This is a genomic window from Brenneria roseae subsp. americana, from assembly GCF_003115815.1.
GTDB classification, from domain to species: domain Bacteria; phylum Pseudomonadota; class Gammaproteobacteria; order Enterobacterales; family Enterobacteriaceae; genus Brenneria; species Brenneria roseae.
In genome coordinates this window covers 173,014-288,356 of sequence record NZ_QDKJ01000004.1, presented here as the reverse complement: position 1 = coordinate 288,356, position 115,343 = coordinate 173,014, and the positions used below count along the sequence as shown (strand labels likewise).

Annotated in this window: 107 protein-coding genes, 2 tRNA genes, 2 other RNA genes, 3 pseudogenes and 1 riboswitch (2 of these 115 only partly in view); of the genes and pseudogenes, 80 read left to right on the top strand and 34 right to left on the bottom strand. The window is 49.5% G+C overall.

Annotated elements, in window-relative coordinates:
- The 17 genes and pseudogenes from cydA to B4923_RS07125 form a co-directional block, all read left to right on the top strand.
- Nucleotides 1-1,001: the 3' portion of a cytochrome ubiquinol oxidase subunit I gene (cydA, locus tag B4923_RS07210; protein WP_109053673.1), read on the top strand. Its footprint begins 568 nt before the window's first position; 1,001 of the gene's 1,569 nt are visible here — the last part of the coding sequence; its start codon lies beyond the left edge, outside the window; it ends in the stop codon at nt 999-1,001.
- A 13-nt stretch (nt 1,002-1,014) separates the two neighbouring features.
- A complete protein-coding gene (cydB, locus tag B4923_RS07205) occupies nt 1,015-2,154 on the top strand; it encodes a cytochrome d ubiquinol oxidase subunit II (protein WP_109053672.1) in 1,140 nt (379 codons plus the stop codon).
- A 16-nt stretch (nt 2,155-2,170) separates the two neighbouring features.
- Nucleotides 2,171-2,287 (top strand): cytochrome bd-I oxidase subunit CydX, encoded by a 117-nt coding sequence (gene cydX, locus B4923_RS07200; protein ID WP_109053671.1) that lies wholly within the window; start codon nt 2,171-2,173, stop codon nt 2,285-2,287.
- Nucleotides 2,284-2,577: a cyd operon protein YbgE gene (gene ybgE / locus B4923_RS07195; protein ID WP_109053670.1), complete on the top strand. Its 294-nt coding sequence runs from the start codon at nt 2,284-2,286 to the stop codon at nt 2,575-2,577. The genes cydX and ybgE overlap by 4 nt, the downstream gene beginning before the upstream one ends.
- 133 nt (nt 2,578-2,710) lie before the next feature.
- Nucleotides 2,711-3,115, top strand: coding sequence for a tol-pal system-associated acyl-CoA thioesterase (gene ybgC / locus B4923_RS07190; protein ID WP_109053669.1), 405 nt, complete (start codon nt 2,711-2,713; stop codon nt 3,113-3,115).
- Nucleotides 3,112-3,798, top strand: a complete 687-nt coding sequence (tolQ, locus tag B4923_RS07185) for a Tol-Pal system protein TolQ (protein ID WP_109053668.1) — start codon at nt 3,112-3,114, stop codon at nt 3,796-3,798. Before ybgC ends, tolQ begins: the two co-directional genes overlap by 4 nt.
- 12 nt (nt 3,799-3,810) lie before the next feature.
- Nucleotides 3,811-4,236: a colicin uptake protein TolR gene (tolR, locus tag B4923_RS07180; RefSeq protein WP_109053667.1), complete on the top strand. Its 426-nt coding sequence runs from the start codon at nt 3,811-3,813 to the stop codon at nt 4,234-4,236.
- A 64-nt stretch (nt 4,237-4,300) separates the two neighbouring features.
- Complete coding sequence (gene tolA, locus B4923_RS07175; RefSeq protein ID WP_109053666.1) at nt 4,301-5,446, top strand: cell envelope integrity protein TolA; 1,146 nt, start codon at nt 4,301-4,303, stop codon at nt 5,444-5,446.
- A gap of 140 nt (nt 5,447-5,586) precedes the next feature.
- The gene (gene tolB / locus B4923_RS07170) at nt 5,587-6,879 is read left to right on the top strand and encodes a Tol-Pal system beta propeller repeat protein TolB (protein WP_109053665.1); all 1,293 of its coding nucleotides are present in this window, start codon (nt 5,587-5,589) and stop codon (nt 6,877-6,879) included.
- A gap of 41 nt (nt 6,880-6,920) precedes the next feature.
- Nucleotides 6,921-7,427 (top strand): peptidoglycan-associated lipoprotein Pal, encoded by a 507-nt coding sequence (gene pal / locus B4923_RS07165; protein ID WP_109053664.1) that lies wholly within the window; start codon nt 6,921-6,923, stop codon nt 7,425-7,427.
- 9 nt (nt 7,428-7,436) lie between these two features.
- Nucleotides 7,437-8,213 (top strand): cell division protein CpoB, encoded by a 777-nt coding sequence (cpoB, locus tag B4923_RS07160; RefSeq protein ID WP_109053663.1) that lies wholly within the window; start codon nt 7,437-7,439, stop codon nt 8,211-8,213.
- Between the two features lie 264 nt (nt 8,214-8,477).
- Nucleotides 8,478-8,553 (top strand) — tRNA-Arg (locus B4923_RS07155).
- Between the two features lie 15 nt (nt 8,554-8,568).
- A non-coding RNA gene (locus B4923_RS07150) (RtT sRNA) lies at nt 8,569-8,698 on the top strand.
- Nucleotides 8,699-8,734: 36 nt separating this feature from the next.
- Nucleotides 8,735-8,810 (top strand) — tRNA-Lys (locus B4923_RS07145).
- A gap of 15 nt (nt 8,811-8,825) precedes the next feature.
- Nucleotides 8,826-8,955: non-coding RNA, RtT sRNA (locus B4923_RS07140), on the top strand.
- Nucleotides 8,956-9,275: 320 nt separating this feature from the next.
- Nucleotides 9,276-9,523, top strand: a pseudogene (locus tag B4923_RS07135) (type II toxin-antitoxin system CcdA family antitoxin).
- Between the two features lie 332 nt (nt 9,524-9,855).
- The gene (locus B4923_RS07125) at nt 9,856-10,572 is read left to right on the top strand and encodes a DUF554 domain-containing protein (RefSeq protein ID WP_109053662.1); all 717 of its coding nucleotides are present in this window, start codon (nt 9,856-9,858) and stop codon (nt 10,570-10,572) included.
- Nucleotides 10,573-10,617: 45 nt separating this feature from the next.
- Here the strand turns inward: B4923_RS07125 and B4923_RS07120 are convergent, their stop codons facing one another.
- Nucleotides 10,618-11,016, bottom strand: a complete 399-nt coding sequence (locus B4923_RS07120) for a YjaA family stress response protein (RefSeq protein WP_109053661.1) — start codon at nt 11,014-11,016, stop codon at nt 10,618-10,620.
- Nucleotides 11,017-11,238: 222 nt separating this feature from the next.
- Between B4923_RS07120 and nadA the strand changes: the two genes are divergently transcribed.
- Nucleotides 11,239-12,300, top strand: a complete 1,062-nt coding sequence (gene nadA / locus B4923_RS07115; protein WP_109053660.1) for a quinolinate synthase NadA — start codon at nt 11,239-11,241, stop codon at nt 12,298-12,300.
- Nucleotides 12,301-12,377: 77 nt separating this feature from the next.
- Complete coding sequence (gene pnuC, locus B4923_RS07110; RefSeq protein WP_109053659.1) at nt 12,378-13,103, top strand: nicotinamide riboside transporter PnuC; 726 nt, start codon at nt 12,378-12,380, stop codon at nt 13,101-13,103.
- Between the two features lie 27 nt (nt 13,104-13,130).
- Here pnuC and zitB read toward each other — a convergent pair whose 3' ends face one another.
- Nucleotides 13,131-14,051: a CDF family zinc transporter ZitB gene (gene zitB, locus B4923_RS07105; protein ID WP_109053658.1), complete on the bottom strand. Its 921-nt coding sequence runs from the start codon at nt 14,049-14,051 to the stop codon at nt 13,131-13,133.
- Between the two features lie 320 nt (nt 14,052-14,371).
- On the opposite strand from zitB, the gene aroG reads away from it, so the two are divergent.
- On the top strand, nt 14,372-15,427 hold the full coding sequence (aroG, locus tag B4923_RS07100) for a 3-deoxy-7-phosphoheptulonate synthase AroG (protein ID WP_109053657.1): 1,056 nt from the start codon (nt 14,372-14,374) through the stop codon (nt 15,425-15,427).
- Nucleotides 15,428-15,556: 129 nt separating this feature from the next.
- Here the strand turns inward: aroG and gpmA are convergent, their stop codons facing one another.
- From gpmA to modE, 10 genes are all read right to left on the bottom strand, one after another.
- A complete protein-coding gene (gene gpmA / locus B4923_RS07095; RefSeq protein ID WP_109053656.1) occupies nt 15,557-16,309 on the bottom strand; it encodes a 2,3-diphosphoglycerate-dependent phosphoglycerate mutase in 753 nt (250 codons plus the stop codon).
- Between the two features lie 137 nt (nt 16,310-16,446).
- Nucleotides 16,447-19,584 carry an efflux RND transporter permease subunit gene (locus tag B4923_RS07090; protein ID WP_109053655.1) on the bottom strand — a complete coding sequence of 1,046 codons (3,138 nt, stop codon included), beginning with the start codon at nt 19,582-19,584 and terminating at the stop codon, nt 16,447-16,449.
- Nucleotides 19,581-21,098 carry an efflux RND transporter periplasmic adaptor subunit gene (locus B4923_RS07085; RefSeq protein ID WP_109053654.1) on the bottom strand — a complete coding sequence of 506 codons (1,518 nt, stop codon included), beginning with the start codon at nt 21,096-21,098 and terminating at the stop codon, nt 19,581-19,583. Before B4923_RS07085 ends, B4923_RS07090 begins: the two co-directional genes overlap by 4 nt.
- Nucleotides 21,095-22,354: a TolC family protein gene (locus B4923_RS07080; RefSeq protein ID WP_109053653.1), complete on the bottom strand. Its 1,260-nt coding sequence runs from the start codon at nt 22,352-22,354 to the stop codon at nt 21,095-21,097. The genes B4923_RS07085 and B4923_RS07080 overlap by 4 nt, the downstream gene beginning before the upstream one ends.
- Before the next feature lie 15 nt (nt 22,355-22,369).
- Nucleotides 22,370-22,714 (bottom strand): copper-binding protein, encoded by a 345-nt coding sequence (locus B4923_RS07075; protein ID WP_109053652.1) that lies wholly within the window; start codon nt 22,712-22,714, stop codon nt 22,370-22,372.
- A gap of 76 nt (nt 22,715-22,790) precedes the next feature.
- Nucleotides 22,791-23,237, bottom strand: a complete 447-nt coding sequence (locus tag B4923_RS07070) for a hypothetical protein (protein ID WP_109053651.1) — start codon at nt 23,235-23,237, stop codon at nt 22,791-22,793.
- Nucleotides 23,238-23,478: 241 nt separating this feature from the next.
- Complete coding sequence (gene galM, locus B4923_RS07065; protein WP_109053650.1) at nt 23,479-24,525, bottom strand: galactose-1-epimerase; 1,047 nt, start codon at nt 24,523-24,525, stop codon at nt 23,479-23,481.
- Nucleotides 24,526-24,585: 60 nt separating this feature from the next.
- Nucleotides 24,586-25,602 (bottom strand): UDP-glucose 4-epimerase GalE, encoded by a 1,017-nt coding sequence (galE, locus tag B4923_RS07060; RefSeq protein ID WP_109053649.1) that lies wholly within the window; start codon nt 25,600-25,602, stop codon nt 24,586-24,588.
- 162 nt (nt 25,603-25,764) lie between these two features.
- A complete protein-coding gene (modF, locus tag B4923_RS07055) occupies nt 25,765-27,279 on the bottom strand; it encodes a molybdate ABC transporter ATP-binding protein ModF (protein ID WP_109053648.1) in 1,515 nt (504 codons plus the stop codon).
- Nucleotides 27,280-27,362: 83 nt separating this feature from the next.
- Nucleotides 27,363-28,154 carry a molybdenum-dependent transcriptional regulator gene (gene modE / locus B4923_RS07050; protein WP_109053647.1) on the bottom strand — a complete coding sequence of 264 codons (792 nt, stop codon included), beginning with the start codon at nt 28,152-28,154 and terminating at the stop codon, nt 27,363-27,365.
- Between the two features lie 205 nt (nt 28,155-28,359).
- On the opposite strand from modE, the gene B4923_RS07045 reads away from it, so the two are divergent.
- From B4923_RS07045 to modC, 4 genes are all read left to right on the top strand, one after another.
- Nucleotides 28,360-28,518 carry an AcrZ family multidrug efflux pump-associated protein gene (locus tag B4923_RS07045; RefSeq protein WP_109053646.1) on the top strand — a complete coding sequence of 53 codons (159 nt, stop codon included), beginning with the start codon at nt 28,360-28,362 and terminating at the stop codon, nt 28,516-28,518.
- A 150-nt stretch (nt 28,519-28,668) separates the two neighbouring features.
- A complete protein-coding gene (gene modA, locus B4923_RS07040) occupies nt 28,669-29,442 on the top strand; it encodes a molybdate ABC transporter substrate-binding protein (protein WP_109053645.1) in 774 nt (257 codons plus the stop codon).
- Nucleotides 29,442-30,131: a molybdate ABC transporter permease subunit gene (modB, locus tag B4923_RS07035; protein WP_109053644.1), complete on the top strand. Its 690-nt coding sequence runs from the start codon at nt 29,442-29,444 to the stop codon at nt 30,129-30,131. The genes modA and modB overlap by 1 nt, the downstream gene beginning before the upstream one ends.
- A complete protein-coding gene (gene modC / locus B4923_RS07030) occupies nt 30,131-31,189 on the top strand; it encodes a molybdenum ABC transporter ATP-binding protein ModC (RefSeq protein WP_109053643.1) in 1,059 nt (352 codons plus the stop codon). The genes modB and modC overlap by 1 nt, the downstream gene beginning before the upstream one ends.
- Before the next feature lie 173 nt (nt 31,190-31,362).
- Here modC and B4923_RS07025 read toward each other — a convergent pair whose 3' ends face one another.
- Nucleotides 31,363-32,184, bottom strand: a complete 822-nt coding sequence (locus B4923_RS07025) for a pyridoxal phosphatase (protein WP_109053642.1) — start codon at nt 32,182-32,184, stop codon at nt 31,363-31,365.
- 158 nt (nt 32,185-32,342) lie between these two features.
- On the opposite strand from B4923_RS07025, the gene pgl reads away from it, so the two are divergent.
- The gene (gene pgl, locus B4923_RS07020; protein WP_109053641.1) at nt 32,343-33,341 is read left to right on the top strand and encodes a 6-phosphogluconolactonase; all 999 of its coding nucleotides are present in this window, start codon (nt 32,343-32,345) and stop codon (nt 33,339-33,341) included.
- Between the two features lie 46 nt (nt 33,342-33,387).
- Here the strand turns inward: pgl and B4923_RS07015 are convergent, their stop codons facing one another.
- From B4923_RS07015 to metG, 6 genes are all read right to left on the bottom strand, one after another.
- Nucleotides 33,388-34,638, bottom strand: a complete 1,251-nt coding sequence (locus B4923_RS07015; protein ID WP_109053640.1) for an LVIVD repeat-containing protein — start codon at nt 34,636-34,638, stop codon at nt 33,388-33,390.
- Between the two features lie 12 nt (nt 34,639-34,650).
- Nucleotides 34,651-35,727, bottom strand: a complete 1,077-nt coding sequence (locus B4923_RS07010; RefSeq protein ID WP_109053639.1) for a sugar ABC transporter substrate-binding protein — start codon at nt 35,725-35,727, stop codon at nt 34,651-34,653.
- Nucleotides 35,728-36,026: 299 nt separating this feature from the next.
- On the bottom strand, nt 36,027-36,668 hold the full coding sequence (gene fdnI / locus B4923_RS07005) for a formate dehydrogenase-N subunit gamma (protein ID WP_109053638.1): 642 nt from the start codon (nt 36,666-36,668) through the stop codon (nt 36,027-36,029).
- On the bottom strand, nt 36,661-37,554 hold the full coding sequence (fdxH, locus tag B4923_RS07000; RefSeq protein WP_109053637.1) for a formate dehydrogenase subunit beta: 894 nt from the start codon (nt 37,552-37,554) through the stop codon (nt 36,661-36,663). The genes fdnI and fdxH overlap by 8 nt, the downstream gene beginning before the upstream one ends.
- A gap of 12 nt (nt 37,555-37,566) precedes the next feature.
- Entirely contained in the window at nt 37,567-40,614 is a 3,048-nt protein-coding gene (fdnG, locus tag B4923_RS06995) for a formate dehydrogenase-N subunit alpha (RefSeq protein WP_109053636.1), read from the bottom strand.
- Between the two features lie 281 nt (nt 40,615-40,895).
- Nucleotides 40,896-42,923 (bottom strand): methionine--tRNA ligase, encoded by a 2,028-nt coding sequence (gene metG, locus B4923_RS06990; protein ID WP_109053635.1) that lies wholly within the window; start codon nt 42,921-42,923, stop codon nt 40,896-40,898.
- A 245-nt stretch (nt 42,924-43,168) separates the two neighbouring features.
- Here metG and apbC point away from each other — a divergent pair, with 245 nt between their 5' ends.
- The 4 genes and pseudogenes from apbC (at nt 43,169) to asmA (ending at nt 47,784) form a co-directional block, all read left to right on the top strand.
- On the top strand, nt 43,169-44,278 hold the full coding sequence (gene apbC / locus B4923_RS06985; RefSeq protein ID WP_109053634.1) for an iron-sulfur cluster carrier protein ApbC: 1,110 nt from the start codon (nt 43,169-43,171) through the stop codon (nt 44,276-44,278).
- Nucleotides 44,279-44,546: 268 nt separating this feature from the next.
- Nucleotides 44,547-45,187: pseudogene (gene udk, locus B4923_RS06980) on the top strand (uridine kinase).
- 61 nt (nt 45,188-45,248) lie between these two features.
- On the top strand, nt 45,249-45,830 hold the full coding sequence (gene dcd, locus B4923_RS06975) for a dCTP deaminase (RefSeq protein ID WP_109053633.1): 582 nt from the start codon (nt 45,249-45,251) through the stop codon (nt 45,828-45,830).
- Nucleotides 45,831-45,951: 121 nt separating this feature from the next.
- Entirely contained in the window at nt 45,952-47,784 is a 1,833-nt protein-coding gene (gene asmA / locus B4923_RS06970) for an outer membrane assembly protein AsmA (protein WP_109053632.1), read from the top strand.
- 15 nt (nt 47,785-47,799) lie between these two features.
- On the opposite strand, the gene B4923_RS20870 is transcribed toward asmA, so the two are convergent.
- Entirely contained in the window at nt 47,800-47,940 is a 141-nt protein-coding gene (locus B4923_RS20870; protein WP_170116028.1) for a hypothetical protein, read from the bottom strand.
- Between the two features lie 165 nt (nt 47,941-48,105).
- Here B4923_RS20870 and dcuC point away from each other — a divergent pair, with 165 nt between their 5' ends.
- Nucleotides 48,106-49,461 (top strand): anaerobic C4-dicarboxylate transporter DcuC, encoded by a 1,356-nt coding sequence (gene dcuC, locus B4923_RS06965; protein ID WP_109053631.1) that lies wholly within the window; start codon nt 48,106-48,108, stop codon nt 49,459-49,461.
- Nucleotides 49,462-49,514: 53 nt separating this feature from the next.
- Here dcuC and B4923_RS06960 read toward each other — a convergent pair whose 3' ends face one another.
- Nucleotides 49,515-51,101, bottom strand: coding sequence for a TerC family protein (locus tag B4923_RS06960; protein WP_109053630.1), 1,587 nt, complete (start codon nt 51,099-51,101; stop codon nt 49,515-49,517).
- Between the two features lie 722 nt (nt 51,102-51,823).
- Here B4923_RS06960 and wecA point away from each other — a divergent pair.
- The 17 genes and pseudogenes from wecA to B4923_RS06875 all read left to right on the top strand — a co-directional run bounded on the left by wecA (nt 51,824) and on the right by B4923_RS06875 (nt 69,031).
- Nucleotides 51,824-52,930, top strand: coding sequence for a UDP-N-acetylglucosamine--undecaprenyl-phosphate N-acetylglucosaminephosphotransferase (gene wecA / locus B4923_RS06955; RefSeq protein WP_109053629.1), 1,107 nt, complete (start codon nt 51,824-51,826; stop codon nt 52,928-52,930).
- A 118-nt stretch (nt 52,931-53,048) separates the two neighbouring features.
- Nucleotides 53,049-54,185, top strand: coding sequence for a polysaccharide export protein (locus tag B4923_RS06950; RefSeq protein WP_109053628.1), 1,137 nt, complete (start codon nt 53,049-53,051; stop codon nt 54,183-54,185).
- Between the two features lie 10 nt (nt 54,186-54,195).
- The gene (locus B4923_RS06945) at nt 54,196-54,630 is read left to right on the top strand and encodes an arsenate reductase/protein-tyrosine-phosphatase family protein (protein ID WP_109053627.1); all 435 of its coding nucleotides are present in this window, start codon (nt 54,196-54,198) and stop codon (nt 54,628-54,630) included.
- Between the two features lie 16 nt (nt 54,631-54,646).
- Nucleotides 54,647-56,826: pseudogene (gene wzc / locus B4923_RS06940) on the top strand (tyrosine-protein kinase Wzc).
- Between the two features lie 117 nt (nt 56,827-56,943).
- Nucleotides 56,944-57,810, top strand: coding sequence for a glucose-1-phosphate thymidylyltransferase RfbA (rfbA, locus tag B4923_RS06935; protein ID WP_109053626.1), 867 nt, complete (start codon nt 56,944-56,946; stop codon nt 57,808-57,810).
- A gap of 13 nt (nt 57,811-57,823) precedes the next feature.
- Complete coding sequence (locus tag B4923_RS06930) at nt 57,824-58,243, top strand: sugar 3,4-ketoisomerase (protein WP_109053625.1); 420 nt, start codon at nt 57,824-57,826, stop codon at nt 58,241-58,243.
- Complete coding sequence (locus B4923_RS06925; RefSeq protein ID WP_109053624.1) at nt 58,221-58,691, top strand: acyltransferase; 471 nt, start codon at nt 58,221-58,223, stop codon at nt 58,689-58,691. Before B4923_RS06930 ends, B4923_RS06925 begins: the two co-directional genes overlap by 23 nt.
- Nucleotides 58,684-59,793, top strand: a complete 1,110-nt coding sequence (locus B4923_RS06920; protein ID WP_109053623.1) for a DegT/DnrJ/EryC1/StrS family aminotransferase — start codon at nt 58,684-58,686, stop codon at nt 59,791-59,793. Before B4923_RS06925 ends, B4923_RS06920 begins: the two co-directional genes overlap by 8 nt.
- Nucleotides 59,790-61,043 (top strand): O-antigen translocase, encoded by a 1,254-nt coding sequence (locus B4923_RS06915; RefSeq protein ID WP_109053622.1) that lies wholly within the window; start codon nt 59,790-59,792, stop codon nt 61,041-61,043. Before B4923_RS06920 ends, B4923_RS06915 begins: the two co-directional genes overlap by 4 nt.
- A 37-nt stretch (nt 61,044-61,080) precedes the next feature.
- Nucleotides 61,081-61,884 (top strand): glycosyltransferase family 2 protein, encoded by an 804-nt coding sequence (locus tag B4923_RS06910; protein ID WP_109053621.1) that lies wholly within the window; start codon nt 61,081-61,083, stop codon nt 61,882-61,884.
- Complete coding sequence (locus B4923_RS06905) at nt 61,868-62,446, top strand: acyltransferase (protein ID WP_109053620.1); 579 nt, start codon at nt 61,868-61,870, stop codon at nt 62,444-62,446. The genes B4923_RS06910 and B4923_RS06905 overlap by 17 nt, the downstream gene beginning before the upstream one ends.
- Before the next feature lie 9 nt (nt 62,447-62,455).
- Nucleotides 62,456-63,565: a polysaccharide pyruvyl transferase family protein gene (locus B4923_RS06900; RefSeq protein WP_109053619.1), complete on the top strand. Its 1,110-nt coding sequence runs from the start codon at nt 62,456-62,458 to the stop codon at nt 63,563-63,565.
- A 1-nt stretch (nt 63,566) separates the two neighbouring features.
- Nucleotides 63,567-64,544: a glycosyltransferase family 2 protein gene (locus tag B4923_RS06895; RefSeq protein WP_109053618.1), complete on the top strand. Its 978-nt coding sequence runs from the start codon at nt 63,567-63,569 to the stop codon at nt 64,542-64,544.
- The gene (locus B4923_RS06890; RefSeq protein WP_109053617.1) at nt 64,531-65,595 is read left to right on the top strand and encodes a hypothetical protein; all 1,065 of its coding nucleotides are present in this window, start codon (nt 64,531-64,533) and stop codon (nt 65,593-65,595) included. The genes B4923_RS06895 and B4923_RS06890 overlap by 14 nt, the downstream gene beginning before the upstream one ends.
- Nucleotides 65,596-65,648: 53 nt before the next feature.
- Complete coding sequence (locus B4923_RS06885) at nt 65,649-66,770, top strand: glycosyltransferase family 4 protein (protein WP_109053616.1); 1,122 nt, start codon at nt 65,649-65,651, stop codon at nt 66,768-66,770.
- 29 nt (nt 66,771-66,799) lie between these two features.
- Entirely contained in the window at nt 66,800-67,801 is a 1,002-nt protein-coding gene (locus B4923_RS06880) for an NAD-dependent epimerase (protein ID WP_109053615.1), read from the top strand.
- A 63-nt stretch (nt 67,802-67,864) separates the two neighbouring features.
- Nucleotides 67,865-69,031: a nucleotide sugar dehydrogenase gene (locus B4923_RS06875; protein ID WP_109053614.1), complete on the top strand. Its 1,167-nt coding sequence runs from the start codon at nt 67,865-67,867 to the stop codon at nt 69,029-69,031.
- 42 nt (nt 69,032-69,073) lie between these two features.
- On the opposite strand, the gene rfbD is transcribed toward B4923_RS06875, so the two are convergent.
- The 4 genes from rfbD to B4923_RS06855 all read right to left on the bottom strand — a co-directional run bounded on the left by rfbD (nt 69,074) and on the right by B4923_RS06855 (nt 72,779).
- Nucleotides 69,074-69,919 carry a dTDP-4-dehydrorhamnose reductase gene (gene rfbD, locus B4923_RS06870; protein WP_109053613.1) on the bottom strand — a complete coding sequence of 282 codons (846 nt, stop codon included), beginning with the start codon at nt 69,917-69,919 and terminating at the stop codon, nt 69,074-69,076.
- The gene (gene rfbC, locus B4923_RS06865; protein ID WP_109053612.1) at nt 69,919-70,452 is read right to left on the bottom strand and encodes a dTDP-4-dehydrorhamnose 3,5-epimerase; all 534 of its coding nucleotides are present in this window, start codon (nt 70,450-70,452) and stop codon (nt 69,919-69,921) included. Before rfbC ends, rfbD begins: the two co-directional genes overlap by 1 nt.
- 1 nt (nt 70,453) lies before the next feature.
- The gene (gene rfbA, locus B4923_RS06860) at nt 70,454-71,323 is read right to left on the bottom strand and encodes a glucose-1-phosphate thymidylyltransferase RfbA (protein ID WP_109053611.1); all 870 of its coding nucleotides are present in this window, start codon (nt 71,321-71,323) and stop codon (nt 70,454-70,456) included.
- Between the two features lie 484 nt (nt 71,324-71,807).
- Complete coding sequence (locus B4923_RS06855) at nt 71,808-72,779, bottom strand: hypothetical protein (RefSeq protein WP_109053610.1); 972 nt, start codon at nt 72,777-72,779, stop codon at nt 71,808-71,810.
- A gap of 463 nt (nt 72,780-73,242) precedes the next feature.
- On the opposite strand from B4923_RS06855, the gene B4923_RS06850 reads away from it, so the two are divergent.
- Nucleotides 73,243-74,145, top strand: a complete 903-nt coding sequence (locus B4923_RS06850; protein ID WP_109053609.1) for a sugar phosphate nucleotidyltransferase — start codon at nt 73,243-73,245, stop codon at nt 74,143-74,145.
- A 182-nt stretch (nt 74,146-74,327) separates the two neighbouring features.
- Here B4923_RS06850 and B4923_RS06845 read toward each other — a convergent pair whose 3' ends face one another.
- From B4923_RS06845 to B4923_RS06820, 6 genes are all read right to left on the bottom strand, one after another.
- Nucleotides 74,328-74,780 carry a lysozyme gene (locus B4923_RS06845; RefSeq protein WP_109053608.1) on the bottom strand — a complete coding sequence of 151 codons (453 nt, stop codon included), beginning with the start codon at nt 74,778-74,780 and terminating at the stop codon, nt 74,328-74,330.
- Nucleotides 74,781-74,835: 55 nt separating this feature from the next.
- A complete protein-coding gene (locus tag B4923_RS06840) occupies nt 74,836-75,228 on the bottom strand; it encodes a hypothetical protein (protein ID WP_109053607.1) in 393 nt (130 codons plus the stop codon).
- A gap of 2 nt (nt 75,229-75,230) precedes the next feature.
- Nucleotides 75,231-75,497 carry a hypothetical protein gene (locus tag B4923_RS06835; protein WP_109053606.1) on the bottom strand — a complete coding sequence of 89 codons (267 nt, stop codon included), beginning with the start codon at nt 75,495-75,497 and terminating at the stop codon, nt 75,231-75,233.
- Nucleotides 75,498-75,620: 123 nt separating this feature from the next.
- On the bottom strand, nt 75,621-76,253 hold the full coding sequence (locus B4923_RS06830; protein WP_109053605.1) for a DUF2589 domain-containing protein: 633 nt from the start codon (nt 76,251-76,253) through the stop codon (nt 75,621-75,623).
- A gap of 29 nt (nt 76,254-76,282) precedes the next feature.
- Complete coding sequence (locus tag B4923_RS06825; protein WP_109053604.1) at nt 76,283-76,954, bottom strand: DUF2589 domain-containing protein; 672 nt, start codon at nt 76,952-76,954, stop codon at nt 76,283-76,285.
- Between the two features lie 39 nt (nt 76,955-76,993).
- Complete coding sequence (locus tag B4923_RS06820; protein ID WP_281261834.1) at nt 76,994-77,266, bottom strand: omptin family outer membrane protease; 273 nt, start codon at nt 77,264-77,266, stop codon at nt 76,994-76,996.
- 492 nt (nt 77,267-77,758) lie between these two features.
- On the opposite strand from B4923_RS06820, the gene B4923_RS06815 reads away from it, so the two are divergent.
- The 7 genes from B4923_RS06815 to B4923_RS20865 all read left to right on the top strand — a co-directional run bounded on the left by B4923_RS06815 (nt 77,759) and on the right by B4923_RS20865 (nt 85,872).
- Nucleotides 77,759-79,210: a M20 family metallo-hydrolase gene (locus B4923_RS06815; RefSeq protein ID WP_170116027.1), complete on the top strand. Its 1,452-nt coding sequence runs from the start codon at nt 77,759-77,761 to the stop codon at nt 79,208-79,210.
- Between the two features lie 356 nt (nt 79,211-79,566).
- Complete coding sequence (gndA, locus tag B4923_RS06810) at nt 79,567-80,973, top strand: NADP-dependent phosphogluconate dehydrogenase (protein WP_109053601.1); 1,407 nt, start codon at nt 79,567-79,569, stop codon at nt 80,971-80,973.
- Between the two features lie 485 nt (nt 80,974-81,458).
- Entirely contained in the window at nt 81,459-81,665 is a 207-nt protein-coding gene (locus B4923_RS06805) for a hypothetical protein (RefSeq protein WP_170116026.1), read from the top strand.
- A 65-nt stretch (nt 81,666-81,730) separates the two neighbouring features.
- A complete protein-coding gene (locus tag B4923_RS06800) occupies nt 81,731-82,408 on the top strand; it encodes a YjbF family lipoprotein (RefSeq protein WP_170116025.1) in 678 nt (225 codons plus the stop codon).
- Between the two features lie 9 nt (nt 82,409-82,417).
- A complete protein-coding gene (locus B4923_RS06795) occupies nt 82,418-83,197 on the top strand; it encodes a capsule biosynthesis GfcC family protein (protein ID WP_109053598.1) in 780 nt (259 codons plus the stop codon).
- A complete protein-coding gene (locus B4923_RS06790; protein WP_109053597.1) occupies nt 83,197-85,332 on the top strand; it encodes a YjbH domain-containing protein in 2,136 nt (711 codons plus the stop codon). The genes B4923_RS06795 and B4923_RS06790 overlap by 1 nt, the downstream gene beginning before the upstream one ends.
- 399 nt (nt 85,333-85,731) lie before the next feature.
- Nucleotides 85,732-85,872 carry a hypothetical protein gene (locus tag B4923_RS20865; protein ID WP_170116024.1) on the top strand — a complete coding sequence of 47 codons (141 nt, stop codon included), beginning with the start codon at nt 85,732-85,734 and terminating at the stop codon, nt 85,870-85,872.
- A gap of 99 nt (nt 85,873-85,971) precedes the next feature.
- Here B4923_RS20865 and B4923_RS06780 read toward each other — a convergent pair whose 3' ends face one another.
- From B4923_RS06780 to B4923_RS06770, 3 genes are all read right to left on the bottom strand, one after another.
- Nucleotides 85,972-86,832, bottom strand: coding sequence for a GHMP family kinase ATP-binding protein (locus tag B4923_RS06780; protein WP_109053595.1), 861 nt, complete (start codon nt 86,830-86,832; stop codon nt 85,972-85,974).
- The gene (gene cobD / locus B4923_RS06775) at nt 86,825-87,898 is read right to left on the bottom strand and encodes a threonine-phosphate decarboxylase CobD (RefSeq protein ID WP_109053594.1); all 1,074 of its coding nucleotides are present in this window, start codon (nt 87,896-87,898) and stop codon (nt 86,825-86,827) included. Before cobD ends, B4923_RS06780 begins: the two co-directional genes overlap by 8 nt.
- Before the next feature lie 91 nt (nt 87,899-87,989).
- Nucleotides 87,990-89,054, bottom strand: a complete 1,065-nt coding sequence (locus B4923_RS06770) for an NAD(P)-dependent alcohol dehydrogenase (protein ID WP_109053593.1) — start codon at nt 89,052-89,054, stop codon at nt 87,990-87,992.
- A 288-nt stretch (nt 89,055-89,342) separates the two neighbouring features.
- Nucleotides 89,343-89,532, top strand: a riboswitch (cobalamin riboswitch).
- 106 nt (nt 89,533-89,638) lie between these two features.
- On the opposite strand from B4923_RS06770, the gene B4923_RS06765 reads away from it, so the two are divergent.
- The 25 genes from B4923_RS06765 to B4923_RS06640 all read left to right on the top strand — a co-directional run.
- On the top strand, nt 89,639-91,129 hold the full coding sequence (locus tag B4923_RS06765; RefSeq protein ID WP_109053721.1) for a cobyrinic acid a,c-diamide synthase CobB: 1,491 nt from the start codon (nt 89,639-89,641) through the stop codon (nt 91,127-91,129).
- Nucleotides 91,126-92,091 (top strand): adenosylcobinamide-phosphate synthase CbiB, encoded by a 966-nt coding sequence (cbiB, locus tag B4923_RS06760; RefSeq protein ID WP_109053592.1) that lies wholly within the window; start codon nt 91,126-91,128, stop codon nt 92,089-92,091. The genes B4923_RS06765 and cbiB overlap by 4 nt, the downstream gene beginning before the upstream one ends.
- Before the next feature lie 31 nt (nt 92,092-92,122).
- Nucleotides 92,123-92,767, top strand: a complete 645-nt coding sequence (locus B4923_RS06755) for a cobalt-precorrin-8 methylmutase (RefSeq protein ID WP_109053591.1) — start codon at nt 92,123-92,125, stop codon at nt 92,765-92,767.
- A 14-nt stretch (nt 92,768-92,781) separates the two neighbouring features.
- Nucleotides 92,782-93,900 (top strand): cobalt-precorrin-5B (C(1))-methyltransferase CbiD, encoded by a 1,119-nt coding sequence (cbiD, locus tag B4923_RS06750; RefSeq protein WP_109053720.1) that lies wholly within the window; start codon nt 92,782-92,784, stop codon nt 93,898-93,900.
- Nucleotides 93,897-94,499 (top strand): cobalt-precorrin-7 (C(5))-methyltransferase, encoded by a 603-nt coding sequence (locus B4923_RS06745; protein ID WP_109053590.1) that lies wholly within the window; start codon nt 93,897-93,899, stop codon nt 94,497-94,499. Before cbiD ends, B4923_RS06745 begins: the two co-directional genes overlap by 4 nt.
- Nucleotides 94,489-95,058, top strand: coding sequence for a decarboxylating cobalt-precorrin-6B (C(15))-methyltransferase (locus B4923_RS06740; protein ID WP_109053589.1), 570 nt, complete (start codon nt 94,489-94,491; stop codon nt 95,056-95,058). The genes B4923_RS06745 and B4923_RS06740 overlap by 11 nt, the downstream gene beginning before the upstream one ends.
- Nucleotides 95,051-95,860 (top strand): cobalt-precorrin-4 methyltransferase, encoded by an 810-nt coding sequence (locus B4923_RS06735; RefSeq protein WP_109053588.1) that lies wholly within the window; start codon nt 95,051-95,053, stop codon nt 95,858-95,860. Before B4923_RS06740 ends, B4923_RS06735 begins: the two co-directional genes overlap by 8 nt.
- Nucleotides 95,841-96,899, top strand: a complete 1,059-nt coding sequence (cbiG, locus tag B4923_RS06730) for a cobalt-precorrin 5A hydrolase (RefSeq protein ID WP_109053587.1) — start codon at nt 95,841-95,843, stop codon at nt 96,897-96,899. Before B4923_RS06735 ends, cbiG begins: the two co-directional genes overlap by 20 nt.
- Complete coding sequence (locus B4923_RS06725) at nt 96,899-97,624, top strand: precorrin-3B C(17)-methyltransferase (protein WP_109053586.1); 726 nt, start codon at nt 96,899-96,901, stop codon at nt 97,622-97,624. The genes cbiG and B4923_RS06725 overlap by 1 nt, the downstream gene beginning before the upstream one ends.
- Nucleotides 97,621-98,415, top strand: a complete 795-nt coding sequence (locus B4923_RS06720; RefSeq protein WP_109053585.1) for a cobalt-precorrin-6A reductase — start codon at nt 97,621-97,623, stop codon at nt 98,413-98,415. Before B4923_RS06725 ends, B4923_RS06720 begins: the two co-directional genes overlap by 4 nt.
- A gap of 3 nt (nt 98,416-98,418) precedes the next feature.
- Nucleotides 98,419-99,246, top strand: coding sequence for a sirohydrochlorin cobaltochelatase (cbiK, locus tag B4923_RS06715; protein WP_109053584.1), 828 nt, complete (start codon nt 98,419-98,421; stop codon nt 99,244-99,246).
- The gene (locus tag B4923_RS06710; RefSeq protein WP_109053583.1) at nt 99,243-99,962 is read left to right on the top strand and encodes a cobalt-factor II C(20)-methyltransferase; all 720 of its coding nucleotides are present in this window, start codon (nt 99,243-99,245) and stop codon (nt 99,960-99,962) included. The genes cbiK and B4923_RS06710 overlap by 4 nt, the downstream gene beginning before the upstream one ends.
- The gene (locus B4923_RS06705) at nt 99,959-101,476 is read left to right on the top strand and encodes a cobyric acid synthase (protein WP_109053582.1); all 1,518 of its coding nucleotides are present in this window, start codon (nt 99,959-99,961) and stop codon (nt 101,474-101,476) included. Before B4923_RS06710 ends, B4923_RS06705 begins: the two co-directional genes overlap by 4 nt.
- A gap of 72 nt (nt 101,477-101,548) precedes the next feature.
- Nucleotides 101,549-102,094, top strand: a complete 546-nt coding sequence (cobU, locus tag B4923_RS06700) for a bifunctional adenosylcobinamide kinase/adenosylcobinamide-phosphate guanylyltransferase (protein ID WP_109053581.1) — start codon at nt 101,549-101,551, stop codon at nt 102,092-102,094.
- Nucleotides 102,091-102,837, top strand: coding sequence for an adenosylcobinamide-GDP ribazoletransferase (gene cobS, locus B4923_RS06695; RefSeq protein ID WP_109053580.1), 747 nt, complete (start codon nt 102,091-102,093; stop codon nt 102,835-102,837). Before cobU ends, cobS begins: the two co-directional genes overlap by 4 nt.
- 33 nt (nt 102,838-102,870) lie before the next feature.
- Nucleotides 102,871-103,491 (top strand): adenosylcobalamin/alpha-ribazole phosphatase, encoded by a 621-nt coding sequence (locus B4923_RS06690; protein WP_109053579.1) that lies wholly within the window; start codon nt 102,871-102,873, stop codon nt 103,489-103,491.
- Nucleotides 103,492-103,495: 4 nt separating this feature from the next.
- Nucleotides 103,496-104,560: a nicotinate-nucleotide--dimethylbenzimidazole phosphoribosyltransferase gene (gene cobT, locus B4923_RS06685; protein ID WP_109053578.1), complete on the top strand. Its 1,065-nt coding sequence runs from the start codon at nt 103,496-103,498 to the stop codon at nt 104,558-104,560.
- 356 nt (nt 104,561-104,916) lie between these two features.
- Entirely contained in the window at nt 104,917-105,783 is an 867-nt protein-coding gene (locus B4923_RS06680) for a MurR/RpiR family transcriptional regulator (protein ID WP_109053577.1), read from the top strand.
- A 340-nt stretch (nt 105,784-106,123) separates the two neighbouring features.
- A complete protein-coding gene (locus B4923_RS06675) occupies nt 106,124-107,257 on the top strand; it encodes an ABC transporter substrate-binding protein (protein ID WP_109053576.1) in 1,134 nt (377 codons plus the stop codon).
- A complete protein-coding gene (locus tag B4923_RS06670) occupies nt 107,257-108,369 on the top strand; it encodes an ABC transporter ATP-binding protein (protein ID WP_109053575.1) in 1,113 nt (370 codons plus the stop codon). The genes B4923_RS06675 and B4923_RS06670 overlap by 1 nt, the downstream gene beginning before the upstream one ends.
- Entirely contained in the window at nt 108,369-109,217 is an 849-nt protein-coding gene (locus B4923_RS06665) for an ABC transporter permease (protein ID WP_109053574.1), read from the top strand. The genes B4923_RS06670 and B4923_RS06665 overlap by 1 nt, the downstream gene beginning before the upstream one ends.
- Nucleotides 109,214-109,993 carry an ABC transporter permease gene (locus B4923_RS06660; RefSeq protein ID WP_109053573.1) on the top strand — a complete coding sequence of 260 codons (780 nt, stop codon included), beginning with the start codon at nt 109,214-109,216 and terminating at the stop codon, nt 109,991-109,993. Before B4923_RS06665 ends, B4923_RS06660 begins: the two co-directional genes overlap by 4 nt.
- Nucleotides 109,990-111,162, top strand: coding sequence for a M24 family metallopeptidase (locus B4923_RS06655; RefSeq protein ID WP_342752511.1), 1,173 nt, complete (start codon nt 109,990-109,992; stop codon nt 111,160-111,162). Before B4923_RS06660 ends, B4923_RS06655 begins: the two co-directional genes overlap by 4 nt.
- Before the next feature lie 872 nt (nt 111,163-112,034).
- On the top strand, nt 112,035-112,256 hold the full coding sequence (locus tag B4923_RS06645; protein ID WP_109053571.1) for a hypothetical protein: 222 nt from the start codon (nt 112,035-112,037) through the stop codon (nt 112,254-112,256).
- 174 nt (nt 112,257-112,430) lie between these two features.
- Nucleotides 112,431-115,343, top strand: partial view of an Ig-like domain-containing protein gene (locus tag B4923_RS06640; protein WP_170116023.1) — the start only. It continues 3,042 nt past the right edge of the window; only the first 2,913 of its 5,955 coding nucleotides appear in the window; it begins with the start codon at nt 112,431-112,433; the stop codon falls past the right edge of the window.

The window sequence follows — 115,343 nt, the reverse complement described above, 5'->3', positions numbered from 1 at the left end:
CGGGCTATTGTACCGGCGCCATGTTCATTTTGGGTATCAGCTCTTACTATCTGTTGAAAGGCCGCGATATCGCCTTCGCCAAACGCTCTTTTGCTATTGCCGCCAGTTTCGGTCTTGCTTCCGTTTTATCCGTTATCGTACTGGGTGATGAATCCGGTTATGAGATGGGCGACGTGCAGAAAACCAAACTTGCCGCGATTGAAGCTGAGTGGGAAACGCAGCCGGCGCCGGCTTCCTTTACCCTGATTGGTTTACCGAATCAGGATAATATGGAAAACAACTACGCGATCAGGATCCCTTATGTTCTGGGCCTGATTGCTACGCGTTCTACCGATAAGCAAGTGACCGGCCTGAAAGAACTGATGGAAATGCATCAGGTCCGTATCCGTAATGGTATGAAAGCTTATCAACTGCTTGAAGAACTGCGTGCGGGTAACGCCGATCCTGCCGTTAAAGAAGCATTTAACCAGTCCAAACAGGATCTGGGATACGGCATGTTGCTGAAACGCTATACGCCAAAAGTGGCTGATGCGACAGAAGCGCAAATTCAACAGGCAACCAAAGACTCTATTCCACGTGTCGCGCCGTTGTACTTCTCTTTCCGTATCATGGTGGCCTGCGGCATCCTGATGTTGCTGATCATCGGTCTGTCTTTCTGGACCGTGCTGCGTGGAAAAATTGGTCAGAGAAAATGGCTGCATCGTGCAGCACTGTACGGTATTCCATTGCCGTGGATTGCGGTTGAAGCAGGCTGGTTTGTTGCCGAATATGGCCGTCAACCCTGGGCCATCGGTGAGATTCTGCCGACTGCGGTTGCAACCTCATCATTGACCGCTGGAGATATTCTGTTCTCCATGGCGCTGATTTGTGGTCTGTATACGCTATTCCTGATCGCAGAAATGTACCTGATGTTCAAATACGCCCGCCTTGGTCCAAGCAGTCTGAAAACAGGGCGCTACCATTTTGAACAACCGTTAGCGGTTGCGCAGGAAGCACGGTAAACAGGAGTCCACTATGTTTGAATATGAAGTCTTGCGTTTTATCTGGTGGCTGTTGATCGGCATCCTGCTGATTGGTTTTGCTGTCACCGATGGTTTTGACATGGGTGTTGGGGTACTGGTTCGTCTGATGGGGCGTGGAGATACCGAGCGCCGCGTGATGATCAACAGTATTGCGCCGCATTGGGACGGAAACCAGGTGTGGCTGATCACGGCGGGGGGCGCGTTGTTTGCCGCCTGGCCGATGGTTTATGCAGCGGCGTTTTCCGGCTTCTACATCGCGATGATTCTGGTGCTGGCATCATTGTTCTTCCGCCCGGTTGGTTTTGACTATCGTTCAAAAATCGAAGATCCGCGCTGGCGCAATATGTGGGACTGGGGCATCTTCATCGGTAGTTTTGTACCGCCGGTCGTGATCGGTGTGGCCTTTGGCAACCTGTTGCAGGGGGTGCCGTTCCATGTGGATGAATACTTGCGTCTGTACTACACCGGCAATTTCTTCCAGCTGCTCAATCCGTTTGGCCTGCTGACAGGTATTGTCAGCCTGACCATGATTGTGGCGCAGGGGGCAACCTATCTGATGATGCGGACGACCGGCGACTTGCATGTGCGTACAAAATCGGCAGCACAGATTTCTGCGTTGGTCATGATGGTTACGTTCGTGCTGGCTGGTATCTGGGTCGTTTACGGAATTGATGGCTATGTCGTGACATCCGTGATGAACACAGCGGCGGAATCTAATCCGTTACACAAAGAAGTGGCGCATCAGGCGGGTGCCTGGTTGATTAACTTCAACAATCATCCGGTTCTGTGGGCGATTCCTTTGTTAGGCGCGGTATTACCTCTGCTGACCATCGCTACCGCCAGAATGGAAAAAGGGGCGTGGGCTTTCCTGTTCTCCTCACTGACCATTGCTTGTGTGATCCTGACGGCGGGCGTTGCCATGTTCCCGTTCATCATGCCATCGGTAACGGCGCCGAATGTCAGCCTCACGATGTGGGATGCGACGTCCAGCCTGCTGACCCTGAAAGTGATGACGGTGGTGGCGATCATTTTCGTCCCGATAGTGCTGTCTTACACGGCCTGGTGTTACTACAAAATGTTCGGACGGATTACCAAAGAACATATTGAGCAAAACACCCACTCTATGTACTAAGTAAGGAGCTTAATTTATGTGGTATTTTGCCTGGATACTCGGAACGCTTCTTGCTTGTTCACTAGGGATTATCACTGCCCTGGCGTTTGAGCAGAGCGAGGCAAACAAAGCGACCGAAGATAAAACTCAATGAGTGATTTGGTCGATAAACTCTATCGCCTGATGGATAAGAGCCCGTTAAGGGCTCTTTCCCTTATCATGGCCCTTCTGGCGGCCGGTTGTGTTTTCTGGGACCCTGCGCGTTTTGCCGCCCGGACCAGTGAACTATCCGTATGGCAGGGGTTTTTGCTGATTTGGGCGGTGTGCGCCGGCGTGGTCCATGGCGTCGGTTTTCGTCCTCAGCGTTGGTGCTGGCGTGCGTTTTTCTCCCCACTTCCAGCCTTTGTGATCCTGAGCGCAGGTTTGTATTACTTCTTTAGCTAGAATGGCCGCCTATTCCATTTGGTTATGGGTTGCTTGCAACCCATAATTATTTTCTTTCCGCAGTCACAATCCATTCCAAACCTCATATCTCTTGCGTATAGTAGCGATGTTTATTGCATTACCGGGATGTAGAGTGAGTAATACGTTATTCCGCTGGCCAGTTAGGGTCTACTTTGAAGACACTGATGCTGGAGGTGTTGTCTACCACGCGCGCTATATCGCCTTTTATGAAAGGGCGAGAACAGAGATGCTGCGGGAGCGCAATTTTCACCAGCATGCTTTAATGCGTGAGCATGTTGCTTTTGCTGTTCGCCGGATAACGGTGGAGTATCTTGCCCCGGCGCGCCTTGACGATATGTTGGAAGTGCAAAGCGAGATCGTTTCGATACGTGGCGCTTCTCTGACTTTCGCGCAGCGCATTCTCAATTCACATGGTATTTTGTTGAGCCATGCTGAAGTTTTGATCGCATGTATCGATCCACATCAAATGAAGCCAATTGCGCTTCCTAAGTCTATTGTCGCGGAGTTTAAGCAGTGACTGACATGAACATTCTTGATTTGTTCCTGAAGGCAAGCCTTCTGGTCAAACTAATCATGCTGATTTTAATCTGTTTTTCCATCGCTTCCTGGGCGATTATCATTCAGCGAACCCGTATTTTGAATGCGGCGACGCGTGACGCAGAAGCGTTTGAAGATAAGTTCTGGTCCGGTATCGAACTCTCTCGCTTGTATCAGGAAAGCCAGACTCGCCGCGATAGCCTGACGGGTACGGAACAAATCTTCTATTCAGGTTTCAAAGAGTTTGCACGTTTGCATCGGGCAAACAGTCATGCGCCAGAAGCGGTGGTGGAAGGCGCTTCCCGTGCGATGCGTATCTCCATGAACCGCGAGTTGGAAACGCTGGAAACACATATCCCGTTCTTAGGTACGGTCGGTTCCATCAGTCCGTATATCGGGCTGTTTGGTACCGTTTGGGGGATTATGCATGCATTTATCGCTCTGGGGGCGGTTAAGCAGGCAACCTTGCAGATGGTTGCGCCTGGTATCGCCGAAGCCCTGATTGCAACGGCGATTGGTCTGTTCGCGGCAATCCCCGCTGTTATGGCATATAACCGCCTTAACCAGCGAGTGAACAAGCTGGAACAGAACTATGACAACTTTATGGAAGAGTTCATCGCCATCCTGCATCGTCAAGCTTTCTCCAGCGATAACAGCAAATAATCAGGGGGAAGCATGGCACGAGTACGCAGAGGACGTCGTGAACTGAAGTCCGAAATCAACATTGTCCCATTGCTTGACGTCTTGTTGGTGTTGCTGCTGATTTTTATGGCGACGGCGCCGATTATCACGCAGAGCGTTGAAGTTGATTTGCCTGAAGCGACGGATTCGAAAACGGTTTCCAGCAATGATAACCCTCCGGTAATCGTTGAAGTTTCCGGCGTCGGGCAGTACAGCCTGGTGGTAGAGCAGAATAGGATGGAACAGTTGCCGGCTGAACAGGTGATAGCAGAAGCGCAATCCCGGTTGGCGGCCAATCCCAAGACGGTCTTTTTGATTGGCGGTGCAAAGGATGTTCCCTATGATGAGATCATCAAAGCGCTGAACCTGTTGCATCAGGCCGGGGTTAAATCCGTTGGTTTGATGACGCAACCGATTTAAATGAGCTAATCACCGCAATGATCGTTAGGTCTATTTCTGGCAACACTGTTTTTGGGAATCGCTTGTGCTAAAGGCAACCGAACAAAACGATAAGCTGAAACGCGCCGTTATTATTTCGGCTGTTTTGCATGTCATACTGATTGCTTTGCTGATCTGGAGTTCGTTAACTCAAACGATGGATGCCAGCGGCGGTGGCGGCGGTGGTTCGTCAATTGATGCTGTCATGGTTGATCCCAGCGCGGTCGCCGAACAATACAATCGGCAGCAACAGCAGCAAACGGATGCAAAACGTTCTGAGCAATTACGCAAGAAACAGGCTGAGCAGCAGGCTGAAGAATTACAGCAGAAGCAGGCCGCCGAGCAACAACGGCTGAAGGAACTGGAAAAAGAACGTTTGCAGGCCCAGGAAGAGGCCAAAAAGCAGGCTCAGGAACAGGCTCAACAGCGTAAGCAGGCTGAAGAGGCGGCTCAACTGGCGAAAGAACAGCAAAAACAGGCTGAAACCGCGGCTGCGAAAGCAAAAGCTGAAGCGGAGCAACAGGCGAAAGCGGCGGCGGACGCGAAGAAGAAAGCGGAAGAAGAAGCCCGGCAACAAGCTGCCGCTGCGGCGGCAGCGAAGAAACAGGCGGAAGATGAAGCCAGGGCAAAAGCTGCTGAAGCGGCCAAAGCCGAAGCAGCGAAAGAAGCGGAGCTGGCAAAGCAAAAGGCAGCAGCGGAAGCCGCCAAGAAAAAAGCCGAGGCTGACGCCGCCAAGAAAGCGGAAGCGGCTGCCGCAGCCAAAAAAGCAGCAGAAGATAAGAAAAAAGCCGCCGCTGAGGCGGCCAGGCAGGAAAGTGCGGTCGATGATTTGCTGGGAGGCCTGGCATCATCCCAAAACGCCCCTAAATCGGGCGGCGGAGCGCCTGCCGGTACAGGTAATAACGCGAAGAGCGGCGCGTCTGGCGCGGCGCTCGACAGTTACGGTAGTCAGGTTCGTGCAGCAATCCAGAGTAAGTTTTACGACTGGCAGTTGTATAAAGGCCGGACCTGTACATTACGCATCAGACTGGCTCCTGACGGTTTGTTGATCGATGTGAATGCTGAAGGTGGCGATCCTGCCTTGTGTCAGGCTGCGATTGCCGCGGCGAAACAGGCGAGAATTCCGAGGCCGCCAAGTTCAGATGTTTATGAGGCTTTCAAAAATGCGCCGATAGATTTTAAACCGCAGTAACCCGGGCTGTTTACCCATATAGGTCTAAGATTATTACTATGGTAAGCAAACCAGGTTATGGTGTTTTGTTGACATTGGTTTGTTTTTGTTAAAATTCTGCTAATTTATCGCAGACGCTTCGTCTGGATAAGGGAGATGAAATGAAGCAGGTACTTAAAGTCGCATTAAGCTTTTTAATGCTGTTTGCCGCAGTGGCGCACGCGGAAGTACGTATAGAGATTACCCAGGGGGTAGACTCCGCCCGTCCGATCGGCGTCGTTCCTTTCAAATGGGTGGGCGCGGGTGCCGCGCCTGAAGAGGTGGGCGGTATTGTGGGGGCTGACTTGCGTAACAGCGGCAAGTTCAATCCGATCGATGCCAACCGTATGCCTCAGCAACCGGCTACCGCGTCTGAAGTCACGCCCGCCGCCTGGACGGCACTGGGCATTGACGCCGTCGTTGTCGGACAGGTTCAGCCTAGCGCAGACGGCAGCTATGTTGTTTCTTACCAACTGGTGGATACTTCTGGTAACCCAGGCAGCGTATTGGCGCAGAATCAGTTCAAGGTGACCAAGCAATGGTTACGTTATGCTGCGCACACCGCCAGTGATGAAGTGTTTGAAAAGCTGACCGGCATCAAGGGGGCGTTCCGTACCCGTATCGCTTATGTTGTGCAGACTAACGGCGGCCAGTTCCCTTACGAATTGCGCGTTGCGGATTACGATGGCTATAACCAGTTTGTCGTACACCGTTCCCCTGAACCGTTGATGTCTCCAGCCTGGTCTCCGGATGGCAGCAAACTTGCCTACGTAACCTTTGAAAGCGGTCGTTCTGCGTTGGTTATCCAGACTCTGGCAAACGGTGCGATCCGACAGGTTGCGTCATTCCCTCGTCACAACGGGGCGCCTTCTTTCTCCCCAGATGGCAGTAAGCTGGCATTTGCATTGTCTAAAAGCGGTAGTCTGAATCTGTATATGATGAACCTGGGGTCTGGCCAAATTAGTCAGATAACCGATGGTCGCAGCAATAACACGGAGCCAACCTGGTTCCCTGATAGCCAAACGCTGGCCTATACTTCTGATCAGGCCGGACGTCCTCAAGTATATAAAGTGAATGTTAACGGTGGTTCACCGCAACGCCTGACCTGGGAAGGTGCCCAGAATCAGGACGCTGAAGTGAGCGCCGATGGTAAATTTCTGGTAATGGTGGGTTCCAATAGTGGCGTCCAGCACATTGCCAAACAGGATCTGGTAACGGGAGCCGTACAAGTACTAACGGACACGTTCCTGGACGAAACGCCAAGTATCGCACCGAATGGCACCATGGTTATCTATAGCTCTAAACAGGGCTTGGGTTCCGTGCTACAGCTGGTTTCGACTGACGGGCGTTTCAAAGCGCGTCTTCCGGCGACTGATGGACAGGTTAAATTCCCTGCCTGGTCTCCGTATCTATAAGTGCAGATATGTACAATAAACTATTTAAAGGACATAAAGAGATGCAATTCAATAAAGTGCTGAAAGGCCTGATGTTGGCTCTGCCGGTGCTGGCAGTTGCCGCATGTAGCTCAAACAAGAATGCGGGCAATGATCAGTCTTCAATCGATGCCGCTGGTAGTAACGGTGCGTTTGATAGCAATGCCTCTTCTGAGCAGGCTCGTCTGCAGATGCAGGAATTACAGCGTAACAACATCGTATACTTCGATCTGGATAAATACGATATTCGCTCTGATTTCGCACAAATGCTGGACGCCCATGCTGCATTCCTGCGTAGCAACCCGTCTTACAAAGTGACTATCGAAGGTCACGCGGACGAACGTGGTACGCCTGAATACAACATCGCTCTGGGTGAGCGCCGTGCCAACGCGGTACAAATGTATCTGCAGGGTAAAGGCGTTTCCTCTGATCAGATCTCTATCGTATCTTACGGTAAAGAAAAACCAGCCGTTCTGGGCCATGACGAAGCGGCATATGCCAAAAACCGTCGTGCCGTTCTGGTATACTAAGAGTATCGCATGAACAGTAACTTCAGACGTCACTTGTTGGGTCTGTCGTTACTGGTTGGCGTAGCGGTCCCCTGGGCCGCTACTGCCCAAGCGCCAATCAGTAATGTCGGCTCTGGCTCGGTAGATGATCGAGTCACTCAACTAGAGCGTATTTCCAACGCTCACAGCCAGCTTTTAACTCAACTTCAGCAACAGCTATCTGATACGCAGCGCGATATTGACAACCTGCGTGGGCAGATTCAGGAAAGTCAGTATCAACTGAATCAGGTTGTTGAACGACAAAAACAGATCTATCAGCAGATTGATGGATTGAGTTCATCGTCATCAGCCGCAGCGACGCCAACAGATGGTTCGCCAGCTGTAGGTACGGATAGCGGAGCCGCAAATAATGCGGCGCCAACCGCGTCCTCCGGTGATATGAACAGTGATTACAATACGGCGGTTGCGCTGGTGCTGGAGAAAAAACAGTACGATCAGGCAATCAGCGCATTTCAGGCTTTCGTCAAAAAATACCCGGATTCGACTTATCAACCCAATGCCAACTACTGGCTTGGGCAGTTGAATTACAACAAGGGTAAAAAAGACGATGCTGCCTACTATTTTGCCAATGTTGTGAAAAATTATCCCAAATCGCCGAAAAGCTCCGAAGCGTTATTTAAGGTTGGGGTGATCATGCAGGAAAAAGGGCAGACGGATAAAGCCAAAGCCGTTTACCAGCAAGTCGTAAAAATGTATCCCAATACGGAAAGTGCGAAACAGGCTCAAAAGCGCTTATCCGCATCGTGATCGCTTTCGTCCGTCAGGCACAAAAGTTGCGCATTATGGGCAATTTTTGTGCCTGAACGTCTTAAGAATAAGCAGTCGAACTATTTTTATAGAAAATAGGTTGCGCTGAAAATTTAAATTAGTAATATATGCCGCCGTTGCCAAGGCAAGAACGAAACGCCGAAGCAGCATGAATTGGGGGCGCGGAGAGCAATTGATTTTTAATCAATTTGCCGCCACCACTCACCAATTACAGCAGTCAGTTTTTAAGCAGTTCCGCACTGCGGGTCGTTAGCTCAGTTGGTAGAGCAGTTGACTTCTAATCAATTGGTCGCAGGTTCGAATCCTGCACGACCCACCAATTTCAAGTTTGAAAGCGGGTTTTGAATCGTAAAGGATGAGAACCGTAAGGTTTGACAAAATCGGGAGATCGATTTTGAGCAACGCGAAAGCGTTGACCCCGAAGGGGCGAGGCCGCAGGCCGAGTAATCCTGCACGACCCACCAATTACAGCAGTAAGTTTTTAAGCAGTTCCGCGTTGCGGGTCGTTAGCTCAGTTGGTAGAGCAGTTGACTTTTAATCAATTGGTCGCAGGTTCGAATCCTGCACGACCCACCAATTTCAAGCTTGAAAGCGAGTTTTGAATCGTGAAGGATGAGAACCGTAAGGTTCGACAAAATCGGGAGATCGATTTTGAGCAACGCGAAAGCGTTGACCCTGAAGGGGCGAGGCCACAGGCCGAGTAATCCTGCACGACCCACCAATTAAATCAGCTAGTTACGTTGTTTTCTTCTCCAGCAAACTACCTTCCACAAATTGGGGCAGGTAAAAATTCCCTCTTATTAAACGCTTTGTTTTCTCTTCTGTTTTTCGTCTGGGCATCGGATAGTGCTTCGCCACGATATTGTCCCTCTTATCTTATCTACCCAGGTCAGGACGTTTAAAAACAGAAGAAGATGAGATCTCATTAGCTTATTGTGGGATCGCAAACGCCTTGATTACACTCGTTTTGTTACCATAAGCACCACGATTGCTTTTACACCGCCTTCGACCCATCATACTTTACGCATAGGACATAGCATGATGAAAACCGCAATTGCTTCCCGTCAGGGTGCTAAAAGAAGCACTAACGTATATTTGACCGCTTCACTGGTCGAGGCGGCCGCGGCATGAATATGAACCTGTCGGCGACACTGGATGAACTGCTGGCACAGACGATCGAGGCCAGAAAAAGCGAGCGTGAGAAGGAAAAACAGGATATGCAGGCCATGAATAAGTTCATGGAAAAAGCGGGGATGATCACGGACGATGACTTTTTCGGGAGTATTTAATGGCGCAATTTGATGTTTACCGGAACCCATCGGCCAAATCAAATCAGCTATGGCCGTATTATTTGCTCATCTAGCACGATTATCCAGTCATGAACAGGGTTGAATCTGCCCATCCCTGGGCTATCTCACAATGGTCAATCCATGTAGCGTGCCCGCGCCCGATACCTCCTGCCTATTTGCTTTCCCACTAACTCTCTGGTTTGCGGTATATTACGTTTTTCAATACCTCACTATGGGGCTGTAAAGCCCGTCAGTTCATTTTATTTCGAACCTATAGCTAATGTGAGTTGTTGCCACGGAAAAGCGTATGACACCGTGGTTAGGGAGATTTTATGGTCGGTCCGTTGATTAATGGCGCTGCTATCCTGATCGGTGGCGGTATTGGTATCGCATTGCGGCGTTTTATTCCGCAGCGCTTGCAGGATGGATTGCCCCCGGCATTTGCCATGGTGTCCATCGCGATGGGGATAACCCTGATCGTGAAAGTTCAGCAACTGCCCGCGGTGGCGCTAGCGATTATTATTGGCGTTGCCGTGGGTGAGTTGTTACGGATGGAATATGGCGTTCAGAACGTGGGGATATTTATCCAAAAAGCGCTGAATCGTCTGCTGCCGACGATGGAACATCGCCTGCCGCAGGATGTGTATACGCAGAATTTCACCGCACTAATCATGTTGTTCTGCGCCAGTGGAACGGGGGTGGTTGGCGCGTTAACCGAAGGTTTAACCGGCGACTATCAGTTGCTGATTGTCAAATCTGCTCTGGATGTTTTTACCGCGCTGATCTTCTCCATTACTCTGGGATTCTCGGTAATGTCGATTGCTATCCCGCAGTTTATTATCCAGACGTTACTGTTTTTCTCCGCCAAACTGATTATGCCGTTCATGACGGTTATCACCATGGGGGATTTTTCCGCCTGTGGCGGCATTATTATGGTGGCCGTCGGACTGCGGATTGCTCAAATTAAGCTCATTGCGGTTGTTAATTTCCTGCCGGCGCTGATACTGATTGTTCCGATATCCCTCTACTGGCACCGAATCTTCGGCTGAAGCTGCTGTAGAGCATACCGATTTTTTTGACGCAGAGTGGATCGTTCAACGGCTGACAATACCTGACGGCTGGCCGCTAAATATCTGGATGATTTCCCGATCGGTCAGCGGGACAGATTTGGTGCATAAGTAAACCTGCTTACCCTGTGGGCTAATGGTTTTGGCCAGTTCCATATAGCTGGCAAATTCGACCTGACTGTGCCCCCCTTCATTCATTTCCATAGCCTGGATGATGACTTTATGGGGAATAAACAGATCGACTAATCGTTTTGGCGCGACTTTGCGTGTCAGTTGCTGTAGCAATTTCATGGCCGGGATCATTTGCCCGAGTAGCAGACGTGTGGTGGTAAAAGGGGTTTCCGGTTTACCTGTCACTTCTTTGCCTGTGTCAGCATTCCTGACGACCAGCGTGTCGCGGTAAATTTTGATATAAATATGAGCCACTGAATCTCCCTGTTTCCTCTTTTATTTGAGGCGTCTGTTTCCTCAATAAATGACTGTCTGACCGTTGTTTTATGCATATTAAACAATCTGGCGATTTTCCGCTAAAAATAAGGCGACTTTATCCGGTTTTTTCGGTATTTTGTTTAGGATAAAAAACACCAAAGTCTGAAACTGAGCGTCATAGATCGTTTAGTTCTCTAGTTGTCATCATGGAAATCCATAATGAGCATCCTTTTCGATAGCAATGAAACAATTTACCCTTTTCCGGCGAAACCCAAGCCCTTGTCTGCCGAAGAAAAGCAGCATTACCGTAGCAGGATAAAAACATTACTGCAGCAGAGAAATGCGGTAATCGTTGCCCATTACTATACCGATCCGGAAATCCAGGCGTTGGCGGAAGAAACCGGCGGTTGTGTGGCCGACTCACTGGAAATGGCTCGTTTTGGCAGCACGCATACGGCCTCGACGCTGTTGGTCGCCGGGGTTCGTTTCATGGGCGAAACGGCAAAAATTCTCAACCCGGAAAAAACGGTGCTGATGCCGACGCTGGAAGCAGAATGCTCGCTTGACCTCGGCTGCCCGATCGACACGTTCAGCCAGTTTTGTGATAGCCATCCCGATCGTACCGTGGTGGTGTATGCCAATACCTCTGCTGCCGTCAAGGCGCGCGCTGATTGGGTTGTGACATCCAGTATTGCTGTCGAATTGATTGAGCATCTGGATAGTCTGGGAGAAAAAATTATCTGGGCTCCCGATCGTCATCTGGGGAGCTATGTACAAAAGCAGACCGGGGCCGATGTGCTGTGCTGGCAAGGTGCCTGTATCGTACATGATGAATTTAAAATTCAGGCGCTGAAGCGTATGAAGGTGCTTTACCCGGACGCCGCGATTCTGGTGCATCCGGAATCACCGCAAAGCGTCGTCGAGATGGCCGATGCGGTAGGTTCTACCAGCCAATTGATTCAGGCGGCAAAAACGCTACCCCAGCGTGAGCTGATTGTGGCAACCGATCGCGGTATTTTCTACAAGATGCAGCAGGCGTGCCCGGATAAGACATTATTAGAAGCGCCGACCGCGGGCGAGGGGGCAACCTGCCGCAGTTGTGCGCATTGTCCCTGGATGGCGATGAATGGTCTTGAAGCGATTGCCAAAGGTCTGGGGCAGGGGGGCAGCCTGCATGAAATTCATGTCGATGCGGCGCTACGTGAAGGGGCGCTGATCCCGCTGAATCGGATGCTTGATTTTGCGGCGGAATTGAAATTACGCGTCCGCGGGAATGCCTGACGGCAATATTGTTCTTTATGGTCTTTGTTTGATCAACATAATCAATTTGCGCTTAATCATTGAGACAAGGTGGAGAGATGGATTTTTTCAGTACCAGTAACATTTTAATTCATATTCCTTTAGGTGCGGGTGGATACGATCTGTCCTGGATCGAGGCGATTGGTACGCTGGTTGGTCTGTTGTGCATTTGGCTGGCGAGTCTGGAAAAAACCATTAACTACTTGTTTGGTTTGATTAACGTCACACTGTTTGCGGTGATTTTTTTCCAGATTCAACTCTATGCCAGCCTGCTGCTACAGATTTTCTTTTTCGCTGCCAATGTTTATGGCTGGTATGCCTGGACACGCAAGACAGATACAGATGAAGTGGAGCTTAGGATCCGCTGGCTGTCATTGCCTAAGCTAATAGGCTGGTCTGCGATAAGCGTTGTCGCAATCGGTCTGATGACGGTTTATATCGATCCGGTTTTCGCGGCGCTGACGCGTGTGGCGGTATCGGGTATGCAAATGTTCGGGATCGCCGCACAAATGCCAGAGTTGCAACCTGATGCATTCCCATTCTGGGACTCAACCATGATGGTGTTATCCATCGTGGCGATGCTGTTGATGACGCGCAAGTATGTTGAAAACTGGCTGCTTTGGGTGGTTATCGACATTATTAGCGTGGTGATTTTTGCCTATCAGGGGGTTTATGCCATGGCGGTGGAATACGCTATCCTGACGCTGATCGCGCTGAACGGTTCCTGGTTGTGGATCAAGAGCGCACGGGATAATCACTCTTTACCCCTTGCGCGCGAAGCCTAAACGCTAAAACCGCTTTATGTTTACACATCAGTGATGGTGGTGATGATCTTGCGCCGGATGGATATCGCAGTGGTCATCATCACAGTGCTGATACTCCATCTGGATAGTCGTGTGACCAATCTGATAATTTTTCAGCAAATACGTCTGAATCTGTTTCAGTAACGTATCATGGTCGTAAATCGGAATAACCTGTGCGTGCAGCGTCATCATGGGCTTTTCGCCAATCTGCCAGATGTGTACATGATGGATATTTCTTACCTCGGGAATATTCATCGTCAGATCTTTCTTCAGCGCTTCGATACTTATCTGGCTCGGCGTGCCTTCCAGCAGTTCATGAATACTCTCTTTCATGAGCGACCAGGCGCTGCGCAGCACCAGGCAGGAGACTAAAATCGACAGAATGGGGTCGATAGGCGTCCAGTTGGTGAACAGAATGATTAATGCGGCGACGATCGCCCCCACCGAACCGAGTAAATCCCCCAGAACATGCAGAGCGGCAGCCCGCACATTGATGTTTTTCTCTTCGTTGCCGTGATGCAGTAGCCAGAAGGCAGCAATATTCGCCAACATGCCTGCGATGGCAACCAGCAACATAGGCACACCCGCAACGGGTTGCGGTTCGTAGAAGCGTCGGATCGCCTCCCAGACAATGAGCACGGTAATGACCAACAGCGCCAAGGCATTGACGAACGCGGCGAGCGTGGTGAAGCGTAAATAACCAAAGGTATGGCGGGCATTCGGTTTCTTCTGGGAAAATCGGACGGCCAGCAATGCGACGAACAGCGCCGCCGCATCGGTCAGCATATGGCCGGCGTCCGCGAGCAGCGCCAGAGATCCCGACAGCAGTCCCCCTATCACTTCCGCCACCATAAAGGTCGCCGTTATAATAAAGGCTGCCAGCAGACGTTTGCTATTGCCCGGTTCCGCATGATTGCGATCGTGTGCCATCGTTTATCCCGCGTTGTTTGCTTATCTGGTGTTCATTTTACTCTACGGGAACCGGCAGGGGAAAAATATCCTTTTGGGCTGCTATACCGCGTATTGATGACGTCGATGATGTGGTGGAAAGCGGGCGCATTTTGCCGCTGACGGCGTTTTAATGAATAAATTGGGTCGAATTCAGCGCCACGATAGCGTCTGATTGACATATAATGACCCGACTGCAATATATGAAAAACCCAGCCTCTCAAGCTATCAGCTATCTTGCATGCGGGGGGCACGCATTGGGTGTGAGTTGAAAATACCGTTCTGGAATCGATGGAATTACTATGAATTACCAAAATGATGATTTAAGAATCAAAGACATTAAGGAACTTTTGCCGCCGGTTGCTCTGCTGGAGAAGTTTCCCGCCACGGACAAGGCCGCAGAAACGGTATCGTTCGCGCGTACAGCTATTCACAAAATCCTTAACGGTAACGATGATCGTTTGCTGGTTGTCATCGGTCCCTGCTCTATTCACGATCCGAAAGCCGCCAAAGAGTATGCCGCCCGCCTGGTCACGCTGCGTCAGGAACTGAGCGACGATCTGGAAATTGTCATGCGGGTTTATTTTGAAAAACCGCGTACAACGGTGGGCTGGAAAGGATTAATCAACGATCCGCACATGGATAACAGCTACCAGATTAATGACGGCCTGCGTATTGCGCGTCATCTGTTGCTGGAAATTAACAACATGGGTTTGCCTGCCGCTGGCGAATTTCTGGATATGATCACGCCACAATACATGGCGGATTTAATGAGCTGGGGCGCGATTGGCGCGCGGACCACGGAGTCTCAGGTACACCGTGAGCTGGCCTCCGGTTTGTCTTGCCCGGTTGGTTTTAAGAACGGTACTGACGGCACGATCAAAGTTGCTATTGACGCCATTAATGCCGCCAGCGCGCCGCATTGCTTCTTGTCCGTCACTAAATGGGGTCATTCTGCTATTGTTAACACCAGCGGTAACAATGATTGCCATATTATTCTGCGCGGTGGTAAGACGCCGAATTACAGCGCCGAACATGTGAAAGAGGTGAAGATTGGTCTGGAAAAAGCGGGCCTGACGCCGCAGGTTATGATCGATTTCAGCCATGCCAACAGCAGCAAGAAATTCAAAAAGCAGATGGAAGTCTGTGAAGACGTGAGCGGGCAGATTGCTCAGGGCGAAAAAGCGATTGTGGGTGTGATGGTTGAAAGCCATCTGGTTGAAGGCAACCAGAGTCTGGAAAACAATGAACCGTTGGTATACGGTCAGAGCGTAACCGATGCCTGCATTGGCTGGGAGGATACCGAAATGCTGTTGCGTCAACTGGCGTCGGCGGTGCGCGAGCGCCGCAGCAAGTAAGCGGCTTACAGGGATGATTGGCTGCGTCTTGACGATCTGCCCATTATCACTGTTCATCGCACTCTGTCATTAACCTCCAATAAAAAACCGGCTTATTAGCCGGTTTTTTGGTTTATCAGGTCAGCCGAATTACTTGGCTTTACCCTGATTCGCTACGGCTGCGGCTTTTGCTGCGATTTCATCAGCGTTGCCCAGATAGTAGTGTTTAATCGGTTTGAAGTTTTCATCGAACTCATAAACCAACGGCACACCCGTCGGGATGTTCAGTTCGAGAATTTCGTCTTCGCCCATATTGTCCAGGTATTTAACCAATGCGCGCAGGGAGTTGCCGTGAGCGGCGATGATAACGCGCTCACCGCTTTTGATGCGCGGCAGAATGGTTTCATTCCAATAAGGCACCACACGTTCGATAGTCAGAGCCAGGCTTTCGGTTAACGGCAGTTCATCGTCGCTCAGTGACGCGTAACGCGGGTCGTGTCCAGGGAAACGTTCATCATCACGAGTCAGTTCTGGTGGGGTAACGGCAAAACCACGACGCCATTGTTTTACCTGATCGTCACCGTATTTTTCGGCGGTTTCGGCTTTGTTCAGACCCTGTAGGGCACCGTAATGACGCTCATTCAGTTTCCAGGATTTTTCTACCGGCAGCCAGGCTTGATCCAGCTCGTCCAGTACATTCCACAGCGTATGAATGGCACGTTTCAGCACGGAGGTATAAGCAAAGTCAAAGGCAAAGCCTTCTTCTTTAAGCAATTTACCGGCGGCCTTGGCTTCTGTGCGACCTTTGTCGGACAGATCTACGTCGTACCAGCCCGTGAAGCGGTTTTCATTGTTCCACTGGCTCTCACCGTGTCTTACCAGTACCAGCTTAGTTACAGCCATAGCTAAACTCCTTCATATCCTAAGATTTCTGTGATAACTCGTTTCATTATAGGGGCGGAGAACGGTTATCGGCAATCGATAGTCGATGACGGGCGTGATTTATCCGCACTATATTTGCTCAAAATCACGCTCTTGCTTTACCGTTTCAGCGTATCCGAATCATCCTTGTGCAATAAAAGGTAAACCGCCGGGATGACCAGCATGGAAAGCAGCGGTGCGCTTACCATACCACCGATCATCGGGGCGGCAATCCGTTGCATAATCTCCGAACCGCTGCCGCCTCCCCACATGATGGGTAACAGACCCGCCATGATGGTGGCGACAGTCATCATTTTGGGGCGAACACGCAGTACCGCACCTTCGTGAATGGCGTCCATCAACTGCTGTCGGGATAACGGCTGCCCGGCTATGCGGTGTTTTTCCACCGCATGATTGAGATACAACAACATAATGACGCCAAACTCAGCCGAGACGCCCGCCAGAGCAATAAAGCCGACGGCGCCAGCCACAGAAAGATTATAGCCAAGAATATACAGTAACCAGACTCCGCCGATCAGTGCGAAGGGCAGGGTCGCCATAATCAACAGGGCATCTTTCACCCGTTTGAACGTCATGTACAACAGCACAAAAATAATCAGCAGCGTGAAGGGCACGACGATTTTCATTTTTTCCGTCGCACGTTCGAGATACTCAAACTGCCCGGACCAACTGAGCGAGACGCCTTCTGGCAGTGTTACCTGTTGTGCGACGACCTGCTGCATTTCTTCGACGGCAGATTTCAAATCGCGGCCGCGTAGATCCACATAAATCCAGTCAGACAGCCGCCCGTTTTCGCTTTTCAGCATCGGCGGTCCTTCGCTGACGCGGATATCGGCCAGTTCTGCCAGTGTGACGCGTGCGCCACTCTCCGTGATAACGGGTAAATCACGCAGTTTTTCCAGCGAATCCCGCAACTCGCGTGGGTAGCGGAGATTGATGGGGTAGCGCTGACGGCCCTCAATGGTTTCACCGATATTCTGTCCGCCAATCAAGGTCGATACCATAGACTGCAATTCATCGACGGAAACGCCGTAGCGAGCGGCCCGCAGGCGGTCGATATCAATATCGATATAGCGCCCCCCCGCCAACCGCTCAGCTAGCGCCGACGTTACGCCGGGAACATTTTTCACCACCTGTTCGATCTGAGCGGCAATACGTTCGATGTCCTGTAAATTATTGCCGTTCACCTTGATACCGACCGGGCTTTTAATGCCGGTCGCCAACATATCCAGACGGTTACGAATCGGCGGCACCCAAACGTTGGCGATGCCCGGCAGATTGACGGTTTGATCCAACTCGGCAACCAGCTTATCCATGGTCATACCAGGACGCCACCGATCGCGGGGTTTCAACCGGATCGTACTTTCCAGCATGGTCAGCGGTGCCGGATCGGTCGCGGTTTCCGCCCGGCCGGCTTTACCGAAAACGGATTCGACCTCAGGTACGGTTTTGATCAGCCGATCGGTTTGTTGCAGCAGGCGCGCAGCTTCACGGGCGGAAATTCCGGGCAACGTCGAGGGCATATACAGTAGATCTCCCTCGTCCAGCGGCGGCATGAATTCGCTGCCGAGACGCCCCAAAGGAAACAGCGTAAACAGGAGTAACAGACCTGAAATCAGCAGCGTGGCCTTGGGATGGCTCAGCACGCGTTGCAGGATTGGGTGATAGGCGTTGATTAGCCAGCGGTTCAGCGGGTTGGCCTGCTCATCGGGGATTTTCCCCCGCACAAAATATCCCATCAGCACCGGAATCAGCGTAATGCCGAGTCCGGCGGCAACCGCCATGGCGTAAGTTTTGGTAAACGCCAGCGGTGAAAACATGCGGCCTTCCTGTGCTTCCAGCGAGAAGACCGGCACAAAGGACAGCGTGATAATCAGCAGGCTGCAAAACAACGCCGGGCCAACTTCGACTGCGGCTCTTTCAGCCAGGCGCCACCAATCACGTTCCTGTGGTTCCTCTCCCGGGTGATCGTGACGCCACTGCTCAACGACTTTATGCATATTCTCTATCATCACGATCGCCGCATCCACCATTGCGCCAATAGCGATGGCGATACCGCCCAGCGACATGATGTTGGCGTTGACGCCCTGATACCGCATGATGATAAACGCGCCCAGGATCCCCAGCGGCAAACTGATGATCGCCACCAGCGCCGAGCGGAAATGGAACAGGAACAGGGCGCAGATGACGGCAACGACGGCAAACTCTTCCAGCAACTTATGGCTGAGCGTTTCGATCGCGTGTTCAATCAACTGAGAGCGATCGTATGTCGTCACAATTTCTACCCCGGCGGGCAGGCTTTTTTGAATTTCCTGTAACCGGGCTTTCACGGCATGCAGGGTATCCAGCGCATTTTTGCCTGAGCGCAACACAATAATGCCGCCGGCCACTTCGCCTTCGCCATTCAATTCGGCAATGCCGCGCCGCATTTCCGGTCCTTCGCGCAGGGTGGCGACATCTTGTAACAAGACCGGTATGCCATTACGCATGGTAATGACGACATGATTAAAGTCCTGCGCATTTTTCAGGTAGCCGGAGGTGCGAACCATGTATTCAGCTTCACCCAGCTCCAGCACCGAACCGCCGCTTTCCTGGTTGGCGGCCTGTATGGCGGTAATAATCTGCTGGTGGGTAATGTTTTGTGTGCGCATTCTCTCCGGATCGACGATTACCTGATACTGCTTCACCATGCCGCCGACGCTGGCGATTTCTGCCACATTAGGGATGGTTTTCAATTCGAACTTCAACAACCAGTCCTGTATGCCGCGCAGATCGGCCAGACTATGCTTACCGCTGCGATCGACAAGGGCATATTCGTAGATCCAACCGACGCCGGTGGCATCCGGCCCCAGCGACGTTTTGGCCTCCGCGGGCAGGCTGGACTGCACCTGACTGAGATATTCCAACACGCGGGAGCGCGCCCAATAAGGATCGGTGCCGTCTTCAAACAGAATATAAACGTAGGCGTCGCCGAACATGGAGAAACCACGCACCGTTTTGGCGCCCGGTACGGACAGCATGGTGGTGGTCAGCGGATAGGTGACCTGATTTTCGACAACCTGCGGTGCTTTCCCCGGATAGCTGACGCGAATAATCACCTGCACGTCAGACAGATCGGGCAGGGCATCCAGCGGGGTTTTCTGCAACGAGGTTATGCCCCAGGCGGCCATCAACAATGCCGCCAGCAGCACTAACAGCCGGTTTTGCAATGACCAGCGGATGATATAGGCAATCATTGGTGGCCTCCATGCCCGGTTTGGGGTACGTCAAGCGGGGAGATATCCTGAATATGAATGCCGCTGTCGTCCATGCTGAAACTGAAGCGAACTTTACTGTTGATATTGACGCCCTGAGGCAATCCGCTCTTCGGCAGGGTGAAATCCATCGTCATGGGCGACCAGTTCAACGCCGGAACGGCATCATGTTCGATGGTGATCTGGTCGCCGTTGACGGCTTTGATCGTCCCCTGCGTTTGATAGGCGTCTTTTGGCGGTGCAGCAGTTTCCTCTCCTGCGGATTGCGATGACTCCGCCTGATTAGCTTCGTCAAACTGTGATAGCGAACTGCGCAGACTGGCTTCGGAATCAATCAGGAATTGGCCCGATGTCACCACGCTCTCGCCCTCTTTCAGCCCGGCAACGACTTCGGTCCAACCGTTCTGTGTCGTCCCCACCGTCACTATTCGTGGCGTAAAGTGGCCGTCGCCCTCGTTGATCAGTACCCGGTTGTGACTGCCGCTGACCAGCAAAGCTTGTTGAGGGATCATCAGCATCGGCTGTGGAAGCTGGCTGGCAAGCTGGACGGTTAGGTACATCCCCGGTTTTAACTGTTGCTGGGGATTTTCCAGTACGACGCGGGCTTTCAACGTGCGGGTGTCGCTGTCTAGCAGCGGAAGCAATTCACTGATTTTCCCGTGGAACGTTTGTCCGGGCCAGGCGTTGCTACTGGCGGTTATCTCGCTGCCGACGCTTAACCGCGCCGCCTGTGCTTCGGGATAGTCTACTTCGACCCAGACAGGGTTCAGACTCGCCAGTTCAAACAAGGGCTGGGCTGGCGTTAGCTGCATGCCGACACGGACTTCAAGCTTGTTGACGTAACCGGATTCCGGCGCGGTAATGACCATTCTGGCCTGCGGTTTACCGCTGCGTTCAACCTGGCGGATAACGGTGTCTGGCATAAATTGCAGGGAAAGCCGACGGCGGGCAGCCTGTGTCAGCGCATCATCGCCGAGTTGCCGAACCGCCAGATATTCCTGCTGCGCCGCGGCCCAGGCCGGATTCCACAGCGTTGCCAGCGTTTCCCCTTTTTTGACCTGTTGTTGCAACGCGCTGACATTGAGCTGTTCGACGATACCGCCGCTGGGGGCAACCAAGGTGCGTAATCCCCGTTCGTTGAGCGTGACGGTGCCGTAGCCGGACGTCTGGGTATTGACGGTGCGAATTTCTGCGCGTGCGGTACGGACGCCAAGATTTTGCTGCTGGCGGGCGCTGATAGTGACGCCGCCATCGTTCTGTACCTCGTCGGCATAACGAGGCACAAGCTGCATATCCATAAACGGTGATTTGCCGGGCTGGTCAAAGCGCTTATCGGGCACCATGGGATCGTACCAGTACAATACCGGGCGTTCTGTGTTAGCTGATGGAGAGGCTGGCGATGTTGATGCCGCCTGGTGTTGACCCCAGAGATAGCCGACACCGATAGCACCGACGATCGCCAGCGCGATCAAGCTGAGAGCGAAGGATTTTTTCATGGCAAAGGTTTTCCCTGTGGTGTCAGATAGCGAATGGCCGCCCAGAACTGTGCCATTTCCCGTGCGGCGGCTTGTGCGGCAATATTGCTTTCGAGCAGCGAGCGTCGGGCTTCCAGAACGCTGGCAAGGCTACTGCTGCCGGATTGATATTGCGCCTGAATCAGCTTGCTGCGCTGCTGTTGGAGGGGCAGAACCTCGTTATGCTGCCGCTGCCAGCGTGATTGGGCAGCCTGATATTGCGCGATCAGCGTATCGAGCTGTACCTGATGCTCCCGGGCTGCCAGTAGCACGTTGTCGCGAGCTTCCTGCGTTCGTGCTACATCCGCGGCGTAGTCTTTATCCTGCCGTTTGGATTGAAACAGAGGCAGATCGACCGTTACCATCACGCCTGCCATATCGTCATAGTCATTGCCCCGCTTGGCGTAATAAACCTCCACCCCCACATCGGGGATCGCCGCAACGGCCGATTGCGCCGAACGAGCCTGAGCGAGCTCGGCCTCACGCTGCGCCTGTTGCATTTCCGGGTGTTGGTGCAGGTTTTTACTCAGTTCCTCCGGTGATGCCGGCAGCCGTTCAAAGCGCGGAAGCGCGCCCCGCACATTGATATCAGACAGACCGGTAAGCCGTGTGATCATGACCCGGGCAATCTGTACATCCCGTTCTGCATCGGCCAGACGATCTTTCATCGCTGCCAGCGTTAACCTGGCATCCAGCACGCTGCTGGCTTCACCGCCTGCTGCCACGCTCGCTTGCTGCAAGGCAATTTGTCGTTCGCTTTCGGCAACCAGCGATTTCACGTCTTTCAGGGATTGTTGTGACAGAGCCAGTTCGAGCCAGGCCTGTGCGGTATCCCGTTGCAGGCGGGCGCGAAGGGTTTCGCTGTTGCTGCGCAGGCTGTCGGCTTCCACGCGGAAAGCTTGTGCTTTGCTTTCCCGTTTACTGCTGCTGACATAGGTTTGCATAACACCGATACGTTGCATGGTCATCCCTTCACGCGTCAGTCGGCTGCCGTTGTTTCCACCCAAAGGCAGGTTCTCGACGCCGAATCGAAGCTGTGGATCGGGAAGTTGTGTCGCGGAGTCGGCCATGTTTTGTAGCGCGCTAATCTGGTGTTGGTTGGCGGACAGCTCGGCAGAATAACGTTCCGCCGCCTGTAATGCCTGATCAAGATCCAGATCTGCCGCAAAGGATGCGGCAGGCAGCCACAGCAGCATGGCCAGACACGCGCCTGAGGCACGATGTTTGGACATATGCATTGGTTCTACCCTCGCTTATTTTTGCTGTGGCGTAATATTGGTCAGTACGTAGCCGTTATCCCGTTGTACAAAACTGAACGCGACGGGCGTATTCGCCGCCAAAGGAACAAACGTGCTCCCGGCAGGCAATTTGAACGCCATGGTCATGGCAGGCCAGTGCAAATCGGCAATCGGGGTATGGGCGATGGTTACGCTGTCGGCGTCCCATTGCTTCACCGTCCCGGTGGCTTGATACGCGTTGTCAGTGGCAGTGGGGGTCGTATCGGACGGCATCATTGAGTGATGCTGATGTTCATTGGCCCATAAGGGAGAAGAAGAGAACAGTAAACCGGTCATCATTGCGACGTAAATGGCACGCATAGTAATAGCTCCATAAAAACGATAAATAACAGTGATTACGCCAGGTTGGCGCAGCGGAGGTTATTAATCGTCCGGGCTATTCTCTAAAGCGGCAGAAACGGATTTCTGCCGGAGGTCCTGCTGCCGGTGGAGAAAACCAGACATCGCTGGTGCAATTTACGGAATAGGGTTGATTGGCAAGAGCCAGTTCATTACTGACCGGGATAGCCAGCAGCGCCAGATTGGCGTAGTCCTGCTTGATGGTGTCTGGGACACAGTGTTTCTCACACAGCGGGGTCTGCTGTTTAACCACTTGGGCCGACATGGCTTCGTCATGGTGATGAGCCCCATGAGAGACGGTCTGCTGCAGATGGGTTTGATGCTGCATGAATGCTGACGTCTGATTGATCGTCAAATCGCATTGGTGACCGGCAATCGCCAACTGCGCATTCAGGAACAGCCAGCATAACGCTAATAGCCATCCCCATCTGCCTTTGGTTCGCAGATGATGAATCATTGATGGCGATAAATACGATGCTGGCATAACGTATCCTTACAGTGAGTCATCGCAGTGTAAGCGCGGAAATCTGACGCGGGCAAGCAGGGAATTGAAGAGATTTGTAAATTGGCGGAGAGATGTTCTGTCAGTGTTATCAATGAGTTAATATTCGCTGATGAATTGCAGGTTTCAGTCTGGAGAAAGTCAGCCGAATTTCCCAGTCACCACGTTAGTAAGTGACTGGGAGAGAAAGGGAAAGCAAGATCCCGGCAACAGATAGGCAGGATTACTGGGTAAAAAACTGATAAGTCGTTTCAGAGCGATACACTTTGCCCGGTTTTAACCAACAGTCCGGCTGCGGCCAGTCTGGATGATTGGGACTGTCCGGCAGGAATTCGCTTTCCAGCGCCATGCCCGCGTGGTTTTCATAGTATCCGCCTTCTCTTGATGGCGTTCCTGATAGAAAATTGCCGCTATAGAGTTGCAGCGCCGGCGCGCTGGTAAAAACACTCATCATCACCCGGCCATCCGATGACCATAAATTGGCCGCCGGGCTCTCACTGGAGCCACAGGTTCTGTGCAGCAGGTAAGCGTGATCGTAACCGCTGACGGCAACCTGATCGTCGTCCCGCAGGAAATCCTGTTCCAGCGTTTTGGGCTGGCGAAAATCCATGCCCGTTTCTTTAACCAGTTTAAGGTCCGCGCAGGGAATGCCCGCGCGGTTTACCGGCAGATAATAGTCGGAAAACAGCTGTAACTGATGTTTGCGTACATCCGTTGGGCTACCGTCGAGATTGAAATAGGCGTGGTTGGTCAGGCATACAGGGCAAATTTTCTCCGTGACGGCCTGATAGGTTATTTCCAGCGCGTTATGTTCAGTCAGACGGTAGCAAACCTGCGCATTGAGGTGGCCGGGGTATCCCTGATCGCCATCTGGTGAGTTCAGTTGATAGGTAACCTGTGTCGCATCCTGGCTGAGGATAGCCCAGCGGCGGGTGTGAAATCCGTCCGGACCGCCGTGTAACTGATGAACGTCCTGATTGGCGATCAGAAGGTATGTTTCATCACCATGACTGAATGTGGCATTGGCGATACGGTTGGCGTATCGTCCAATGGACGCGCCAAGATAAGCACTTTGCTGTGGATACTGCTCTGGCGACGCGCAGCCCAGCAGCACTTCCCGGATTTCGCCACCCGACATGGGGAGCTGGCAGGAAAGCCATGTCGCGCCCCAGTCCATCAGGCAAACGCGCATGCCAGCCAGATTCTGTAAGGTAGTTAATTGAAACGGCTGGCCATCGGGCGCCAGCGCAGAGGTTCTTTCATTCAACATGACCTGCTCCTGTGGGTGGATGCCGGGCAAACATAAGCGGTTGCCTGAACAAGTTATTTTTTAGTCTGGGTAGCCATGAGGATGAGTGGACTGCCAGCGCCAGGTATCCTGCGCCATCTCGTCCAGTGAACGGCTGACCCGCCAATTGAGATCCTGCGCCGCTTTTTCAGCATCGGCCCAATAGGCCGCCAGATCGCCCTGACGACGTGGTGCGAAGTGGTAAGCTAACGGTTTGCCACAGGCTTTGCTGAAAGCTTCAATCACCTGCAATACGCTATAACCAACGCCAGCCCCCAGATTGTAGATATGTACGCCAGCGCGGTTTTGCAGTGCGTTCATGGCAGCGATATGTCCGTCGGCCAGATCGACGACGTGGATGTAATCGCGCACGCCCGTACCGTCTTCCGTTGGGTAGTCATTGCCGAAAATAGCCAGCGACTCCCGACGGCCGACGGCCACCTGGGCGATATAAGGCATCAGATTATTGGGAATACCCTGCGGATCTTCCCCCATCTCACCTGACGGATGCGCACCGACCGGGTTGAAATAACGCAGCAGCGTGATGCTCCAATCGGGTTCGGCATGCTGCAAATCCTGTAGGATTTGCTCCACCATCAGCTTGCTGCGGCCATAAGGGCTGGCTGGATGACCGGTCGGGAAGCTTTCCTTATAAGGGATCTGCGGCTGATCGCCATAAACGGTTGCGGAGGAACTGAAAATCAGATTCTTCACGCCTGCTTTTTTCATTGCTTCAACCAGCGTCAACGTACCGTAGACATTATTATCATAGTAGCTAACAGGCTCGCGGACAGATTCGCCGACCGCTTTCAAGCCGGCAAAATGGATAACCGCATCAATCTCATGGCGGGAAAAGATGTCGTTTAACAATGAGGAGTCGCGGATATCGCCCTGATAGAATTCAGGGTTTTTACCGGTTAATTGCGCTATGGTTTTAACCACGCTGGCTTTGCTGTTGCATAAGTTGTCGAGAATGACGGGCTGGTGCCCAGCAGCTAGTAACTGTACACAGGTATGACTCCCTATGTAACCGCTACCACCAGTGACTAGAACATTCATGTTGACCTCTATTAGGGCGATTAGGCGAAAAATAACATGGCTTCACGCTGAAAAAGGTGATCTATAGCGAAAATAACGCTTGTTATGGATAGTTTTTTTAACAAACCGGTTGAGTGATGAGTATAAGTTATTTTTAGTCAGAGCGGTTTCCTACAGCGTGATTTATTTTGTGGTAGCGTTATCACTCAAGGTTGATGATCTAATATCCATAACGTTATCAATTTGATAGCGATAGATATCGCCGTCGGCGACAAATGTCAGTCTGTGTGTGATGCATTGCGGCGCATCTTCGGCATGGTGAGAAACGAATAGCAATTGTGTATCCCCTTCGCCGATCAAGATATCCAGCCAGCGGCGGACCAGTTGGCGGTTAAGGGGGTCCAGGCCTTGCAATGGTTCATCCAGAATCAACAGGGCAGGGTGTTTTACCAGCGCTCTGGCGACTAACGCCAGACGCTGCTGACCCCAGGATAAGGCCTGGAAAGGGGTATCCGCAATAGCGCCATCAAGGCCCAGTAACGTCAGCCATTGATCGGTGAGTTGGCGCTGACGATCGGAGACCGCCTGATAAATGCCGATGGAATCGAAGAATCCCGATAAAATAACATTGCGTACGCTGACGCTAACCCGGTAATCCAGGTGCAGACTGCTGCTGACATAGCCGATATGACGTTTGATATCCCAGATGGTTTCTCCGCTGCCGCGTTTGCGGCCAAATAGCGTGAGATCGTTGCTGTAGCCCTGGGGATGATCGCCGGTAATCAGGCTCAGCAATGTTGATTTTCCTGCGCCATTCGGACCGACAATCTGCCAGTGCTGGCCGGGCAACACTTCCCAGCTCAATCCATGCAAAATGGGACGATCGTTATACTGGACGACGCCATTACGCAGCGTGATGCGAGGAAGATCGGCGGGCAGCCGGGTATATCTCTGCGGATCTTCCGGTTCGGGGATGGCGCTTCCCGACAGTTTTTCACTGTAGGCCAACTGGGCAATCAGCGCTTCCGAAAGGATCTCCTCGCGTTCACCCACGCGGGTTAACGTACAATCAGCGAGAATACCGACATGATTAATAAAAGGGGGGATATCATCAAACCGGTTCAGGATCAGCACCAGCGTACAACCATGGCTGGCAAGTACCGGTAGCTGTTCGGCAAGCTGTTTGCGTGAGGCGACATCCAGCCCGTCAAACGGTTCATCCAGAATCAGCAGGTCGGGCTGTGGCATCAGCGCCTGACATAGCATTGTTTTGCGTGTTTCACCGGTGGAAAGATACTTGAACCGACGCCCCAGAAGGGGGGCGATACCAAATTGTTCAGCAAGCTGCTGACAACGATTCTGATCTTTCACGCTATCCTGAATAACTTCGGCCGTTGTTCGTCCCGTGTCGTCTTCGTCGGCGCTCAGCATGTCAGTGTTATTGCGTTGCCACTCCTCGGAAACCAGCTTTTGCAACTGTTCAAACGACAGCCGGATAATACGTTGAAAATCGCATGACCGATCGCCTCTCAGTATAGGAAGCTCGCCCGATAACGCACGAGCCAGGGACGATTTTCCGCTGCCGTTTGCCCCAACAAATGCCCAGCACTGATCTTGTTCGAGAGTCAGGTTATCCAGCCGTAGCATGCGAGTGTCACTCAGCCGGAATAATCCTTGCGATATTTTCAACAACGACATTGTTTATCCTTTGTCAGCAGATTAATCATCATTCAGTCAGAATCAGATGAACAGGGGGAGCCTGACGTCGCCACATTGTGGCGTTAGCAGAGCGTGGCCACAATCACCCGATCGGCATTGAAAGAGGCGCTGACATCGGCACCCGGGTGTAGTTGTTCTGCTTCGACGATATCATTTGGAACGGTGGCACACAGCGTTTCACCGCCTGCCAGTGTGATCAGAACTTCGCTATTCTCAGTACCTGTTTCAAGAGTGCTTATCTGCCCGGTGAGAATGTTATCGGCAGGTGTTTTCGGGGCGTCGGCGGCACAGACGTTTATCCAGGGCGCTTTAATCAGCACCAGCACTTCTTTCCCCGCATCAAGGCATAAACGCTCGGCGCTTTGACGGGTAACCAGAGCACTGACCGTCGTTTTGCCATTGGCGAGTAAAATATCCAACTGCTGCTGAACGTTGTGATCGCCACGTGCGAGCACGGTTCCAAAAAACTGATTTCGGGCGCTGGTTTGCAGTGAGAAACGCGCAATGGCTGCTAGCAGACTGTCCAGTGGCAAATCTTCTTGTTGCAGCACGTCGAACGCTTTCTGTTGAATCTGAGCCAGCAAATCGTAAAGCTGGAGCAGGCGCTCACCGTAGCGCGTAACCTGCGCGCCGCCGCCCCCTTTGCCGCCCGTCATCCGTTCCACTACCGTTTGCTCAGCGAGCTGGTTCATCTCGTTAATGGCATCCCATGCGCTTTTATAGCTGATCCCCGCCAGTCTGGCTCCCTGGCTGATGGAGCCGGTATGGCGAATTTGTTTCAGTAGCTCGATACGCCGCGGGTCGGCAAATAAGCGTTGCTGGAGTTTTAAGGTAAGGAGAATTTCAGCCTGCATAGGGAGAGCCCAATGGATGAATAGTTTAATGATTTGTATTGTCGCTATTTTTTTTATCAGGGGCAAATCGCACAAATGGCCGCATTATTTTCTTTCATTACGGTAAACTATTAGTATATCAATGTGACGATGATAGTTTACGGCGAAACTGCGCGCTATATGAGCGACAGAAGTAGCGGTAACCATTGCGATAAGTGAGGTAAGCATGTTGGAGTTGTTAACGAGCCTGCTGTTTGCAGTAGCCATGGTGCCGGTGATGATGGCTGTGATTCTGGGTGCCATTTATGGTTTGGGTGAAGTGTTTAACGTTTTTTCCAAAATCGGCCATTCCGACAGTCAGCAGACCGCTAAAAAACCGCATTAATCGAGTATTTCCCCTCCTGTTTTGATGTCCGGCGTGACGCCGGACGCATCTTCCCAAGATTTCTTTATGTCACTGATAAACTCCATGACATTGTACAATTCTACGTTATAGTATGCCTTACATAACGATGACAAATGTCAGGAGATAGCAATGAAACAGCAATGGTTGAAATGGTTTGCCGCGCTGACAATTAGCGCTGGGATGGTATTGCCGGCAATGGCTGCGGAAGAGAAAGTGACGGTATTTGCCGCGGCTTCACTGACCAACGCCTTGCAGGAAATCGGCGCCCAGTACCAGAAAGATAAGCAGGTTGCCATTGTGGCTTCCTACGCATCCTCTTCGACGTTGGCACGGCAGATCGAGCAAGGGGCGCCTGCCGATCTGTTTATCTCGGCAGATCAGCAATGGATGGACTACGCGCAAGATAAAAATCTGATGGAAAATGACAGCCGTTATACGCTGTTAGGCAATGAACTGGTGGTGATTGCACCAAAATCCAGTGAACATAACGACATTACCATTGATGAGAAAACGGATTGGAAAAGCCTGCTGAAGGGCGGCCACCTGGCCGTTGGCGACCCCGATCATGTTCCGGCAGGTCTCTATGCCAAGGAAGCGCTGCAAAATCTGAAATCATGGGACGAACTTTCTCCGATCATGGCTCGGGCCAATAACGTACGTGCGGCAATGGCGCTGGTTGAGCGCGAAGAAGCGCCGCTGGGTATCGTCTATGGCTCGGATGCGGTGGCCAGCGATAAGGTCAAGGTCATCGGTATGTTCCCGGAAAGCAGCCATAAGCCTGTAGAGTATCCAATGGCGATCGTGAAAGATCATAAAAATGCGGTTGTTAGTGGATTCTATGACTATCTGAAAACGCCAGAAGCGGCAGAGGTATTTAAACGCTACGGATTTACGCCCCGGTAATGATGCTCAGTGATTATGAATGGCAGGCGGTTGAGCTGAGCCTTAAAGTTTCCGTTGTCGCGGTGGTATGCAGCCTACCCTTTGGAATACTGACGGCGTGGATCCTGGTGCGTTGCCGGTTTCCCGGCAAATCGCTGCTGGATAGTATTATCCATTTACCGTTGGTGTTGCCGCCCGTGGTGATTGGCTACCTGCTATTGATAGGCATGGGGCGGCGCGGCGTTATTGGTTCGTGGCTCTATGACTGGTTTGGGTTCAGTTTCAGCTTTAGCTGGCGTGGTGCGGCATTGGCGTCAGCCATTGTCGCGTTTCCCTTGATGGTGCGGGCGATCCGTTTGTCGCTGGACGCGGTGGACACGCACCTCGAGCAAGCAGCAAGGACGCTGGGCGCCTCGCCGTGGCGGGTTTTTTTCACTATCACGTTACCGCTCTCTTTTCCCGGCATTGTGGTTGGCACAGTGCTGGCGTTCGCTCGCTCTTTAGGCGAGTTCGGCGCGACGATTACCTTTGTCTCCAATATTCCTGGCGAAACCCGGACGATACCGTTGGCGATGTATACGCTGATTGAGACGCCGGGTGCGGAAACCGATGCCGCGCGGCTGTGCGTTATTGCGATTGTTTTGTCATTGATGTCGCTGTTGGTGTCGGAGTGGCTGACGACCTGGAGTCGTAAGCGGTTGGGGGGATAATGCTAGAACTTGATTTTAACCAGCAGCTTGGCGCGCTTTCCCTCAGTGTAAAAGCCGATTTGCCCGCGAATGGCATTACCGCGATCTTTGGCGTGTCCGGCGCCGGTAAAACTTCACTGATTAATGCGGTGGTTGGCCTTACGCGGCCTGATTCAGGACGTATTGTGTTAAACGATCATGTGCTGGTCGATACTGAACAGCACATTTTCACCCCTCCTGAAAAACGGCACATCGGCTATGTTTTTCAGGATGCACGCCTGTTCCCCCATTATCGCGTCCGCGGTAATTTATGTTATGGCATGTCCGGCGTGATGAAATCACAGTTTGACGATATTGTCGGGTTGCTCGGTATTGAATCCCTGCTGAATCGCTACCCGATGACGTTATCCGGCGGTGAGAAGCAGCGCGTGGCGATTGGCCGGGCGTTACTCACGGCGCCGGAGCTGTTGCTGATGGATGAGCCGTTGGCATCGCTGGATTTACCCAGAAAACGAGAACTGTTGCCTTATCTGGATCAACTGGCCAAAGAAGTCAATGTTCCCATCCTGTATGTGACCCACAGTATGGAAGAAATTGTCCGGTTGGCGGATAGCGTGCTGGTGTTGGATAAAGGCAAGGTTAAAGCGCAGGGAAGGCTGGAGGAGGTTTGGGCCAGCAGCACGCTACGTCCCTGGTTGCCGCATGATGAACAGAGCAGCATTCTGAACGTTCGACTGCTGGCTCATCATGAACGCTACGCGATGACGGCCTTATCGTTGGGGCAGCAGCAGCTGTGGGTGGGAAAAGTGGATGTGCCGATCGGCTCTACGCTGCGCATCCGCGTCAATGCCGCCGATGTTTCGCTGGTGCTGCAACCGCCAGACGTGAGCAGCATTCGTAATATCCTGCCTGCCACGGTGGCTGAGTTTATTGATGTTGATGGGCAGGTGGAAGTGAAGCTGATTGTGGATAACCAGGTTCTGTGGGCCCGGATTACCCCATGGGCGCGCGACGATTTGGCGCTGCATCCGCAACAGCAGCTTTATGCGCAGGTAAAAAGCGTTTCAATTACGACATAAAAATCCCGATTGTGGATGATAGCGGCACAAGACGTAGTGGCCGATGGTTTCCTCGGCCAAAACTAAGCTGACGGGCTGATGGCGGTAATTTTTGCCGCAACATCCTTCAAATTTTCACAGATATCCAGGCCCATTCCTCAGTATCACCATCTTCGATCTGATTTCCATTCAGACTACGCCAGGATGCGGGTACGAATGACCTCGGCTATGCCGGGTTCTTCATGGTCGCCGATAACCAGATCGGCGCGGGCTTTGATTTCATCCGCGCTGTTGCCCATCGCGACGCCCAGTCCGGCGCCTTCAAGCATACTGATGTCGTTGAAGTTATCCCCAAAGGCGACGACATCTTTCATGCTGATGTCTTGTTCCGCGAGCCACTGTTGCAGCAATTTACCTTTGCTGTTGCCAGTTTGAGCGATATCGACCTGATCCTGCCATGACCACTCGCAGGCAAGTCCGAGTTGCTTTTCCACCGCGCCGGCGAAATCGTTCAGGACCGGAATATCGGCATGGGATGTCGCAAATTTCCAGATAGAATCGGATTCATCGGTTTGTTGAAGCAAATCCTCAACCTGTAGAAAGGAAGGGCGTTGTAATTCCGGCAAGGTAGATGCCCAGGCCTGGGAGCGTGTCACATGCCCGGTGGGGTATTGGTAATACATAGCGTCATCGGCATACATCAGACCGTGGATATCAAACGCTTGCAACATGCTGAGCACGCTTCTGGCCTGAGCGGCAGACAGTGGATTGGTGTGAGACGTTTTGCCCGTCAGATAATCGTAGACATAAGTGCCGTTACAGCAAATCGCCGGGGTATCAAGCTGCAACGCCTGATAAAACGGATGGATGGCCGAATGATGACGTCCGGTCACGATAACGATCTTGATACCTTGTTGGCGGGCCAACGCTAATGCAGAGAGGGATTCCGGCAGAATTTTTTTTTGTCGATCCAGAAGGGTTCCGTCGAGATCGAGTGCAATTACACGATAGGTCATAGTAGTCTCGCAAGGTGTCTGTAGAATAGCGCTATGAGTGATGGTACACCGTAAATCAGGTTGCGCAAAATGTGACTGACAGCGACGGTTCGCTCTAGCCAAAAACGGATGTAATCTGTGACTGAGCAGTAAATTTCGCGTGAATAAAGGAGAGTACGATGCAGCAAGTGGTTTATGTCGCCAGCCCGGAAAGTCAGCAAATCCATGTATGGCAGCTCGGTGCAGAGGGTAATCTGACGTTATTGCAGGTTGTTGATGTTCCGGGACAGGTGCAGCCCATGACAATTGCTCCTGATAAGCGCCATCTGTATGTGGGGGTTCGTCCTGAATTCCGTGTCATCAGCTACCGTATTGATGACCAGGGGCTGCTGACCGATGCAGGGGCTGCAACGCTGCCCGGCAGCCCGACCCACCTTTCTACCGATCTTGCCGGTCGTTTTCTGTTCAGCGCGTCCTATAGCGGAGCCTGCGTCAGCGTGAGTCCCATTGGGGAGAATGGGGTTGCCGGTGAGCCGATCCAACAGTTGGATGGTCTGGAAGGCTGCCACTCGACCAATATCGACCCGACTAATACGGTGCTCTGGGCGCCTTGCCTGAAAGAAGATCGCATTCGTTTATATGATCTGGGGTCGACCGGCGTGCTTAGCGTACATCGTCAGCCAGAAATGACGACGGTCGCAGGGGCCGGACCGCGTCATATGGCATTCCATCCCAATCAACGTTTTGCCTATTGCGTCAACGAACTGGACAGTTCAGTGGATGTTTATCAGCTCGACGCGGCGGACGGCCAATTGCAGAAGATCCAGACGCTGGACGCGATGCCAGCCGGTTTTTCTGATACGCGCTGGGCGGCGGATATTCACATCACGCCCGATGGTCGTTTCCTGTATATCAGCGATCGTACCGCCAGCCTGCTGAGTATTTTCCAGGTATCCGAAGATGGCGGCACTCTGTCTTTGACGGGGCATCAGCCAACGGAAACGCAGCCGCGCGGTTTCAATATCGATCACACTGGCGAGTTCTTGATTTCTGCCGGACAGAAATCACAGCACATCGAAGTGTATCGTATCGATGGCGACAAAGGCGCGCTGCAACCGCTGGCGCGTTATGCCGTTGGACAAGGGCCGATGTGGGTGAGTGTTTTGGCGTTGGATTAAGCGGTCAATTTCAGCCCCGCCACGGGGGCGGGGCTGAAGGTGTGTTTTAACCGCGATACTCAATGATCGACAGGCCCGCGTTGTAATCGGTGCTGTAGACAATGCCTTGGGCATCGACAAAAACATCACAGGATTGAATCACCCGTGGTCTGCCGGGACGCTTATCCACCATTTTTTGTGGAGCGGCAGGCACCAGCGCGCCGGTTTCTTTCGGCTGATAGGGATTACTGATGTCATAAACCCGGACGCCTGCGTTCTGGTAGGTGGCGAAAATCAACGATGAGCTGATGAAGCTGCCGGGGCGATTTTCGTGCAGATTGTGTGGGCCGAAATGCGCGCCTTTCTTCACATAATCGATTTCATCGGGCTGCGGGAAGGTTGAAATACTCACGGGATTGCCCGGGTCGCGAATATCAAAGACCCAGATCAGTTTTTCCCCGTCTTCCTGGTTATCCAGCACCGCTTCATCCAGAACGATGAGCAGATTGCGGTCAGGAAGCGGCAGCGCCGTATGGGTTCCCCCACCAAAAGGCGGGCTCCAGTTCCGATGACTAATCAGCTGAGGCTGGCTGCGATCGCTGACATCCAGTAACGTCAGCCCGCCATCGCGCCAGCTTCCGTAGGCCGTATCGCCGCTGATAATGGCATGATGCAGCGCGTAGCGTTTTCCTTCCGGCCAGTTGGCGACTTCCCCGCCGGCGGTGTGCATGCCGGGTAGCCAATAGCGTCCGGCCACCTGCGGCCGCTGCGGATCGGCGAGATCAATGGTCAGGAAAATATAATCGCTGTAGCCATCCAGCAGGGCGGAAACGTAGGCCCAGCGTCCGCCGACATACCAGATGCGGTGAATGCCAATCCCATCCAGAGACAGAAAGCTGATTTCACGCGGCCTGTCTGGCGTGGAAATATCAAAAATACGCAGCCCCGCGCTCCAGCTTCTGTTCTGCTGTCTGGTACTTACCGTCTCTGCGACGGAGCGGGTGTAATACACTTTTTCTTCGGCAAAGCTGGCATCGGCAAACAGATCTCTGGCATTGACGACCAACAACAGGTCGTCGTGCGCCTGTAGGTGTATGCTCCAGGTTCCGGGTGGTGCGGCGATAAACCCCGCCGGCTTCGGATTTTTGGGGTCGCGCACGTCTACAATCGATACCCCTTGTGAAACCATATGTCCGATGTACGCATAGCCGCGATGAACCATGACCTGTACGCCATCGGGTCTGCCGCCCTGATCGCTGTGTCCAATAAGCCGCATGTTGCGGCTGTAATCAGGGGTTGGCAGGGGACTTGATGCCATAAGTAACTCCTGTTATTTAACCTGTTTGGCTTCCAGTGTAGCAAACCAGGGGGCAATAAAATCATCGGTCTGGCCCCAGCCGGGGATGATTTTCGCTAATCCGGCTACGTTCACCGGACCCGGCTGGCTGGCTAACAAGGCTTGTGGAATGGATGCGGCACGGAACTCGTAAGTCGCCGGGGTCGGTTCGCCTGCAATTTTGTTGGCGACTAAACGCAGGTTCACTTTACCAATCAGTTTAGGGTCCACCGCCACACTGACTTTCCATGGGCTATTGGTTTCCCGCATCAGTTGCAGATCCTGATTGGAAATATCGATGCTGTAGAGTTTGATTTCAGTCCGGCCATTTTCTTTCAATGCCTTATAAGCTCCCTGACTGAATGCATCCCACGTGCCCCAGATTGCATCGATTTTCCCTTTCGGATACTTGGCCAGCACCGCACCGACTTTATTGGCGGTATCGCCCTGAACATCGGAAGACACGGCGCCGATGGATTCCAGCTCTTTGATGCCTGGGTTGGTTTTCAGGATTTGCTGATAGGCTGCCTGGCGACGTTCCATCGGCGGGAAACCGGCAACCCACAGCTTGATGATATTGGCTTCCCCGTTGAAATCCTTAATCAGTTGACCGAACGATTCATTCGTCAGGGAAGCGTCATCCTGTTGGGTCACGGTTACGCCCGGGATATCACCGTTGACGGCGGTATCAAACACGGATACCGCAATGCCGCTGTCGACGATACGTTTGATCAGATCGGTAGAATAAGGATCGCGTCCCTGGGAAAGAATGATGCCATCGTATTTCTGGCTGATGGCCTGATTAACGAAATCCTGAAAACGGGCGTCATCACCATTACTCAGAAAGGTACTGACTTTGAAACCCAGCTTTTTGCCTTCCTCAACGACGCCTGAAACGAATTGCGTCGTATTGTCATCGGAGCCCAGATTACGGATCAGCGCAATGCGGATCGGACCTTCATGCTGCGTCAGAGCTGTTGGAATCGGCGCAATGGCGGTGCTCTGATTGGCGAATGCCGGTAAGGCGGTAACCAGGCTCAGAGCAAGCAGTGCGGGGGTAAATTTTTTCATTATCAGCTCCATTGTGTTCAGTAATAGATGGTGTTCAGGAATAGATGGTGTTCAAAAATAGGTGGTGGTCTCAGCAATATGATATTGCGCTGTCAGTGTCTGACGACGCCATAGCTGTCTTTATGTCTGGATGTCTATTTAAAATAATAACGCATCATAACTGTTAAGCAGCAATGGCGGAATGGGGTAGGTTATGAATTTTGGGTTTAAGTTATAACGATTAGTTTGTAGGGGACATGGGCATGGAAAGCGGCCCGTCAGCGGGCATAATCCTCCCCTTTGCAGGGGAGGAGAAAAGTTCAGGATGACTTCTTGGTTTCTTTTTCTTTCAGGCTGCGGGCCCAGCGAGGGTGATGTTTCTTCGCCCACTGTTCGGAGACTTTGCCTTCAATCATGCCTTTAATGGAACCCTTGACCCAGAACGCCATGTACATGTGAATCAGGATGGCGTGGATCAGTACGATAGCCGCCGCGGCATGGATCAGGATGGCGTAACGCACAATATCAATCGGGAACCGATGCGCGAAATAAGGCCGCCACATAATGACACCGGTAATCAGCAGAACTAACGTCAGTCCCATGATGCTCCAGAACATCAGCTTCTGTCCCGGATTGTATTTGCCCACATCGGACACTTCATGCTCATTGCCTTTCAGCACTTCGATGATATGAAGGAACCAGGGAATATCGCCCCGTTTGGGAATGTTGTGACCGACGAAACGGATAAACATCGGGATCAGGCAGATAACAATCAGTACGCCGAAAAAGGGGTGCATGATTCGGCCCATCTGCGGCGTACCGAATGTTTGCGTCAACCATTGCAAGGTCGGGAAAAACAGGGCGATGCCGGACAGCGCAACCAGGAAAAAGCTGATCACCACAATCCAATGACAGATACGATCGATGAATTTGGTGCGCAAAATCATTTTCTGTTTACTCATGTTTGTCCTCTCCCTCATGTTCGTGCTCTATTTCTTCCGTGTTAGGACCCACACCGACATAGTGGAACATTAACCCGGCAAACGTGGCGACAAACCCCAGTGCGGATAACGGTTTCAGAATCCCCTTCCACAGATTGACCGGCGTGGAAATTTGCGGATTATCCGGCAGATTGTGATACAGCGATGGCCGGTCTGCGTGGTGCAGAACATACATCACATGTGTACCGCCAACGCCCTGCGGATCGTAAAGACCGGCATGTTGATAGCCGCGTTTTTTCAAATCGACCATGCGTTCTTCCGCCAGGTGCTTCATTTCTTCTTTGGTGCCGAAATGAATCGCCCCCGTCGGACAGGTTTTCACACAGGCCGGTTCCTGCCCGACGCTGACCCGATCGACGCACAGCGTACATTTGTAAACGCGGTTATCGTCTTTATTGAGGCGTGGAATATTGAACGGACAACCCGCGATGCAATAACCACAGCCGATGCAGTGCTCGGACTGAAAGTCCACGATACCGTTGGCATACTGAATGACGGCGCCCGCTGACGGACAGGCTTTCAGACAGCCGGGATCGCTACAGTGCATACAGCCATCTTTGCGGATCAGCCACGCCAGACGATCGTTTTCTTCAACTTCGGAAAAACGCATCAGCGTCCAGGATTTGGCGCTCAGGTCGGCCGGGTTGTCATAGACCCCGGTGTTGTGACCGACGTCGTCACGAATATCGTTCCATTCCGAGCACGCGACCTGACAGGCTTTACAGCCAATACAGGTCGTGACGTCGATAAGTTTGGCCACCTCGCTTTTATCGCTGCGTACCTGCGGCGGCGGTGTGAAACTATTGGTGGCCGAACGTTTAATAATATCTTGAGATTGCATTGACATGGTTGGCTACCCTTACACCTTCTCTACATTAACCAAAAACGCTTTGTACTCAGGCGTTTGTGAATTAGCGTCACCGACGCTGGGGGTGAGTGTGTTAGCCAGAAAACCTTTACGGGTGGCGCCCTCAAAACCCCAGTGGCAGGGAATACCAATGGTTTCCACCGCGCGACCGGCGATTTGCAGCGTTTTGATACGCTTGGTCACCACCGCTCTGGCTTTGATGTAGCCGCGCTGACAGGAGATTTTGACCTCGTCGCCTGCTTTGATGCCTTTGCTTTCGGCCAGATGTTCACCAATTTCGATAAATTGTTCTGGCTGTACGATGGCATTGAGTCGTGCGTGTTTGGTCCAATGACGGAACAGCTCGGTAATGGAGTAGGTCGTTGCAACGTAAGGGAAATCTTTCGCTGTTCCCATTGTTTTCGCATCGCGGGCAAACAGGCGCGCCGCCGGACTTGAAACCACGGATGGGTGCAGCGGATTGGTGCCGATTGGGGTTTCAATCGGTTCATAATGCTCAGGGAATGGGCCATCCACCAGTTTGTCCATGGAAAACAGACGCGCAAGCCCCTCCGGCAGCATGATAAACGGCCCGGTGTCTTTACCCGGCGGTACCGTGCTGGCAAAGTCAGGCACATCAATCCCTTGCCATTTCTGACCGTTCCATTCCATCAGTTTACGTTTGCTGTCCCACGGTTTACCTTGCAGATCGGCGGACGCCCGGTTGTATAAAATGCGGCGGTTTTGCGGCCATGCCCATGACCAGTTCGGCGTGCAGCCCAACCCCGCATCCGCATTGTCGCGTTTGTCCATCTGGTTGCCGGATTCGGTCCAGCTACCGGCGTAAATCCAGCAGAAGCTGGAGGTGGTGCCGTCATCGCGCAGTTGGGAGAAATCCGCAAGTTGCTGACCTTTTTTCAGTATCAATTTGCCGCTGTCGTCATAAAGATCCGCCAGCGCCATACCGTTGGCCTCACGCGCGATTTCTTCCGGCGTCGGATCTTCCGGATCCTGATAATTCCAGTTGATATTCATCAATGGGTCCGGGTAAACACCGCCTTCTTCCCGGTAAAGTTCACGCAGACGCATCAGTAATTTGCCGAGAATTTTGCCATCGTGCAGCGCTTCTCCCGGTGGCTCGGCCGCGGCCCAGTGCCATTGCAACCAGCGGCCCGAGTTAGCGATAGAGCCGTTTTCTTCGGCAAAACAGGATGAAGGCAAACGGAAAACTTCTGTCTGGATGGATGAGGTATCGACGTCATTAAACTCGCCGTGGTTTTGCCAGAAAGTCGATGTTTCCGTCACCAGCGGATCGATGATCACCATGAACTTGAGTTTGGATAGCGCTTCGGTCGCTTTATTTTTGTTGGAGAACGCGGCGACGGGGTTAAAGCCCTGAACGATATAACCGTTCATTTTGCCTTCCACCATCAGCTCGGTCTGCGCCATGATGTCGTAACTGCGATCCCACTTGGGTAACCAGTCATAACCCCAGCTGTTCGCGGCCTGAGCATTTTCGCCATAGAAACTCTTCATCATGCTGATAAAGAATTTTGGCGTGTTTTTCCAGTAGTTAACCTGCTCAGGCAGCAGAGCATTCGGCGTGATCTGGCCTAAATATGTCTTCAGGTCGGTCTGCTTTTCGGACGGCAACGGCATATAGCCGGGCAGGTTGGTGGTCAGCAAACCGAGATCGGTATAACCCTGAATGTTGGAGTGACCGCGCAGGGCGTTGATGCCGCCGCCGGGCATGCCAATGTTGCCCAGCAGGAGCTGGATCATGGCGGCGGAGCGGATAATCTGAGCGCCGTTGGTATGGTGTGTCCAACCCAGCGCATACAGGAACGTGGTGGTTTTGTCGGGTACGCAGGTTTCTGCCAGCGTACGGCAGATTTCTTCATAATCTTTCGCCGAGGTGCCGCACAGCGAGGTCACCATTTCCGGCGTATAGCGTTCAACGTGTTTCTTTAACAGATTCCATACGCAGCGCGGATGCGACAAAGTGATATCACGTTTGGCGAAGCCTGATGCATCCAACTCATACTGCCAGCTGGATTTGTCGTACTGGCGGGTCTGTTCGTCATAGCCGCTGAACAGGCCTTCGTCGAAACTGAAATCGTCACGCACTATCAGGCTGGCGCTGGTGTAAGAGACGACATACTCACGATGAATCTTATTGTGTGTGATGAGATAGTTAACGATACCGAGCAGGAATGCGGCATCTGAGCCGGCGCGTATCGGTGCGTACAGATCGGCCACGGCGGCCGAGCGGTTAAAACGCGGGTCAACCACAATCAGTTTCGCATTATTATGCGTTTTGGCTTCAACGGCCCATTTAAAACCGACGGGGTGGGCTTCCGCCGGGTTCCCGCCCATGACAATCACGACATCGGCGTTTTTGATATCGACCCAGTTATTGGTCATGGCCCCGCGACCAAAGGTAGGTGCAAGCGCGGCCACCGTAGGTCCATGGCACAGGCGCGCCTGACAGTCGATGGCGATCATACCCAGCGCCCGGGTAAATTTCTGATCGAGGACGCCAGTTTCGTTGCTGGCAGCGGAGGAGCACAGCATACCGGTCGTCAACCAGCGGTTTACGACGGCCCCACTGGCGTTGGTTTGTTCAAAGTTGGCGTCCCGGTCTGCCTTCATCAACCGGGCAATGCGGTCAATGGCGTCATCCCAACTGATACGTTGCCATTTATCGGAGCCTGGCGCGCGGTATTCAGGGTATTGCAGTCGGTTTTCACTATGAATGTAGTCCACCAGACCTGCGCCTTTGGGACATAGCGAACCACGACTGACCGGGTGGTCGGCATCGCCTTCAATATGGAAAACGGAAGGTTTGGCGTTTTTGGCGCCGTCACCCAGGCTGTACATGAGGATGCCGCAGCCAACAGAACAATAAGTGCAGTTGTTACGCGTCTCTTTAGCGCGTAACAGTTTGTATTGACGTACAGATGCCATTGCTTCCGTCGGTGTAAAACCCAATACCGCGAGAGTGGTTCCCGCCATTCCCCCCGCGCAAACTTTAAAGAAACCTCTTCGATTCAATTGCATTAGTTTCCCTGTTTTATTATGTGTCATTTTTGTTGCGGGCAATTTAACAACACACAAGTTGTGGGTTTTGCGCGAAATCAAAATTTAATCATTTAAGACGCCTGATTGCCCCTTAATAGGTATGATTTATTTGCGCTATATCATGTTATATATAGCGATGGGTTAATGGTTTGTTGAATTTCATATTCATGGATGTAATGCCCTCAATGAAGGGGAGAGTGATGAAATGGAGAAAGAGGGGAAAATAAAAGGCCGAACATCGGTTCGGCCTGGAGAGGGGATTATTTGACCTGCATGCCTGGCTGGGCGCCGCTATCCGGACTCAGCAGGAAAATGTCTTTACCACCGGGACCGGCTGCCAGCACCATGCCTTCCGATACGCCGAAACGCATTTTACGAGGCGCAAGGTTGGCGACCATCACCGTCAGACGACCAACCAGTTTGCCCGGGTCGGGATACGCGGTGCGGATACCGGAAAAGACCTGACGGGTTTCTCCCCCCAGATCCAGCGTCAGACGCAGTAGTTTATCAGAACCATCAACCTGCTCAGCTTGCGTGATTAGCGCGATGCGCAGATCCACTTTGTCAAAATCATCAAAGCCGATCATATCCTGTATCGGGTCATCCGCCAGCGGACCGGAAACCGCTTTGGATTGGGCCATATCTTCTTTGGACGCCTCGACCATGGCATTGACTTTATCCAGATCGATACGGCTGAAAAGCGCCTTGAAGACGTTGACCTGATGGCTGAGCAAGGGTGTCGCGATCTCATCCCAACGCAGTTCTTTGTTCAGGAAGGCTTCCGCACGTGCAGCCAGCGCCGGCAATACCGGTTTCAGGTAGGTCATCAGTACCCGGAACAGGTTGATGCCCATTGAACAGATTGCCTGTAGATCGGCGTCGCGGCCTTCTTCCTTCGCCACAACCCACGGCGCCTGCTCATCCACATAACGGTTTGCCACATCGGCCAGCGCCATAATTTCACGGATCGCTCTGCCAGATTCACGGTTGCCGTAAGCTTCGGCAATACTTTCTGCGGCATCGGTGAAGGTGTTGTACAGGGCTACGTCAGCCAGTTTATCTGCCAGCTTGCCGTCAAAACGCTTGCTGATGAAGCCTGCGTTACGTGATGCCAGGTTTACCAGCTTGTTCACGATATCGGCATTCACGCGCTGCACGAAGTCTTCCAGATTGAGATCGATATCGTCGATGCGGGAAGAGAGCTTCGCGGCGTAGTAATAGCGCAGGCAATCTGCATCCAGATGTTGCAGGTAAGTTCCGGCTTTGATGAAGGTGCCGCGTGACTTGGACATCTTGGCGCCGTTAACCGTCACATAACCGTGTACAAACAGGTTGGTGGGTTTACGGAAACCGCTGCCTTCCAGCATGGCCGGCCAGAACAGGCTGTGGAAATAGACGATGTCTTTGCCGATAAAATGGTACAGGTCGGTAGTAGAATCTTTATTCCAGAATTCATCAAAGTTCAGATCGCCGCGTTTGTCGCACAGATTCTTGAATGAGCCCATGTAGCCAATTGGCGCATCCAGCCAGACGTAGAAATATTTGCCCGGCGCATCGGGAACTTCGAAACCGAAGTAAGGCGCATCGCGGGTGATATCCCACTGCTGTAGACCGGCGTCAAACCATTCCTGCATTTTGTTGGCAACCTGCTCCTGCAATGCACCCGAACGTATCCAGGCTTGCAGCATGTCGCTGAAGGCCGGTAAATCAAAGAAGAAGTGCTCGGATTCGCGCATCACCGGCGTGGCGCCGGACACCGCGGATTTGGGATCGATCAGCTCTGTGGGGCTATAGGTGGCGCCACAGACTTCGCAGTTATCACCGTACTGATCGGCCGCTTTACATTTCGGACAGGTGCCTTTCACAAAACGATCCGGCAGGAACATGCCTTTTTCCGGATCGTACAGTTGGGAAATGGTACGGTTTTTAATAAAACCGTTCTCTTTAAGACGGCTGTAAATCAGTCCGGACAGTTCGCGGTTCTCTTCACTGTGCGTTGAGTGATAGTTGTCATAGCTAATGTTGAAACCGGCGAAGTCCTGCTGATGTTCCTGACTCATCGCCGCAATCATTTGCTCCGGTGCTATCCCCATCTGCTGAGCTTTCAGCATGATCGGCGTGCCGTGGGCATCGTCTGCACAGATAAAATGAACCTGGTTGTCGCGCATTCGCTGGTAACGAACCCAAATATCCGCCTGAATGTGTTCAAGCATATGACCGAGGTGAATCGAACCATTAGCGTAAGGCAGCGCGCACGTTACCAATATTTTCTTTGCGACTTGAGTCATGAGGAACTTGCTTTCTTTTGTGATAGAGGGAAACCGATGTTAACCGATAGCAGCTTACGGCGTAAACCGCTGCCTTATGTAAAACACCTCTGACGGCAAACAGATTCGGGTGGAACGTATTAATGTCACCGTTGATCAACATAGCCGGCACGATTTTTTACACTCGAACGCGCGAGCGCCGTGAGCTTCTGGTATTCTATAAACTGTTTTTTATCGGTTGATAACGAGAATTTCAAGGAGCCGGAATGAACTCAAAACTCCCCGAGCAACGTCCTGAAGCATTGCGGGCCATGGTCAACGGGGTTCTTTCTACTTTTCAGCACCCGACACTGAAAAACAATCTGACCACGCTGAATGCGCTGCACCATTGTGCGCTACTGGATGATGTGTTGCATATTGAGTTGACGATGCCGTTTGTCTGGCTCAGTGGACTGGAAGCATTAAAAGAGACGGTCAGCGACGAACTACTGCGCCTGTCTGGCGCGAAAGCCATCGAATGGCGCCTGACGCATAATGTCGCCACGCTACGCCGGGTAAACGATCAGGCTGGCGTGAAAGGGGTGAAGAACATTATTGCCGTCAGCTCCGGCAAGGGCGGTGTCGGAAAATCCAGCACTGCGGTCAACATGGCGCTGGCGCTGGCGGCGGAAGGGGCTAATGTCGGTATTCTGGATGCTGATATCTACGGGCCATCGATTCCAACGATGCTGGGGGCGGCGAGTGAGCGTCCAACGTCACCGGACGGCCAGCATATGGCGCCGATTGTGGCGCACGGCCTGGCGACAAACTCGATTGGTTATCTGGTGACGGATGACAATGCCATGGTGTGGCGCGGGCCGATGGCCAGCAAAGCGCTGTTGCAACTGTTGCAGGATACGCTCTGGCCGGATCTGGATTATCTGGTGCTGGATATGCCTCCGGGAACCGGTGATATCCAGTTGACGCTGGCGCAGAATATTCCGGTGACGGGGGCCGTTGTAGTGACGACGCCACAGGACATCGCACTGATGGATGCCATGAAAGGTATTGCGATGTTTGAGAAAGTCAGCGTGCCGGTATTGGGCATTGTAGAGAATATGAGTGTCCACATCTGTAGTCACTGTGGTCATCTGGAGCCAATCTTCGGCACCGGGGGAGCACAAAAACTGGCGGAAAAATACCATTGCGCCCTGCTGGGACAGCTGCCGTTGCACATCTCTTTGCGTGAAGATCTGGATCGTGGCGAACCGACGGTCATTAGCCATCCCGACAGCGAATTCACTTCATTGTACCGTGAGCTGGCGGGGCAGGTTGCCGCACAGCTTTACTGGCAGGGACAGGTGATTCCCACCGAGATTGCTTTCCGGGCGGTGTAGTTTCACATAACAATCCGGTTGGTGAGGCGGCGGGCGCCTGATTTTCCTCGTCGTCTCCGTTTCCCCCTGCCATTAACCTTATCTGGTTCCCTGTTTGACAGAACCGCATTCATACTGAACCGAACATTGTCATTCGCCGTTCTATGCAGCAAGGCTTCGAGATGCTTGAAAGGGTGGCGTGAACCGTGCTAACTCCCTATAATTGCGCGGCAAAGCGCCTGCTGGCGCGTTCTCCTCTCTTTTTATTGTTAATCAGGTCGTTAATACCATGACTGAGCAGTCTCATCAGTGTGTCATCATCGGGATCTCGGGGCATCGGCTTCCGGTAAAAGTCTTATTTCCAGTACGTTATACCGTGAATTGCGCGATCAGGTCGGTGACGAACATATTGGTGTGATACCTGAAGACAGCTACTACAAAGATCAAAGCCATCTGACCATGGAAGAGCGGGTCAAAACCAATTATGACCACCCCAGCTCAATGGATCACAGCCTGTTGCTGACGCATCTGCAAATGCTGAAGGCGGGGCGGGCGGTAGAGCTTCCCCTCTACAGCTATGTTGAACATACCCGTAAGCAGGAAACGGTTCATCTTGAGCCAAAGAAAGTCATTATTCTTGAAGGTATTTTGCTGCTGACAGACGCTCGCCTGCGTGATGAGATGAATTTTTCCATTTTTGTCGATACTCCGTTGGACATCTGCCTGCTGCGCCGTATGCGTCGCGATGTTAACGAGCGCGGCCGTTCAATGGATTCCGTAATGGAGCAGTACCAGAAAACGGTGCGGCCCATGTTTTTGCAATTCATCGAGCCGTCAAAGCAATACGCCGATATCATTGTTCCTCGCGGCGGTAAAAATCGTATCGCGATTGATATTTTGAAAGCCAAGCTAAGCCAGTTCTTTGAATAAGTCGGTGCGTTAAATAAGTGAAGGGGATTTTCCCCAATGCCAGTATCGAGTGGAGAAAAAGATGAGACTGTGTGATCGTGACATTGAAGCCTGGTTGGATGATGGCCGGTTGGTGATTACTCCCCGCCCGCCAACAGAAAGAATTAATGGCGCGACTGTTGATGTCCGTTTGGGAAACCAGTTTCGGGTGTTCAGCGGCCATACCGCGGCCTATATTGATCTAAGCGGACCGAAGGATGAAGTCAGCTCGGCCCTGGATCGTGTGATGAGCGATGAGATTATTTTACCGGAAGGCGAAGCATTTTTTCTTCATCCGGGAGAACTGGCGCTGGCGGTGACGTTCGAGTCGGTAACGTTGCCGGATAATCTGGTCGGATGGCTGGATGGTCGCTCTTCTCTCGCGCGCCTGGGATTGATGGTCCATGTGACTGCGCACCGCATTGATCCCGGTTGGCAAGGAAGAATTGTGCTGGAGTTCTATAATTCAGGTAAGTTGCCGTTGGCGTTGCGTCCCGGAATGATGATCGGCGCGCTGAGTTTTGAGCCGTTATCAGGTCCGGCGGCACGTCCTTACAATCGTCGGCAGGATGCCAAATATAAAGATCAGCAGGGCGCTGTCGCGAGCCGGATCGATGAAGACTAAATTGCCGGCAGGCCTGTTGCATACCTGACAGATTTCAAGACGCGGTAAGGCGGAAAGCGAAAGCCGCACGTTTGCAGCTTGAGGGATGAAGGGCATAACGTGTATCACATGTGAGGATGGCATGAGAAGATTTCTGACAACACTGGCAATTCTGCTTGTAGTGCTGGTGGCAGGAATGACCGCCCTGGTAGTGCTGGTTAATCCCAATGATTTTCGCGCTTATATGATAAAACAGGTCGAGGAGCGTAGTGGCTATCGTCTGCAATTGGATGGCGATCTGCGCTGGCACGTCTGGCCGCAGTTGAGCATTCTGTCTGGCGGTATGTCGCTAAGCGCGCCCGGGTCGACGGCGCCGGTGGTTAGCGTGGAAAATATGCGGCTTGATGTACAGCTCCTGCCACTGCTGTCTCACAAGCTGGCGATCAAGCAGATCATGCTGAAAGGGGCGGTTATCCAATTGACGCCCGAAAGCGAAGCGAAAAAACCCAGTAGCGCGCCCATTGCGCCGGCCGGATCACCGGTACCGGCAGAAGAGCAGGGATGGCGATTCGACATCGATAAACTGAAAGTAGCGGATAGCCTATTGGTGTTGCAACGCAGCGATGACGAGCAGATCAACGTTCGTGATATCAATTTATTGATGGAGCAGGACGGTAACCGTCAGGTCAGTATTACCTTATCCAGCCGGGTTAATCGCGATCAGCGCGATATCGCATTTTCTCTGTCTGCGGATATGGATATGCAGCACTTTCCGCAGCAGGTCAACGCAAATATCAGCTCGCTGGAGTACCAGATTCAGGGCGCAGGCATTCCCGAAGGCGGCATTAGCGGCAGCGGCAGTTTGCAAGCCAGCTATCAACAACAGCCTGAAAAAATCACTGTCAGCCAACTGGCGCTGAGCGCCAATGAGAGCCAGATAACGGGAAGCGGCAGCGCCCGGCTTGGCGAACTTCCTGACTACGTTCTGGATCTGAAGTCCGGCAAGCTGGATTTGGATGCGCTGCTCGGCATGAAACCTACCGTGGAAAACGGCGCGTCAGTTGCTCAGGCTAAAGCGGGCAAGCCGGTGATTTCCACGAAGGCGCCCTCACCTGATGTGCAGGATGACCTGAAAGGGTTTACCGCGCGGTTATCACTGCAAGCCGATTCACTTGTCTATCGTGGACTTAACATCAGTCAGTTTAATCTTCAGGCGACTAACCAGCAGGGCGTGCTGAATATCGACGCGCTGAACGGCAAGCTGGGCGAAGGGAGTTTCTCCTTACCGGGAAAGATAGATGCAAAAGTGTCTCCTGCTATCACTTTTCAGCCTGAACTCACGAATGTTGATGTTTCTCAACTAACGGCAGCGTTTGCGCTGCCCCAGAGCCTGAGCGGTAAGCTATCGCTGAACGGCCAGTTTTCCGGTAACGCATTCAGTCTGCCTGCCTTGACACAGCAGTGGCAGGGGAAGGCTGCCTTGAAAGCCAGTAATCTGCGTTTACAGGGAATGAATATTCAGCAAATGGTGCAGATGGCTGTCGTGCGTAATAACATGAATATACGGGGGCGGGAACGCTATGAACGTTATACCGAAGTACGACAGTTGACGGGTAATGTGCAGCTTAATGCGGGTAAGTTGCGCATTACTAACCTGAATGGTCACTCTGAATTGCTGACGTTAACCGGTTCCGGGGTGGTTGATCTCACTGTCAGAACCAGTGATACCAATCTGGACGTACGGATCACCGAGGGGTGGCAAGGTGACGAACAGTTAATCAACGTGTTGCAAAATACGGCGATTCCCTTACGGATTTATGGCTCGTGGGATAACTTGAATTATCAGTTACAGGTAGATCAATTGCTGCGTAAACGCCTGCAAGATGAATTGAAGAAACGCTTAAATGACTGGGCCAATAAAAACCAGGAAAGTCAGAAAGGTAAGGATCTGAAACAGCTGCTCGATCGGCTATAAGCATCGGTTTTACTACTATACTTTTGCCTGGCCGCCTTGCGCCGCTTCCAGCAACGCCACCCGGCGATAAGCTTTTATTTTCTTAGCGGGGATAGCGCCGATCTCGGTCGGCGTGAAAACCTGAACACTCCTCAGCACGGCTTCTTTTGTGAGCACATTACACCTTTTCTATGCGTTGATTCACGGATCTCACTTGAATATTTGAGCTTCTTTGGCAGATCTGTACACTCTTTTCCGCTTGTAACAGAGTAATCTGTTGCTGACGAATTTTAATGCCTGAACGTCAGGCTATACATTTTATTATTCAGGTACAAAAACTAAATGCTCGAACTTCTGATTGGTGTTGTTGTAACGGTGCTTGTGGGGCGTTACATCATAAAAGGCTACTCAGCCACCGGGGTCTTGATGGTGGGCGGGTTGGTGTTGCTGGTCATCAGCGCCCTGCTGGGGAAAAGTGTGTTGCCCGCCAGCGCCAAAGCAACCGGCTTGAGTGCCACAGATATTGTTGAATACGTTAAGATTTTGCTGATGAGCCGAGGCGGCGACCTTGGTATGATGATCATGGTGCTGTGTGGATTTGCCGCTTACATGACCCACATTGGCGCGAACGATGTTGTCGTGAAGTTGGTGTCACGCCCGCTGAAAATGATCAACTCGCCTTATTTGCTGATGATTGCGGCATACTTTGTTGCCTGCCTGATGTCGCTGGCGGTGTCATCCGCAACGGGGTTGGGCGTTTTGCTGATGGCGACGCTGTTTCCCGTTATGGTCAACGTTGGTATCAGCCGTGGCGCCGCCGCCGCAATTTGCGCGTCTCCGGTTGCGTTGATCCTGTCCCCGACATCCGGTGATGTGGTGCTGGCCGCACAGGCTGCCGAGATGAGGCTGGTTGATTTTGCTTTCAAGATTACGCTGCCCATCTCCGTCATTGCCATTGTTTGCATGGCGGTGGCGCATTTCTTCTGGCAACGCTATTTGGATAATAAAGCGAATGTCAGCCATGAAATCCTGGATGCCAGTGAAATTATCACTGACGCGCCGCGTTTCTACGCTATCCTGCCATTTACCCCTATCATGGGCGTGCTGGTATTTGATGGCAAATGGGGGCCGGAACTGCACATTATTACCGTACTGGTGATGTGTATTATTCTGGCGGCCGTGCTGGAGTTTATTCGTTTCTTTAATGCACAAAAGATTTTTGCCGGTCTGGATGTCGCTTATCGCGGTATGGCTGAAGCGTTCTCCAACGTGGTCATTCTGCTGGTGGCGGCCGGCGTTTTTGCACAGGGTCTCAGCACGGTTGGATTTATCAGCGGCTTAATCGGTTTTGCCCAGTCTTTTGGCAGCGGTGGATTGGTGATTATGCTGATGCTGGTGGTGATCACGATGCTGGCGGCGATGACAACGGGTTCAGGTAATGCGCCGTTCTATGCGTTCGTTGAATTGATTCCTAAACTGGCTTCGCAAATGGGTATCAACCCGGCCTATCTGGCTATTCCCATGTTACAGGCTTCGAACCTTGGACGGACGATTTCTCCTGTTTCCGGTGTTGTTGTCGCGGTAGCCGGGATGGCGAAAATATCGCCTTTCGAGGTGGTTAAACGGACATCCGTTCCGGTGCTGGTGGGTTTAATCGTCGTCGTGGTTGCAACCGAGATTATGGTGCCTGCCCGCTAAGAACATAAAACGGCGCTTCCCGCTGGGGAAGGCGCCGTTTTTTCTACGCAAAATCAAACCTCAAAGTCGGATTGCGGCTCACTGCCGGGGGTAATCAGCACTTTCATAATCCGATGGCTCTCTACGGTGAGGATGGTGAATTGATAGCCATCAATAGACAGCACATCACCAGCCTGCGGGATTCGCTGAGAATGCTCCATCAATAACCCGGCCAGCGTATAGTATTCCCGTTTTTCATCCAGCGAGAGTGGAACGTACATGGTCAGGTCTTCCAGCGGAATATAGCCGTTTGCGATCCAACTGCCGTCTTCGTTCTGCTGGATATCATGACGGGCATCCACGGCTTCACCTTCCAGCGGCAGATTGCCCGCGATGGTTTCCATTACATCGCTGAGTGTCACAATTCCTTCAACCGAGCCAAATTCGTCCACAACAAATGCAAAGTGAGTCCTCGCTTCTCTAAATTGCTCCAGCGCCAACAGCAAAGAGAGCTGTTCAGGGAAGACCAGCGGCTGTCTGACCAGAATAGAGAGATCGAACGGCTTCTGATTCAACTGCTGTTGCAGAATCTCCGAGACATGCACAATCCCCAACGGTTCATCTGACGTTTCACTGTCCGTAATAATCAGCCGGGTATGTTGATTGGTGGTGAGTATCCGGGCCAGTTCGCTTTGCGGGGTATTCAATTCAACCGGATCGATATCATGGCGTGAGGTCATAATGCTGCTGACGGTACGCTGCGCCATTCCAAGCACACGCTCAATCATACGACGTTCCTGACGATTGAAGACCTCGTTACCTGTATGCGCATTATCCGCAATCATCGATGATGTCTGATTATCCAGTTCGGCTTCCTCATGATCGCCGCGCAGAATACGCAATACGACTTCAGCAGTGCGCTGGCGCAGAGGAACCGAAGAGGAGAGAAAGCGTCGACGGTTAAATTGCGAAATCTGATTCAACAATTCAATCAGTACTGAGAAACCAATTGCGGCGTAGAGATAACCTTTGGGGATGTGATAGCCAAAGGCATCTGCCACCAGGCTAAAGCCGATCATCAGCAGGAAACTGAGGCACAGAATCACAATCGTCGGATGTTCGCTGACAAACCGGGTCAGCGGCTTGCTGGCCAGCAACATTAAAAAGATGGCGATGGTGACGGCAGACATCATCACCAATAAATGGTCCGTCATGCCAACGGCGGTGATGACCGAATCCAGTGAGAAAATGGCATCCAGAACGACAATTTGTGCGACTACCGGCCAGAATCTGGCTCCCTTGCGCTGGGCATGCTGCTCTTCATCTTTGCCTTCCAGCCGTTCATTAAGCTCCATGGTAGCTTTGAATAGCAGAAACAGGCCTCCAATCAGCATGATCACATCGCGAGCGCTGAAGGTATGTCCAAATAGCGTGAAGAGAGGGGTGGTCAGAGAAACCAGCCAGGAAATTGAAGATAAGAGAACCAGTCGCATCAGCAATGCAAGCAAAAGTCCTACGACTCTGGCTCTATCTCGTTGTTCTTTCGGTAGTTTTTCAGCCAGAATGGCAATAAAAACAAGATTATCAATACCTAATACCAGTTCCAGCACGACCAGTGTGGCCAAACCGGCCCATATCGTTGGATCTGCGATCCACTCCATATTTATTATTTCACCTTTCTTGACGAAGACATGACTAGCGTATCAGGGCCAACGCGAATGAACCAGAATTTGTAAAGACATTATGTAACATCTAACAAAAACGGTTATACATGAACATCCGCCGTATATTGTTAGCTATTTGTAGACGGCTTCGCCAAATTTTAGCTAATAAAAGTTAAGAAAAGCGCCCATAAGCAAAATTTTCTACTATATCGGCATGATACAGGCCGCAATATTTGATCATATCTGTGAACCGCACATAGAATAGCGCACGCACTTGCCATGCGCCTTACCCGTTAAAGATGGTGTGCTTTTATAAAATTTTCATCGAAATATGCTGACTTTATCCTTTAAGTTGGTTTTTCATCCTATAGGGAGGTTCGAATGTTATGGATGCACGTAGTCTTATTCTGAAAAAAAACCCTCCGACATCTTAATTCTTGTGATCTGCGCTTAGTCGTCAATACTATGAAAGCTTGGAAATCGATTTTTGCCAAAGGGATGGCTTTTTGTGTAAAAAATTTGTTACTTGCAACAACTGTCTAACATAATTGATTGGGCTGCATAACTACAAAAAGACTCACAGAGAAAAGTGTAACTTACGGATCCAAAGTCTAACCACTGGATGGTGTTCCGTACTTTGACAGTGCATTGGTAGCTATAAGCCAGGGGCGGTAGCGTGCCTAATGTAACAACTCATAACGGTTGATGATGGTGTAAAAATGCAAGAGCTCACGGTGATATTTTTAAGCGCATTCGTCGCATTATTCGTGGCGAGAAAAGCGGCAATCAACGTTGGATTAGTGGATAAGCCCAACATACGTAAGAAGCATCAAGGACATATTCCGCTCGTTGGCGGGGTATCCATCTATATGGCGCTATGGGTACTGTATGCGTTACGACCGGACTGGTTACCCGATTTCTCCCTCTATATGATCTGTGCCACTGCGCTGCTGGTTGTTGGCGTATTGGACGACCGCTTCGATCTTCCTGTCTTACCCCGCATCGGATTACAGGCATTTGTTGCCGGATTGATGATGTATGCGGGTCTGTACCTGACCTCATTAGGAAAGATACTCTTCGGATATGAACTATTTTTAGGTTTTTTGGGTTATTTCGTTACCTTGTTTGCCGTATGGGGAGCGATCAATGCTTTCAATATGGTTGATGGCATTGATGGTTTACTGGGTGCTTTATCTTGCGTGACGTTTGGTGCGCTTGCTGTGGTTTTCTACCTTGGCGGCCATGGTGCGTTGGCCAGTTGGAGTTTGTGCCTGTTGGCAGCAACGTTGCCTTATATCCTTCTGAATCTGGGGATTCTCTGGGGGGATAGATTTAAGGTGTTTATGGGAGATGCGGGCAGCACGCTGATAGGTTTTACGGTAATCTGGTTGTTGATGCTGGCAACGCAGGGTGAGGATGCCGTAATACGCCCGGTAACGGCACTCTGGTTTATCGCTATTCCACTAATGGATATGGTGACGATCATGATACGCCGTATCCGGCGGGGAGATAGCCCGTTCAAACCCGATCGCGAACATTTACATCATATATTGATGCGCGCGGGCTTAACGTCACGTCAGGCATTGGCTGTTATTGTCGGTGCGGCGATTTTATTTGCTGCTGTAGGCATTATCAGCGAGCGTAGCGGGACGACAGAGTCTATTATGTTAAGCGTATTTCTAATGGCGTTTGTCGGCTATTTCTGGATGATCAGCAGAATATGGCGTGTATTGACCTGGTTTCGACGTATCAGCCATAGGCAGCAGCGTTCCGGAGCAGCAATCGTGAATGTAGATAAAGATGGCACAACACCGCTAAAGCGGTAAATTACCTGCTTTTTACACGTTAGACCGAGGGTTAATTTGGGTCTGTTCTTCTCTATAATAACGAACTATTTTGTAGGGATTTGCGCAATATTCAATTAAGAGCGATGGCATACACAGGATGATAAAGCACAAATTAAAATTGATACCATTGGTGGTGTCGGCGGCTCTGCTTAGCGGCTGCACCATAATTCCCGGCACGCACCTTTCCACCAGCGGCAAGGAAGTGATTAAGCAGCAAGATGCTGATTTTGATATTGATAAATTGGTTAATGTTTATCCTCTAACGCCTTATTTAGTGGAAAAAATGCGGCCGAAGCCGCTGATAGCGCAAAGCAATCCGGCGCTGGAAAAAGAACTGCAAGGCTATGAATATCGTATCGGCATTGGTGATGTGATCATGGTGACCGTATGGGATCACCCTGAATTAACTACCCCGGCCGGTACTTACCGTACTGCGGCGGATACCGGTAACTGGGTGCATTCTGATGGTACGATTTTCTACCCTTATATCGGTAAGGTAAAAGTTGCGGGTAAAACGGTAACTGAAGTGCGTGAGGAGATTATGAGCCGGCTTGCTCAATATATTGAATCTCCTCAAGTAGATGTCAATATAGCTTCATTCCGTTCTCAAAAAGCTTATGTAACCGGAGAAGTGGCAACTTCTGGGCAACAGGCGATTACCAATGTTCCACTGACGGTGCTGGATGCTATTAACAAAGCCGGTGGCCTGACTGAAGATGCGGACTGGCGTAATATCGTGCTGACGCACAATGGTAAAGAACAACGACTCTCCCTCCAGGCGCTGATGCAAAACGGCGATCTCTCGCAAAACTACCTCCTCTATCCGGGTGACATTCTCTACATTCCTCGCAATGACGATCTGAAAATATTCGTGATGGGAGAAGTGACAAAGCAAAGCACGCTTAAAATGGACCGTAGTGGTATGACATTGACTGAAGCGCTGGGTAATGCTGAGGGGATGGATCAATCACTGGCGGATGCGACAGGTATATTTGTGATTCGTCCATTACGTGGAACGAAAGGGCCTAAGCTCGCAGATATTTATCAGCTTAATGCATCGGATGCCACATCATTGGTAATGGGAACTGAATTCCAATTGCAGCCGTACGATGTTGTCTATGTAACAACTGCTCCGGTTGGCCGTTGGAACCGTTTAATTTCACAACTTGCGCCGACTATTTCTGCCTTTAATGACCTCAGTGCAGGAAGTTTACGTATCCGTACTTGGCCATAAGGATATGAGTATGTTTGGTTCAATATTAGTGGTCTGTGTTGGTAATATCTGTCGTTCCCCAACTGGGGAACGACTGTTAAAACAGGCATTACCCAATAAACACATTGCGTCAGCTGGACTAGGTGCGTTGGTGGATAAGCCAGCAGATGTCATGGCAAGAGATGTGGCACAGGCGCATGGACTATCTCTGGAAGGACATAGTGCACAACAGTTGACTTCATCGTTATGCCGTCAATATGACCTGATTCTGGTCATGGAGAAAAGGCATGTTGATGCTGTAAGTAAAATTGCACCGGAAGTGCGTGGCAAAACCATGCTATTTGGTCATTGGCTGAACCAGCAGGAAATTGCCGATCCCTACCGTAAAAGCCGCGAAGCGTTTGAATTCGTCTATTCACAACTTGAGCAGTCTGCCCAAAAATGGGCGCAAGCATTAAGCCGTTAACCAGTCAGGGAAATCCATGGCAGATAATATTTCAGTAAAATCATCTGAAAATAAAGCAGATGAAATCGATTTAGGGCATTTATTGGGAACATTGCTTGATAATAAATGGCTGATTGTTGGCGTTACTACGCTATTTACGATTATTGGTATTCTTTATGTAACGTTGGCAACTCCAATTTATAAGTCCGACGCATTGATTCAGGTGGAGCAGAAATCGGGAAATAGTTTACTGAATGATATTTCCAGTATGTTACCTGATGCGAAACCGCAGTCTGCAGCTGAAATTGAATTAATTAGATCTCGAATGGTTATTGGAAAAACCATTCGGGATCTATCATTAGATACTGTTGTTGAGCAAAGGTATTTCCCTGTTTTTGGAAAGGGACTTGCGCGCGTGTTAGGCAATGAGCCTGGAAAAATAGCTGTGTCCCGTTTGGATGTTGTGGGATCTTGGCAGGATAAAGATATTGAATTGACAGTGTTAACAGAGAATACTTATGAGATAAATTCAGGTGATTTAGTAAAATTTACTGGAACGGTAGGGAAGTTAGAACAACACAATGGTGTTACTATATTAGTTAGTGATATTGCCGCAAAACCAAAAACCGTTTTTAGTGTCAAAAAATTAAATGAACTGACAGCTATTAATTCATTACTTTATGATTATCCGTAGTTGATAAAGGGAAAGATACTGGAGTATTGCAATTAAGTCTTGAAGATGAAGATTCTATTAGAGCTAGCAAAATATTAAATAGTATTAGTCAAAACTATCTACAGCAAAATGTAGAGAGAAAATCAGAAGAAGCAGGTAAGAGTTTAGAGTTTTTAAAAGAACAATTGCCAAGTGTTCGTGATGCTTTAAATGAAGCCGAAAATAAGCTTAATAAATTTCGTCAACAAAATGAATCGGTTGACTTAACTTTAGAAGCTAAGGCAGTTCTTGATACAATGGTCTCAGTAGAGTCACAATTAAATGAGCTTACATTTAAAGAAGCTGAGATATCTAAGCTTTATACCAAAGAGCACCCCGCTTATCGTGCATTAATGGAGAAAAGAGTAACACTGGAACAAGAGCGTGATAAATTAAATAAACGAGTAGGAGGGATGCCAAAAACTCAGCAAGAGATATTACGTTTGACTAGAGATGTACAAGCGGGGCAGGAAGTGTATATGCAATTGTTGAATAAGCAGCAGGAGCTAAGTATTAATAAAGCGAGCACTGTAGGTAATGTTCGTATTATTGATCCGGCAGTTACGCAACCAAGCCCAGTAAAACCGAGAAAAATATTGATAGTTCTATTGATAACAATTTTCGGAGCGTTGGCGTCAATTATTGTTGTTATTGCTAGAGCGGTGTTGCATAAAGGTATAGAAAGTCCGGAACAGCTTGAAGAGTTAGGTATTAACGTATACGCGAGCGTACCACTTTCTGAATGGCAACAGAAAAAAGACAGAGAATTATTCATTCATAATAAAAATAAGAAGATTAATGCGCGTTCGAATGAATTACTTGCAGTTGGGAACCCAACAGATTTAGCAATTGAAGCTATTCGAAGTTTACGTACTAGCCTGCATTTCGCCATGATGGAGGCGAAGAATAATGTGCTGATGATCTCTGGTGCAAGTCCAGCGATTGGTAAAACCTTTGTCAGTGCTAACCTGGGCGCTGTCATAGCTCAATCTAATCTAAAAGTCCTGATTGTTGATTGTGATATGCGCAAGGGTTATGCACATGAATTGATGGGTACTAATAGTGTTAATGGTTTATCAGATATCTTATCTGGACAGATTACTGTAGAAAAAGCACTCCGAAAAACCGCAGTAGAAAATATGGATTTTATACCTAGAGGGCAAATTCCGCCTAATCCTTCGGAGTTATTAATGCATGCGCATTTTGCTGAGTTTATTGAATGGGCTGCCAAGCACTATGACATTGTATTGCTGGATACTCCCCCTATTCTAGCTGTGACGGACGCAGCAATTATCAGCAGGCATGCTGGTACATCATTATTGGTTGCGCGTTTTGAAGTTAATACATTGAAAGAAATTGAGGTGAGTATCCGCCGCTTTGAACAGAATGGTGTCGAAATCAAAGGTGTTATTCTCAACGCTATTGTAAAACGTGCAGCAAGCTATTATGGATATGGGAATTATCACTATTATAATTATGACTATAAGTCAGAGAAAAATAGTTAATAATATTCCTTCTGATAAAATTATTCATGTTTATTAAGATAACCGGATGAGCACAGTACGTCCGGTTGTTCTTGTATGCCATCATAGATTAAAATTGATTTTCTATTGGAGTTGACAGTGAAAGGTATAATCCTTGCGGGCGGTTCTGGAACTCGTCTTTATCCTATTACATTGGGTGTTTCCAAACAATTATTGCCTATTTATGATAAACCGATGATTTACTATCCTTTGTCTGTACTTATGTTGGCAGGCATTCGGGATATTTTAATTATCACTACACCGGAGGATAAAAGTACCTTTCAGCGGTTATTAGGAAATGGAGAAAATTTTGGTATCCAACTCTCATATGCTGTCCAGCCTAAACCTGAAGGGTTAGCCCAAGCATTTATTATCGGTGAAGAATTTTTAGACGGAGACAGTTGCTGTTTTGTTTTAGGTGATAACATTTTCTTTGGACAAGGGTTTAGCCCTGTTTTAAAACGTGTTGCGGGAAAAGTATCAGGCGCAACGATTTTCGGCTATCAGGTTGTAGACCCTGAGCGTTTTGGCGTAGTCGAGTTTGATAAAAACCGCAATGTTATTTCTATTGAAGAAAAACCGAAAGCCCCCAAATCAAATTGGGCGGTAACTGGGCTTTACTTTTACGATAATCAGGTAGTGGATTTGTCTAAACAAGTGAAACCTTCAGTAAGAGGTGAGTTGGAAATCACTACATTAAATGATATGTATTTGAAACGTGGGCAGCTACAGGTTGAGTTTTTAGGTCGTGGGTTCGCTTGGTTAGATACGGGTACGCATGATAGCCTTATTGAGGCTTCGACATTTGTTGAGACAGTTGAAAAAAGGCAAGGAATGAAAATTGCTTGCTTAGAAGAGATTGCTTGGCGGAATGGTTGGTTGACTGATATTCAGCTATTAGATTCGGCAAATAGATTAATTAAAAATCAGTATGGGCAATATCTTAAACGATTGATCAAAGAATAATGGAATCAAATTTATGCAAATAAAAATTCTACAGCTACAAACTCATGGTGATGATCGTGGTGCCTTAGTGGCATTAGAAGAAGGTAAAAACATTCCGTTTGACATTAAACGGGTCTTTTATTTGTTTAAAACAAAAGAAGGTGTACGCAGAGGCTTCCATGCCCACAGAATGCTAAAGCAGGTAGCTATCGCTGTGCGTGGTTCATGTCGTTTCTTGTTGGATGATGGTACTGAAAAGATAGAGTTGCTGCTGGATAATCCAGCTCAAGGTGTAGTAATTGAACCGCACTTCTGGCATGAAATGTATGATTTTTCAGATGATTGCGTATTAATGGTCTTGGCCGACCAACCTTATGATGAATCTGATTATATTCGAGACTATGATAAATTTGTAGATATGGTGGCTTCTAATGTTTATCCATCCCCTCAGTGATGTTCAAACAGAAAATATAGGCAATAACACTCGGATATGGCAGTTTTCTGTGATTTTAAAAGAGGCTGTTATAGGAAGTAATTGTAACATTTGCGCACACACTCTAATTGAAAATGATGTGGTTATTGGAAATAATGTCACGATAAAATCTGGAGTGTATTTATGGGATGGGATAATAGTTGAGGATAATGTTTTTATAGGTCCTTGTGTTACATTTACTAATGATAAAAAACCTCGTTCAAAAGTATATCCTGATCAGTTTTTAAAAACGACAGTTAAAAAAAATGCATCTATCGGTGCGAATGCAACGATACTACCAGGAATAAAAATTGGTATGAATAGCATGATTGGTGCTGGCTCGGTAGTTACTAAAGATGTTCCTGATAATGCGATTGTTGTTGGTAATCCTGCTAAAATTATTCGATATATTGGACATGAAGATGATTAATTTTCTCGATCTCAAAGAGATCAATGCGACTTATAAAAATGAATTGAAGGATAGCTTTTTAAAAGTACTAGATTCAGGTTGGTATATTACAGGAAAAGAGCTTTCGACATTTGAAAAACAGTTTGCTGATTACTGTGGTACAAAATATGCCATTGGTGTCGCTAATGGCTTGGATGCACTAACTTTAACCCTCAGAGCATGGAAGGAATTGGGGAGGTTAAAAGAAGGTGATGAGGTTATTGTTCAAGCAAATACTTATATCGCTTCTATTCTTGCTATTACCGAAAATCTGCTGAAGCCTGTATTTGTCGAGCCAGATCCCCAAACATATAATCTTTCTCCTAATAAAGTAAAAGCGGCAATTACTCCAAGAACAAAAGTAATTTTGCCAGTTCATCTCTATGGCCAAATAACTCCAATGAATGAGATTATATTCATTGCAAAAGAATATAATCTTCTGGTATTGGAAGACTGTGCGCAAGCACATGGTGCGTCATTAGAAGGTAAAAAAGCAGGTGCTTGGGGAGATGCGGCTGGTTTTAGCTTTTATCCAGGTAAAAATCTTGGAGCACTTGGGGATGCAGGTGCGATAACAACTAATGATGATGAGTTAGCAGCGGCACTCAATGCATTGAGAAATTATGGTTCTCATAAAAAATATGAAAATCTATATCAGGGAGTAAACAGTCGACTTGATGAGCTTCAGGCTGCTTTTCTTTCTGTTAAATTGAAGTTTTTGGATTCAACTAATATCAGGAGACAGGAAATAGCCAAAGCGTATACATCTGGAATAAAAAATAATTTAATCAAGTTACCTTATTTGCCTGAATCCACTGGTGAACATGTATGGCACTTATTTGTTATTCAATGCGAAAGCCGAGATGAACTACAAGCGTATCTCTTAGAAAAAGGTGTACAAACATTAATACATTACCCAACTCCACCACATTTGCAGAAGGCATACCAAGAGTTAGGTTATGTTATAGGCGATTTACCTATTACTGAGAAAATACACCAGCAAGTTTTAAGTCTACCAATGGGACCTACAATGACGCTGAGTGAGGTAAATAAAGTGATAGAAGCGGTAAATGATTACCAATGAACTTGATAAAAACTTCTATTTTAAGTTTTATTGCAACGGCCATTAAAGTCTTAGCCGGGCTAGTAATAAATAAAGCAATTGCTATGTTTGTTGGACCTACTGGTCTAGCTTTAGTGGGGCAATTTCAGAATTTTAGCCAAATAGCAATGACTGCTGCTAAGGGAGCAATAAATAGCGGTGTTACTAAGTATATTGCAGAGTATGGTAATAATGAGGAAGAGAAAGTTCCTATTTTAATAAGTACTTCGGCTAAAATATCTATTATTTGTTCTGCTATTGTAGGTGCCTTTACCATTTTTTTTTCCAATTTCGCATCTTTGCACTTTTTGCATGACGTAAAATATCAGTATATTTTTGTAATATTTGGGTTTACCATTATTCTTTTTTCATTAAATCAATTGATTTTATCTATCCTTAATGGATTAAGAGAAATTAAATCCTTTATTTCTATCAATATAATCCAAAGTTTATATGGATTAGTTTTCACTACTATATTGATTGTTTTTTTGGGTATAGATGGAGCTCTTATTGCTTTAGTAACAAATCAGTCGGTAGTGTTTCTAATTGTTATATGGATGCTGAGAAAACATGCAGTAATAAAGTGGGATAATTTTTTACATAGATTTGATAAAGTGGAAGGTAAAAAACTTCTAGGGTTTGCGGGGATGGCATTAACATCTGCATTGACTCTTCCTATTTCTCAATTGATTGTTCGTAATTATATTGTGGATAAAATTAGTTGGGATGCTGCAGGCTATTGGCAGGCAATTTGGTATATATCTACTATGTATCTGATGGTTATTACTACTGCTTTAAGTACTTATTATTTACCTCGACTCTCAGAAATAAAAGAACGGACTGAGTTACGGGAAGAGTTGATTAATGGATATAAAATAATCCTTCCTGTTATTATTGTTATGTCACTAAGTATATTTTTACTAAAGGATTTTATCATTTTGGTTTTGTTTAATAATGATTTCATGGCAATGCGAGAATTATTTAAATGGCAACTCACTGGTGATGTGATTAAGATATCATCTTGGTTGCTTGCGTTTATCCTTATTGCCAAAGCTGAGGTGAAAATCGTTATTTTTTCTGAAGTAATATTTTCTATTTCCTTTATTTTATTGTCATTTATGTTTATTAAACAAACTAATAGTGTTATTGGTGTGACATATGCATATGTATGTAATTATATAATGCATTTCTTTTTTATGTTGACCGCTGTGTTTTATAAGAAATTAGTATAGTGTTTTAAATTTATAATTAATTTATAGGTTACGTTCAATGTTCACGATAGTGATACCGTCTTATAATGGCGAGAAATATATTTTTAAAACTATTGATTCAATACTACAACAAACATTTCGTAATTTTGAAATTATTCTTATTGATGATGCATCTAAAGATGATACTGTTAACATGGTGAGGTCGAGGTATCCTACAGAAGTTAAAATTATTGAGAAAAAAATAAATCAAGGATTAGCTAAGAATATTAATGAAGCAGTTTCTCAGGCTAAAGGAGAACTCATTGTTTGCTTAGGGCAAGATGATTTATTAGATAAAAATCATCTTAATAAGGTAAAAGATGTTTTCCTCGACGAAAATGTCACTATTTGTCATAATGCATCAAAGATTTTGAGCCCAACTGATATTGTCGGCGATTATTTTATCTCACCACCTAAAATAATTAAAGTCACAAATAATTATAAATATGAGATGTCTAAAAGAAATATTTTTCAAAGCTGCGGGCTCTGTTTCAGGAAGAGTGTTTTCTTATCTGTTTCTGGGTGGGATGAATCATATAAGCTTTATGGAGAATGGCTGGTTTATCTAAAAATAGCTTCCGCAGGAAAGCTAGTGTTTATTCCGGAGCTTATATCTTTTTATCGAAGACACGATTCTAATATAACTAACACATTTAATACCATAGAGAGTTACATTGATAGGCGTAGATATTTTATAAAATGCAGGAAAGCAGCCCTAACTTTGAATAATTTCAATTTAACTGAGAAAATTAAGTTAAATATTTTTTACTTTTTATATGATTTTAGAATTATAGGTAGAATTTTATATGAAAAGGTTTTTTAGGATAATAAGGTTACTTTTGGTTGAAAGTCATCAATATTTAAGGCGTGCTTACTATGGTTTAATATTATTCCGAATTCACCCTTTTAGAGCTATGCAGCCAGTATATATAACAGGAAAAGGGAATGTGAAAATACATAGCTCCGTTACCTTCGGAGTTAGAAATTCACCTGGATATTTAAATACATATGCATATATAGAAGCTCGAGAAGTAGACTCGGAAATTATTATTAAAGATAATACGGTAATTAATAATAGCTTCTGTATTATTGCAAATAAAGCAAAGATCGAGATTGGATATAATTGTTTGATCGGTGATAATGTTAAAATATTTGGAAGTGACTTTCATGCTATTACAAGTGGTATGAAAACTAAAAAAAATGCTATTGACAGAGATATTGTTATAAAGGATAACGTATGGATTTGTTCAAATGTGATCATATTAAAAGGCGTTACAATAGGTATTAACTCTATAGTTGGTGCAGGAAGTGTGTTAACAACTTCTGTTCCTGATAATGTCTTGGTGGCAGGTAATCCTGCAGTTGTTATTAGAGAATTAGACTAGATATATTTTATGAAAATATTATTTACCGGCTACTACGGTTTTAATAACTTTGGTGACGATCTTTTCCCTCTTGCATCGTTAGAAGCATTAAAGAATGAGACTGAAATTGATATAGCTATATTATCTCCTAAGATTGATGGGATAGATGCTAATTTTTTAGTACCAGATTTTGTAAGTAAAATTTATCGAGGGAATAGTTTTTTAAGCAAGCTTTCCCGTATGTTTTTTATGCTATTTTACTCGTTTTTATACGATAAAATTGTGCTTGCAGGTGGATCTGTTATTTCATCAAATACATCAAATAATATGAGAATGCTTCAGTATATTCTTGCAAGAATAGGTGTTTGTAAGTTGTACGCTATAGGTGTTTCAGTCGGTCCTTTTTCAAGCAAGAAAGATGAGGCGTTTAGTCGAAAGTTTATTAATTCTTTATCCTATCTCTCAGTTAGAGATAATGCATCTGTTGATGAGTGTAAGCGTATTAAATGTACACATATACCTGATAATAATTTTGATATAGCCGGTGTGCTCTATCCTTATTTCAAACGTAATAACTTATATTCTTCTAATACACAGAAGTTAGGTGTATCTTTATGTTTTTATGAACGATATGCGGGGGGCGATAAAAGAATTGAAGATAAACGAAGTTCCGCTCTTATTGATGGTATTATTAATTTTTGCTCTAAAAATAGAAGCATTGAAGTTATTGTTTTTGTTTTAAATACTAATGATGATTTGGGTGATTATTATATATCAAAAAATATATTCGATCTTCTTACTGAAAATGGAATAAATGTTTCCCTTTGGCAACATGCAAATCCCCTACAATCAATAGAGAAAATAAAGGAATGTGATTTTTTTATTACAACTAGACTACATGGGGGGATTGCTGCATATTTATCAGGCATTAATTTTTGTCTTGTTGAATATCATAGAAAATGTACTGATTTTAATAATGCTATTTTCTATCCTAGAGATTTAAGATTAGATAATATCAATATTACCTCTCAGAGGGTTGATTTAGTGCTCAATGAATTGCTCACTGTTAAACTTGATGTGCTCAAACCAAGTGATTATGAATCTTTTTCTTTGAAACCTTACAGCAGAATATTAGGCTAGAATGATGGATAATTCGAGGATTTCGATCTCTTTTGTTGTTATAGGACTTAATGAGGAGGCATCATTAGATGGATGTTTCCAATCTATAACAAAAGCTATCTCTAAGTTAGATAGTGTTGAATACGAGATTATATATATAGACAGTGGTTCATCTGACAGAAGTGTTGATATTGCTCGAGAGGTTAGAAACTGTAAAATATTTAAGCTTACTAAAAATAGAAGTGCTTCGGCTGCGAGAAAAGTTGGTGAATTAAATGCTAAGTATAACTATATTTTATTTTTAGATGGTGATATGCTCTTGGATGTAAGTTTTCTAGAAAATATTTTTTCAGAAAATATTCTGTCTGATTCTATAGTTGGTTGCATTGGACTTCGCCAAGAAAACACTTTTAATTATTTCCGAAACGAGTTTGAAATTAAAACGAAAGACTTCTATAAAAACAAAAATATGTCTAATGTCAAACACATTGGTGGTGCATTTTTAGTTTGCAGAGATGTTTTAATAAAGTCTGGGGGATTTCAACCAGATCAGATTATGTGGGAAGAGCAACTTGTCTTATCTAATATTATGAGTCTGGGCTATAATATAAAGTGTATTAATATTCCATTTATTATTCATAATAATAGAAAGACTACAAGCTACGCATCAAACCTTCGGTCTTATTGTAAACGGTATGGGACTGGTTATTATTTTTCTCATTATATATTTAATTCTTATAAAAATGGTTCTATTAAATATACGATCCTAAATCAATCTCCTTTTTTTTGTTTCTTGGGTTTCTTTTCTTTGTTTTTGTTTATTTCTTTTTTTAAAGTTAAATATGCTTTGTTATTTCTCTTCATTTTTTCTCTTATCTATATTATTGTTTTTGGGAAAAAAAATCTTGCTCACTCTGTGTTAAGACTTCTGTCTCTGGTAAGATATTTTTTTACAAGTAAAAATAAATTTGAATTTTGCTGGAAATATGAAAATAAATAAACCTTGGTTCCTTTTTTTCTCAATAAAAGTTCTTTATTCTTTAATATCACTTTTTATTCTTAGTAGCATTACTAAAATTGGTGATAGCGAAAGATATATTAATGCGGATTTGAATATTTCGCTGAGGACTTTCTATGATTCTACTGCTTTTATGGATTTTATTGGCGGTATTCTTGGCCTCGGTGGTAGTGCGTTTGCATTCTTGGGATTTGCAATTATAAATTTATGCTTAACGTTTTATGCTCTAAGAGATTTCACGTTTACACGTCGCCAACTTTACACATTGCTTGCTTTCTTATCCTTTCCAAGTTATTTAATCTGGACCAGTGTTCCATCAAAAGAAGCAATTGTATCAGGTTTTATGATTATACTGGCGTCTGATATTGTCAGGTTATACTTTAAATTTAACCGGCTTAATTATTTTGTTGTTTTATTAGCATTTTATATCATTGTTATATTTAAGCCACAATATATGCCAAGTATTATTGTTTGCTATCTAACAGGTTATCTATTTGGTAAGAAAAATTCTAATGCAAGTATTTTTCTGATGGTATCTATAATTGGTATTACAGCAATAGCAATTGCCCTCTATTCATTCAATGATGTAATTTCTGACACGGTATTCAGAGTTATCCGAGGGTTTGATCTCGAAGCTGGAGCGAGTCGTGAGGAGTTTTGGGTAAGGCCTAGTGATTGGTATACAAAAGCTTTTGAAGGCATGTTGTTATCTTTTTGGGGACCAACATTTTCTGAGGCTGGACGAAGTATGATTGTCCTTTTTGTGTTTATTGAGTCGCTGATAATAACTATTATATTAGTAACATTGTTCTTTATTTTGATATCTAATAGATTTAGACTTTCATTTATATCAATGCTAGTTTTTTCTACTCTCCTTTTACTTTTCGCTACATATCCATTTGGTGTTATGAATTATGGTAGTGCTATTAGATATAAACAAGGGTATTATCCATTTTTACTTATTCTTTTTTACTGTATTCCGATATTTTCTCGCATAGAAAAAAGATATTTAGGGAATACGGGAGTGTTATGATATTTTGTTCATAAAGTATTTATTTGTTATTGAAATTTTCTTAAGGTTGAGTTATGGCCGTTATCGTGCTTACTGCAAATACTAGTTGGTATATATATAATTTTAGAAAAAATACAATCAAGGCATTAATTGATAATGGTTATTCTATCGTTGTTATATCCCCTAAAGATGAATATTCAGATAAAATAATTTCATTAGGAGCCGATTTTATTCCTGTCCATATCGAACGAGGTAGTATCAATCCTTTGAAGGAAGTTTTATTGATAATTAGATTTTTTAAAATTTATAATAAATTAAAACCTGATGTTGTGTTAAATTTTACGCCTAAAAATAATATTTATAGCACATTGGCTGCAAACTATGCAGGTTCAAAAGTTATTAATAATATTGCGGGGTTGGGAGTGTCTTTTAATAAAAATAATTTTTTATATTTTATAGTGAAAAACTTATATAAGTTATCTCAAAATAAAGCATATAAAGTTTTTTTTCAAAACGAAACAGATAGAAGTTTTTTCATTGATAATGACCTTATTCCAATTAGTAAGACCAAAAGATTACCTGGTTCAGGAGTTGATTTAGAACGGTTTTGCACTGTTTCGGCGCCAGATGATGGCGTTGTCAGGTTTCTTTTGGTCGCTAGATTATTAGTAGAAAAAGGTGTAGTTCATTTTGCGGAAGCCGCAAAAGTTTTAAAAAATAAGTATGGAGATTCTGTCGAGTTTAACCTGTTAGGGTTTATTGATTCAGTAAGCCCGTCTGCGATATCATCAGACCAAATAAACATCTGGGTTAATGAAGGCATAGTTTCATACTTGGGAGTGTCACAAAATGTTGAAAGAGAGATTGGGCGATCTGATTGTATCGTCTTACCTTCTTTTTATAGAGAGGGGGTACCTAAATCTCTTTTGGAGGCTTGTGCTATGGGAAAACCAATTATTACTACAGATAATGTCGGATGCAGAGAAACTGTAGTTGATGGTATTAATGGTTTTTTATGTACGCCAAGATCTAGTCTCAGTCTTCTTGAAAAAATGGAAAGTATGATAAATATGACTCATGCTCAAAGATTGGCTATGGGAGAATATAGTCGTAAAAAAGCTGAGAATGAATTTGATGAGAAAATTGTTATTAATGAATATGTCAGGGCTGTTAAAGAATTAGTTCGAGCTTACTAAGCTAAACTTTTTACTCTTGAGTGGAACCTATGAAAATATTGATTACAGGTGCAGCTGGATTTATTGGTTATGCAGCTGCTCTATCTTTCTGTAGTAAAGGCGATACTGTCGTCGGTATTGATAATATCAATGATTACTATGATATAAATCTGAAAGAATCTAGATTAGATATCTTGAAATCCGAGAATAATTTTAAATTTATCAGATTGGATATCTCTGATAAAGATGGCCTTAATAGTTTGTTTATGTCTGAGAGTTTTGACTGCGTAGTTCATCTTGCAGCTCAAGCAGGAGTGCGGTACTCATTGCAAAATCCTAGTGTGTATGCAGACAGTAATTTAGTCGGCTTCCTTAATATTTTAGAATGCTGTCGGCAATGTAAGATAAAACATTTGGTATATGCTTCATCTAGCTCAGTATATGGTCTTAATAATAAAACACCATTTTCTACAGTTGATTCAGTAGATCATCCTGTTTCATTATATGCTGCTACTAAAAAAGCAAACGAACTAATGGCTCATTCGTATTCCCATCTTTACAATATACCTACCACTGGGTTACGTTTTTTTACCGTTTATGGTCCGTGGGGACGTCCAGATATGGCGTTATTTAAATTCACGAAAAATATATTAAATAATGAGCCTATTGATATCTACAATAATGGTAATTTAAGTCGAGACTTTACCTATATTGATGACATCGTGGAGGGCATTGTTCGCATCACGGCCACTGCTCCTAAGGGAAATGATAATTGGAGTGTTGAATCTGGAAGTTTAGCGACCAGTTCTGCACCATATCAAATATATAATATAGGAAATGGTAGCCCAGTAAAATTAATGGATTTTGTTACTGCTTTAGAAAATGTATTGGGTATAGAGGCGAAGAAAAACTTTTTGCCAATGCAACCTGGTGATGTTTATCAAACCTGGGCTGATACGAGAGACTTCTTTACTGCTACAGGGTATAAACCCAGAATTGGAATAAATGAAGGCGTGACAAATTTTGTAAACTGGTATAAATCTTTTTATTAAAGTTAATTTCTTGATTTTTGTAAACAAAAACTACAATTTTTTTATTAATTTTATGGTTAGAAAATGAAAATAGCAATTGTAGGTACAGGATATGTTGGCCTTTCTAATGCCATGTTATTAGCGCAGAATCATTTTGTTATTGCGCTAGATGTGATTCCTGAAAAAGTTAAGCTTTTAAATGATAAAATATCCCCAATAATAGATAAAGAAATAGAAGATTTTCTTCAAAATAAATCATTAAACTTTAGCGCAACTCTAGATAGAGAGTTAGCATATAAAAATACTGATTTCATAATAGTTGCCACACCAACTGATTATGATCCAAAAACTAATTATTTTAATACAGAGTCTGTTGAGTCTGTTATTTGTGATGTTTTAGATATTAATCCTCAAGCAGTTATAGTGATAAAATCAACTATTCCAGTCGGTTTTACAAATATGATTAGAGAAAAGTACGCTACGGAAAATATTATTTTTTCTCCTGAGTTTTTAAGAGAAGGAAAAGCGTTATACGATAACTTATATCCTTCCCGTATTGTTATCGGCGAGCGTTCAGAAAGAGCGGAAATATTCGCAAGTTTATTACTGCAAGGCGCTATTAAGAAAGATGTTCCTGTACTTTTTACAGATTCAACAGAAGCTGAAGCAATAAAACTTTTTTCCAATACCTATCTGGCAATGCGCGTAGCATATTTCAATGAGTTGGATAGTTATGCGCAAATTCATGGTTTGAATAGTAAACAGATTATCGAGGGAGTAGGATTAGATCCTCGTATTGGCAGCCATTACAACAATCCTTCTTTTGGTTACGGTGGCTATTGCTTACCGAAAGACACGAAACAGTTGTTGGCGAATTACGCTAGTGTACCAAATAGCCTGATTAGCGCCATTGTTGAAGCAAATCGTACTCGCAAAGATTTTATTGCCGATTCTATTATCGAACGCAACCCCAAGGTTGTGGGTGTTTATCGTTTGGTAATGAAAGCAGGCTCAGATAATTTTCGTGCCTCAGCGATCCAGGGGGTGATGAAACGTATTAAAGCGAAGGGTATTGAGGTTGTGGTATATGAACCTGTACTTAAAGAGGATACGTTCTTCCGGTCTCGGGTAATTAATGATCTGGATGAGTTCAAAGGGGTATCCGATGTGATTATTTCTAATCGTATGACTGATGAACTCTCTGATGTTATAGAAAAAGTGTATACGCGCGATCTTTTTGGCTCAGATTGAGATAGCTATCCCTACTTTGTGTTATGCAAAGTAGGAATTTGGTTAAATGACTTTTTCTAATGCTTTTTCCCAGTTGGATAAATCAATACTTAACCGTTTGACATTATTGCAAGCCAACGTAGAAAAAACAGGTCTGTGGGCTGGTGTCGGATATTGTTCTGTTGTTATCGGTGCCAGTATCGGCCTTTTTGCCAAAACCGATTTATTTGCTGCAACATCAAAAATCACTTCAGCAAACTCATACCAGCTCACCTCTCTATCACCGCAATAGTGATAAATCCCGCCTTTTGCCTGCTGTTGCAATAGTTCAATAATCGCCTGCGCCAAATCACCGGCATAGGTCGGACATCCGCGCTGATCGTTCACAATACTCAGCGTATCTCGTTCTTTAGCCAGCCTAAGCATGGTTTTGACGAAATTATTACCATACTCGCTGAATACCCATGCGGTACGTACAATGATCGAATCAGGCGCTGTTTTCATCACCGCCTGTTCGCCCGCGAGTTTCGTCCTGCCATATACGCTTAATGGATTCGTAGGGCTGGTTTCGGTGTAAGGCTGTGTAGCCTTGCCATCAAAGACATAGTCAGTGGAAACGTGAACGAGGCGTATATGTTGTTTATTTGCAACGCTGGCTAAATTGGACGGGCCTGCTACATTGATTAGTTCTGCTAACTCGGGCTCTGATTCCGCTTTGTCAACAGCTGTATACGCCGCTGCATTTACGATGGCATCTGGCTGAAAGTGTTCTACCGCCTGTTCAACCTGCCCAATGTCTGTGATATCAAGTTCATCGCAGTCCGTTGCCAAGATTTCCCATTCTGATGGAAGACGATCCTGAAAACAGCGGCCCAGTTGGCCTTTTGCGCCGGTGAGTAATATCTTCATTATTTCAAATCTCTGAACAGTTTTCCTTGCCTGTCTTTTTCTGACAGTAATGGTTCTGAAATTGGCCACTCAATACCGATTTCAGGATCGTTCCACAGCAGGCAGCCTTCATCTTTCGGGTTATAGTAATCCGTACATTTGTATTCAAAATCGGCGATATCGGAGAGCACGACGAAACCATGTGCTAACCCTGGCGGCAGCCAGAATTGCATTTTATTCTCCTCCGAGAGGATGGTTCCTTCCCATTTTCCATAGGTAGGCGATTCTGGCCGTATATCAACGGCAACATCAAAAACTTCACCACGCACGACCCGCACCAGCTTTCCCTGTGGATTTTTTTGCTGAAAGTGCAACCCTCGCAGTACACCTTTGCTTGAGCGTGAATGATTATCCTGAACAAAGTCCAGATCGATATTCAGCATTTGCTGGTAGCGTTTCTTTTCAAACGTTTCCAAAAAGAATCCGCGTGCGTCGCCAAAAACCTTTGGCTGGATGATTTTTGCGCCATAAATAGCGGTATCAATGACATGCATATTATTTTTCTGCGATTAATTGTGTTAAGTATTGCCCATAAGGCGTTTTAATCATAACGTCTGCTTCTTCCGCAAGCTGTTGACGAGATATCCAACCCTTACGGAATGCGATCTCTTCCAGACAGGCAACTTTGAGTCCCTGACGTTTTTCGATGGTATGAATGAATTGCGAGGCTTCAATCAGGCTGTCATGCGTGCCGGTGTCCAGCCAGGCAAATCCCCGGCCTAACAGTTCGACGCTTAACGCGCCCTGTTCGAGATACATTTGATTAAGCGTGGTAATTTCCAGTTCGCCGCGAGATGAAGGCTTCACCTGACGAGCCATTTCAACCACATTTTTATCGTAGAAGTAGAGCCCTGTAACGGCCCAATTTGATTTTGGCGTGGTTGGTTTTTCTTCTATTGATAGTGCTCTGAAATCGTCATCGAACTCGACGACACCAAACCGTTCAGGATCGGTTACCTGATAGCCAAAGATTGTAGCGCCTTCTTCTTTTGCCGCAACGGTTTCCAGTTTTTTACCAAAGCTCTGACCAAAATAGATATTATCGCCAAGAACCAGGGCACAACGCTCGCCATTAATAAACTCTTCGCCAATGATAAAGGCTTGGGCGAGACCATCGGGACTGGGCTGAATGGCATAACTCAATTGAATGCCAAAGCGACTGCCATCGCCTAAAAGACGCTGGAAAGAGGGCATATCTTCCGGTGTAGTAATGAGCAATATGTCTCGGATACCCGCGAGCATTAAAACCGAAATAGGGTAATAAACCATGGGTTTATCATAGATCGGCAGTAACTGTTTCGAAATTCCGCGAGTAATCGGGTATAACCGTGTACCTGTTCCGCCAGCGAGTACGATCCCTTTCATCATGCTACCTATAAACGTTTTTCAAGAGACATAGTTATTAAGTGCAGTAGTATATCGGATGATACCAGAGTTGTCTGATGCGGCAGGGAAAAATCAAATAAATCTATACTCGTCCCTATCTGGCGGATTCGAGAGTCATTCCTACGCAGGTGGGAAGTTAATGGCTGTCTACGGTTTCAGCGGGAGCTCCCCCGCCTAATGACGCAGGGGAAACTATGCTGACAGAGGGAGCTGTTGGGTAGGCGGCTCACCGGGGTTCATGCTCAAGGGGGAGATTGCAGGTACTCGTGAGGTTTTCCTTCACGAAAATTATCGGTTGGTTTATGAAATCCGGCCAAATGAAGTTTGGGTGTTAGCTTTAGCCCATACATCGTGGCTTTGGCCCAGAGTAGGAGTGTCATAAGTTTTCACCGCAGGTGATGCGATACCGGGCACTGAGCCCGGTATAAGGTGAATCAGTTAATCAGGTTGGTTGTTCAGAGGATTAAATCTCGATTTTTCCCACAGGCTTCAGACTGGTGCAGTGTTGCAGCAGATCGCCGGGGAAAACAAACATATTCATATTGGCCTGTAATTGATGGGTTGCGGTTAATGTATTTGCATTGTTCTGCGTACCGGATAACGTTGCGTTGATGCCCGCAAACTCCTCAATAGCTTGTGCTAGTTCTGGATCAATGGCTGGTACATTGTTGTTGACCATACCGCTATCAATGGCGGCGTATAATGCCCGGCAAAGCTCTTCATCACTTTCAGTAACAGTATCATTAGAAGTAATGTTAACGGTATTCCTGGCCGAGAAGGGATGCTGGTCAATAAATTCCACAGCCCTATCCAGTAGGTTTTGGCCGTGGGCTGCGATCAGAAGCTGGTGATGAAAATGTAGTTGGAATTGACTACCTGCATCTTCAAAGCACTGGGCAACGAACTGCGAACAAACCATGGGCATTTTCCCCGGATTTTTATGCTGCTGGAGATATTGGGTCAACGTTGCTGTTAACTTCTTCAAAATGCGCAAAATGACTTTCTGAGCGAGCGTAGGGAATGAGATTTTTTTATACAACAGTAATATCCCCACAATATACAGACTGGCATTATCATAGGGTTCCAGGTTATTACGGTGCAGCGTAGCCGCAGTAATAACCGGCGATAATTCCTGCTGGGATGCATGCCGGTAAACGTATATGGTGCGGTCATGAAAACGGTGCAGCGCCTCATTAACAGCAACCTGAGGCGGGCTTTCTTCGATAATGCTAAGCGGGGATTTTTTATACAGCATTGCTGCATGGCTAACGGGAGCATTGGTCAAAAAAGTAATAGCCCATGAGATAAAGCTACCCTTTTCAGGTGAAAAAAGCAGGACATCTCCTTCATTCAGTTCTTCAGGCAAAAGTGTGTTCGTCAGTTCTTTAGGTAAACGTGTTTTCATCTGATCTATCGTTTTATTGATATCCTTCATGGTCGCTTCCTTATTATTATCTGGCTGATGTAGCCGTAACAGTATAAAACACAGATTAATAAAAAATTACATGTGTCTATCACCCCTTTTCTGATTTATTCCTCCCCCCGCGATAAATATCAAAAAAATTATCACCCTCCTGTTTGCTGAGCGTTGTCAATCAGTCATTGGAAGCGCTTGCCAACCATCTGTGATCCTGAACCTTACAACATCTCCCCGCGTTTGCGGTTAAGGACGTTTGCAAAACTACGCTCATTTAAGTCTGGGAGCGGGTACATTGGACACTCGCGCTTTTAGCTTTACTTTCTCTTACTAATAAACCGCACCAGAATTGTCCGATGTATCAGAAAAAGTCTGTACCCGCGATCGCTTTGATTCGGATTAGGTGTAATCTTAGTGTTATGCGCGGTGTAGCGGGATTACGCTGCCAGGTGAAAATAATCAGATTGAAGAGAGTCAATTCATGACATCATTGAAAGCCATTATCCCTGTGGCAGGTTTAGGGATGAATTTGTTGCCGGTGACTAAAGCAATACCTAAAGAGATGCTGCCGATAGTCGATCGCCCGGTGATTGAGAAAATCGTCAACGAGTGTGTTAATGCCGGCATTAAAGAGATTGTACTGGTGACGCACGCGTCTAAAAACGCGATCGAAAACCATTTCGATACCTCGTTTGAGCTTGAATCTCTGTTGGAAGAGCGCGCCAAGCGTCAGTTACTGGCAGAGGTTCAGTCTATTTGCCCAAAAGGCGTGACCATCATGAACGTCCGTCAGGGGGAAACGCTGGGATTAGGGCACGCCGTGTCCTGTGCCAGACCAATAGTAGGGGATAACCCGTTTGTTGTCGTTTTGCCGGACGTTGTTCTGGACGAGAACACCGCCGATCAGGCTAAAGACAATCTTGCATTGCTGATTTCCCGTTTTGAAGAAACGGGGCGCAGTCAGGTATTGGTCAAACACCGTCCTTATGAAGTGTTGCCGGAGTATTCGGTAGTGGATTGTGAAACCCCGTTGGTTAATCCCGGCGATGCGTCTGCCATTACATCAATGATCGAAAAACCGGAAGCGCCTTCAGCAACGGGTTCGGATCTCTCTGCCGTCGGTCGTTATGTGTTAACAGCGGATGCCTGGCCGCTGTTGGCTAAAGCGGTTCCCGGCGCTTGGGGCCGTATCCAGCTTACCGATGTGATTGCTGATTTGATTTCGACCCAGCAGGTTGATGCCGTGCAAATGGCAGGCAAAAATTTCAACTGTGGCCGTAAGTTAGGGTATGCGCAGGCTTTCGTTTCTTACGGATTGCGTAATCCTGAACTGGGTGCGGAATTCAGGGAAAGCATCAAGGCGTTGCTGAAAAAGCAGGGTTGATGGATGGCGGATGTTGTCCGTTTTAAGATGCCTGCAAAATGCAGGCATCTTATGCATCGATCTCTAACGTGTGCATATCAAAGTAAAATAGCAAACCCTCAAACTCGTCTGGCTTATCGTCACCGTTTTCTGAAATGACGTCATGTCCCCAAATAAAGAACGGAATGAAACGTGATGGTTTTTTACTCTTTCAGTAAAAACAGTTCTCTTTCCGCCGCTCTTCTTCTGGTCAGCCCGTACAATTCTTTCCCGCCTGCTTTATTCCAGCGTAGAAACTGTTCTGCGGCCTCTGTATATTTCCCTTGATTGAGATACAGCAGAAGTGTCGAGCGTTTTAAATTGCCTGGGCCAAGATTAAAAGCAAAAGAAACCAGCGCATCAAATTGATTTTGGTTAATATCAACGTCGACCAGTTTCAGTATCTGCCCTTCAATGATTTTTAGATCGTTGCGTAATAATTCTTCCGCTTCTTCTTCCGTTAGTGTGTGATCAAATCTTTCGCAAGGCAGAATTAAATGACCATAGCCAATGGTCCATTTTTCTACGGCATCCCGATACTGGGTAAGTCTACACCCTTCGAAACTTTTGATAAGCGCTATACCTGCGCGACCCGTTGAAATAGGGATGTTTGCCATAAAAATACCTCGTTAAAAAAGAGCATGAATATGCATTGCCGTTATGGCGGCGGGGTCAAACAACATTATTATTGATTTCTTTGATCGCGCGTCCGTCGATAAAAATGTCGTAGTGCGATTCTTGTTTGGAGGACGCCGCGTGAATTTTTATTACGACCTGATGCATTCGCCAGGTTCTGAACCAACGTGTCAGGATGCCGGGTTTGCCTCCGTAGAGTACCGTCTGGCGGTTTTTCAGACTGTAAGCGTTGAAGGCAATCTGCAAGGTAAGACGATAACAATGGCAGTCCAGCATTGGGCGGGTATGTGCTATATCTTTTTGCCAGCGCTGGCTGAAATGTATCAGGCGTCGCATATGGTATTCCGCCAGCCAGCGATCGAGCGCTTGCTGGGTACGCTGCTTTTCCTCTTGCAGAATGCGGGCTAGCCGGGTGAGGGGAATTTTCATGGCTATGCCAGCCACAGGGGTTTTCGCTCAAATCCAATGTGATAAACCAGCCATTGCTGAATCACCTGGTGTTCCCCCATGTTGAGTAAAACGAAGTTTTTCTCAATTCCCACGATGTGCCCTTTCGGGGATTCAGATAAACAGCGGTTCAGCACATCGATCGCTTGTTGCGAGTCCTCTTCCGAATAGGGAATGGAAGGATTGGGGTTGCCTATGGTGATCCGTTTGATAAACCGGACGCTGGTGAGATCAAATATCTGTCCTGCCATATTCTGTCCTCCTTGCCGGGTGATAAGTGCTGGAATAGGGTAAGAACCTCAATATTCTTACCCTGTTTCAACATATCAAATACCGTATGTTGATTTATTCATCGCTACTCTGGTATTTGATCCTTAACTTGTTCCTGCTGAGTTTGTATTTTCAGGTTTGGGAATGGGCTGGATCGCCGATTGCATAATATCCAGCACACGGGAAAGTCCTTCCGGCATACCATCATCCGAGGCATGTACCTCAATATGATATTTGGCTGAGTTATCGGTTTTGCGCGTACTTTCCTGATGGGCGCTGACATTACCTTTGATTTTTACTCCCCAGCCAAACAATCCGCCGCCAGCATTGAGCTCCATATTTTCATCTGATGCGCGTTTATCTTCCGTGGCGGATTTCACCTCCATATCAAAAGTGATATCCACTTTTTTGACCGCTAACGCCGGAATATTGACGATGGATAATAGAGGAACGTTGATAACCATATCCTGGAGGTCATATTTCTCAATCTCTCCAGAACCATCGGCTTTAGCTGTAGGTATATTTTGTTGGAATTCAAATGCAACGCTTCGAACCGTTTTTTTATCGACTGTTTTTTTCTCATTATCCTTGTAGGTAGTGTTAAATCCAATTTCATCGATAAAATCCGCTGTGGCGCGAGCCAGCATCACCTGTGCCTCGCAGGCGGCCTGTAACGGGGCGCCAATGAGGGTATTCATGGGTAATCCGTTAAATTGGTTGGCGATCTCATTTGCCATGATTGTTACTCCTTGTGTTGTAAGTGTAATTATTGCTTAACATCTTTCTTGTTTTTATAAAACCATTTCGACAGGTCATCTTCCCGGTCGTTTTTTCCCTGTTTCGTTCCAGTATAAAAATAGCCTTGTGAGGTATTAATCAACTCATTAACCATTCGCATGACGCCTTCCGGTGTGTCCTGATGAACGAGCTCGACTTTTATATTCGCTAATAATCCGTTATTTTTTTTCAGTATCCCGCTGCCGATATCAATTTGTAAAGAAGGCTGATGGGCAAGAATTTCAGGATCGTCCTGAATGTCGTTGGCGAAGAGTTTTATATTATTCTGATCGGGTTCGTTTTGGGGTTCAGGCTCGAATTCATCAATATTGGTGAGCCCGACCTCGAACTCGGCAGACGCTTTTTCAATTCGTACGCTGCTTAATGGCACCAGATTGATAAAAGGAACACAGTAATAGTCGACATCATTATCAGTGGCATTTTCACGATGTGAGGGTAATCCAATTTTTAATCTTCTGGGGAAAATACCGGGTAAATAATTTTCTTTGTCGCTAAGCTCTGGATTCGGATCTCTTCTGCGTTTTCTTTTGAAAAAACGTAACATATTTAGAGATTGTGCTTCTGCCACATCATTTTGGGCCTGCGCCATGGATTTCGCCAATGCCGTAATGATACTGCTCAGGGAGTTGTTTTTTGCCATAATAACCGTCCTCAAATTCCATCTTTATCGGTTAAGTCATTAACCCGGTATTATCCTGTTATTGTCTCCCATTAGAAAATGGGTGATGTACCCGCCATACTTCAAATAGTAGCCTGCGTTTACGGTTGCAGAGAAATGACGGGCATTATTTCCTTTATTACGTATGGTCAAGTCTCTGTCATCGTGTTCGTCGTTGCTCTTCCTCTCCACCCAATCGCTGAATTTTATTAATCCACTCAGTTCAAAATCCTGATAACGCCATGAACCAATTAATCCGATATAAGGCATGCTATAAGTTTGTCGGTAGCCGATTATCTTATTTGTTTTAACTTATGAAAAACGAAACGACTATTTGATGCGAAATAATATCGACGGGTAATATTCTCTTATCCGGTGAGTTTCTTTTATCACCTATTTCCTTTCATGTTCAGAGTAGTCGAAACTCAGAATATTCCTATCACCTTTTATCTGATTCGTTATTCACCCCCCGGGAAGCGGAGTTTGATGCTTATTGCCATAATTATTCGCGTCCGGATGTGTGGCAGCAGGGATACGAGCAGAAAAATAGTGGGGGGTGAACCGAGATATCACCCCCTCGAAATGTTATTTAATATTTTGTTTTTTAAGTGTTTTTGTTTTTTTAAACACCAATATCACCTCCCAGAAGAGGGGAAATGTCGTCAAGTGGGGGTGAAATTGATTTTTTGTATTTACAGTATGTGGGCGATCACGGTAAAACGCTGTTGTGCGGGCCAACATATTGATGTTGATACCTTTCATTCTTTCTGCAATGGTTATTTTTTTATGAATAAATTGTTAAATTTTATTGTGCAGCAGGAAGGTGAAGTGGTGGGGTTACACCGGGAATTGGTCTGTCGCCCGGCAATTAATCCCGAACACGGCGGGGAGGGTGAAGAAATAAAGGCCCGTTGGATAGAAAACTGGCTTTATCATAATGGATTATGCCGGGTGCAACGTATGGATGCATTGGATCTTCAGGCCCACAACAAATTACGTCCGAATCTGGTGGCGCATTATTTGCCGGCAGGATGCAAACAGACGCTCTGGCTGGTGACGCATATGGATGTCGCTGCGCCAGGCCCTGTGGAAAATTGGATTAGCGATCCTTTCACGCTGCGCATTGATGGCGACCGCCTTTATGGTCGGGGGGTGGAAGATAATAATCAGGGGATTGTATCGGCCTTGTTATTGCTAAAGGCGGTCAAGCAATTGAATATCACGCCGCCGATGGGCATTGGCGTGGTATTCACCAGCGCAGGAATTACCGATTACACCAAAGGTATCGGCCATATTCTCAATAAGACGCCGAACCTGTTTCGCGCTGACGATTTGATCGTGGTGCCGGATTATGGCAATGAAAATGGCAGCATTATCGAAATTGGCGAGAAACGTAACGCCTGGGTACGTATTGATGTTCGTGGGCGGGAATATCACGCCGGTTTTAGTGAAGGCCCAAATTGTTTTGAGGCCGCCGCGCGATTTATTTCTCGCCTGAAACATGTGCGCCGGCGTTATGCCTGCCCGGATCCTTTCTTTTTTCCGCCGATGTCAACCATTACGCCCACGCATTCGGAAACCAACTGTACCGGCCTGAATCATGTTCCGGCGAATTTTGTGTTTTATCTGGATATTCGTTTAATGCCGAATTGCGCGCTGGAACCGGTGATGGACGATCTTCAGCAGTTGGCGCGGCTGATTGAAAAGAAAGAGAAGGTGATTTTTGCTTTTGGCTATGTAGAAATTACCCCGGATGCGCCGATTACGCCGGGTAGTTCTCCCGTGATCCGAATCCTTTCGGATGCCATAGAAAAAGAGCTGAACGTAACGCCGCGGCTGGTCGGCGTCGGTGGTGTGACCATGGTGTCGGTGATCCGCTCTTTAGGATTGCCGGTGGCCGTGTGGGGTATTCAGCAATCCGGTAAAAATCAAACGAATGAAAGTATTAGTATTAAAGCACAGCTGTCCCAGACGCGCATATTTGCCCGCATGCTCTATGCCCCGTTGTTGAAAGAGCAACCGGTTGTCCGCCAGAAACGGCTAGACGAGGGGAATAAAAAGATTACGCCTGCCGAGCAGGCCGTTGCCGCATTGGTGGGCGTTGGCATGAATAATGAGCGGATCGGCGCACAGCTTAATTTAAGCGTTAACACCATACGTACGCACCTGAAGAATTTGTATCGTAAAACGGGGGCTCGTAACCGACGCGAACTGCAACGACTGTTTATCCTGAAATAGCCTGAGGCGGTTGGTTCCTTCCTCCATACCAACTGGGGATCTGTCCCAATAAGACTGATTTTCAGTTGATAACATTCGATCTCTATATTTTATCTCTGCGCATTCAGTTGAAGGTAAACGGGAGCGTGCAATAAGTCGTTTTCCGCATCTTACGCAACCCTTTAATAAAACGGCAAAATCTCAGCGAAAAATGGAAAAGGTACGGGATAAAATCACGGGGTGTGGCGATTAAACCAATCACTACCCACTCACGTAAAGCTGAGTTACCATGTGAGCCTGTTTTTAATTGCCTGCGGGTTTGCAACTCACGTGTTTGCGGCGGCGGGCAGGTTATCCTTCAGACAGGAGTTGCTTTAATGTCCAAACAGCAAATTGGCGTTGTCGGTATGGCGGTGATGGGGCGCAATCTGGCGCTGAATATTGAAAGCCGTGGCTATACCGTTTCCATCTTTAACCGTTCTTCAGATAAAACCGACGAGGTTATTGCAGAAAATCCAGGCAAAAAACTGGTTCCGTGTTACACCGTCGAAGAGTTTGTTGAATCCCTGGAAAAACCGCGTCGTATTCTGTTGATGGTAAAAGCCGGAGAAGCGACCGATAAAACCATCGAATCTTTGAAGCCGTATCTGGAGAAGGGCGATATCCTCATTGATGGCGGCAACACCTTCTATAAAGATACTATTCGTCGTAACCGTGAGCTGTCCGCAGAAGGCTTTAACTTCATTGGCACTGGCGTTTCCGGTGGTGAGGAGGGCGCGCTGAAGGGGCCTTCTATCATGCCGGGTGGTCAGAAAGAAGCCTATGAGCTGGTTGCGCCGATCCTGGAAAAAATCGCGGCGCGCGCCGAAGGCGAAGCCTGTGTCACCTACATTGGCGCGGATGGGGCTGGTCACTATGTGAAAATGGTTCACAACGGCATCGAGTACGGTGACATGCAGCTGATTGCCGAAGCCTATGCGCTATTGAAACAGGCATTGAATCTGGGTAATGATGAGTTGGCATCAACCTTCTCCGAATGGAATAAAGGTGAACTGAGCAGCTATTTGATTGAAATCACTGCTGATATCTTTACCAAAAAAGACGAAGACGGGAAATATCTGGTTGACGTGATTCTGGATGAAGCGGCAAACAAAGGTACGGGCAAGTGGACCAGCCAAAGCTCTCTGGATTTGGGTGAACCGCTGTCGTTGATCACCGAGTCTGTCTTTGCCCGCTATTTGTCTTCTCTGAAAGATCAGCGCGTGGCGGCGTCTAAAGTCCTGACTGGGCCTACGGCGCAGGCGTTCCGCGGCGATAAGGCCGAGTTCGTTGAGAAAGTGCGTCGTGCACTGTATCTGGGCAAGATCGTCTCCTATGCGCAGGGGTTCTCTCAGTTAAAAGCCGCATCGGAAGAGAACCACTGGGATCTCAACTACGGTGAGATCGCCAAAATTTTCCGCGCGGGTTGTATTATTCGCGCGCAGTTCCTGCAAAAAATTACCGATGCCTATGAGCAAAAGGCCGATATCGCCAACCTGTTGCTGGCGCCTTATTTCAAGAAAGTCGCCGACGAATATCAGCAAGCGCTGCGTGATGTGGTGTCCTATGCTGTTCAACAGGGTATTCCCACGCCAACGTTCTCCGCGGCTATTGCGTACTATGATAGCTATCGTTCCGCGGTATTGCCCGCTAACCTGATTCAGGCTCAGCGTGACTATTTCGGTGCGCATACATACAAACGTACGGATAAAGAAGGTGTATTCCACACCGAGTGGCTGGAATAATGTAATCTGTTGCTTATGCAACGAGAGTGGTTAGATAAAAACGCCAGATTAGGATATATCTGGCGTTTTTGCTTAAAATGCGGTTTATATTCTTATCATTCAGATTGTTATAGTGTTTTTCACCTTCTTTTTGCAAGTTTGCTTAAGCCAACTTTCATTTTCGCCACTATCTTCATTGTCTATTATGTCAAAATCTTGCTATTTTTAACGGTGTTGCGAAAATTGATCTGAGGCAGGCGCCTCGGTTCTCTGTTTGGAGCGGTTTTTACTGCCATGCACCTGTATGCACGGCTGGGAGGCTCCCCAGTCTCGGCTGACTAACGGTAGAATAGGGAGTTATACCCTACTTATGGTCTGGTCGGAATGAAGGTCGGGGTATGGTCGAACTGGCGATATCTCCCCCTGAAGTACTTCATATTCAAAAAAGGAAATCGTAATGAAGAAAACGTTAATTGCACTGGCCGCAGTACTGGCTATGTCGTCTAATGCGTTTGCTGTTGATGGTGTTTCTAACACTGGCGGCGCTGCTGGCGCCGCAGGGTCCGGCGTTGCTGCTGGTACCACCGGTTGGATTGCTATTGGTGCCGCTGCCGCTGTGGCTGCGGGTATCGCTATTGCCGTTGCTGAGAACGATGATGGTGGTTCTGCTACCAGCACCAGCACCACAACGATTACTCAATAATTTCGTGTAAATCCCAAGGCCACTTCGGTGGCCTTTCTTTTTCTGGATCGCGCTGTTCGGCGGGAATTTCATTCGATGACAACAATAAAACGAATGGCAAGAACGAAAGCATTGATTGCCATATCTATTTCCCCCTTTCTTTTGATGGGCTGTTCCCAGAAGATGGAATCGTTGGGAAAAACGGCCAGGCTGGCCTTTCTGGGACAGGATGACATCCACGTTACCGCCAGTCAGGTGCAAAATACCCCTTATGCGTCCGCCTATCTGAAAGTAGGCAAGGCGCCGCAGGCTTTTGTGGTATTGGCGTTTGCTGAGCAGGAACAATTGAAATGGATTGCCGCTGACAAGAATATGGTCGTAACGCAGCATGGTCGGCTGATAAAAACCCAGGGATTTGGTGAAGATATTACGTATGTCAGTAATCTTGGGCAGGACCCACTGGCACTGGGATTACTGGAATCAACCACGCCGATGACGTGGCAAAGCCGCGTTGAGTGGGCTCAGGTGTTCCGGGGCGGCTATGAGATCACGTCGGTATTCCGTTCCCGTGGTAAAGAAACGCTGACCATTCTGGATAAACCTCGTGAGCTGGTGCGTTTTGATGAGCAGGTTACCGTGCCGGCGCTGAATGAAAGCTATACCAATAGCTACTGGATTGAGCCGGCGAATGGACAGGTGGTGCAGAGCTATCAGTATATGGGGCCTGACATGGCATTGGTGAAATTCACCGTATTAAAACCATACGTACAATAAGGGGCTTAAATGTTGGCACTCACTCGTATGGCTACCTTGTTGCTGCTGGTTTCCGGCGTAGCGACAGCCGCCCAGCTAACCGTCAAAGATCCGCAGCAAACGCTTGCGGTTGTTAAGCTGGAAGAGGGTACGCGTCTTGAAAAATTTTATGAGCAGGTGGCTTTTCCGCCAAATGTAAACTGGCAAGCGGCGTTGATTTCAGATTTTGCCACCACGCAGAAAACGTATGAACAGGGCGATAAGCTGGGCGAGAAACTGGCGGAGTTGGAAACGCGTTGGCGTAATTCAGGCGATGGCGATCTGGCGATATCGGCGTGGTTGCTGCGTAAAACGTTGGAACCGATCAACGTTGCCGGTCGAATTCACACTGAACTCGACCCCGATCGGGTGCGGGTTCACCTGAAAAATAATCGCCCGCTGGTAGGAGAATACGCACTGTATGTGCCGCTGTATGCCGACAACTTTTCATTGATTGGTTTGTTGAATACGTCAGCCGATGTCGGCGAATTGGAAACCTCCGGCCGCGTAGCGCTTCGGTCTGGATGGTCAATCGAACGTTACATCGCGGGTAAACGATTGTTGGCCGGCGCAGATAACAGTTTCGGCTATTTGATTGGCGGTGATGGTACATGGCGTAAGGTGCCGCTGGCGTTGTGGAATCGCCGGCATATTGAGCCTGCCGCAGGAGAAACGCTGTTTATTGGTTTTGATCCGTCAAAGTTGCCGGATGACATGGCCTCGCTAAACGATCAACTTGCTGACTATCTTGCTAACCGGATCCCATTCTAATGACAAAAAACAGGAACTTTAAACTTGGCTGTCTGTCGTTGGCAATTGGCAGCATTTTGAGTGCTCAGGCGATGGCTGCCGAAGCGACAGATGGCAGCGCGACCAACCAGAATACCCGCTTTCAACCTGCCGGTGTCTCGCAGTCCGACTTTGGCGGCACCGGTTTATTGCAAATGCCGACGGCGCGTATGGCGGAAACCGGGGAGTTCAGCGTGAACTACCGTGATAACGATGAATATCGTCGCTATTCGGTTTCGCTACAGTTGTTTGACTGGCTGGAAACGACGGTGCGTTATACCGATATTCGCACACGCTCTTATAGTAGTAATGTTGATTTCAGCGGTGATCAAACCTATAAGGACAAAGCCTTCGATCTGAAAGCCAGACTGTGGCAGGAAAGCTACTGGCTACCCGATGTGTCAATAGGATTCCGTGATATTGCCGGAACAGGATTATTCGACAGTGAATATCTGGTGGCCAGTAAGCGGCTGGGGCCGTTTGATTTCACCCTTGGCATGGGCTGGGGCAATATGGCCGAAAGCGGCAATATCAAGAATCCCGCCTGCTCTCTGAAAGATAGTTTCTGCCAGCGCAGTGATTCTTATAAAACGGGCGGCGGGCAATTTGAAGTTAAGAACTTTTTCCACGGCCCGGCAGCGTTGTTCGCAGGGATCGAATATCAAACGCCGTGGGACCCGCTCCGTCTGAAGCTGGAATATGAGGGTAACGATTACAGTAATGAAGCTGCCGATCGTGGCCGCAGTGAGAAAATCAAGCAGGATTCGCCTCTTAACATCGGTATGGTGTACCGCGTAGGGGATGTGTTGGACACGACGCTCTCCTGGCAGCGCGGTAATACCCTGATGTGGGGTTTTACCCTGAGGACCAATTTTGACAGCCTGAAACCGACGCATCTTGATAATGCTCCGCCGGTTTATGCCCCTGTTCATGACGGAAAAGGAACCAACTGGCAGCAGGTGGCAAAAGAGCTGGACGACAAAGCCGGGTATAGAGAAGCTGATATTTATGCCGATCGGCATCAAGTGACGGTGGTGGCCCAGCAGGATAAATATCGCGATAGCGATGAAGCATCTTTGCGCGCCGCGACGGTGCTGGCGAACCATGTACCCGAAGATGTCAGCGAATATCACATCGTGCAGCGTAGCCAGCGTTTGCCGATAGCCAGTACGCAGGTGGATGCCAGGGCGTTCCATCAGGTGCAGCAGGCGGCCACGCCGTTAGGGCAAGCGGAACCGGAAACGCATCGTGCGGAGCCTGTGGCCGAGATCCGTGGTCAGCAGGTATTGCATACTGAACCGCAGCGTTTTTCCTATTCGCTGGAACCCACATTGACCCAATCGATTGGCGGGCCTGAATCATTCTATATGTATCAGGTCGCTCTGGCCGGCAGTGTTGATTATCGCCTGACGGACCACTGGTCAATCGGCGGATCGGCGTCGCTGAATCTGTTGGATAATTACGATAAGTTCAATTATACAACCCCGCCGGCGGACGGCACATCATTGCCGCGCGTCAGGACCTGGATCCGGGAATATGTCACCTCTTCTGATTTACTGCTGACCAATCTGCAATTAACCCGTATGGATAATCCGGCGCAGGATTGGTACACCCAGGTGTATGGCGGTTATCTGGAAATGATGTATGCCGGCGTCGGTTCTGAAGTCTTGTATCGGCCGTTTGGTAAAAGTTGGGCGCTGGGGATGGATGTCAACTACGTGAAACAGCGTGACTGGAACGACGTCATGAGGATGGCCGATTACGACGTGGTGACCGGGCATCTGACCGCCTACTGGGAATTGCCGTTTGTGGAAGGGGCGCTGGCGAAGGTCAGTGTCGGCCGTTATCTGGCAGGGGATAAAGGGGTAACGATTGATCTGTCCCGCCGCTTTGACAGCGGTATCATTGCTGGCGCATTTGCCACTAAAACGGACGTCAGTTCGAGCGAATACGGGGAAGGCAGCTTTACAAAAGGTTTCTATATCTCGATACCGTTTGACCTGCTGTTCACCGAACCAACCGTGAAGCGCGGTGCTGTTGGATGGGTGCCGTTGACGCGTGATGGTGGACAGATGTTGCAGCGTCGTAATCCGCTATATGGTGTGACGAATAAGTAATACGGTAGAGATCTCGATATCTGACGTCATGCTAACAGGCTCTTCATTCCCGGTTTGTGCACCGGTGATGAAGAGCTTTTTTTTGCCTGTTTCCCGCCAGAGCGCAGGAAATGGGCGGTGCGGTGATGACATGTTTCTGATCCGCCATCATCGGCTGCAAAATGGCCGGCGGACAGAAAGCGGAGCCCTGCCAGAAAATTGAACGGCAAGGTGAGATAGCGCTGAGAGAGTCTGTCGCGATAAACGATTTAAAGAAGCCGTTTGGGTTGGAACAGGAATGAGTATGTGAATGTAACCAATTGTTTATAAAGTTCTCTTCAAGATTATTCTGCATTGTTTGCTGCTGTCCGCCTCTTTATGATTCGCCTGCAACATCGTTCTTATTACACAGAGGTCTGCATGAGTCGTATATTTAAAATAATCGGAGTGATCACGCTAATTACTGCATTGAGCGGCTGCCTGTTCCCACCTCCCGGTGGCGGTGGTCATGGCGGCGGCGGTCACGGCGGTGGCGGTGGTAGTCATATGGCGCCGCGTTGATTTTCTTCCCAAAGCAACTATCCCCCACGAATATCACGCGTGATTAATCAATCACCGCCGCCGTCACTTCGCGCAGTCGCAGAGTGACGGCGGGAGGCGTTATCGCACGCCGCCAGCAACCATCGGCAGCAGATAGTGATTGAGATAATGACGGGTAATATTACGCTGTTGTAATTGCCAGATGAGTTTTTCCACATCGTGTATGCGTCTGTCGAGCAGTAACCCCACTACGCTGCCGCTGTGAGCGACGTTCAAACCATGTATCCCGGCGTCTTCAACCACGGCCAGTAAATCGCTGAAAGCGGGTTTGGTCAGTATCTGCTGGCTGGCGATTGCGCTCAGCGTACAGGCTTCTCCGAGCCGGGCATTATCCTGTTTAGCCGCCGCCGCGCAAAACAGACGCCAGGCCTTTTCCAACACATCGGCATTGTCCAGTAACGACGACTGACGATCGAGGCGATGATAGTTCGCCGTATCCAGCGTGTATGGGCTTTCCAGTAGCAGAATATCCACCGAAGGCTGCCAGTCGCAGGCAATTTGCGTATGAGCCGTTTGATGATCGAACAGCGTCAACTGGCGAAACAGCGTGCTGTCGGTGGGTTCCAGTTGAACGCACAGTGTGGCGAGGGTTGCTTCATCCAGTATTGTGCCGAGATGACGGGCCGTTGCCTGTGCGGTGGCGGCGATATCGGCAGTACTGCTGGCCATGCCTTTAGCGACAGGGATCGTGGAGGTAAATTCAATGCGTAATCCGCGTCCGGTATCCGCAGGCAGGCCAAGATGAGCAATAACGCTATTTAACATTTGCCGCATGCGCGGTCGCTCGGGGCCATCGGGCTGACCGTCCGTGACGGAGACATGACTGAACCAGTTCACCGGGCAGGAGATCAGTTTTTCACCGCCGAGAATCCATCCCTGAATCAATTCACCGCAGGACGCGGGGCAACGTGCGTCAGCCATGACCGAACACCTGATGCAGCGCAGCCACCAGCCGCTGATTGTCGGCCATGCTTTTGATGGCAACCCGATAATAATTGGCCGTCAGACCGGGATAGTTGGCACAGGCGCGGATCAGCAGCCGGTGCGCTAACAGCGCCTGCTGAAGCGGAATTTCCGGGCGCAGGAAATGCAGGAAAATATAGTTGGCGGCGGGCTGCCATACTTGCAGTTCGGGCATCGCGCTCAGTTCCCGATAGAGCCACTGCTGCGCCTCTGCCAGCCAGCGATGGGTCGCGGCGATATAAGGCGTATCGTCCAGCATGGTTTCCCCCGCCAGCGCGGCAAAGGCATTAATGGTCCACGGTTCCCGTGATTGTTTCATGGTCTGGATTGCACGCCGATCGGCGCTGACCAGATAACCCAGTCGCAGACCGGGGATCGCGAAAAATTTGGTCAGGGAGCGCAGGATATACAGTTGGGGAAAGGTCATTAGCTGGGGGATCAGACCCGGAGCGTCGGGCAGAAAGTCGATAAACGCTTCGTCAACGATCAGCGCGGTATTGCGCTGATGACAGCGTTCGACAATCGCCTGCAACAGCGCGCTATCAGGCATCAGTCCCGTGGGATTATTGGGGGTGGCGATAAACAGGCAGTCATAGTGAGTCTTATCCAGCGCGGCCAGCAGCCGGACATCAGGCTGAAAACCGTCCTTTGCCGACATGGCATAATCATCAATGGCGCAACCCATGCGCTGTAAGGCCCGGCGATATTCCGCGAACCCTGGCGTCAGCAGCAGCGCCCGGCGAGGCTGAAGATATTGGACGACCGCATAGATCAGCTCCGTTGCCCCGTTGCCGGCCATGATATGCTCAGGTGAACAGCCATGAGCGCGGGCGAGGGCGGCATGAAGATCGCGGTATTCCACGTCAGGATAATGCTCGGCGCGTTCGAGTTGGCTGGCGATCGCCGCTTTCAGCGACGCCGGCATGCCCAATGGATTGATGTTGGCGCTGAAGTCGATAATTTCATCGGCATTAACGCCGATTTTCAGCGCCATCTCCAGCACATTACCGCCATGTTCGCTCATGATGTTTTGGTTAGATCCCTGATTGCGATGGGGTCAGCATACCATAAGCGAAGAAATGGCCGTCAATGCCCGGCGTCCACCGGCATGGCGCTTACCCGGCGAAACTGGATGTTAATGATGCCATATCGATGACAAATCGATAGTGCACGTCACTTTTTAACATTCTCTCGTATGCCGTGTTGATATCCTGCATATCGATCATCTCAACGTCACAGCTAATGCCATGCTCGGCGCAGAAATCCACCATTTCCTGCGTTTCTTCAATGCCGCCAATCAGCGAGCCGGCGATAGCCTTACGCCCCATCACCAGCGGCGCGCTATGCACGGTTGGTTCAATGGGTTCGATCAATCCCACCAGAATCAGCGTGCCGTCACGCTTTAACGTGGTCAGATAAGGATTGAGATCGTGCTGCATTGGTACGGTATCAAGAATAATGTCAAAGTGATTGATAACACTCTCCATCTGTGTCGGATCGGTAGAAATGACCACACGATCGGCGCCCAGGCGGCGGGCTTCCTGCTCTTTGCCTGGAGAACGGGTGAAGAGGGTGACATTTGCGCCCAGCGCTTTGGCGAATTTCAGCCCCATGTGTCCCAGACCGCCCAATCCCACAATGGCGACATTATCACCGGGGCCAACATTCCAGTGTTTCAACGGCGAATAGGTCGTGATACCGGCGCACAGCAGCGGCGCGGCGGATTTCATGTCCAGCGCTTCCGGCATACTCAGCACAAATTTGTCGGAGACGACGATGCGTTCAGAGTAGCCCCCGAAGGTTGGCAGACTATCGTGGCGATCGAAACCGCCGTAGGTAAGCGTAGGCCCTTCTTCGCAATATTGTTCCAGCCCTTCATCGCAGGCATCGCACTGTTGACAGGAGTCCACCATACAGCCTACGCCGACCCAGTCGCCTGCTTTGAAACGATCCACCGCTTTACCAACGCTGACGACTTTCCCGATGATTTCGTGTCCCGGCACAATCGGATACAGGCTGTTTTTCCACTCGTTACGAGCCATATGAATGTCTGAATGACAGACGCCGCAGTAGACGATATCAATAACCACATCGTTTTCTCGCGGGTCACGGCGGACAAACTGATGTGGAACCAATGGGCTGGTGGAGTCCAGTGCAGCAAAGCCACGTACATTTTGCATTGCGATTTTCCTCTTCAATTTATGCATGACATCAAAAGATCAATACCAGAATTCAGTATGATTCAGATTAGCAACTCTGCTTTAACGATTTATGGCTAACTTTTGGGCCGATTTGTCATGATGGCGGCGCACAGGCTGTTATCATCAGTATCAGGGCGCATTTGATAACGCTGTAAATAGAGAGATAAAACATGTAGGAAATTAATCAATATATACCCTGAATAATTCGGGTTGCAGGAAAGCCAACACGAAGTATGACGGGGATAGTGTTGTCAGGTTAGAAGCGGGCATGGAAAAAGACTGCCCGGTTCTGCATGTTGTCATGACGCATGACAACTGGGAAGGGGGTGTAAATCCCCCGCAGCCCCCGCTGCTGTGATGCCGACGACCCCGTAAAAACCCACTGATCGCTGTGATTGGGAAGGGACGGGGAAGAGTGACGCTAAGCCAGAAGACCGACCTGACGATGACAGATTCAGCTCCTTCGGTGGGAAGCGGGTGGTCGTCCGATGCGTGCAGCGGCAATGCCGCTTTTGCGTACTCTGCGACATAACCTTTCCCGGCCGATGATGTCGGGATTTTTTATGCCGGGTGCACAAGAACAACATAAGAACGCGTCAGTCAGTCAGGGGCGAAATAAAACCGCATTGGTTATCGCGGGTACCGGCAGCGGCTGCGGCAAAACGACTGTCACGCTCGGGATCCTGCGGGCGTTGATGCGACGCGGGTTGACGGTACAGCCCTTCAAGGTCGGGCCTGACTACCTGGACAGTGGTTGGCATAGCACCGTATGTGGCGTTACATCACGTAATCTGGATGCGTTTATGCTTCCCGCGGCGACGCTTAACGGCCTGTATAACCAGCGTATGCGTCATGCCGATGTCGCCGTGATCGAAGGTGTGATGGGATTGTTTGATGGCTACGGCACGGATCCGAACTATTGCAGTACGGCGGCCATGGCTAAACAGCTTGGCTGTCCGGTAATTTTGCTGGTGGATGGTAAGGCGGTATCCACGTCAGTGGCGGCGACGGTGATGGGATTTCGTCAGTTTGACCCCGATTTGACCATTGCCGGTGTGATAGTGAATCGCGTGAATTCAGCAGAACACTACGAACTGCTCCGTCATGCCATTGAGCACTATTGTGGTATTCCGGTTCTGGGGCGTTTACCCGTTATGGCAGATATCGAGCTGCCTTCCCGTCATCTTGGTTTGATCCCCGCTCAGGAACAATCTTATCAAAAACAATCTTATCAAAGACAACCTCATCAAAAACAATCGGCGGGTGACGATCGTCGCTGGCGGAAACTGGCGCAGCAAATTGAGGAAACCATCGATCTGGACCGCCTGCTGACCCTGTGCCGCGACGTTCGGTTACCCGATGGCGAATTACCCGCCTTGTCCGCCCCTGAACTGGCTGAAGGACTGACGCTGACGCTGGCGCTGGCGGATGATGAAGCCTTCAATTTCTACTATCAGGATAATCTTGACCTGCTGGAGCAGGCCGGCGTGCGCATCCGGCGCTTTAGTCCGATCCACGATCGTCAGCTTCCCCGCTGTCAGATGGTTTATATCGGCGGCGGTTATCCTGAGATTTATGCCGCCCGACTCGCGGCCAATACCGCGATGCGCGATGCCTTACAGGATACGCATCGGCGTAATATTCCGATCTATGCCGAATGTGGCGGGTTGATGTATCTGGGGGATGGGCTGACGGATGCGGACGGTCAGCGTCATCGCATGAGCGGTATTCTGCCTGGTGAAAGCCGGATGGGAAAACGGCTGACCCGCTTTGGCTACTGTCAGGCTCAGGCCCTGACGGATACGTTGTTGGCGGCGCGCGGCGATATACTGCGCGGCCATGAATTTCATTATTCCGATTTTTCCACCTCGCTCTCTCCCAGCTTTAACTGCGCAAAATTGCGTGATGGCGCGGTAATCAAACGGTGGCAGGGGGGATATCAGCTTCAACAGACCTGTGCCAGCTATCTTCATCTCCATTTTGCTCAGCGTCCGGGCCTGCTTGACCGCTGGTTCGTCAGCGCCAGGCGTTCTTGTGTAAAGGAGGCGCAATGACGCTGAGCGCCTGGTTTGCCGCATTCCTGCTTGACTACTGGCTGGGCGATCCGCCGCATTGGCCGCATCCGGTGCGTTGGATTGGCAATCTGATTTCATGGCTGCAAACCCGCATCCGCGCCTGTTGTCACAGTGAGCGTTCGCTCCGACTGGGTGGAGCGGTGCTATGGCTGGTCGTGGTCGGGCTGACCTGGTTGTTGAGCTGGGGAGGGCTGGTCCTGATGAACATCATCCATCCGTGGCTGGGCTGGCTGGCGGAAGTCTGGATGATTTACACCCTGCTGGCGGGGCGTAGCCTGAGCGATGCCGCGATGGCGGTACATCAGGCATTACAACACGGTTCGCTGGAGGACAGTCGCCGCCAGCTATCGTGGATTGTCGGACGTGACACCTCACAGCTGGAAAGACCGCAGATAACCCGTGCCGTGGTGGAAACCGTGGCAGAAAACAGCGTGGATGGCGTGATTGCCCCCCTGTTTTTCCTGCTGCTCGGCGGTGCGCCGCTGGCGATGGCTTACAAGGCTGTTAACACGCTGGATTCGATGGTGGGCTACAAGAATCCGAAATATCGGGCGATTGGCTATGTTTCTGCCCGGATGGACGATGTGGCGAACCTCATTCCCGCCCGGCTGAGCTGGCTGTTGCTGAGTGCCGCCGCCTGGTTGCTGAAAGCCGACTATCGGCAGGCGCTGCGCATTGGCTGGCGCGATCGTTATCAGCACTCCAGCCCCAACTGCGCCTGGTCGGAAGCCACGGTAGCCGGGGCGCTCGGCGTGCGGCTCGGTGGCCCGAATAATTATTTTGGTGAGCGGGTAGAGAAACCGTGGATCGGTGATGAAGGCCGGGAAATCGCACTGAGCGATATTCCCCGCAGCATCAATCTGATGAAAGTGGCTTCGCTTCTGGCGCTGCTGCTGTTCGCTCTGGCGTATCTGTTGCTGTCAGCCGCTCTCGCCATATAGAACTTTTAGCCTTATAAAATAGGGAAATTCGATGAATTATCTCCAGCAACCCCGGCAAATTGAGCAGCAAAGTTTTGAGATTATCGGCGACATCATCGCCCGTGAGTATCCCGGCTATCGCTTTGTCGATCGGATGCAGGAGGCGATCATCAAGCGGGTGATCCACACCACGGCGGATTTTGACTGGCTGGATGTGTTGTGGTTCTCGCCGACGGCGCTGGAGCGGATTACGGCAGGGCTGCGTGCCGGCTGTCTCCTCTATACCGATACCACCATGGCGCTGTCGGGAATAAATAAAACGCTGCTGGCGCAACTGGGATGCGAATGCCGCTGTTTTATCAGCGATCCGCGCGTGGTGGCGCGGGCAAACGCCGAAAACATAACGCGTTCCATGGCCGCGGTGGATATCGCGCTGGAAGAGGCCGGAGATAAACTGTTTGTATTCGGTAATGCCCCCACGGCGCTATTCAGGCTACTGGAGCGTTCATCGGAAAAACGGGCGACGCCGCTGGCGGTGATTGGCGTTCCAGTCGGATTTGTCGGAGCGGCGGAATCAAAGGATGCGCTGATTCACAGCGATATTCCCTGTATTGCGGCGGCGGGCCGCAAAGGCGGCAGTAATGTCGCCGCCGCCATTGTGAACGCCATTCTGTATCGGATACGGGAGGAACGGTGAGCGTCGATACGCAGATGGATACCGTCTGGCATAACGGAAAGCAATACCGGACGGGCTATACCACCGGCTCGTGCGCGACCGCGGCGGCTAAAGTGGCGGCGCTGATGATACTGCGTCAGCAGGTCATCGATCAGGTTTCGATTGTCACCCCGTCAGGCGTTACGCTGTATCTCAACGTGGAGCAGCCGCTGATTGAAGGACAGCAGGCTACGGCGGCCATTCGTAAGGACGGCGGAGACGATGTCGATGCGACGCACGGCATGCTGATTTTTGCCCGCGTCATCTTGTGCGATCGTGGCGAAATCCATATTACCGGGGGGGAAGGCGTCGGTACGGTCACGCGTAAAGGCATCGGGTTGCCCATCGGCAGCCCGGCGATTAATCGCACGCCGTTGCAAACCATTGAAGCGGCGGTACGTGACGTGATTGGTCCATCGCGCGGGGCGGAAATCACGATTTTTGCCCCGGAGGGCGAGGCGCGGGCCAAAAAAACCTACAACGGCCGATTGGGTATCCTCGGTGGGATTTCCATCATTGGCACCACCGGTATTGTGACTCCCATGTCGGAAGAGAGCTGGAAACGCTCGCTGGCGCTGGAGCTGGAAATGAAGCGCGCCGCAGGGATGGACAAAGTGATTCTGGTGCCCGGCAACCACGGCGAACGCTTTGTCCGCGAACAGCTCGGGCTGGATAGTCAACGGGTGGTCACCATGAGCAACTTTGTGGGCTACATGTTGCAGGAGACGGTACGGCTCAAATTTCGCCACGTGGTGTTGATTGGCCACCCCGGCAAGCTGATCAAGGTTGCCGCCGGGATCTTTCATACCCACAGCCATATTGCTGATGGCCGTATGGAAACGCTGATTGCCCATCTGGCCTTGCTCGGCGCCCCGCATGATTTACTGCTGGCGGTCAATCAGTGCGATACCACAGAAGCCGCGATGGAGCTGATTGCGGAGCATGGTTTCCAGTCGGTGTATGAGCGTATTACCCAGCGTATTTGTGAGCGGATAAACGACATGCTGCGCTTCTCCGTCGAGCCGCCGGCTATCGATGCCATTTTGTTTTCGTTTGACAATCAGGTGCTGGGAAGCAGCCGGGCGCTTAAGGATATTGTGGAGGCGCTACGATGATTACCGTGGTAGGCATTGGACCCGGATCGCTTGCGCACCTGACGCCGGAAGCGCAGCTTGCGATTGCCGCCGCCGACGTTCTGGTCGGCGGCGTGCGGCATCTGGCGATATTTCCCGATTTCCGCGGACAAACCCGACGGCTGGATGCCGATCTTCCCGCGCTGGTGGCGTGGCTCGCCGGGCAGCGGCAGCGGGATATCGTGGTGCTGGCATCGGGCGATCCGCTGCTATATGGCATCGGCAAGCGGCTTTCATCCCATTTCGGCGCGCAGTCGCTGCGAATTATTCCCGGCATCAGCGCCGTACAGTATTTGTGCGCCCGCATAGCGCTGGATATGAACGATATCTATCTCACCAGCAGCCATGGGCGAGAACCGGATTTCGACTGGGTTCTGCAACATGACAAGGTGGCGATGGTGACGGACGGGCGAATCGGCCCCCGGGTGATTGCGAATGCCATTTTGCAACGCCGGCTCACGCGCACGCTGATTATTGGTGAAAACCTTTCCCTGCCGGATGAACGTATTCATCGCCTACAACCGGATAACGTGGCGCAACACTATGACATGAACGTGGTGGTGATCCTCAATGAGAGATGACGAGTTTTTACGCGGTCAACGGGTGCCGATGACCAAAGAGCCGGTTCGCCTGCTGGCGTTGGAACGGCTGGAACTGACCGGCGCGCGACGCCTGATTGATGTCGGCGCGGGAACGGGAAGCGTCGCGCTGGAAGCCGCGTTGCGGTTTTCGCAACTACAGGTGACGGCCATTGAGCGCAATCCGGCCGCGCTGGCGCTGATTACGGAGAATTGCCGGCGTTTGGGCTGCCGGAATGTGGACATTATCGCGGGGGAAGCGCCATTTCCGCTGACGGACAGCGCAGATGCCGTCTTTATCGGCGGGAGCGGCGGGCAACTGGCGGCGCTGATCGACTGGGCGCTGGATCATCTGTCTCCCGGTGGCCGCCTGGTACTGACGTTTATTTTGCTGGATAACCTGCATACGGCGCTGGCGCATTTGCAGTCGCTGAACGTGACCTCGCTGGAATGTACGCAATTACAGGCTTCCACGCTGACGCCGCTTGGCCGCGGTCATTATTTTAAACCCGGCAATCCCACCTATCTTATTTCCTGCTGCAAGGAGCAAAACCATGTCTGAACCGGAAAAGACACGACATGAGAGCACGACCCGAAAGGCGTTTGATACGCAAAAAGTCTGGTTTGTCGGGGCCGGGCCGGGAGACCGCGAGCTGATTACGCTGAAAGGCTACCGCCTGCTGCGACAGGCTGATGTGGTGATTTACGCCGGCTCGCTGATCAATACCGAATTGCTCGACGATTGCCAGCCGGGCGCGGCCTGCCATGACAGTGCCGGTATGACGCTGGAGCAAATTATTGCGCTGATGGTAAACGGTGTCCGGGACGGCAAACTGGTGGTCCGATTACAAACCGGCGATCTCTCGCTATATGGCTCAATCCGTGAACAGGGCGAGGCGTTGACGGAACACGGGATTGGTTTTGTGTCAGTGCCGGGCGTCAGTGCGTTTTTGGGGGCGGCGGCCCAGCTTGGGGTGGAATATACCGTTCCGGAAGTGGCGCAGAGTCTGATTATTACCCGCATAGAAGGCCGCACGCCGATGCCGCCGCTGGAACGGCTGGAAGCCTTTGCCGCCCATCAGACTTCCATGGCGATCTTCCTGTCGGTACAGGACATTCACGGCGTGGTTGCGCGGCTGGTCGCGGGGGGCTATCCGCTAACGACACCTGTTGCGGTGGTGTACAAGGCGACCTGGCCGGAAACCCGAACGGTACGCGGCACGCTGGCCGATATTGCCGAACAGGTAAAGGCGGCGGCCATTCGCAAGACCGCGCTGATTCTGGTCGGCGCTTTTCTGGGTGAGGAATACCACTATTCCCGACTTTATGATGCAGGGTTTAGTCATGAATATCGTCAAGCCTGAATCGATAGCGGTGTTTTGTCTGACGCCCGGCGGCGTTCGTCTGGCCCAACGCTTACGGGCGCATTTATCGCCGCTGACCTGCTTTACCAGTGAAAAACTGCGGGAGCCGGGATTTATCGCGTTCAATGACAGTTTCGGCGACACCCTGCGCGACGCGTTTAAACATTACGCCGCGCTGGTGGTGATCGGGGCGGCAGGCATCACGGTACGGACGATTGCGCCGTTATTGAATGACAAACTGACCGATCCGGCCGTGGTGGTGATTGATGAACGGGGGCAACACGTTATCAGCCTGCTGTCCGGGCACGTTGGCGGAGCCAATGCATTGACATGTCATCTGGCGGGGCTGCTGGGCGCCGATCCGGTGATTACCACCGCCACGGATGTTAACCAGATGGCGGCGCTGGATAGTCTGGCGACACAGCTGGATGCCGGGATGCGGGATTTTCGTCATGCGGTAAAAACCGTTAATCAGATGCTGGTCAGTGAGCAGAAAGTCGGTCTGTGGTGGGATGCGCCGCTACACGACGAACGCGATCGTTGCGATGTGCGCGGCTTCATTCCGGTGGCGAATCTGGAGGCTCTGCCGACGCTGGATGCACTGGTTTGTGTCAGCCTGCGCGATAGCCTGCCTGAATTGCCGCTGCCGATGTATAAACTGGTGCCGCGTCGCGTAGTGGCCGGGATTGGCTGTCGGCGAAACACCGCTCTACCAACGCTGGTCGCGCTCTTGTCGCAGCAGCTGGCCGAAAACCATTTCGATCCGCTGTCGCTGCGAGCGATTGGCAGCGTCACGATCAAGAAAGACGAGCCCGCGTTACATCAACTGGCGCAACGCTGGCAGGTCTCCGTTGAATGGTTCAGCGTTGAGGCGCTCCGGCGCCATGAAGCGCGTTTCCCCTCTTCTGAGTTTGTCCGTCAAACCATCGGCGTTGGCAGCGTATCGCAGCCTGTCGCCTGGCTGATGAGTGAAGGCCAGCTGGTTGGCAATACCCTGCGTCGGCAGGGGGTCACTATTACCCTGGGAGTATCGCATTAATGTTAACCGTGATCGGCATTGGGCCGGGAAGTGAAGCCATGATGACGCAGGAGGCCATCGCCGCCATTCGTGAAGCGGAAATCGTGGTGGGCTACAAAACTTATACCCATCTGGTGAAGCCGTTGACCGGAGACAAACAGGTCATCAAAACCGGGATGTGCAAAGAGATCGACCGCTGTCAGACAGCCATTGAGCTGGCAATGGCAGGCCGCAATGTGGCGCTGATCAGCAGCGGCGACGCCGGAATTTATGGCATGGCCGGATTGGTGCTGGAACTGGTCAGTCAGCAGCAGTTGGATCTGGAGGTCCGTCTGGTGGCGGGGATTACGGCCAGTATTGCCGCCGCATCGCTGTTGGGCGCGCCGCTGATGCATGATTTTTGCCATATCAGCCTGAGTGATTTACTGACGCCGTGGCCGGTGATCGAAAAACGCATCATTGCCGCTGCACAGGCTGATTTCGTGGTGTGCTTTTATAATCCGCGCAGTCGGGGCCGGGAAGGCCATTTGGCCCGCGCGTTTGAACTGATGAAACCGTGGACTTCACCCGATACCCCGGTGGGCGTGGTAAAAGCGGCGGGGCGCAAGAAAGAGGAGAAGTGGATCACCACCTTTGGCGACATGGATTTCTCCCCGGTAGATATGACCAGTCTGGTGATTGTGGGGAACAAAACCACCTATTGCCGGGAGGGTTTGATGATCACGCCGCGAGGTTATGAACTTTGAACCGTCCGGTCATTCATATCTTTGGCGGCACCAGCGACGCCCGGCAGATTTGTCAGGTGCTGGACGCATCGGGAGAGCGCTATCGGCTGTCGGTGGCGACGGAAACAGGCCGGCAGCTGGCGGGAAATATTGCCGGTGAAGTGGTGGTGGGCCGCATGAATGCGCAGGAAATGACGGATTACCTGTCGGTGCAGCAAGTGCGTTGGGTGATTGATGCCTCCCACCCGTATGCCGAGGCGCTGCACCGTAATGTGGCTACCGCTTGCCATCGTCTGCACTTACCGCTCACCCGCTATCAGCGACCGAGTGACATTGATGCTATCGAACATCCGTTGCTGCACAAAGTATCGAGTCTGGATGCGGCATGTGCGGTGGCCGGAACGCTTGGTTCCCGGGTGTTGCTGACCACGGGCAGTAAAGATCTGGCGGAATACCGGCAAAAACTGCCGGATAAGCATTTGCTGGTGCGCGTATTGCCAACGGCTGCGGTGCTGGCGCAGTGCGAAGCGCTGGGGCTGGGGGTTGAACAGATCATTGCCCAGTGCGGGCCGTTCAGCGCCGAATTTAATCGTGCGCTGTACGAGCTCTGCCAGCCCGATGTGGTGATAACCAAGGAGTCGGGCGCCGAGGGCGGCTATCTGCAAAAGGTTGCCCCCTGTCTGGCGCTGAGTATCCCCTGCATTGTGGTACGCCGTCCTGCGGTGTTGGATGAGAACGATGGACGGGATCGGGTCGTTTCAGCGGCGGAGTTTGCTCATCGTCTGTCTCGCTGGCGGGCGCAACGAGGATAAAAAATGAAAAAAGCACTGTTGATTATCAGTTTTGGCACCAGTTATCAGCACACCCGACAAAAAAATATCGATGCCTGTGAGCAGCATCTGGCCGCGCGTTGTCGCGATCGCGATCTGTTTCGGGCATTTACCTCCGAAATGATTATTCGCAAGCTGCGCAACCGCGACGGTTTGTTGATTGATAATCCTCGTCAGGCGCTTCAGCGGCTGGCGGATGAGGGCTATCAGGATGTGGCGATCCAGTCTCTGCATGTCATTAACGGCGATGAGTACGAAAAAGTGGTCAGTGAGGCACGGGCATTCCGCGGACGGTTTCAGCGTCTGGCTCTGGGGGGGCCATTGCTGAGCTGTTTTGCTGACTATCAGCAACTGATGACGGCGCTTGAAGCACAGATGCCGCCGTTGAATGCTGATGAGCGGGTGGTTTTTATGGGACACGGCGCCAGCCATCACGCTTTTTCGGCCTATGCCTGCCTCGATCATCTGATGACCGCCCGGAATTTCCCGGCGCTGGTGGGGGCTGTCGAAAGTTACCCCGAAATTGATCACATCATCGGACGATTGCAGCGGCAGGGGATACGGAAAGTCCATCTGATGCCGCTGATGCTGGTCGCAGGCGATCATGCCATCAACGATATGGCATCGGATGACGCGGACTCCTGGAAATCCCAACTCGAAGCGGCGGGCATTGTCACGCAGAGCTGGTTGCAGGGGCTGGGTGAAAATCCACTGATCCGCGACCTGTTTTCCCGGCATCTGGACGTGGCGCTATGTCCTGAACCATCATGTACCGAGCCAACATGTTCTGAAAAACAGGAGGTCGTGTCATGAGCGGCAGGCTGTATGCATTAGGCGTCGGCCCCGGCGCCAGCGATTTGATTACCGTACGTGCCGCCCGTCTGATTGGTACGCTCGATATTCTGTATGCGCCGGCAGGGCGTAAAGGCGGGGACAGTCTGGCGTTATCCATTGTGCGTGAGTATCTGTCGCCCTCAACAGAGATCCGCACCCGTCATTTTCCCATGAGTGCTGAAAACGACGAGAAAGAAGCGGTCTGGGATGAGATGGCCCGGCAGTTGACGGATGACGTGACCAACGGCAGGCAGGTCGGTTTTATCACGCTGGGGGATCCAATGTTGTTCAGTACCTGGGTGTTCCTGCTGGCCCGGATTGGACCACAGCCGTGGCTGGAAATTGTGCCGGGGGTGACGTCCTTTGCCGCAATCGCCGCCAGAGCCGCGTTCCCGCTGGCGATGGAGCAGCAATCGCTGGCGGTCATGCCCTGCACTGCGCCGGAAGCCGCATTGGAACACGCATTGCTTACTCATGATTGTGTAGTGCTGATGAAGGTTTACGGCCGTTTTGCCACCGTGCGAGCGCTGCTGGCGAGGCTCAATTTGTTTGAACACGCGCTGCTGATGGCCGATGCCTCTTTAGCGGGCGAGCAGTGCTGGCGGCATCTGGATCAGATCGCCGACGATCAGCCGTTACCGTATTTCTCCACCATTTTGGTGAACCGGCAATGGGACGCCGGGGTGTCGCCATGAGTCGCTGCATCATGATTCAGGGGACGGCATCGGACGTCGGTAAAAGCATCCTGGTCGCCGGACTATGCCGTATCTTTGCACAAGATGGTTACCGCTGTGCGCCGTTTAAATCGCAGAACATGGCCCTGAATTCCGGTATTACGCCGCATGGCGAAGAAATGGGTCGGGCACAGATTTTTCAGGCTGAGGCGGCGGGGATTGAGCCGGATGTGCGCATGAATCCGGTGTTGCTCAAGCCAACCAGCGATCGCAAATCTCAGGTTGTGCTGATGGGCAAGGTTGCCTGCAATATGGATGCGATGACGTATCACCAGTATAAACCGCAGTTGCAGCAGCAAATCAATGCGGTCTACCACAGCCTTGCCAGCGAATATGATGTGATGGTGCTGGAAGGCGCGGGCAGCCCGGCGGAAATCAATCTGCGCGATCGGGATATCGTCAATATGGGAATGGCGGCTATGGCTGATGCGCCGGTGTTGCTGGTGGCGGATATCGATCGCGGCGGGGTGTTTGCGGCGATTTATGGCACGCTGGCCCTCTTGTCGCCGGAGGAAAAAGCGCGGGTGAAGGGGGTTATCATCAATAAATTCCGCGGCGACGTGGCGTTGCTACAGCCGGGGTTGGTACAGATCGAAGCACTGACCGGCGTTCCGGTGATTGGCGTCATGCCGTGGCTGAATATCGAGTTGGAAGATGAAGACAGCGTTGCGCTGCAAACCGGGAAATACGCGGGTACGCCGCAAAACGTGCTGGATATTGCCGTCGTTCGACTGCCGCATATTGCCAACTTTACCGATTTTAATGCACTGGCGGCTCAGCCAGACGTGCGTTTACGCTATGTCGCCACGGCGTCGGCGCTGGCGGAGGCGGATTTGATTATCTTACCCGGCAGTAAAAATACGCTGGGTGATTTGCAGTGGCTGCAACAAAGCGGTTTGGCTCATGCGCTACAGGCACAGCATCAGTCGGGGGTCTCTGTCGTCGGTATTTGCGGGGGTTACCAGATGCTGGGGAAACATATCATTGATGGCGTGGAATCCGGTGTTGCCCGGATGGACGGACTGGGGTTGCTGGATGTGGACACCGTGTTTGCGGAACAGAAAGTGACCACCCGCGTGACGGGAAGTTGTCGTCCTCAATTGCCCGGCCTGCTGGCAAGCTGCACCGGGCTGCCGGTTGCCGGCTATGAAATCCATATGGGTGAGTCGCGCCTTGGTCCGCAGGCCGAACCTTTTGTTTGCCTGACCCAGCGTAATGGGCAGGCGACGGCGCGCTTTGATGGCGCGGTCAACGCCGACGGCAGCGTAATGGGCAGTTATCTTCACGGCCTGTTTGATAACGATGAGTTTACCCGCGCACTACTGAATACGCTGCGCCAGCGTAAAGGGCTGGCGGCGTTCGATGGCGAAGCGTTTGATTACGCCCGCCACAAGCAGCAACAGTTTGATATTTTGGCCGCCGCGATGCGGGAGCATATTGATATCGGGGCGGTATATCGGTTTATGGGGAAATAACCGCGATGACATGCATTCGATTTATCCTGAAAGTAGAGGATAAAAATCGTATTTCCTGAACAGGAGTCTCATTTGATTTTAATTACCGGCGGGGCCCGAAGCGGTAAGAGCGCGCTGGCGGAAAAGCTGGCGGCGGCGTGCCGCGATCGGGTGTTGTATATCGCCACATCGGTGGTGACTGATGACGAAATGGCTAATCGTGTACGCATACATCGCGAAACCCGTCCGGCACACTGGCGGACATGGGAAGGTTACCGTGATTTAGGCAAGGCGATCGTGGAGCAGGTTGCGGCGGATGAAGCCGTTATTCTGGAATGCATCACCACCATGATCGCCAATCTGTTATTTGATCAGGCCGGCGATACACCGCCCGAGCAGATGGATTTTCCGGCCATCGAGGCGGTGATCCAACGGCAAATTGATGAATTGATCGCCGCCTGCGCGCAAAGCCCGTCGCCGATCTATCTGGTGACGAATGAGTTGGGTATGGGCATTGTGCCGGAAAATCGGCTGGCCCGGCATTTTCGCGATATTGCCGGACGCGTCAATCAGCGTTTGGCGGCGGCGGCGGAGTCTGTCTATCTGGTCGTCTCAGGCATTGAGGTAAAAATCAAATGAGCCTGCGATTGTTTTTTGCCACCTTGCAATTCATGACGCGTATCCCGGTGCCCGGACGCTGGACGCAAGGAGTGGCGATGCAGCAGTACGTGCATGGTATCGTCTGTTTTCCGCTTATCGGGCTGATCGTCGGGGCGATAGCCGGGGGCGTGTTTACGCTGCTTGCTCCGTGGAGCGGGTTACCGTTGGCAGCTTTGGCCTATGTTCTGGCGTTGGCGTTGGTCACCGGTGCATTTCATCTGGATGGATTAGCCGATACCTGTGATGGCGTCTTTTCCGCCCGCCAGCGTGAGCGAATGCTGGAGATTATGCGGGATAGCCGGCTTGGCACTAACGGCGGACTGGCGTTGATTTTTATCGTGGTAGCCAAAGTGTTGGTCGTCAGCGAACTGGCGCTGCGCGGTACGCCCATGTTGGCGATACTGACGGCGGCATCGGTGGTTGGACGCACGACGATTGTGCTGCTGATGTATCGGCAGCGCTATGCCCGCGAAGGGCAGGGGCTGGGAAATTGGTATATCGGTCAGGTGAGTATGAGGGCAACGCTGACTACCCTGCTTATCGGGGCGATACTGACCGGATTGTCAGGCCATGCGCGTGCATTGCTGGCTTTGGGGATAACGCTGGTGGTCATCTGGCTGATGGGAACGTATCTGCGACGCCGATTGGGCGGACAAACCGGCGATACATTGGGGGCGGCGGTAGAGGTTGGCGAGCTGGCGTTCTTACTGGCGCTGTTGTGATGAACGAGATAAAAATAAATTTTGAGGAAAAGCATGCGGCTGTTTCTTGTCAGACATGGTCAGACCGAGGCCAATCTCAGCGGCGTTTTTTGCGGTACAACGGATGTTCACCTGACGGAAATCGGCGTAGCGCAGGCCCGGCAGGTTGCTGACTGGTTGAAGGATATCGATTTTACGTCTGCGGCCTGTAGCGGGTTGGCGCGGGCGAAGCAGACCGCGGACATTGTACTTCAATCGCATGCGCTTACCGCCGTCCCGGATACGACGCTGAACGAGATGCACTTTGGCGACTGGGAAATGCGTCATCACCGCGATTTACAACGGGAAGATGCGGAGAACTGGGCGGCCTGGGTTGCTGACTGGCAGCATGCCCGCCCGACGGCGGGAGAATCGTTTCCTGAGTTTTCAATGCGTATCGAGCGTGCCGCCCAGGCATTGCTGACGCAGAACAACGTTCAGGGAAATCATCTGTGGGTGGCGCATCAGGGCGCGCTGAGTTTGTTGCTGGCAAAGTTGTTAGCCATGCCGGCCGCTGCCATGTGGCATTTTCATTTTGAACAGGGCACATACAGCGTGCTGGATATTCAGGACGGATGTGTCACGCTGCGCGCCTTTAATCAGCGGACATCTTGGCAATTGGAATCACGAGAATAAATCTATGCACCTACATTCACAACTGACGCTTTCACAACTGGTTGAGTCCATTATTCCGCTGGATAATGAAGCCATGCAGCGGGCCTCGGCCAGAATCGATGGTTTGCTGAAACCGACGGGCAGCCTGGGGCGTCTGGAAACGCTGGCGATTCAATTGGCGGGAATGCGCGGTTTGTCCGGCCATCAGATCAAACGTAAACAGATTATCGTGATGGCCGCCGACCACGGCGTGTATGACGAAGGCGTGGCGATTTCACCGCGGGCGGTGACGGCCATTCAGGCCGCCAATATGGTCAAAGGCATCACCGGTGTCTGTGTGCTGGCGGCCAATGCCAACACGGAGGTTAACGTCGTGGACGTGGGGATCGACAGCGAACCACTGCCGGGCGTGTTGAATATGAAAGTACAGCGCGGGAGCGGCAATATTGCCCGTGAGGCCGCGATGACGCGTCAACAAGCGGAGGATTTACTGTACGCCAGCGCACAGTTGACCATGGAACAGGCCGCCGGTGGCGTCAGCGTGTTTGGCGTGGGGGAACTGGGCATGGCAAATACGACGCCTGCCGCAGCAATAATCAGCGTGATCGCCGATCGCGATCCGCATCAGGTGGTTGGCATCGGGGCTAATTTCCCCAGCGATCGCCTGCATCATAAAGCGGCCGTTGTCCGTGACGCCATTGCATTTAATCAACCCGATGGGCGGGATGGTATTGATGTACTGGTCAGGGTAGGGGGCTTCGATCTGGTCGGGATGGCCGGCGTTATGCTGGGCGCGGCCGCGGTTGGCCGCCCGGTTGTGCTGGATGGATTTCTTTCCTATGCGTCTGCATTGGCTGCCTGCCTGATTGCACCGACGGTGCGTGATTATTTGATCCCTTCGCACCTCTCTGCGGAAAAAGGCGCCGCTATTGCCTTGCGCCATTTACAACTTGAACCCTACCTGCAACTGGAAATGCGGCTCGGAGAAGGCAGTGGCGCCGCTATCGCCATGCATTTGATTGATGCGGCGTGTGCGATGTACAACAATATGGGGGAATTGGCGGATAGCGATATCGTGTTGCCAGCGTAGTCGGCTTGGTTTACTTCAGTGGCGAAAAAACAGGCTTTTTCGCCTGTATTTTCCTCCCGGTATACTAGAGTTATATGAAAAAAATAACCGCATGATTTCATTTATTCATTTTTTAATAAGTAGTTTCCTAATCTATTTTATTTAAACTGATCTTGTGAAATATATTTTTATATAGAGAATAATTAGCTTGCTAATTTTTTGGTTGTGTTTTTTTTCAATGATATATGGATTACCTACCGCTTTCGCTGGGGCATTTTTGTGATTCGTCATTTATTTTATAAAAAATATAAAAATTTATTGTTGCAAACACAACATGTTTGTAATTTACTGTAGCAACTGAGTCATATGAGGTCTGTATGGATTTCTCAAAGCTGGTTGGTGAGAATTTTTCAAGTCTGACGCCATCGCAAAAGGTTATTGCGCGTTACATTGAACGTAATAAAGAACGTGTCGCGTTTATGACAGCCAAGCAGTTGGCGGATGCCATAAGTATCAGTGATGCGGCGGTGGTCCGATTCTCTCGTGCTTTAGGTTATCGCGGTTATGCTCATTTGCGTGAAGATTTGGGCGAGGCGCTGATTGAGCAATCCGGCGCGGGAGGCGTTCTACACCATGCTGCGGTTCCTTCGGATGATGAAGCGTTACAAAAACAGGTCTTTGAAAACGCGCATGCGCTGATAAACGACACTGCTGGCGTCAATGGGAAGGAGAAAATACTCCAGATAGCCAGTCGCATAGCAAAGGCCAGAAAGGTTTGGGTGACAGCACATGGTAATACCGTCACGATGGCGGCTTATCTGGCAATGCATCTTAACCATATTCTGGGTAACACTGAACTTTTTAATATTGGTCATGGCGATGTTGCCGACCGTATGCTGCAGATAGATGAGCAAGATGTGTTTATTGGTATCGGCTATGAACGCTATATTCCCTATACCATTGAGATGATGAGTATTGCTCGTGGGCGTGGTGCACATATTATTGCGATAACCGATCGTTCCACGTCACCTTTGGTTCGTGAATCAAATGAAGTGCTTTATGTTTTACGTAGTTCCTCACCACTAGTATGGTGGTCGAAAATAAGCACCATGATTATTATTGACTGGATTATTGCGCAGGTCGTGGTGTGTGGTGAGGAGAGAGTTAAAAAAAGATTGCAACAATCCGATGATGCCTGGAAATTACTGGGCCATTGGAAAAAGTCAACACCAGGGAAACACTAATAAATATACTTATAACATTACAATATTAAAACATTGAATTTTTATACTTATAAAGCCAGAGAAGGAGTTGTTTCTAATTATCTATACCCAATTGATTTCAATGCGTGAGCGTTTTTCATGATCCCGGCTTCCTGGATAACGGAGAAGCTGAGATAAATGGAATTCATACCCAATATGTTTCAAACTGTGGAAGGGCGGTAACCCAATCTATCTCTGTGCTTACGTAAGTAAGATGATTGAGAGTGCGAGGGTTGCCTGTTCCTCTGCAACGAGAAAGAAAACGGGTGTATCATGCCTGTGGTTTGAAAGATAAAGGGTATTTTTTCAAAGGAAAATGGGTATGAGTAATAAAATGGAAACTGAGGTTTCTTCAGCTCTGGCATTACCCGGAGAAACGATCGATGCTTCACGTCGCCGTTTAATCAAACAAACGTCTATCATCGGTGCCGGCGTTGCTTTAGGTACGCTTTCGGTGCCTTCCGTATTGGCAAAAAACAATCGGGAAGTTATTGTTCGGGGATTAGGCGGAGCCTACCAGGAAGCAATGGATCTGGCCCTCTATAAGCCTTTTACTGCGGCAACGGGTATTGATGTAAAGGTTAAACCCTCGACCAATGCACAAATACAGGCGATGGTTAAGGCCGGACAGGTCAGTCTTGATGTTCTGGACATCGGTACGCTTGCCCAAATTAACCTTGATAAAGTGGGGGCGCTGGCCCCGATTAATTATTCTGCAATGAAGTATTGTAACCCCGACGATATTTCATCTGAGTTCCGCTATCCCAATATGATCGGCAACCTTTTGTTTGCTACGGTCATGGTCTATAACACCGATGTCTTTGGTCCTGATTCCCGCCCTAAAAACTGGGTTGATTTTTGGGATACCACGCGGTTCCCCGGACCGCGAACGTTGTCGGATATTCGCTCCGGCGCGGCCGATCTGGAATTTGCTTTGCTTGCCGACGGCGTAGACATGAAAGATATCTACCCCATTAATATTGAACGTGCTTTGGCTTCTTTAAATAAAATTAAGCCGCATGTCGCAAAATGGTGGGATACCGGCGCGCTCTCTGCCCAGTTACTGGAACGTAAAGATGCCGTACTCGGTGCTATCTGGAATGGTCGCGCTCAGGCACTGATCGATCAAGGGGCGCCATTGGCGATTGAGTGGAATCAGGCCAGGCAACAGGTGCAGTACTGGAGTGTGCTGAAAGATGCACCGAACCCGGAAAATGCGCAGTTGTTCGTTGATTTTGCTTTGCAGCCGGAAGTGCAGGGTAAACTGACCCAGTATATTGCTTATGGTCCAACCAATAAAAAAGCATTCGACTTTGTACGTCCTGAGGATTTGGTGAAATTACCGTCTAATCCGGCCTATTTCCCTAACACGTTTGTTCAGGATGCTCAGTGGTGGTCGGATAATTTTGATCAAGTGGGTAAAATCTGGCAACCGTGGATTCTGGGTCAGGCTTAATGAGCGTAGGCCATCTGTCATTCCGTTCCCGGAAAGTGGGAACGGAAATTCGTTTACAAGGTATTACCCGACGTTTTGGTCAAACCATTGCCGTAGATGACGTGAATTTAACTATCGAGCCGGGTGAGTTTGTTACATTACTGGGTGCCAGTGGATCAGGCAAAACCACGACGTTAATGATGGTCGGCGGTTTTACCGATCCTTCCTCGGGACGGATTCTGTTAGGCGGAAAAGATGTGACCGAGATGCCGCCGGCAGGACGGAATCTCGGCGTCGTATTTCAGAACTATTCTCTATTCCCCCATCTCTCTGTTGCGCGTAACCTCGCCTTCCCCTTGGAGATGCGCGGAGAATCGCGGCGCGCGATCGCAAAGAAAGTCGCAGATGCATTAGATATGGTGCAACTGGCCGATAAAGGCCATCGGTTGCCGCGTGAACTGTCCGGTGGTCAACAGCAGCGGATTGCGCTGGCGCGAGCGTTAATTTTTGAACCCCAGGCCTTATTGATGGATGAACCTCTGGGGGCGCTGGATAAAAAACTGCGTGAGCATATGCAGCTGGAAATTAAGCGGCTGCATACCTCATCAGGTTCGACCGTGTTATTTGTCACCCACGATCAGGAAGAAGCGCTTACGCTTTCCGATCGCGTCGCCGTGATGCAGGACGGGCGAATCGCGCAGATTGATCCTCCCCGATTTCTGTATGAACAACCGGCTAACCGCTGGGTTGCCGAGTTTATCGGACAGTCCAATTTCATTTCCGGCCGCATTCATGCCGTTCAGGCAAACAGATACGATGTCACGCTGGATAACGGCGACTCGATAAGCGGCAAAGGGGTAAAGGATCTGGCGTGCGGGCAGCGGGTTCTTGCCGTATTACGACCAGAGAAAATTCGTTTGGCGGCCTCAGGCATACTGCCGGTAAAGGCCGTTGTCACCGATGTGCTTTATCTGGGCCATACGGTAAAAGTGACGCTACGGCTTAATGATGGAACCGAATTGCTGGTTCAGGCGCAGAATATACATCTCGAAACAGCATTGATGCCCGGTATGGATGTTTCTCTTGGCTGGCAGCCGGAAGATTTATGGTTTGTTGCCGGAGAACAGGCGTAGTGAAGGTATCGCTGTCCCGTAGAAATTGGAAACTCTGGCTGTTACTGGCGCCGTCACTCCTGGCTTTGTCTGTGTTCTTTATCTATCCATTGATAAAAATGCTGAGTTTTAGTCTCTATAGCCCGGAGTTTACCTGGCAGCATTATCTACGGATTATTGATGAGCCCGTCTGGATAAACGTATTGTGGATTACCCTGCGTATTTCTTTGTGGGTGACGCTAATCACACTGCTTTTGGGGTATCCGCTCGCCTGGTTTCTGGCAAGGTTAAAACAGCGGACGGCTAATATCTTTTTGATTATTGTCATTATTCCTTATTTTACCAGCGTGTTGGTGCGGACCTATGCGTGGATGGTGCTGCTGGGAACGCAAGGCATCGTAAATCAGGTGCTGATCGCGCTTGGCTTAGTGAGCGAACCATTAAAGCTGATGTATACCTCAACCGGCGTGTTGATTGGTATGACGTATATTTTGCTGCCTTACATGGTGTTGGCGTTGTATAGCGTGATGCGAGGTATTGATCTGACCTTGCTCTGCGTGGCTGAAAGTCTCGGCGCTTCGCGTTTTAAGGCTTTTTGGCGGGTGATTGTCCCGCTTTCGTTGCCGGGAGCCGCTGCGGGGGGGCTATTGGTCTTTATCATGTCGCTTGGCTTTTTCATTACGCCGGCGTTGATGGGCGGACCACAGCAGACCATGATTTCCATGGTGATTGAAAGCCAGATTGAAACCTATTTTGACTGGGGATTCGGTTCTGCGCTGTCAGCGTTATTGTTAGTCTGTACGTTACTATTATTCTGGCTATATCAGCGGGTTGTTGGATTAGAGCGGTTGTTTGAGGCAAAACGATGAATCGGAATAAACCTGGATTTGTTTCGTTGGCGCTATCAACGCTGGTACTTTTGTTTCTGGCTTTGCCAATCATCATCATCTTCCCGCTGGCGTTTAACGATGCGAACTATCTGGCTTTTCCTCCGCAGGGATTTTCTCTCCGCTGGATGGAAAAAGTGTTGAGCAGCGCTGATTGGCTGAATTCCCTATGGCTGAGCTTTCGTATCGCGACGATATCAACCATTTTGGCAATGATTTTAAGCGTACTGATGGCAATGGCATTAGTTCGCTTTCGCTTCAAGGGGAAGACAATTATCTATGCGTTAATATTACTTCCCATGATTGTTCCCAATATTATCTCCGCGCTCTCGTTGTTCTTTTTCTTTTCCGCTGTAGAAATTGCAGACAGCGTCAGTGCGATTATTATTGGGCATGCGGTTATTTCATTTCCTATTGCGACAATTATTATCTCTTCCTCGTTGCAGGGAATAGACAGTCAACTTGAATACGCCGCGATGAGCCTGGGTGCCAGCGGTTTTACAGTACTGAGACGCATAACGTTTCCGCTCGCTGCGCCAGGAATGATATCTGCGGCGATATTCTCCTTTCTCAGCTCCTTCGACGAGTTGCTGATTTCCATGTTTATGGCGGGTAATGATGTACAAACCCTGTCGGTTCGAATATGGAATAACATTCAGTTTGAGCTGGAGCCGACGATAGCCGCGGTGAGCGTACTGTTGATACTGATTACGGTTGTCATGTTACTGACCGCGAATCTCATGAAAAAGCCATTATGATAATAGCGAAGATTGTTGGGGATAAAATGAATAGTCATAAAGATATAATATTCACACCAGAAGAATATCATCAAAGAGTCGATATAGTCCGTTCTCATATGAGAGAGAAGAATATCGAATTACTAATCATTGATCAGAGTGATTTCTTATATTATCTAACCGGATTTGGTATCTCCGAGAATATGTATCGGGCATGTTTGCTGACATTGCAGGACGATCCGGTAATGGTATTCCGCGCCATGGATGAATATACCTTTAGGGAAAACAGCTGGGTCAACGATACGGTAACCTTTTCTGACTGGCAGGACCCGGTTGAAGTTCTGATTGATACGATTACAGAACGTGGGTGGGACCGGCTGAATATTGGGGCGGATTTTGATTCATACTGTATGACGGTTAAGCGTTTTAATCGCCTGCAACAACGTTTCTCAGAACATCCCCTTCGGGATTTTTCTGGTGTGCTGGACGAATTGCGGGAATGCAAGACAGAAAAGGAAATCAGACTTATCGCGGAGGCGGCAAAAGTTAACGATCTGGCGTTCTCTTCCGTTCTTTCTGCTACTGGCGAAGGGAAAACAGAACGTGATGCCGCGACCATCGTTCATCAGGTCTTTATGCAGAATGGATTGGATTCCAATCGCTGTGGCATTATTACTCTCGGCGTGGGGAACAGTTTCCTGCATGGGAATTTGCACCAACGTCCATTAGTTTCCGGCGATATTTTGCATACGGAGCTGGTGTCGTTTAAGCGCGGGTATAGCGCTCGATTAATGCGTCCTATCGTCATTGGAAAAGCCTCCTCTCAGCAGAAGGCATTGGCTGAGCAGCTAATTGCTATTCAGGATAAACAATTTGCGGCAATGAAGCCGGGTGCTGTCGCCAAAGATATTGATAGTCTGGTTCGTGACGCGGTTATTGCCGCTGGATTGCGGAAGGATTATGCCAGTATTACCGGTTACACATTAGGCTATTACCCCCGGATTTCACCAAGAACCAGTGATTTCAGTCGCGTTTTCGTACCTAACGCGGAATGGCGTCTGAAACCAGGCATGGTGTTTCATATGTATATTTATGCGGAAGGTTTGGCATTTAGCGAGACGATTGCCATTACTGAACAAGGGCATGAACGGCTGACTCAAACTCCGCGCCGGCTATTTATTGCTGACTGAAGCCTGCCTCGGGTTTTAGTCCTGAATACCAACGTATAATAGTTCAGGAAGCCGAGGCCGCCGTTGGATATTGATCGGGCTGAACTCCATCTTCGGATGGGGTTGGCTGGCGTTACCCATTCCCGATGTAACCCCACCACTTCACCTTCCTGCCGTGCAATAAAACACAACAATTTATTCATAACAAAATAACCATTGCAGAAAGAATTAAAGGTATCAACATCAATATGTTGGCCTGCACAACCGCGTTTTAGCGCGGTGGCCCACGTACCGTAAATACAAAAAATCAATTTCACCCCCACTTGGCGGCATTTCCCCTCTGTTGGGGGGTGATATTTGCGTGTAAAAAATAAAAATACTTAAAAAACAAAATATTAAATAACATTTCGAGGGGGTGATATCTCGGTTCACCCCCCACTGTTTTTCTGCTCGTATCCCCGCTGCCACGCATCCGGACGCGAATAATTATGGCAATAGGCATCGCACTCTACTTCCAGGGGGGTGAATAACGAATCAGATAAAAGGTGATAGGAATATTCTGAGTTTCGACTACTCTGAACACGAAAGGAAATAGGTGATAAAAGAAACTCAACGGATAAGAGAATATTACCCGTTGATATTATTTCGTATCAAATAGTCGTTTCGTTTTTCATAAGTTAAAACAACATAGTGTCATGCTTGTTACCAAATTATAAAAATATATGCATAAACGGGTTGAGGAATAGAAGATGGAAATACCACTCACCATTATCGGTCTGACGGGTGGATTACTTATTAGCGGATATGCTGCCGCAGATTTCTGCCCCGTTTCAGTGCTGGAAACACCGGGTTAATGACGTAACCGATAAAGATGGAATTTGAGAACGGTTATTATGGCAAAAAACAACTCCCTGAGCAGTATCACTCCTGCACTGGCGAAATCGATGGCGCAGGCCCAAAATGATGTGGCAGAAGCCCAATCTCTAAAAATGAAATATTTCTGTTTTAAATCTGTTGTTAAAAAGTATCAACTTATGGAAATATGGAAGCGGATTCTTTTCTTAGACCCTGCTTCTTGTCCTTACTGTGCTCGTCAGTCCGGTCAGGATGGATAAACACCAGAATATATTATTAAAATTCAATATCCCGTAGAGCGCATTGCGCTGCTGAAGGAGCCCATGATGGCATGGTGTAATTGGTTTATTCGTAATCTGCGATCCAATAATAAAAATACAGCAGCGGATCATACGCCTGCTCCCTCTTTTCCGGCTTACATGCTGGAGCCCCGAATGTTATTCGATGGCGCGATTGCTGCAACGGTAGCTGAAACGGCAGCGACGACCTCTGATTCCACGATTGACCACGCCGCGAACGATACGACGACAACAGCGCAAAACAACCATGACGACAGCGTGGTACAGGCCACTCAGAATATCGATGTGACAGCGGTGGCTGACGGAACGGCGTCCGATCGTAAAGAGGTCGCGTTTATTGATACCTCGGTCAGGGATTACCAGACGCTGGTGGCGGGAATTAAACCCGGCGTTGAGGTCATATTGATTAACGGCGATCAGGATGGCTTACAGCAGATTGCCGAGTGGGCTGCCACCCACACCGGTTATGACGCTATTCATATTTTCTCCCACGGTTCCGAAGGAAAGCTGAATCTGGGCACAACGCTGCTGACCGAAACCGCTTTGCAGTCAGAAAATGTTCAGGCAGAACTTGCGGCTATTGGTAATGCCTTGACCGCAGACGGCGATTTACTGCTTTACGGCTGTGATGTCGCCGCAGGCGCTCATGGCGATGCCTTTATTGCCGGGCTTGCTGCCGCAACCGGTGCAGATGTGGCCGCCTCAATTAATGCAACGGGCAGCAGCGTGATTGGCGGCGACTGGGTGCTGGAAAAAACGATTGGTGAGGTGGGATCACTGGCGCTGACCGTCGATAGTTATCAGGAATTGCTGACCGTCGTGACGTTTAGCGATGCGGATGGCGATTTGGACTATACCAATACCTCGATAACTCGTACGGTGGATGGTCATCAGATCACCTTTTCCGGCGGTTCGGGAGGCGGTGGGCTAGCCACTGACTATTCATTTGGCGCTGAGGGGCTTTATGCGTTGGAGGCGGCGGTGGACAGCGATACCAAACTCACGATCACCGCACCTACCGGATATACTTTTGATCTTACTTCATTAAATGCTGGTGCGCTGACGGGCATTGTGTATTTTTCCGTGACTTATAGCAGTGGATCAACCATAACCTTTAATAGTCATGTCAGCGCGGATGGTTTTTCTTCCATAACCAGTTTTGCCTTCGCCATTAATGATGTCACCGAGGTGGTGATCACCTCGGATGATTATTCGGTTTTGCAGGATATTAATATCACCGATATCAAATCGCTGTCGGCACCGCCTGTTATCGGTAACCTTAATGGCGACAGCGTGACCTTCACGGAAGGGGGAAGCCGCGTTCTGCTGGATGCCGGTAGTAATGCCACCGTCACCGATACAGCGGACTTCGGTGTCGGTAGTGAACTGAGAGTCTCTATTAGTGTTAACCGCAGCAGTGGAGATGTGTTGGAGATCGTCAATCAGGGAACCGGCGCAGGACAGATAGGGATTGCTGATTCGGCGATTTCTTATGCTGGAACGGTGATTGGTAGTTATACCGGCGGCAATGGCGGCAGCGATCTTGTAGTGACGTTCAACGCCAATGCCACGCCGGCTGCGGTTCAGGCACTGGTTCGCGCGCTTTCCTATCAGAACACCAATGCCGCTGACCCTTCCCCCCTCACGCGCACGGTATCGGTGACGCTTAACGACGGTGATGGCGCCACCACTGCCGCCACGGTGTCCGTCAGCGTGGTCGCCGTTAATGATGCGCCGGTGGTCGTGGCGACGGGGAATTCGCCAACCTATACCGAAAATGGCAGTGCGGTCGATCTGTTTAGCGGCGTGTCGGTCAGTACCGTTGAGTCCGGTCAGACCGTTACCCAATTTACGCTAACCGTGAGCAACCTGACGGACGGCAGCAGTGAAATCCTGATGGTTGACGGTACCAGTCTCATCCTGACGAATGGCAACAGTGGTACAACAGCCGCTAATGGTATGGATTACAGCATCAGCGTGATTGACGGAACAGCAACGGTTACGTTAAGCAAATCGGGTGGGGTGAGTACGTCTGCCGCTGCGAGCATGATTGATGGCATGGCCTATCAAAACAGCAGTGACAATCCGACGGCGGCAAACCGGGTCGTGACGCTAACCAGTATTACCGACAATGGCGGCGCCAGCAATGACGGTGTGGATACCGCCTCTCTAGCAATTTCGTCTGTTGTGGCGGTTATCGCTGTCAATGATGCTCCCACGATAACGCTTCCCGCGGTAATCAATGTTAATGAAGATGTCACCACCCCGATAACGGGGATTAGCTTTGCGGATGTCGATTCAGGCAACGCCAGCGTCAGCGTGGCATTTTCGGTGGAAAGCGGCTCTCTGGCAGCGGCCAGTGGCTCTGGCGTGATCGTAGCCGGGAGCGGAACCGGGCAACTGACGCTGGTTGGTTCAATTGCCGATATTAACGCTTTTATTGCAGCCAGCAACGTGACCTTTACTACAGCCAGTAATGCGACGGGTGATGTTACGCTTACCGTGACGATTGATGATGGAGGCAATACCGGCATCGATCCCGGTAGCAGCGGAACCGACAGTTCTGAAGCCGCATCGTCAACGCTGACGCTGACGGTGATGGCGGTCAACGATGCACCGGTCAACAGTGTCCCCGGCGCACAAAATGTAGCGCAGGGCGGTATCCTGGTTTTCAATTCCGCCAATGGCAATCTGATTTCTGTCAGCGATGTCGATATCGGCAGTAATTCGATGTCAATTACGCTGCTCGCGACGCACGGGGTGCTGACACTGTCGTCAGTTACCGGTCTGACTTTCCTTATCGGTTCGGGGATAGGGGACGCCACCATGATGTTCATCGGTAGCTTGAGCGATATAAACAGTGCGCTTAACGGGATGTACTATACGCCGACCAGTGGCTATACCGGCAGTGCGGCGATCGTGATTACCAGTGAAGATCAGGGGGCGTCCGGTTCAGGGGGCGCCCAAATGGATACCGATGCCATCAGTGTGACGGTGAATCCGAATCATCCCTATGTCACCAGCGTCAGCTCAAGTACTGCGAACGGT

Coding starts and splice junctions, on each gene's coding strand:
- pgl (WP_109053641.1), top strand. CDS start 32,343: ATGCAGCAAGTGGTTTATGTCGCCAGCCCGGAAAGTCAGCAAATCCAT.
- metG (WP_109053635.1), bottom strand. CDS start 42,923: ATGACTCAAGTCGCAAAGAAAATATTGGTAACGTGCGCGCTGCCTTAC.
- B4923_RS07080 (WP_109053653.1), bottom strand. CDS start 22,354: ATGCATATGTCCAAACATCGTGCCTCAGGCGCGTGTCTGGCCATGCTG.
- cobD (WP_109053594.1), bottom strand. CDS start 87,898: ATGAGCGAACATGGCGGTAATGTGCTGGAGATGGCGCTGAAAATCGGC.
- rfbD (WP_109053613.1), bottom strand. CDS start 69,919: ATGAAGATATTACTCACCGGCGCAAAAGGCCAACTGGGCCGCTGTTTT.
- B4923_RS06960 (WP_109053630.1), bottom strand. CDS start 51,101: ATGGAGTGGATCGCAGATCCAACGATATGGGCCGGTTTGGCCACACTG.
- B4923_RS06890 (WP_109053617.1), top strand. CDS start 64,531: ATGAAAATAAATAAACCTTGGTTCCTTTTTTTCTCAATAAAAGTTCTT.
- cobS (WP_109053580.1), top strand. CDS start 102,091: ATGAGCCTGCGATTGTTTTTTGCCACCTTGCAATTCATGACGCGTATC.
- rfbC (WP_109053612.1), bottom strand. CDS start 70,452: ATGCATGTCATTGATACCGCTATTTATGGCGCAAAAATCATCCAGCCA.
- B4923_RS06855 (WP_109053610.1), bottom strand. CDS start 72,779: ATGAAGGATATCAATAAAACGATAGATCAGATGAAAACACGTTTACCT.
- wecA (WP_109053629.1), top strand. CDS start 51,824: ATGCAAGAGCTCACGGTGATATTTTTAAGCGCATTCGTCGCATTATTC.
- cbiK (WP_109053584.1), top strand. CDS start 98,419: ATGAAAAAAGCACTGTTGATTATCAGTTTTGGCACCAGTTATCAGCAC.
- B4923_RS06675 (WP_109053576.1), top strand. CDS start 106,124: ATGAGTAATAAAATGGAAACTGAGGTTTCTTCAGCTCTGGCATTACCC.
- cpoB (WP_109053663.1), top strand. CDS start 7,437: ATGAACAGTAACTTCAGACGTCACTTGTTGGGTCTGTCGTTACTGGTT.
- B4923_RS06705 (WP_109053582.1), top strand. CDS start 99,959: ATGAGTCGCTGCATCATGATTCAGGGGACGGCATCGGACGTCGGTAAA.
- B4923_RS06670 (WP_109053575.1), top strand. CDS start 107,257: ATGAGCGTAGGCCATCTGTCATTCCGTTCCCGGAAAGTGGGAACGGAA.
- B4923_RS06840 (WP_109053607.1), bottom strand. CDS start 75,228: ATGAAAATTCCCCTCACCCGGCTAGCCCGCATTCTGCAAGAGGAAAAG.
- B4923_RS07070 (WP_109053651.1), bottom strand. CDS start 23,237: ATGCCAGCATCGTATTTATCGCCATCAATGATTCATCATCTGCGAACC.
- B4923_RS06825 (WP_109053604.1), bottom strand. CDS start 76,954: ATGGCAAAAAACAACTCCCTGAGCAGTATCATTACGGCATTGGCGAAA.
- B4923_RS20865 (WP_170116024.1), top strand. CDS start 85,732: ATGAGTCGTATATTTAAAATAATCGGAGTGATCACGCTAATTACTGCA.
- B4923_RS06920 (WP_109053623.1), top strand. CDS start 58,684: ATGATTAATTTTCTCGATCTCAAAGAGATCAATGCGACTTATAAAAAT.
- B4923_RS06690 (WP_109053579.1), top strand. CDS start 102,871: ATGCGGCTGTTTCTTGTCAGACATGGTCAGACCGAGGCCAATCTCAGC.
- cbiD (WP_109053720.1), top strand. CDS start 92,782: ATGGATACCGTCTGGCATAACGGAAAGCAATACCGGACGGGCTATACC.
- B4923_RS06660 (WP_109053573.1), top strand. CDS start 109,214: ATGAATCGGAATAAACCTGGATTTGTTTCGTTGGCGCTATCAACGCTG.
- B4923_RS06795 (WP_109053598.1), top strand. CDS start 82,418: ATGTTGGCACTCACTCGTATGGCTACCTTGTTGCTGCTGGTTTCCGGC.
- fdnG (WP_109053636.1), bottom strand. CDS start 40,614: ATGCAATTGAATCGAAGAGGTTTCTTTAAAGTTTGCGCGGGGGGAATG.
- B4923_RS07045 (WP_109053646.1), top strand. CDS start 28,360: ATGTTGGAGTTGTTAACGAGCCTGCTGTTTGCAGTAGCCATGGTGCCG.
- galM (WP_109053650.1), bottom strand. CDS start 24,525: ATGTTGAATGAAAGAACCTCTGCGCTGGCGCCCGATGGCCAGCCGTTT.
- cydB (WP_109053672.1), top strand. CDS start 1,015: ATGTTTGAATATGAAGTCTTGCGTTTTATCTGGTGGCTGTTGATCGGC.
- B4923_RS06740 (WP_109053589.1), top strand. CDS start 94,489: ATGAGAGATGACGAGTTTTTACGCGGTCAACGGGTGCCGATGACCAAA.
- B4923_RS06800 (WP_170116025.1), top strand. CDS start 81,731: ATGACAACAATAAAACGAATGGCAAGAACGAAAGCATTGATTGCCATA.
- modE (WP_109053647.1), bottom strand. CDS start 28,154: ATGCAGGCTGAAATTCTCCTTACCTTAAAACTCCAGCAACGCTTATTT.
- tolR (WP_109053667.1), top strand. CDS start 3,811: ATGGCACGAGTACGCAGAGGACGTCGTGAACTGAAGTCCGAAATCAAC.
- B4923_RS06850 (WP_109053609.1), top strand. CDS start 73,243: ATGACATCATTGAAAGCCATTATCCCTGTGGCAGGTTTAGGGATGAAT.
- B4923_RS06815 (WP_170116027.1), top strand. CDS start 77,759: ATGAATAAATTGTTAAATTTTATTGTGCAGCAGGAAGGTGAAGTGGTG.
- gndA (WP_109053601.1), top strand. CDS start 79,567: ATGTCCAAACAGCAAATTGGCGTTGTCGGTATGGCGGTGATGGGGCGC.
- apbC (WP_109053634.1), top strand. CDS start 43,169: ATGAACTCAAAACTCCCCGAGCAACGTCCTGAAGCATTGCGGGCCATG.
- cbiG (WP_109053587.1), top strand. CDS start 95,841: ATGAATATCGTCAAGCCTGAATCGATAGCGGTGTTTTGTCTGACGCCC.
- B4923_RS06780 (WP_109053595.1), bottom strand. CDS start 86,832: ATGGCTGACGCACGTTGCCCCGCGTCCTGCGGTGAATTGATTCAGGGA.
- B4923_RS06875 (WP_109053614.1), top strand. CDS start 67,865: ATGAAAATAGCAATTGTAGGTACAGGATATGTTGGCCTTTCTAATGCC.
- zitB (WP_109053658.1), bottom strand. CDS start 14,051: ATGGCACACGATCGCAATCATGCGGAACCGGGCAATAGCAAACGTCTG.
- B4923_RS06725 (WP_109053586.1), top strand. CDS start 96,899: ATGTTAACCGTGATCGGCATTGGGCCGGGAAGTGAAGCCATGATGACG.
- B4923_RS06655 (WP_342752511.1), top strand. CDS start 109,990: ATGATAATAGCGAAGATTGTTGGGGATAAAATGAATAGTCATAAAGAT.
- B4923_RS06900 (WP_109053619.1), top strand. CDS start 62,456: ATGAAAATATTATTTACCGGCTACTACGGTTTTAATAACTTTGGTGAC.
- B4923_RS06645 (WP_109053571.1), top strand. CDS start 112,035: ATGGCAAAAAACAACTCCCTGAGCAGTATCACTCCTGCACTGGCGAAA.
- B4923_RS06915 (WP_109053622.1), top strand. CDS start 59,790: ATGAACTTGATAAAAACTTCTATTTTAAGTTTTATTGCAACGGCCATT.
- dcuC (WP_109053631.1), top strand. CDS start 48,106: ATGCTCGAACTTCTGATTGGTGTTGTTGTAACGGTGCTTGTGGGGCGT.
- B4923_RS06735 (WP_109053588.1), top strand. CDS start 95,051: ATGTCTGAACCGGAAAAGACACGACATGAGAGCACGACCCGAAAGGCG.
- B4923_RS06925 (WP_109053624.1), top strand. CDS start 58,221: ATGTTTATCCATCCCCTCAGTGATGTTCAAACAGAAAATATAGGCAAT.
- B4923_RS07010 (WP_109053639.1), bottom strand. CDS start 35,727: ATGAAAAAATTTACCCCCGCACTGCTTGCTCTGAGCCTGGTTACCGCC.
- B4923_RS06790 (WP_109053597.1), top strand. CDS start 83,197: ATGACAAAAAACAGGAACTTTAAACTTGGCTGTCTGTCGTTGGCAATT.
- B4923_RS06880 (WP_109053615.1), top strand. CDS start 66,800: ATGAAAATATTGATTACAGGTGCAGCTGGATTTATTGGTTATGCAGCT.
- B4923_RS06905 (WP_109053620.1), top strand. CDS start 61,868: ATGAAAAGGTTTTTTAGGATAATAAGGTTACTTTTGGTTGAAAGTCAT.
- rfbA (WP_109053611.1), bottom strand. CDS start 71,323: ATGAAAGGGATCGTACTCGCTGGCGGAACAGGTACACGGTTATACCCG.
- modC (WP_109053643.1), top strand. CDS start 30,131: ATGCTAGAACTTGATTTTAACCAGCAGCTTGGCGCGCTTTCCCTCAGT.
- pnuC (WP_109053659.1), top strand. CDS start 12,378: ATGGATTTTTTCAGTACCAGTAACATTTTAATTCATATTCCTTTAGGT.
- B4923_RS07085 (WP_109053654.1), bottom strand. CDS start 21,098: ATGAAAAAATCCTTCGCTCTCAGCTTGATCGCGCTGGCGATCGTCGGT.
- B4923_RS06805 (WP_170116026.1), top strand. CDS start 81,459: ATGCGTTTGCTGTTGATGGTGTTTCTAACACTGGCGGCGCTGCTGGCG.
- cobT (WP_109053578.1), top strand. CDS start 103,496: ATGCACCTACATTCACAACTGACGCTTTCACAACTGGTTGAGTCCATT.
- ybgE (WP_109053670.1), top strand. CDS start 2,284: ATGAGTGATTTGGTCGATAAACTCTATCGCCTGATGGATAAGAGCCCG.
- B4923_RS06950 (WP_109053628.1), top strand. CDS start 53,049: ATGATAAAGCACAAATTAAAATTGATACCATTGGTGGTGTCGGCGGCT.
- gpmA (WP_109053656.1), bottom strand. CDS start 16,309: ATGGCTGTAACTAAGCTGGTACTGGTAAGACACGGTGAGAGCCAGTGG.
- B4923_RS06930 (WP_109053625.1), top strand. CDS start 57,824: ATGCAAATAAAAATTCTACAGCTACAAACTCATGGTGATGATCGTGGT.
- B4923_RS06895 (WP_109053618.1), top strand. CDS start 63,567: ATGATGGATAATTCGAGGATTTCGATCTCTTTTGTTGTTATAGGACTT.
- B4923_RS06845 (WP_109053608.1), bottom strand. CDS start 74,780: ATGGCAAACATCCCTATTTCAACGGGTCGCGCAGGTATAGCGCTTATC.
- modF (WP_109053648.1), bottom strand. CDS start 27,279: ATGTCGTTGTTGAAAATATCGCAAGGATTATTCCGGCTGAGTGACACT.
- B4923_RS07125 (WP_109053662.1), top strand. CDS start 9,856: ATGGTCGGTCCGTTGATTAATGGCGCTGCTATCCTGATCGGTGGCGGT.
- modA (WP_109053645.1), top strand. CDS start 28,669: ATGAAACAGCAATGGTTGAAATGGTTTGCCGCGCTGACAATTAGCGCT.
- pal (WP_109053664.1), top strand. CDS start 6,921: ATGCAATTCAATAAAGTGCTGAAAGGCCTGATGTTGGCTCTGCCGGTG.
- B4923_RS06770 (WP_109053593.1), bottom strand. CDS start 89,054: ATGCAAAATGTACGTGGCTTTGCTGCACTGGACTCCACCAGCCCATTG.
- fdxH (WP_109053637.1), bottom strand. CDS start 37,554: ATGTCAATGCAATCTCAAGATATTATTAAACGTTCGGCCACCAATAGT.
- B4923_RS06680 (WP_109053577.1), top strand. CDS start 104,917: ATGGATTTCTCAAAGCTGGTTGGTGAGAATTTTTCAAGTCTGACGCCA.
- asmA (WP_109053632.1), top strand. CDS start 45,952: ATGAGAAGATTTCTGACAACACTGGCAATTCTGCTTGTAGTGCTGGTG.
- B4923_RS06945 (WP_109053627.1), top strand. CDS start 54,196: ATGTTTGGTTCAATATTAGTGGTCTGTGTTGGTAATATCTGTCGTTCC.
- B4923_RS06755 (WP_109053591.1), top strand. CDS start 92,123: ATGAATTATCTCCAGCAACCCCGGCAAATTGAGCAGCAAAGTTTTGAG.
- nadA (WP_109053660.1), top strand. CDS start 11,239: ATGAGCATCCTTTTCGATAGCAATGAAACAATTTACCCTTTTCCGGCG.
- B4923_RS07015 (WP_109053640.1), bottom strand. CDS start 34,638: ATGGCATCAAGTCCCCTGCCAACCCCTGATTACAGCCGCAACATGCGG.
- modB (WP_109053644.1), top strand. CDS start 29,442: ATGATGCTCAGTGATTATGAATGGCAGGCGGTTGAGCTGAGCCTTAAA.
- B4923_RS06830 (WP_109053605.1), bottom strand. CDS start 76,253: ATGGCAAATGAGATCGCCAACCAATTTAACGGATTACCCATGAATACC.
- B4923_RS06885 (WP_109053616.1), top strand. CDS start 65,649: ATGGCCGTTATCGTGCTTACTGCAAATACTAGTTGGTATATATATAAT.
- fdnI (WP_109053638.1), bottom strand. CDS start 36,668: ATGAGTAAACAGAAAATGATTTTGCGCACCAAATTCATCGATCGTATC.
- aroG (WP_109053657.1), top strand. CDS start 14,372: ATGAATTACCAAAATGATGATTTAAGAATCAAAGACATTAAGGAACTT.
- B4923_RS06710 (WP_109053583.1), top strand. CDS start 99,243: ATGAGCGGCAGGCTGTATGCATTAGGCGTCGGCCCCGGCGCCAGCGAT.
- tolB (WP_109053665.1), top strand. CDS start 5,587: ATGAAGCAGGTACTTAAAGTCGCATTAAGCTTTTTAATGCTGTTTGCC.
- B4923_RS06765 (WP_109053721.1), top strand. CDS start 89,639: ATGCCGGGTGCACAAGAACAACATAAGAACGCGTCAGTCAGTCAGGGG.
- dcd (WP_109053633.1), top strand. CDS start 45,249: ATGAGACTGTGTGATCGTGACATTGAAGCCTGGTTGGATGATGGCCGG.
- cydX (WP_109053671.1), top strand. CDS start 2,171: ATGTGGTATTTTGCCTGGATACTCGGAACGCTTCTTGCTTGTTCACTA.
- B4923_RS07090 (WP_109053655.1), bottom strand. CDS start 19,584: ATGATTGCCTATATCATCCGCTGGTCATTGCAAAACCGGCTGTTAGTG.
- B4923_RS06910 (WP_109053621.1), top strand. CDS start 61,081: ATGTTCACGATAGTGATACCGTCTTATAATGGCGAGAAATATATTTTT.
- galE (WP_109053649.1), bottom strand. CDS start 25,602: ATGAATGTTCTAGTCACTGGTGGTAGCGGTTACATAGGGAGTCATACC.
- cbiB (WP_109053592.1), top strand. CDS start 91,126: ATGACGCTGAGCGCCTGGTTTGCCGCATTCCTGCTTGACTACTGGCTG.
- B4923_RS07075 (WP_109053652.1), bottom strand. CDS start 22,714: ATGCGTGCCATTTACGTCGCAATGATGACCGGTTTACTGTTCTCTTCT.
- B4923_RS06835 (WP_109053606.1), bottom strand. CDS start 75,497: ATGGCAGGACAGATATTTGATCTCACCAGCGTCCGGTTTATCAAACGG.
- B4923_RS06745 (WP_109053590.1), top strand. CDS start 93,897: ATGATTACCGTGGTAGGCATTGGACCCGGATCGCTTGCGCACCTGACG.
- B4923_RS07025 (WP_109053642.1), bottom strand. CDS start 32,184: ATGACCTATCGTGTAATTGCACTCGATCTCGACGGAACCCTTCTGGAT.